The organism is Burkholderia sp. AU39826, from assembly GCF_020419965.1.
GTDB classification, from domain to species: Bacteria; Pseudomonadota; Gammaproteobacteria; order Burkholderiales; family Burkholderiaceae; genus Burkholderia; species Burkholderia semiarida.
This window is the reverse complement of record NZ_JAIZQG010000001.1, coordinates 55462-168069: the sequence shown is the minus strand read 5'-3', so window position 1 is coordinate 168069 and position 112608 is coordinate 55462. Positions and strand designations below refer to the sequence as shown.

Annotated in this window: 108 protein-coding genes and 1 pseudogene (1 of these 109 only partly in view); 43 read left to right on the top strand and 66 right to left on the bottom strand. The window is 67.3% G+C overall.

The features are described from left to right. Positions 1 to 214: 214 nt before the first annotated feature. Positions 215 to 631 (bottom strand): type II toxin-antitoxin system VapC family toxin, encoded by a 417-nt coding sequence (locus LGM42_RS00825; protein WP_226231311.1) that lies wholly within the window; start codon positions 629 to 631, stop codon positions 215 to 217. Further along, positions 622 to 876 carry a type II toxin-antitoxin system Phd/YefM family antitoxin gene (locus LGM42_RS00820; protein ID WP_059584911.1) on the bottom strand — a complete coding sequence of 85 codons (255 nt, stop codon included), beginning with the start codon at positions 874 to 876 and terminating at the stop codon, positions 622 to 624. The genes LGM42_RS00825 and LGM42_RS00820 overlap by 10 nt, the downstream gene beginning before the upstream one ends. A 458-nt stretch (positions 877 to 1334) precedes the next feature. Between LGM42_RS00820 and LGM42_RS00815 the strand changes: the two genes are divergently transcribed. The 4 genes from LGM42_RS00815 (at position 1335) to LGM42_RS00800 (ending at position 8237) form a co-directional block, all read left to right on the top strand. Then, positions 1335 to 2225, top strand: coding sequence for an urea transporter (locus LGM42_RS00815; RefSeq protein ID WP_226231310.1), 891 nt, complete (start codon positions 1335 to 1337; stop codon positions 2223 to 2225). Beyond that, positions 2203 to 2976 (top strand): class II aldolase/adducin family protein, encoded by a 774-nt coding sequence (locus LGM42_RS00810; RefSeq protein WP_226231309.1) that lies wholly within the window; start codon positions 2203 to 2205, stop codon positions 2974 to 2976. The genes LGM42_RS00815 and LGM42_RS00810 overlap by 23 nt, the downstream gene beginning before the upstream one ends. A 65-nt stretch (positions 2977 to 3041) precedes the next feature. After that, a complete protein-coding gene (locus LGM42_RS00805; RefSeq protein ID WP_011547447.1) occupies positions 3042 to 3230 on the top strand; it encodes a 4-oxalocrotonate tautomerase in 189 nt (62 codons plus the stop codon). A gap of 165 nt (positions 3231 to 3395) precedes the next feature. Further along, the gene (locus LGM42_RS00800) at positions 3396 to 8237 is read left to right on the top strand and encodes an NAD-glutamate dehydrogenase (protein WP_226231308.1); all 4842 of its coding nucleotides are present in this window, start codon (positions 3396 to 3398) and stop codon (positions 8235 to 8237) included. Positions 8238 to 8268: 31 nt separating this feature from the next. Here LGM42_RS00800 and LGM42_RS00795 read toward each other — a convergent pair whose 3' ends face one another. The 6 genes from LGM42_RS00795 to LGM42_RS00770 form a co-directional block, all read right to left on the bottom strand. Next, positions 8269 to 9132 (bottom strand): class I SAM-dependent methyltransferase, encoded by an 864-nt coding sequence (locus tag LGM42_RS00795; RefSeq protein WP_226231307.1) that lies wholly within the window; start codon positions 9130 to 9132, stop codon positions 8269 to 8271. Positions 9133 to 9139: 7 nt separating this feature from the next. Then, positions 9140 to 9490, bottom strand: coding sequence for a VOC family protein (locus LGM42_RS00790; RefSeq protein WP_059584906.1), 351 nt, complete (start codon positions 9488 to 9490; stop codon positions 9140 to 9142). A 1-nt stretch (position 9491) separates the two neighbouring features. Further along, positions 9492 to 9668 (bottom strand): ribbon-helix-helix protein, CopG family, encoded by a 177-nt coding sequence (locus LGM42_RS00785; protein ID WP_059639659.1) that lies wholly within the window; start codon positions 9666 to 9668, stop codon positions 9492 to 9494. Between the two features lie 115 nt (positions 9669 to 9783). Continuing rightward, a complete protein-coding gene (locus LGM42_RS00780; protein ID WP_226231306.1) occupies positions 9784 to 10614 on the bottom strand; it encodes an arylamine N-acetyltransferase family protein in 831 nt (276 codons plus the stop codon). Between the two features lie 126 nt (positions 10615 to 10740). After that, complete coding sequence (locus tag LGM42_RS00775) at positions 10741 to 11427, bottom strand: hypothetical protein (protein ID WP_226231305.1); 687 nt, start codon at positions 11425 to 11427, stop codon at positions 10741 to 10743. 327 nt (positions 11428 to 11754) lie between these two features. After that, positions 11755 to 13239 carry an amidase gene (locus tag LGM42_RS00770; RefSeq protein ID WP_226231304.1) on the bottom strand — a complete coding sequence of 495 codons (1485 nt, stop codon included), beginning with the start codon at positions 13237 to 13239 and terminating at the stop codon, positions 11755 to 11757. Positions 13240 to 13606: 367 nt separating this feature from the next. On the opposite strand from LGM42_RS00770, the gene LGM42_RS00765 reads away from it, so the two are divergent. From LGM42_RS00765 to LGM42_RS00755, 3 genes are all read left to right on the top strand, one after another. Further along, on the top strand, positions 13607 to 14041 hold the full coding sequence (locus LGM42_RS00765) for a universal stress protein (protein ID WP_226231303.1): 435 nt from the start codon (positions 13607 to 13609) through the stop codon (positions 14039 to 14041). Positions 14042 to 14517: 476 nt separating this feature from the next. Beyond that, a complete protein-coding gene (locus tag LGM42_RS00760) occupies positions 14518 to 14766 on the top strand; it encodes a hypothetical protein (RefSeq protein WP_059584900.1) in 249 nt (82 codons plus the stop codon). 150 nt (positions 14767 to 14916) lie between these two features. Continuing rightward, positions 14917 to 15390, top strand: a complete 474-nt coding sequence (locus LGM42_RS00755; protein WP_059584899.1) for a nuclear transport factor 2 family protein — start codon at positions 14917 to 14919, stop codon at positions 15388 to 15390. 24 nt (positions 15391 to 15414) lie between these two features. Here the strand turns inward: LGM42_RS00755 and LGM42_RS00750 are convergent, their stop codons facing one another. Next, entirely contained in the window at positions 15415 to 16179 is a 765-nt protein-coding gene (locus LGM42_RS00750) for a BPL-N domain-containing protein (RefSeq protein WP_413227406.1), read from the bottom strand. A 392-nt stretch (positions 16180 to 16571) separates the two neighbouring features. On the opposite strand from LGM42_RS00750, the gene acnB reads away from it, so the two are divergent. Continuing rightward, positions 16572 to 19157 carry a bifunctional aconitate hydratase 2/2-methylisocitrate dehydratase gene (gene acnB / locus LGM42_RS00745; protein ID WP_059584897.1) on the top strand — a complete coding sequence of 862 codons (2586 nt, stop codon included), beginning with the start codon at positions 16572 to 16574 and terminating at the stop codon, positions 19155 to 19157. 146 nt (positions 19158 to 19303) lie between these two features. Here acnB and LGM42_RS00740 read toward each other — a convergent pair whose 3' ends face one another. Further along, positions 19304 to 19705, bottom strand: a complete 402-nt coding sequence (locus tag LGM42_RS00740) for a PPC domain-containing DNA-binding protein (RefSeq protein WP_226231301.1) — start codon at positions 19703 to 19705, stop codon at positions 19304 to 19306. Between the two features lie 317 nt (positions 19706 to 20022). Here LGM42_RS00740 and LGM42_RS00735 point away from each other — a divergent pair, with 317 nt between their 5' ends. Continuing rightward, positions 20023 to 20925: a hypothetical protein gene (locus LGM42_RS00735; protein WP_226231300.1), complete on the top strand. Its 903-nt coding sequence runs from the start codon at positions 20023 to 20025 to the stop codon at positions 20923 to 20925. A gap of 169 nt (positions 20926 to 21094) precedes the next feature. Next, positions 21095 to 22021, top strand: coding sequence for an ADP-ribosylglycohydrolase family protein (locus tag LGM42_RS00730; protein WP_226231299.1), 927 nt, complete (start codon positions 21095 to 21097; stop codon positions 22019 to 22021). 118 nt (positions 22022 to 22139) lie between these two features. Here the strand turns inward: LGM42_RS00730 and LGM42_RS00725 are convergent, their stop codons facing one another. From LGM42_RS00725 to LGM42_RS00655, 15 genes are all read right to left on the bottom strand, one after another. Beyond that, complete coding sequence (locus LGM42_RS00725; RefSeq protein WP_059584893.1) at positions 22140 to 22688, bottom strand: GNAT family N-acetyltransferase; 549 nt, start codon at positions 22686 to 22688, stop codon at positions 22140 to 22142. A 169-nt stretch (positions 22689 to 22857) separates the two neighbouring features. After that, the gene (locus tag LGM42_RS00720) at positions 22858 to 24258 is read right to left on the bottom strand and encodes an MFS transporter (protein WP_059639668.1); all 1401 of its coding nucleotides are present in this window, start codon (positions 24256 to 24258) and stop codon (positions 22858 to 22860) included. A 38-nt stretch (positions 24259 to 24296) separates the two neighbouring features. After that, the gene (locus tag LGM42_RS00715) at positions 24297 to 25541 is read right to left on the bottom strand and encodes an NAD(P)/FAD-dependent oxidoreductase (RefSeq protein WP_226231298.1); all 1245 of its coding nucleotides are present in this window, start codon (positions 25539 to 25541) and stop codon (positions 24297 to 24299) included. After that, on the bottom strand, positions 25538 to 26500 hold the full coding sequence (locus LGM42_RS00710) for a VOC family protein (protein ID WP_226231297.1): 963 nt from the start codon (positions 26498 to 26500) through the stop codon (positions 25538 to 25540). The genes LGM42_RS00715 and LGM42_RS00710 overlap by 4 nt, the downstream gene beginning before the upstream one ends. Positions 26501 to 26518: 18 nt before the next feature. Continuing rightward, positions 26519 to 28009, bottom strand: coding sequence for an aldehyde dehydrogenase (locus tag LGM42_RS00705; RefSeq protein WP_226231296.1), 1491 nt, complete (start codon positions 28007 to 28009; stop codon positions 26519 to 26521). 72 nt (positions 28010 to 28081) lie between these two features. Then, the gene (locus LGM42_RS00700) at positions 28082 to 28909 is read right to left on the bottom strand and encodes an aspartate dehydrogenase (RefSeq protein WP_226231295.1); all 828 of its coding nucleotides are present in this window, start codon (positions 28907 to 28909) and stop codon (positions 28082 to 28084) included. Further along, a complete protein-coding gene (locus LGM42_RS00695; RefSeq protein ID WP_059584887.1) occupies positions 28902 to 30569 on the bottom strand; it encodes a thiamine pyrophosphate-binding protein in 1668 nt (555 codons plus the stop codon). The genes LGM42_RS00700 and LGM42_RS00695 overlap by 8 nt, the downstream gene beginning before the upstream one ends. After that, positions 30562 to 31359 (bottom strand): SDR family oxidoreductase, encoded by a 798-nt coding sequence (locus LGM42_RS00690; RefSeq protein WP_226231294.1) that lies wholly within the window; start codon positions 31357 to 31359, stop codon positions 30562 to 30564. The genes LGM42_RS00695 and LGM42_RS00690 overlap by 8 nt, the downstream gene beginning before the upstream one ends. Before the next feature lie 157 nt (positions 31360 to 31516). Beyond that, positions 31517 to 32377, bottom strand: coding sequence for an IclR family transcriptional regulator (locus LGM42_RS00685; protein ID WP_226231293.1), 861 nt, complete (start codon positions 32375 to 32377; stop codon positions 31517 to 31519). Then, positions 32374 to 33264: an alpha/beta fold hydrolase gene (locus LGM42_RS00680; RefSeq protein ID WP_226231292.1), complete on the bottom strand. Its 891-nt coding sequence runs from the start codon at positions 33262 to 33264 to the stop codon at positions 32374 to 32376. The genes LGM42_RS00685 and LGM42_RS00680 overlap by 4 nt, the downstream gene beginning before the upstream one ends. Positions 33265 to 33282: 18 nt before the next feature. Further along, positions 33283 to 33810 carry a cupin domain-containing protein gene (locus LGM42_RS00675; RefSeq protein ID WP_059584883.1) on the bottom strand — a complete coding sequence of 176 codons (528 nt, stop codon included), beginning with the start codon at positions 33808 to 33810 and terminating at the stop codon, positions 33283 to 33285. 34 nt (positions 33811 to 33844) lie between these two features. After that, a complete protein-coding gene (locus tag LGM42_RS00670) occupies positions 33845 to 34615 on the bottom strand; it encodes an SDR family oxidoreductase (protein WP_226231291.1) in 771 nt (256 codons plus the stop codon). Further along, positions 34608 to 35678: an aromatic ring-hydroxylating oxygenase subunit alpha gene (locus tag LGM42_RS00665; protein WP_060310752.1), complete on the bottom strand. Its 1071-nt coding sequence runs from the start codon at positions 35676 to 35678 to the stop codon at positions 34608 to 34610. Before LGM42_RS00665 ends, LGM42_RS00670 begins: the two co-directional genes overlap by 8 nt. Positions 35679 to 35738: 60 nt before the next feature. After that, the gene (locus LGM42_RS00660) at positions 35739 to 36050 is read right to left on the bottom strand and encodes a recombinase-like helix-turn-helix domain-containing protein (protein WP_226231290.1); all 312 of its coding nucleotides are present in this window, start codon (positions 36048 to 36050) and stop codon (positions 35739 to 35741) included. A gap of 2 nt (positions 36051 to 36052) precedes the next feature. Further along, positions 36053 to 36370 (bottom strand): non-heme iron oxygenase ferredoxin subunit, encoded by a 318-nt coding sequence (locus LGM42_RS00655; RefSeq protein WP_059584879.1) that lies wholly within the window; start codon positions 36368 to 36370, stop codon positions 36053 to 36055. Between the two features lie 446 nt (positions 36371 to 36816). Here LGM42_RS00655 and LGM42_RS00650 point away from each other — a divergent pair, with 446 nt between their 5' ends. Further along, a complete protein-coding gene (locus tag LGM42_RS00650) occupies positions 36817 to 37896 on the top strand; it encodes a porin (protein WP_060310751.1) in 1080 nt (359 codons plus the stop codon). A 107-nt stretch (positions 37897 to 38003) separates the two neighbouring features. Here the strand turns inward: LGM42_RS00650 and LGM42_RS00645 are convergent, their stop codons facing one another. The 5 genes from LGM42_RS00645 to LGM42_RS00625 form a co-directional block, all read right to left on the bottom strand. Then, positions 38004 to 38897 carry an IclR family transcriptional regulator gene (locus LGM42_RS00645; protein WP_059584877.1) on the bottom strand — a complete coding sequence of 298 codons (894 nt, stop codon included), beginning with the start codon at positions 38895 to 38897 and terminating at the stop codon, positions 38004 to 38006. 288 nt (positions 38898 to 39185) lie between these two features. After that, positions 39186 to 39665 (bottom strand): type 6 secretion system effector deamidase TecA, encoded by a 480-nt coding sequence (gene tecA / locus LGM42_RS00640; RefSeq protein ID WP_059584876.1) that lies wholly within the window; start codon positions 39663 to 39665, stop codon positions 39186 to 39188. A 364-nt stretch (positions 39666 to 40029) separates the two neighbouring features. Beyond that, positions 40030 to 40236, bottom strand: coding sequence for a hypothetical protein (locus LGM42_RS00635; protein WP_059585120.1), 207 nt, complete (start codon positions 40234 to 40236; stop codon positions 40030 to 40032). A gap of 304 nt (positions 40237 to 40540) precedes the next feature. Then, on the bottom strand, positions 40541 to 41140 hold the full coding sequence (locus LGM42_RS00630; RefSeq protein ID WP_226231289.1) for an alpha-ketoglutarate-dependent dioxygenase AlkB family protein: 600 nt from the start codon (positions 41138 to 41140) through the stop codon (positions 40541 to 40543). Positions 41141 to 41293: 153 nt separating this feature from the next. Further along, on the bottom strand, positions 41294 to 42439 hold the full coding sequence (locus LGM42_RS00625) for a metallophosphoesterase (protein WP_059639683.1): 1146 nt from the start codon (positions 42437 to 42439) through the stop codon (positions 41294 to 41296). Between the two features lie 166 nt (positions 42440 to 42605). On the opposite strand from LGM42_RS00625, the gene LGM42_RS00620 reads away from it, so the two are divergent. From LGM42_RS00620 to LGM42_RS00595, 6 genes are all read left to right on the top strand, one after another. Next, positions 42606 to 42956 carry a hypothetical protein gene (locus tag LGM42_RS00620; RefSeq protein ID WP_226231288.1) on the top strand — a complete coding sequence of 117 codons (351 nt, stop codon included), beginning with the start codon at positions 42606 to 42608 and terminating at the stop codon, positions 42954 to 42956. 376 nt (positions 42957 to 43332) lie between these two features. Then, positions 43333 to 43626 (top strand): hypothetical protein, encoded by a 294-nt coding sequence (locus LGM42_RS00615; RefSeq protein ID WP_059639685.1) that lies wholly within the window; start codon positions 43333 to 43335, stop codon positions 43624 to 43626. Beyond that, positions 43623 to 44672 (top strand): multidrug transporter subunit MdtN, encoded by a 1050-nt coding sequence (gene mdtN, locus LGM42_RS00610; protein WP_059639686.1) that lies wholly within the window; start codon positions 43623 to 43625, stop codon positions 44670 to 44672. The genes LGM42_RS00615 and mdtN overlap by 4 nt, the downstream gene beginning before the upstream one ends. Beyond that, entirely contained in the window at positions 44653 to 46695 is a 2043-nt protein-coding gene (locus tag LGM42_RS00605) for an FUSC family protein (RefSeq protein WP_226231287.1), read from the top strand. The genes mdtN and LGM42_RS00605 overlap by 20 nt, the downstream gene beginning before the upstream one ends. Further along, on the top strand, positions 46682 to 48226 hold the full coding sequence (locus LGM42_RS00600) for a TolC family protein (RefSeq protein ID WP_124859968.1): 1545 nt from the start codon (positions 46682 to 46684) through the stop codon (positions 48224 to 48226). The genes LGM42_RS00605 and LGM42_RS00600 overlap by 14 nt, the downstream gene beginning before the upstream one ends. Before the next feature lie 301 nt (positions 48227 to 48527). After that, positions 48528 to 49235 carry an MgtC/SapB family protein gene (locus LGM42_RS00595; RefSeq protein ID WP_060310737.1) on the top strand — a complete coding sequence of 236 codons (708 nt, stop codon included), beginning with the start codon at positions 48528 to 48530 and terminating at the stop codon, positions 49233 to 49235. A 48-nt stretch (positions 49236 to 49283) separates the two neighbouring features. Here the strand turns inward: LGM42_RS00595 and LGM42_RS00590 are convergent, their stop codons facing one another. Continuing rightward, positions 49284 to 50003 carry an autoinducer binding domain-containing protein gene (locus LGM42_RS00590; protein WP_059584867.1) on the bottom strand — a complete coding sequence of 240 codons (720 nt, stop codon included), beginning with the start codon at positions 50001 to 50003 and terminating at the stop codon, positions 49284 to 49286. A gap of 73 nt (positions 50004 to 50076) precedes the next feature. Here LGM42_RS00590 and LGM42_RS00585 point away from each other — a divergent pair, with 73 nt between their 5' ends. The 3 genes from LGM42_RS00585 to LGM42_RS00575 all read left to right on the top strand — a co-directional run bounded on the left by LGM42_RS00585 (position 50077) and on the right by LGM42_RS00575 (position 52154). Next, on the top strand, positions 50077 to 50520 hold the full coding sequence (locus tag LGM42_RS00585; protein ID WP_060310733.1) for a DUF4902 domain-containing protein: 444 nt from the start codon (positions 50077 to 50079) through the stop codon (positions 50518 to 50520). Between the two features lie 209 nt (positions 50521 to 50729). Next, positions 50730 to 51338, top strand: coding sequence for an acyl-homoserine-lactone synthase (locus tag LGM42_RS00580; RefSeq protein ID WP_059584865.1), 609 nt, complete (start codon positions 50730 to 50732; stop codon positions 51336 to 51338). 51 nt (positions 51339 to 51389) lie between these two features. Continuing rightward, complete coding sequence (locus LGM42_RS00575) at positions 51390 to 52154, top strand: hypothetical protein (protein WP_226231286.1); 765 nt, start codon at positions 51390 to 51392, stop codon at positions 52152 to 52154. A 204-nt stretch (positions 52155 to 52358) separates the two neighbouring features. On the opposite strand, the gene LGM42_RS00570 is transcribed toward LGM42_RS00575, so the two are convergent. From LGM42_RS00570 to ribA, 7 genes are all read right to left on the bottom strand, one after another. Further along, the gene (locus LGM42_RS00570) at positions 52359 to 52649 is read right to left on the bottom strand and encodes a hypothetical protein (protein WP_226231285.1); all 291 of its coding nucleotides are present in this window, start codon (positions 52647 to 52649) and stop codon (positions 52359 to 52361) included. A gap of 115 nt (positions 52650 to 52764) precedes the next feature. After that, positions 52765 to 55005: an alpha-ketoglutarate-dependent dioxygenase AlkB gene (locus tag LGM42_RS00565; protein WP_226231284.1), complete on the bottom strand. Its 2241-nt coding sequence runs from the start codon at positions 55003 to 55005 to the stop codon at positions 52765 to 52767. Between the two features lie 20 nt (positions 55006 to 55025). Further along, positions 55026 to 56114, bottom strand: a complete 1089-nt coding sequence (locus LGM42_RS00560) for an AAA family ATPase (RefSeq protein ID WP_226231283.1) — start codon at positions 56112 to 56114, stop codon at positions 55026 to 55028. A gap of 11 nt (positions 56115 to 56125) precedes the next feature. Next, the gene (locus LGM42_RS00555) at positions 56126 to 56956 is read right to left on the bottom strand and encodes a class I SAM-dependent methyltransferase (protein WP_226231282.1); all 831 of its coding nucleotides are present in this window, start codon (positions 56954 to 56956) and stop codon (positions 56126 to 56128) included. A 526-nt stretch (positions 56957 to 57482) separates the two neighbouring features. Further along, positions 57483 to 57809: a hypothetical protein gene (locus LGM42_RS00550; protein WP_226231281.1), complete on the bottom strand. Its 327-nt coding sequence runs from the start codon at positions 57807 to 57809 to the stop codon at positions 57483 to 57485. 149 nt (positions 57810 to 57958) lie between these two features. Beyond that, a complete protein-coding gene (locus LGM42_RS00545; RefSeq protein ID WP_226231280.1) occupies positions 57959 to 58192 on the bottom strand; it encodes a hypothetical protein in 234 nt (77 codons plus the stop codon). Positions 58193 to 58562: 370 nt separating this feature from the next. Then, positions 58563 to 59213: a GTP cyclohydrolase II gene (gene ribA / locus LGM42_RS00540; RefSeq protein ID WP_059584856.1), complete on the bottom strand. Its 651-nt coding sequence runs from the start codon at positions 59211 to 59213 to the stop codon at positions 58563 to 58565. Positions 59214 to 59390: 177 nt separating this feature from the next. Here ribA and LGM42_RS00535 point away from each other — a divergent pair, with 177 nt between their 5' ends. Beyond that, complete coding sequence (locus tag LGM42_RS00535; RefSeq protein WP_012339746.1) at positions 59391 to 59852, top strand: CBS domain-containing protein; 462 nt, start codon at positions 59391 to 59393, stop codon at positions 59850 to 59852. Positions 59853 to 60009: 157 nt separating this feature from the next. Here the strand turns inward: LGM42_RS00535 and LGM42_RS00530 are convergent, their stop codons facing one another. Next, positions 60010 to 60339, bottom strand: coding sequence for a DUF4148 domain-containing protein (locus tag LGM42_RS00530; RefSeq protein WP_059584855.1), 330 nt, complete (start codon positions 60337 to 60339; stop codon positions 60010 to 60012). A gap of 514 nt (positions 60340 to 60853) precedes the next feature. On the opposite strand from LGM42_RS00530, the gene LGM42_RS00525 reads away from it, so the two are divergent. Further along, positions 60854 to 61252 (top strand): GreA/GreB family elongation factor, encoded by a 399-nt coding sequence (locus LGM42_RS00525; RefSeq protein ID WP_226231279.1) that lies wholly within the window; start codon positions 60854 to 60856, stop codon positions 61250 to 61252. A 177-nt stretch (positions 61253 to 61429) separates the two neighbouring features. Here LGM42_RS00525 and LGM42_RS00520 read toward each other — a convergent pair whose 3' ends face one another. After that, complete coding sequence (locus LGM42_RS00520) at positions 61430 to 62548, bottom strand: porin (RefSeq protein ID WP_060310719.1); 1119 nt, start codon at positions 62546 to 62548, stop codon at positions 61430 to 61432. Between the two features lie 580 nt (positions 62549 to 63128). Between LGM42_RS00520 and LGM42_RS00515 the strand changes: the two genes are divergently transcribed. Further along, entirely contained in the window at positions 63129 to 63500 is a 372-nt protein-coding gene (locus LGM42_RS00515) for a YXWGXW repeat-containing protein (protein WP_081059151.1), read from the top strand. Between the two features lie 221 nt (positions 63501 to 63721). On the opposite strand, the gene LGM42_RS00510 is transcribed toward LGM42_RS00515, so the two are convergent. After that, positions 63722 to 64108 carry a winged helix-turn-helix transcriptional regulator gene (locus LGM42_RS00510; protein WP_226231278.1) on the bottom strand — a complete coding sequence of 129 codons (387 nt, stop codon included), beginning with the start codon at positions 64106 to 64108 and terminating at the stop codon, positions 63722 to 63724. Between the two features lie 324 nt (positions 64109 to 64432). On the opposite strand from LGM42_RS00510, the gene LGM42_RS00505 reads away from it, so the two are divergent. Further along, positions 64433 to 64909: a nuclear transport factor 2 family protein gene (locus LGM42_RS00505; RefSeq protein WP_226231277.1), complete on the top strand. Its 477-nt coding sequence runs from the start codon at positions 64433 to 64435 to the stop codon at positions 64907 to 64909. A 152-nt stretch (positions 64910 to 65061) separates the two neighbouring features. Here the strand turns inward: LGM42_RS00505 and LGM42_RS00500 are convergent, their stop codons facing one another. The 6 genes from LGM42_RS00500 to LGM42_RS00475 all read right to left on the bottom strand — a co-directional run bounded on the left by LGM42_RS00500 (position 65062) and on the right by LGM42_RS00475 (position 74006). Continuing rightward, positions 65062 to 66312, bottom strand: coding sequence for an MFS transporter (locus LGM42_RS00500; protein ID WP_226231276.1), 1251 nt, complete (start codon positions 66310 to 66312; stop codon positions 65062 to 65064). Between the two features lie 291 nt (positions 66313 to 66603). After that, entirely contained in the window at positions 66604 to 67251 is a 648-nt protein-coding gene (locus tag LGM42_RS00495; protein WP_226231275.1) for a glutathione S-transferase family protein, read from the bottom strand. Positions 67252 to 67515: 264 nt separating this feature from the next. Beyond that, on the bottom strand, positions 67516 to 67971 hold the full coding sequence (locus LGM42_RS00490; RefSeq protein WP_059639700.1) for a MarR family winged helix-turn-helix transcriptional regulator: 456 nt from the start codon (positions 67969 to 67971) through the stop codon (positions 67516 to 67518). Positions 67972 to 68132: 161 nt separating this feature from the next. Then, on the bottom strand, positions 68133 to 69656 hold the full coding sequence (locus LGM42_RS00485; protein ID WP_226231274.1) for an efflux transporter outer membrane subunit: 1524 nt from the start codon (positions 69654 to 69656) through the stop codon (positions 68133 to 68135). Next, complete coding sequence (locus LGM42_RS00480; protein WP_226231273.1) at positions 69653 to 72826, bottom strand: efflux RND transporter permease subunit; 3174 nt, start codon at positions 72824 to 72826, stop codon at positions 69653 to 69655. Before LGM42_RS00480 ends, LGM42_RS00485 begins: the two co-directional genes overlap by 4 nt. A gap of 16 nt (positions 72827 to 72842) precedes the next feature. Continuing rightward, on the bottom strand, positions 72843 to 74006 hold the full coding sequence (locus LGM42_RS00475) for an efflux RND transporter periplasmic adaptor subunit (protein ID WP_226231272.1): 1164 nt from the start codon (positions 74004 to 74006) through the stop codon (positions 72843 to 72845). A 79-nt stretch (positions 74007 to 74085) separates the two neighbouring features. Between LGM42_RS00475 and soxR the strand changes: the two genes are divergently transcribed. Further along, on the top strand, positions 74086 to 74565 hold the full coding sequence (gene soxR / locus LGM42_RS00470; protein WP_059639703.1) for a redox-sensitive transcriptional activator SoxR: 480 nt from the start codon (positions 74086 to 74088) through the stop codon (positions 74563 to 74565). A 24-nt stretch (positions 74566 to 74589) separates the two neighbouring features. Here the strand turns inward: soxR and LGM42_RS00465 are convergent, their stop codons facing one another. Continuing rightward, positions 74590 to 75351, bottom strand: coding sequence for an SDR family NAD(P)-dependent oxidoreductase (locus tag LGM42_RS00465; protein WP_226231271.1), 762 nt, complete (start codon positions 75349 to 75351; stop codon positions 74590 to 74592). Between the two features lie 108 nt (positions 75352 to 75459). Here LGM42_RS00465 and LGM42_RS00460 point away from each other — a divergent pair, with 108 nt between their 5' ends. Further along, positions 75460 to 76371, top strand: a complete 912-nt coding sequence (locus tag LGM42_RS00460; RefSeq protein WP_226231270.1) for a LysR family transcriptional regulator — start codon at positions 75460 to 75462, stop codon at positions 76369 to 76371. 22 nt (positions 76372 to 76393) lie between these two features. On the opposite strand, the gene LGM42_RS00455 is transcribed toward LGM42_RS00460, so the two are convergent. Continuing rightward, on the bottom strand, positions 76394 to 77047 hold the full coding sequence (locus LGM42_RS00455; RefSeq protein WP_060310710.1) for a TetR/AcrR family transcriptional regulator: 654 nt from the start codon (positions 77045 to 77047) through the stop codon (positions 76394 to 76396). Between the two features lie 146 nt (positions 77048 to 77193). On the opposite strand from LGM42_RS00455, the gene LGM42_RS00450 reads away from it, so the two are divergent. Both LGM42_RS00450 and LGM42_RS00445 read left to right on the top strand, forming a co-directional pair. Beyond that, positions 77194 to 78486 (top strand): NAD(P)/FAD-dependent oxidoreductase, encoded by a 1293-nt coding sequence (locus LGM42_RS00450; protein WP_226231269.1) that lies wholly within the window; start codon positions 77194 to 77196, stop codon positions 78484 to 78486. 44 nt (positions 78487 to 78530) lie between these two features. Further along, on the top strand, positions 78531 to 78920 hold the full coding sequence (locus LGM42_RS00445; protein WP_226231268.1) for a DUF3331 domain-containing protein: 390 nt from the start codon (positions 78531 to 78533) through the stop codon (positions 78918 to 78920). A gap of 3 nt (positions 78921 to 78923) precedes the next feature. Here the strand turns inward: LGM42_RS00445 and LGM42_RS00440 are convergent, their stop codons facing one another. Both LGM42_RS00440 and ggt read right to left on the bottom strand, forming a co-directional pair. Further along, entirely contained in the window at positions 78924 to 80252 is a 1329-nt protein-coding gene (locus tag LGM42_RS00440) for a dicarboxylate/amino acid:cation symporter (RefSeq protein WP_059584840.1), read from the bottom strand. 151 nt (positions 80253 to 80403) lie between these two features. Next, a complete protein-coding gene (gene ggt, locus LGM42_RS00435; protein WP_226231267.1) occupies positions 80404 to 82155 on the bottom strand; it encodes a gamma-glutamyltransferase in 1752 nt (583 codons plus the stop codon). A 373-nt stretch (positions 82156 to 82528) separates the two neighbouring features. Between ggt and LGM42_RS00430 the strand changes: the two genes are divergently transcribed. From LGM42_RS00430 to LGM42_RS00410, 5 genes and pseudogenes are all read left to right on the top strand, one after another. Further along, entirely contained in the window at positions 82529 to 83407 is an 879-nt protein-coding gene (locus tag LGM42_RS00430; protein WP_226231266.1) for a MurR/RpiR family transcriptional regulator, read from the top strand. Positions 83408 to 83558: 151 nt separating this feature from the next. Then, positions 83559 to 84503 (top strand): metallophosphoesterase family protein, encoded by a 945-nt coding sequence (locus LGM42_RS00425; RefSeq protein WP_226231265.1) that lies wholly within the window; start codon positions 83559 to 83561, stop codon positions 84501 to 84503. 18 nt (positions 84504 to 84521) lie between these two features. Beyond that, positions 84522 to 84863, top strand: a complete 342-nt coding sequence (locus LGM42_RS00420) for a cupredoxin family copper-binding protein (protein WP_226231264.1) — start codon at positions 84522 to 84524, stop codon at positions 84861 to 84863. A 94-nt stretch (positions 84864 to 84957) separates the two neighbouring features. After that, positions 84958 to 85116, top strand: a pseudogene (locus LGM42_RS00415) (transcriptional regulator); the annotation flags it as partial. Between the two features lie 111 nt (positions 85117 to 85227). Next, complete coding sequence (locus LGM42_RS00410; protein WP_226231263.1) at positions 85228 to 86367, top strand: patatin-like phospholipase family protein; 1140 nt, start codon at positions 85228 to 85230, stop codon at positions 86365 to 86367. A 68-nt stretch (positions 86368 to 86435) separates the two neighbouring features. Here the strand turns inward: LGM42_RS00410 and LGM42_RS00405 are convergent, their stop codons facing one another. Beyond that, positions 86436 to 87641, bottom strand: a complete 1206-nt coding sequence (locus tag LGM42_RS00405; RefSeq protein ID WP_226231262.1) for an alpha/beta hydrolase — start codon at positions 87639 to 87641, stop codon at positions 86436 to 86438. A 348-nt stretch (positions 87642 to 87989) separates the two neighbouring features. On the opposite strand from LGM42_RS00405, the gene LGM42_RS00400 reads away from it, so the two are divergent. Further along, positions 87990 to 88298, top strand: coding sequence for an ArsR/SmtB family transcription factor (locus LGM42_RS00400; RefSeq protein ID WP_099317635.1), 309 nt, complete (start codon positions 87990 to 87992; stop codon positions 88296 to 88298). Between the two features lie 81 nt (positions 88299 to 88379). Then, positions 88380 to 89441, top strand: coding sequence for an alkene reductase (locus tag LGM42_RS00395; protein ID WP_226231261.1), 1062 nt, complete (start codon positions 88380 to 88382; stop codon positions 89439 to 89441). Positions 89442 to 89459: 18 nt separating this feature from the next. Here LGM42_RS00395 and LGM42_RS00390 read toward each other — a convergent pair whose 3' ends face one another. Then, positions 89460 to 89987, bottom strand: coding sequence for a GNAT family N-acetyltransferase (locus LGM42_RS00390; RefSeq protein ID WP_226231260.1), 528 nt, complete (start codon positions 89985 to 89987; stop codon positions 89460 to 89462). Between the two features lie 97 nt (positions 89988 to 90084). Here LGM42_RS00390 and LGM42_RS00385 point away from each other — a divergent pair, with 97 nt between their 5' ends. Beyond that, the gene (locus LGM42_RS00385) at positions 90085 to 90696 is read left to right on the top strand and encodes a LysE family translocator (protein WP_226231259.1); all 612 of its coding nucleotides are present in this window, start codon (positions 90085 to 90087) and stop codon (positions 90694 to 90696) included. Positions 90697 to 90717: 21 nt separating this feature from the next. Here LGM42_RS00385 and LGM42_RS00380 read toward each other — a convergent pair whose 3' ends face one another. Further along, positions 90718 to 91638, bottom strand: coding sequence for a phosphatidylinositol-specific phospholipase C (locus LGM42_RS00380; RefSeq protein ID WP_155644486.1), 921 nt, complete (start codon positions 91636 to 91638; stop codon positions 90718 to 90720). A gap of 6 nt (positions 91639 to 91644) precedes the next feature. Here LGM42_RS00380 and LGM42_RS00375 point away from each other — a divergent pair, with 6 nt between their 5' ends. Next, a complete protein-coding gene (locus tag LGM42_RS00375) occupies positions 91645 to 92667 on the top strand; it encodes a LacI family DNA-binding transcriptional regulator (RefSeq protein ID WP_226231258.1) in 1023 nt (340 codons plus the stop codon). 32 nt (positions 92668 to 92699) lie between these two features. Here LGM42_RS00375 and LGM42_RS00370 read toward each other — a convergent pair whose 3' ends face one another. The 11 genes from LGM42_RS00370 to LGM42_RS00320 all read right to left on the bottom strand — a co-directional run bounded on the left by LGM42_RS00370 (position 92700) and on the right by LGM42_RS00320 (position 105585). After that, the gene (locus tag LGM42_RS00370; protein ID WP_060310697.1) at positions 92700 to 93560 is read right to left on the bottom strand and encodes a carbohydrate ABC transporter permease; all 861 of its coding nucleotides are present in this window, start codon (positions 93558 to 93560) and stop codon (positions 92700 to 92702) included. Continuing rightward, a complete protein-coding gene (locus LGM42_RS00365) occupies positions 93557 to 94426 on the bottom strand; it encodes a carbohydrate ABC transporter permease (RefSeq protein ID WP_226231257.1) in 870 nt (289 codons plus the stop codon). Before LGM42_RS00365 ends, LGM42_RS00370 begins: the two co-directional genes overlap by 4 nt. Positions 94427 to 94466: 40 nt before the next feature. Continuing rightward, positions 94467 to 95711, bottom strand: coding sequence for an ABC transporter substrate-binding protein (locus LGM42_RS00360; protein ID WP_226231256.1), 1245 nt, complete (start codon positions 95709 to 95711; stop codon positions 94467 to 94469). Between the two features lie 302 nt (positions 95712 to 96013). Then, the gene (locus LGM42_RS00355) at positions 96014 to 97222 is read right to left on the bottom strand and encodes a porin (RefSeq protein ID WP_226231255.1); all 1209 of its coding nucleotides are present in this window, start codon (positions 97220 to 97222) and stop codon (positions 96014 to 96016) included. 171 nt (positions 97223 to 97393) lie between these two features. Next, the gene (locus LGM42_RS00350; RefSeq protein ID WP_059584816.1) at positions 97394 to 98332 is read right to left on the bottom strand and encodes a helix-turn-helix domain-containing protein; all 939 of its coding nucleotides are present in this window, start codon (positions 98330 to 98332) and stop codon (positions 97394 to 97396) included. Positions 98333 to 98401: 69 nt separating this feature from the next. Then, entirely contained in the window at positions 98402 to 98992 is a 591-nt protein-coding gene (locus tag LGM42_RS00345; protein WP_226231254.1) for a DUF3156 family protein, read from the bottom strand. After that, entirely contained in the window at positions 98989 to 100491 is a 1503-nt protein-coding gene (locus LGM42_RS00340) for an APC family permease (RefSeq protein ID WP_089465649.1), read from the bottom strand. Before LGM42_RS00340 ends, LGM42_RS00345 begins: the two co-directional genes overlap by 4 nt. A gap of 230 nt (positions 100492 to 100721) precedes the next feature. Continuing rightward, the gene (locus LGM42_RS00335; RefSeq protein WP_226231253.1) at positions 100722 to 102062 is read right to left on the bottom strand and encodes an aspartate aminotransferase family protein; all 1341 of its coding nucleotides are present in this window, start codon (positions 102060 to 102062) and stop codon (positions 100722 to 100724) included. A gap of 70 nt (positions 102063 to 102132) precedes the next feature. Next, positions 102133 to 103635 (bottom strand): aldehyde dehydrogenase family protein, encoded by a 1503-nt coding sequence (locus LGM42_RS00330; protein WP_226231252.1) that lies wholly within the window; start codon positions 103633 to 103635, stop codon positions 102133 to 102135. A gap of 169 nt (positions 103636 to 103804) precedes the next feature. Then, positions 103805 to 104533, bottom strand: coding sequence for a helix-turn-helix transcriptional regulator (locus LGM42_RS00325; RefSeq protein ID WP_060310689.1), 729 nt, complete (start codon positions 104531 to 104533; stop codon positions 103805 to 103807). Positions 104534 to 104703: 170 nt separating this feature from the next. Beyond that, a complete protein-coding gene (locus LGM42_RS00320) occupies positions 104704 to 105585 on the bottom strand; it encodes a neutral zinc metallopeptidase (RefSeq protein ID WP_060310688.1) in 882 nt (293 codons plus the stop codon). Between the two features lie 429 nt (positions 105586 to 106014). On the opposite strand from LGM42_RS00320, the gene LGM42_RS00315 reads away from it, so the two are divergent. From LGM42_RS00315 to LGM42_RS00295, 5 genes are all read left to right on the top strand, one after another. Beyond that, positions 106015 to 106806: an SDR family NAD(P)-dependent oxidoreductase gene (locus LGM42_RS00315; RefSeq protein ID WP_226231251.1), complete on the top strand. Its 792-nt coding sequence runs from the start codon at positions 106015 to 106017 to the stop codon at positions 106804 to 106806. A 101-nt stretch (positions 106807 to 106907) separates the two neighbouring features. Continuing rightward, a complete protein-coding gene (locus LGM42_RS00310; protein WP_226231250.1) occupies positions 106908 to 107933 on the top strand; it encodes a LysR family transcriptional regulator in 1026 nt (341 codons plus the stop codon). A gap of 99 nt (positions 107934 to 108032) precedes the next feature. After that, positions 108033 to 108722 carry a DUF4286 family protein gene (locus LGM42_RS00305; protein WP_099317643.1) on the top strand — a complete coding sequence of 230 codons (690 nt, stop codon included), beginning with the start codon at positions 108033 to 108035 and terminating at the stop codon, positions 108720 to 108722. A 58-nt stretch (positions 108723 to 108780) separates the two neighbouring features. Further along, on the top strand, positions 108781 to 110100 hold the full coding sequence (locus tag LGM42_RS00300) for an MFS transporter (RefSeq protein WP_060310684.1): 1320 nt from the start codon (positions 108781 to 108783) through the stop codon (positions 110098 to 110100). A 49-nt stretch (positions 110101 to 110149) separates the two neighbouring features. Then, the gene (locus tag LGM42_RS00295; protein ID WP_226231249.1) at positions 110150 to 110851 is read left to right on the top strand and encodes a DUF2848 domain-containing protein; all 702 of its coding nucleotides are present in this window, start codon (positions 110150 to 110152) and stop codon (positions 110849 to 110851) included. Between the two features lie 365 nt (positions 110852 to 111216). Here the strand turns inward: LGM42_RS00295 and LGM42_RS00290 are convergent, their stop codons facing one another. Continuing rightward, positions 111217 to 112194 (bottom strand): NAD-dependent epimerase/dehydratase family protein, encoded by a 978-nt coding sequence (locus LGM42_RS00290; protein ID WP_226231248.1) that lies wholly within the window; start codon positions 112192 to 112194, stop codon positions 111217 to 111219. 99 nt (positions 112195 to 112293) lie between these two features. Between LGM42_RS00290 and LGM42_RS00285 the strand changes: the two genes are divergently transcribed. Beyond that, positions 112294 to 112608, top strand: the beginning of a protein-coding gene (locus LGM42_RS00285; RefSeq protein ID WP_059584793.1) for a LysR family transcriptional regulator. 588 nt of this gene lie beyond the right edge of the window; the window shows 315 of its 903 coding nt (coding positions 1-315); the start codon lies at positions 112294 to 112296; its stop codon lies off the right edge, out of view.

Here is a 112608-nt window from a genome sequence, read left to right as displayed (position 1 = left end):
ATCGTCACACAAATCCCGGCTGTCGAGAATGCCGCCGTCGACGAGTCCAGCGCGCGTCATTCGTGTTCGGCGGCTATTGCCAGCCCCTCGAACGCCGATCGGATAGCTTCCACGACTCGCGCCGCTCCGCGCTCATCCTCGAACGGCGAACTCGGTCCACCCGGCGGCTGGCGCACCGTCCAAGGTTCAGTCCAGATTCACGCTCGCCACTCGTTCACGTTGAAGCATGTGGCACGCGCACGGTTAGCCCTGGCAAATCAGCGAAATCCGCGACGTTCAGCGTCATCAGCGCATAGCCGTGCTCAATCGCCTGCGCTGCAATCCACAGATCGTTGTAGCGCGGCCGCGGCGAGCGGCCCGCCTGCTTGACAGCAGCAGCCAGCACCCCGAAAGCGGCCGCAGTGTGGCGCGTGACTTCAAGCACAGGTCGGCGCTCAAGTTGGCGCAAATGGGCGGCGCGCCGCGCGCGTTCGGCAGCGTCCGCGCAAGCCTGCACGCCGAATGCCAGTTCGCCCAACGAAATCGTCGAGATGAACACAGGCGCATCACCCGCCGTGTCGATCACGGCACGCGATTCGACCGTGCCGCCGGCCAGCCCCACCCACACGCAACTGTCGATGATCATGCCCACGGATCACGAACTCCGTCTTCGAAGCCGCTGCGACTATCTCGCAGCCAACGGGCTGCGTCCTCGGCGTCGAAACTTGCAGGCAGGCCTTCGAGCGCTTGTGCGGCGTCCATAACGGGCTCGGCCGGGACCAGCCGCGCGATCACGGTCTGGTTGCGTTCGACCACGATCGTCTCACGGCGTTGGGCGACCTGATCGAGGATCTGGCGAGTATGGCGGGCCAGTTCAGTTGCGGTAATGGTGACCATGGCGTCTCCGGGACGAGTAATACGTATTGTACGTATTATACGCATTCAATGCCCGGTGCGAGAACGAACGGCTGAACGTGGCGGGCTTCGTGGGCGAGTCGAGACCCACAGTCCCCTTGCCGCACGGTTCTACAACAGCGCATTCGCGAGAGCAGACCTCGCTATCGAGCTTCGGTCCGCGTCCGGCGAGCGTGGTCGAACCGCAACCATATCGCCTTGAGATCACAGCCTGGTCGAGCTCTCGGAGCGATACGCGATTTCGTCCAACGTTGGGTCGTCGTGGTCAACATGACCAGAGCGCCGAGCCGCTCGGCGAAGTCGACTACCCCCGCGCCGAATACACACCGACCATGCCCCACATCAGGGCATCCGCCACAAATCCTGACTATCCAGAATTCCCTATTCCGGTGCATCGAAACGTGCCCTATGCTCGCGGCTTGTCCTGCTCCGCCGCCATCATGCCTACCGCCCGCCCCGCCTCGCCGTCGATCGACCTGCGCATCCTGCTGCGCGGCATCGGGCAAATCGTGCTGCAGGCGAACGCGCTCACCGGTACGCTGCTGCTCGCCGCGCTGGCGCTGACCGATCTGCGGCTCGCGAGCGCGGCGCTGGTCGGCTCGGCTGCCGCCAGCATGACGGCCGTGCTGACGGGCGCCGAGCGCCGCGACGTCGAACAGGGGCTGCACGGCTTCAACGGCGCGCTGGCCGCGCTGATCGCCGTCCTGTTCGCGCCCGGTCAACTCGCCGCCGTCGCGCTGGCGCCGCTGGTGGCGATCGGCGCGGCGCTCGTGCAACGCGCGATGCGGGTGCCGCTCGCCCGCTGGCGCCAGTGCCCGTATTCGAGCCCGTGCCTGGCCGTCACCGCGCTGTGGCTGCCGTTTGTCGCGTCGCAGCACGCGGACGGCGCGAGCGCCGATCCCGTGCCGACGCTCGCTTCCGCAACCGACGCGCTGCTGTCGGGCGTCGCTCAGACCACCTTCGCGCAAGGCGCATGGGCCGGCGCGCTGGTCGTCGCCGCTCTGGCCGTCGCGTCGCGCCGCGCGGCCGCGTTCGCGCTCGGCGGTGCGATCGCGTCGACCGTGCTGCTCGTCGCGCTCGGCGCGAGCGACGCATCGCTCGCCGGCGGCCTACTCGGCTTCAACGGCGCGCTCGCCGCGCTCGCGCTGATGTCGCGCGGGCCGCGTGCGGCGCTCGCGGCCGCCGCCCTCGCCGCGCTGATCCAGTGGCTCGCGATGCGCGCAGGCATTACCGTGTTCACGGCCCCGTTCGCGCTCGCGTCATGGGTGACCGTAGCCGTCGCGCGCCGCCTCACCCTCGGAGAACCCGATGTCATTCGCACACCGTCCTGATGCCGTGAAGCCCGGCGGCGCGATCTCGGACGCCGAACGCAAGCTGCGCGTCGACCTCGCCGCCGCGTATCGGCTCGTCGCGCTGAACGGCTGGGACGACCTGATCTACACGCATCTGTCCGCAACCGTGCCCGGCGAGCCGGGCCACTTCCTGATCAACCCGTTCGGCCTGACCTTCGACGAGGTCCGCGCATCGAACCTCGTGAAGATCGATCTGGCCGGCAACCGGATCGGAGACGGCGAGCACGCGGTCAACGTGACGGGCTTCGCGCTGCATGCGGCCGTGCACGCCGCGCGCGCGGACGCCGTCTGCGTGATGCACCTGCACAATACGGCCGGCGTCGCTGTGTCGATCCAGCGCGACGGGCTGTTGCCGGCGTCGCAGCACGCGCTGCGCTTTCATGGCGATCTCGCGTACCACGACTACGAGGCGCTCGCGTTCTCGCCGGCCGAAGGCGCGCGGCTGACCGCGAGCCTCGGCGCGAAATCCGCGATGCTGCTGCGCAATCACGGCACGCTGACGGTCGGCCGGACCGTCGCCGAAGCGTACGTTCTGATGGACACGCTGATCAAGGCGTGCGACATCCAGTTGCGCGCGCAAGCAGGCGGCGGGCCCCTCGTGCTGCCGGAACCGGCCATCGCCGAGCGCACCGCCGCACAACTGCGCGCCGGCGGCGTGATCGAGGGCGAACTGGAATGGCCGGCGCTGCTGCGCCGGCTCGACCGGGTCGATCCGTCGTATCGCGACTGACGCCGCATCCGCACCGTACCGAATCGCTCGTCGTCAATCGTTCAATCCCAACCGGAGCATGTGTCATGCCGACTTTCAATATCCAGCTGTTCGAAGGCCGCACCGTCGAGCAAAAGCGCGCATTCGTCGAAGCAATCACGCGCGTCACGTGCGAGACGCTCGGCTGCGCGCCGGGCTCGGTCGATATCATTCTCACCGACGTGAAGAAGGAGAACTGGGCGACGGCCGGGAAGCTGTGGAGCGATGAGGGTTGAGCGACACGGGCGGCGTCGCTTCGGCGTCGTCTGCCCGGTGCCGCACCCTAACCCTACCCCGCGGCGCCCGCCGCCGTTGTGCGCCCGCACATCGCTTCGTCACGCAATCGGCGCATAATGCGGGGCAGACGCAGCAGCCGATGGCCACCCGACGAGGAGACCGCCATGGAAGCGAAGAACGAGGAAGTCGTCGCACACCTGCTCTCCGATGTCGTCGAATTCGCGCGCGCTCGCCTGCCCGACGCCACGTTCCGGATCGTCGAACCCTTCCTGCGTCATTACTACGACTTCGTCGATGCGGACGATCTGCAGAGCCGCGGCATCGCCGACCTGTACGGCGCCGCGATGGCGCACTGGCAGACCGCCCAGAAATTCGTGCCCGGCAGCGAACGCCTGCGCGTGTACAACCCGATCCTCGAGCAGCACGGCTGGCATTCCGACCACACGGTGATCGAGATCGTCAACGACGACATGCCGTTCCTCGTCGACTCGGTGACGATGGCCATCAACCGTCTCGGGCTCGCGCTGCATTCGGCGCTGCATCCGGTGTTCCGCATCTGGCGCGGCGCCGGCGGCGGTATCGAGCGGGTCGACGCGGGCGGCGCGACGTCCGGCGACGGCCAGTCGCAACTCGCGTCGTTCATCCATTTCGAAGTCGACCGCTGCGGCGACGCCGCGTTGCTCGACACGCTGCGCGAGGACATCGCGCGCGTGCTCGGCGACGTGCGCGCGTCGGTGGAAGACTGGCCGAAGATCGTCGACATCGCCCGCGCGACGATCAAGGAGATGAAGGCGCGCGAATCGACCGCGGAGGACATCGAGGCACGCGCGTTCCTCGAATGGATGGCCGCCGATCACTTCACGTTCCTCGGCCAGCGCGACTACGCGCTCGTATCGGACGGCACGGGTTTCGGCCTGCGCGGCATCGAGGGCTCGGGCTTCGGCATCCTGCGCGAATCGTTGCGCACGTCCGGCGCGCCCGACGTGACGCCGCTGCCGCCGGCCGCCGCCGAGATCATCACCGGCCCCTGGCCGATCTTCCTGACCAAGGCGAATTCGCGCGCGACCGTGCACCGGCCCGGCTACCTCGACTACGTCGGCGTGAAGCTCGTCGGTGCGGACGGCAAGGTCACCGGCGAGCGCCGCTTCATCGGCCTCTACACGTCGACCGCCTATTTCGGTTCGTTCACCGAGATCCCGATCGTGCGCCGCAAGTGCGCGAACATCGTGCGACGTGCGGGCTTCCTGCCGAAGGGGCATCTCGGCAAATCGCTCGTGACGGTGCTCGAAACCTATCCGCGCGACGAACTGTTCCAGGCCGACGAAGACCGGCTCTACGACATCGCGCTCGGCATCCTGCGCCTGCAGGAACACCAGCGCACGCGGCTGTTCGTGCGCCGCGACCGCTTCGACCGCTTCGTGTCGTGTCTCGTGTTCGTGCCGCGCGACAAGTACAACACCGATCTGCGCCGCCGCATCGCGAAGCTGCTGGTCGATGCGTACAACGGCGTGAACGTCGAGTTCACGCCGCTGCTGTCGGAATCGGCGCTCGCGCGCATTCATTTCGTCGTGCATGCGGAACCGGGCACGATGCCCGACGTCGACACGCGCGAGCTCGAAACGCGGCTCGTGCAGGTCACGCGCCGGTGGCAGGACGATCTCGCCGACGCGCTGCTCGACACATTCGGCGAAGAGCAAGGCAACCGCCTGCTGCAGCGCTATGCCGATTCGTTCCCCGCCGGCTATCGCGACGACTACCCGGCGCGCACGGCCGTGCGCGACATCGAGCTGATCGAGCGCGTGAAGGACTCGGGCCAGCTCGCGATGAACCTGTACCGCCCGATCGAGGCCGAGCCGCGCGCGTTCCGCTTCAAGGTGTATCGCGCGGGCGACCCGATCGCGCTGTCGCGCAGCCTGCCGATGCTCGAACATCTCGGCGTGCGCGTCGACGAGGAGCGGCCGTACCGGATCCAGACGCAGGACGCCACGCATGCATGGGTACACGATTTCGGCCTCGAGCTCGCCGACGATACCGAGTTCGACATCGAGCGCGTGAAAGGCCTGTTCGAGGATGCGTTCGACCGGATCTGGAGCGGCCGGATCGAGAACGACGACTTCAACCGTCTCGTGCTGCGCGCGCACCTGAGCGCACGCGAAGTGACGATCCTGCGCGCGTATGCGAAATACCTGCGGCAGGTCGGCTCGACCTTCAGCGACGCGTATATCGAACGCGCGCTGACCGGCAATCCGGCGATCGCGCGGCAACTCGTCGCGCTGTTCCTGCTGCGCTTCGACCCGCGCATCGGCGACACGCGCGACGTGCAGGCCGAACGGCTGCTGAAGGCGATCGAAGGCGCGCTCGACCAGGTGCCGAACCTCGACGAGGACCGCATCCTGCGCCAGTTCCTCGGCGTGATCAACGCCACCGAGCGCACGAACTATTTCCTCGCCGACGCGAACGGCGAATCGAAGCCGTACCTGTCGTTCAAGTTCAACCCGGCGAAGGTGCCCGGCCTGCCCGAACCGAAGCCGATGTTCGAGATCTGGGTGTATTCGCCGCGCGTCGAGGGCGTGCACCTGCGCGGCGGGCGCGTCGCGCGCGGCGGCCTGCGCTGGTCGGATCGCCGCGAGGATTTCCGCACCGAGGTGCTCGGGCTGATGAAGGCGCAGATGGTGAAGAACGTCGTGATCGTGCCGGTCGGCTCGAAAGGCGGCTTCGTCGTGAAGAACCCGCCGCCGCAGACCGATCGCGAAGCCTGGATGCGCGAAGGCATCGCGTGCTACCAGACGTTCCTGCGCGGGCTGCTCGACCTCACCGACAACCTTGCCGGCAACGCGATCGTGCCGCCGCCCGACGTCGTGCGCCACGACCCCGATGATCCGTACCTGGTCGTCGCCGCCGACAAGGGCACGGCCACTTTCTCCGACTACGCGAACGCGATCTCGCACGAATACGGCTTCTGGCTCGACGATGCGTTCGCGTCCGGCGGCTCGGTCGGCTACGACCACAAGAAGATGGCGATCACCGCGCGCGGCGCGTGGGAATCGGTGAAACGGCACTTCAGGGAGATGGGCATCGACACGCAGACGACCGACTTCACCGTGGTCGGCGTCGGCGACATGTCGGGCGACGTGTTCGGCAACGGGATGCTGCTGTCGCCGCATATCCGGCTCGTCGCCGCGTTCGATCACCGGCACATCTTCCTCGACCCGAACCCCGACCCGGCGACGAGCTTCGCGGAGCGCCAGCGCATGTTCGCGCTCGAACGCTCGAGCTGGGCCGACTACGACGCGGCCGCGATTTCGCCGGGCGGCGGCGTGTATCCGCGCACCGCGAAGACGATCCCGCTGTCGCCGGCGGTACAGGCCGCGCTCGGCATCGACGCGCACGCGCTGCCGCCGACCGAGCTGATCCGCGCGATCCTGCAGGCGCCGGTCGACCTGCTGTACAACGGCGGCATCGGCACCTACGTGAAAGCCGCGCGCGAAACCCACGCGCAGGTCGGCGACCGCGCGAACGACGCGGTGCGTGTGAACGGCGCGGACCTGCGCTGCAAGGTCGTCGGCGAAGGCGGCAATCTCGGCTGCACGCAGTTCGGCCGCATCGAGTTCGCGCAGCGCGGCGGCCGCATCAACACCGACGCGATCGACAACTCGGCCGGCGTCGATTGTTCGGATCACGAAGTCAACATCAAGATCCTGCTCGGGCTCGTCGTGTCCGACGGCGAGATGACCGAGAAGCAGCGCAACGCGCTGCTCGCCGAGATGACCGACGAAGTCGGGCTGCTCGTGCTGCGCGACAACTACTACCAGACGCAGGCGCTGTCGATCGCGGGCCGCTATGCGGTCGAGCTGCTCGACGCCGAGGCGCGCCTGATGCGCTGGCTCGAACGCGCGGGCCGCCTGAACCGCGTGATCGAATTCCTGCCGACCGACGACGAAGTCGCCGAGCGGCAGGCCGCGAAGCTCGGCCTCACGTCGCCGGAGCGCGCGGTGCTGCTCGCGTACAGCAAGATGTGGCTCTACGACGCGCTGCTCGAATCCGACGTGCCCGAGGATCCGCTGGTAGCGGCGATGCTCGTCGACTACTTCCCGAAGCCGCTGCAGCAGCGCTTCAGCGAGCCGATGCGCCGCCATCCGCTGCGCCGCGAGATTCTCGCGACGCACCTGACCAACGCGCTCGTGAACCGCGTCGGCTGCGCATTCGTGCACCGGCTGATGGAGGAAACCGACGCGAAGCCCGGCGACATCGTGCGCGCGTGCATCATGGCGCGCGACGTGTTCGACCTCGATGCGGTGTGGCGCGACATCGACGCGCTCGACAACCGCGTCGCCGACGACGTGCAGGCGCGCATGTTCGTCGACGTCGCGCGGCTGCTGGAACGCGCGGCGCTGTGGTTCCTGCGGCACCTGCAAGCGGGCGCGGTGGCCGACGGCGGCGTCGCCGAGCTGATCGCGCGCTGCCGCGACGCCGCACAGCGGCTCGCGCCGCAACTGCCGTCGCTGCTGCCGGCCGACGATCTCGATGCGCTGTCCGAGCGGCAGCGCGTGCTCGTGGATGCCGGCGTCGACAGCGCGCTCGCGGTACGCGTCGCGAGCGGCGACATCTCGGCCGCGCTGCTCGACATCGCCGAAGTGGCCGCGACCAGCAACCGCAGTCTCGAACTCGTCGCGGGCGTCTATTTCTCGCTCGGCACGCTGCTCAATTACGGGTGGATCGGCGAACGCGCGGCGACCCTGCCGACACCGACGCACTGGGACATGCTCGCGCGCGCCGCCGCACTCGCGGAAGTCGCGCGGCTCAAGCGCACGCTCGCGACGAGCGCGCTCGCGGAATCGCCGGACTCGACCACGCCGGACACGATCGTCGGTGCGTGGCGCGCGCGCCGCGAGGCCGCGCTCGCGCGTTACGAGCACCTGCTCGCGGATCTGCGTGCGTCAGGCGGCGCGAGCCTCGCGGTGCTGCTCGTGGTCGTGCGGGAAATGGCCGTGCTCGAACGCGCGTGACCGGTCTAACCGGGATGACGAACGTGCCGGGTCAGACCGTCGCGACGAGCAATTCTTCCGCGCGGTTCGGCGGCCGCAGGCCATCCGTGCGGTCGGCGAAATAACGGCGCGTCAGCTCGGCGGCCGACACGTGTTCGGCCTTCGCGAAGCCGGCCTCCCGTGCAAGCGCCTGGATCTGGTCCGGCATGAAGAAGCTGATGAACGGCGTGCCGCTCGCCCGCGCGCCCTTCGCGGCCATTTCCATCCCTGGGCGCACGTCCGGATCCGCATTGTCCAGCGGCAACAGGAACGTCATCGCGAACGTCGAACCGGGTGCGAGCGACGCAACTTCGCGCAGCGCGGCCGCATTCGCTTCGCGCGTCAGGTACATGCTGACGCCGGTGGACACCACGACCGCCGGCTGGCCGGCATCGAAGCCCGCGCCGACGAGCGCGTCGCGCCACGACTGCTTCACCTCGAAATCGACCGGCACGAAGCGCAGCCAGTCGGGCACGCCGAAGCCGAGTTCGACGAGGCGGCGCTGCTTCCAGCGCTGCGGCGCCGGCTGGTCGACTTCGAATACCGTCACGCACGACGCCATGTCCGGCCGGCGCTGCACGAAACTGTCGAGCCCCGCGCCGAGGATCACGTACTGGCTCACGCCGCGCGCGACCTGCTCGGCCACGAGGTCCTCGATGAAGCGCGCTCGCGCGACGATCGACGCACGAAACGGCCGCGTGAACTGCGGATCCATGTCGCCGCGCTGCTGCCAGCCGGGTGCCGGCGCGAGCAATTGCAACCCGATCTCGTCGGCGAGCACATGCGGCGGCGCGTCGAGTTCGACGTGCAGCGCGCGCCACAGCGCGACACGCGCGGCCGTGCTGTCGAGTGCGTCGTCTTCGCGGATATCCGTCATGTCGACCTCATGCGCCCTGCTTGCCCGGCGCCTGCAGGCGCCACACGCGACCGTCCGGATCGCGCACGGTCATGTCGCGCGTGCCCCAGTGCGTGTCCTCGAACGGGGTGACGACATCGACGATCGGCTGCGGCTGCACCGCCTGCTCGTCGGCCACCTTGATGACGACCTGCATGTCGGGCTTTTCGCTCGGCGGCACTTCGGCGATGAACAGGAACGGGCCGTCGCCGCTGCGCAACTGGCCCGACTGGTGATCGGTTTCGAATTCCAGCCTGAAGCCCAGCGCCTGAAAGAACTTCGCCGACTTGCCCCAGTTGTGCGTGGTCAGGTACACAGCTTCGATCCGTTCGGACGACATGTCACTCCTCCTTGTTGGACGGCTCCGCGCCGGGCGGCGGCGCGGCCAGATACGCGCGCAACGCGTCGGCCACCAGCGCGGACAGCGATTGCTCCGTCTCGATGGCGCGATGCTTGACCTGCCGGATCAGGCCGAGCGGCAGGTACACGTTGAATTGCTTCACTTCTTCGTCGGTCATGGGTACTAGTATGCTAGCAATCTAGCAAAAGTCAAATACGGATGGGCTGAAACGATTGGATTGAAACGGCGCGCGGCCCGCGAGCAGGCCGCTTGCCGTGCATCGTCTGCCCGCGTTACCTCGCGCTGCGCGCCGCAAGCCGCACGAACAGCGCGTCGAGATCGAATCCCGCCGTATCGATGCCGATCGTGTCGCGCAGGCACGCGGCCCAGTCGGCTGCATTGTCGAACGCAATCGTGCGCCCGGCCCCCGCCGCGTCGCGCAGCGTCAGCACGGTATTGAGCAGCGCCGCGCGGCCGTCCGGCAGCACGCGGCACGCGATCAGGTCGTTCACGAAGATCGATTCGGGATACGTCGACGTGAACCAGTTCGCGGCTTCGTAATCGATCCATTCGGCCGGCTTCAGCGAGAAGCGGTAAGTCGTCTGCCAGCCGTCGGGAATTTCGAACTGCATGTCGAATTCGCCGTCGACCGGTGCGTCGATCACGCGGAACGCGCCGTGCGGCGTCAGTTGCCGCTCGCCCGGCACGAAGCGCAGCGGCGCGGTCAGCGTCGCGCTGCCGAAGCCGATGTCCGCGAGCCACGCCGCGCCGTCGAGGTCGATGCGCAGCAGCATGTGCGTCTGCGCGGTGACGATCTCGGGCGGCCGCATCCAGCGCACGCGCGCGATCAGCGGCGTCACGCGAAAGCCGATCGTCGTGAGCGCGGTGTAGAACAACTTGTTGAGTTCGAAGCAGTAACCGCCGCGGCGGCGTTCGATCACCTTGTCGACGATCGCGGGCAGGTCGAGCGCGACGCGCGCGCCGGTCAACGGATTGAGGTTTTCGAATGGAATCGCCTGCGGATGCAGCAGGTGCAGGCGGCGCAGCACGTCGAGCGTCGGCTCGGCCGGGCCGTCGTAGCCGATGCGGGAGAAATAGCGCGAGAGGTCGAACGAGTCAGTCATGAACCGGCACCGATAAAAGGAACACGCCACGATAGCATCGCGCGAAATCCCCATGGTGTGCGGGACTATCGTTCGTGGCCGGCGCGCGCGATGCCGGCGACGCATCGCGCACGCATCCGCGCGACGTTACGGCAGCAGCTTCAGTGCGGACGACGCAACCGACGGCACCGAAATGCCTTGGCTCGTCGCGAACTGCACGGCCTGGCTGAGCGTCGCCGCGAGCGATTGCAACTGGCTCGGCGCGCTTTGCGCGATATACGACGCGGCCTGCATGTTCTGCGGATTCAGGCCCGATTGCAGCAGCGACGCGGCGCTCGTCGAGCCGAGATTGCCGAGTCCCGACTGCAGTTGCGAATACTGCGTGAGCCCCTGCCCGAGCGATGCAAGCCCGTTGCTGAACGCCTGCTTGTCGATCGGGCCGTGCGTGGCGCCGCCGCTCGCGAACGCCTGGCCGAGCGCCTGCGACACCGATTGCTGCGCGCCGCCCATCTGCGACAGCGTGGCCGGCGACAGCGCATCGCCGCCGGACAACTGGCTCGCGGCCTGCTGCGCCTGCCCGGCCGCGCCCGTCAGCCCCATCGCCGATGCGAGCGACGACTGGCCACTCAGCACCTGCTGGTTCGCGCCGACATAGGCCTGCAGCAACTGCGCGACACCGCCCTGCGCCGGCGCTGCCGCCTGCTGCCCGCCGCCGAGCAGCGACGCGCCGATCGACTGCAGGTCGAGCTGCGCGTGTGCGGTGCCGCTCACCAGGATGCCGAACGCGATGCCTGCCGAGGCCAGATACCGGCCCGTCGCGCGAATGTGCTTCATGTGTTTTCCTCGTGCCCGAATGATCGAGGCAATATTGTCGAAGCGCGTCGCGCGCCGCCGCAACGACTGAAACACATCGAAACGAAATCACGCCGCGCCGCCGCTTGCAATTCGGCGACCGACGGGCCCCGTCGCGCGGATTCGCGTACGTTTGCCGCGCGATGCCGTGCACGCGTTGCGATTCTTTCTCCGGTTGCATCAATGAATGCCGGCTCCCGCCTGCGCCGGCGAGCTTCAAGTCGAACGATGCAAAACGAAACGGGCAGCTCGCCGCCGCCCGTTTCGTCACCCGCCTACCCGCCTACCGGCCACCTGCCGGCCGCGGTATCACGCCGCCATCCATGCCGGCACGCGCCGCGTCACCCAGTCGGCCGCCTGCTCGTAGCCGCGCGCAAGCTGCAGCACGGCGAGATCGGCGCGCGGACGCCCGATCAGCTGCATCCCCATCGGCAACCCCGCGTCGTTGAAGCCGACCGGCACGTTGATCACCGGGCAGCCGGCGAGCGTCCACGGCACGACTGTTTCCATCCAGCGGTGGTACGTGTCCATCGCGCGCCCCGCGATCTCCTGCGGCCAGCGCTGTTCGACGTCGAACGGGAATACCTGCGCGGTCGGCGCCGCGATGAAGTCGTAACGATCGAAGAAGCTCAGCACCGCCTGATGCCACGCGGTGCGTTCGACGCTCGCGTCGAACACGGCCGCGCCCTGCATCGCGAGCAGCCCTTCGACCTCGTAGATCGCCTCGGGCTTCAGCAGCGCGCGGCGCACCGGGTCGCGATAGTGCGCGAGCAACCCGCCGCCCGACAGCAAGTGCCGGTGCGTGAGCCACAGGCGCCAGATCCGGTCGGGCGCGAACGCCGGCAGCGCGGCATCGACGTCGCAGCCGATCTCGCGCAGCGTCGCCAGCCCGCGCTCGCACTGCGCGAGCACGCCGGCCTCCGTCGCGAGATAGCCGTTCCAGTCGCCCACCCACGCGATGCGCTTGCCGCGCAGGTCCGCGTCGAGCGGTTGCGCGAACACGGCCGGATCCTCCGCGAGCGACAGCGGATCGTTGCGGTCGTAGCCGGCCTGGATCGCGAGCAGTTGCGCGACGTCGCCGACGGTGCGGCCCATCGGCCCTTCGATGCCGAGCTGCTGCATGAACACGTCGACGCCCGGCCAGCGCGGCACGCGGCCCTGCGACGGACGGAAGCCGTAGACGTTGCAGAACGCGGCCGGATTGCGCAGCGATCCGCCGAAATCGCTGCCGTCCGCCACCGGCAGCATCCGCGACGCGAGCGCGGCCGCCGTGCCGCCGCTGCTGCCGCCCGCGCTCTTCGTCAGGTCGTACGGGTTGCGCGTCGCGCCGTAGACCTCGTTGAACGTGTGGGAACCGAGCCCGAACTCCGGCGTATTGGTCTTGCCGATGAAGATCGCACCCGCCGCGCGCATTCGCGCGACGCCGACGGAATCGGCCTGCGGCACGTTCTCGCGGAAGATCGGCGAGCCGTAGGTCGTCCGCAGCCCCTTCGTCATCGCCAGATCCTTCGGCGCCTGCGGTATCCCGTGCAGCCAGCCGCGGTACTCGCCGCGCGCCAGCGCCGCATCCTTTTCCGCGGCTTCGGCCAGCAGCGCATCAGGCTCGCGCAGCGCGACGATCGCGTTGACCGCGCCGTTCACACGCTCGATGTGATCGAGATACGCACGCATCGTCTCGACGCACGAAACCGCCTTGCTGCGGATCGCCGCCGCGAGCTCACCGGCCGACAGGCGCACGATCGGATCGACGGAAATGGAAGCGGGGGCGAGAAACTGCGGGGCGCCGTGCGGCATGCGGGGTCTCCTGGAATCGGATCGAATGGCGGGCCGCTCGACGGCGCGCGCTCCCATGCCCGCCGGGAGGCGGCCGCGCCGCGGCCGATACTCTACTCTACGTGACGCCGGATGCTCGACCTCCGATATTTTCCGTCGCGATTCATTGAGGATTCGACTAAATCCGGGCGCCAGACGCCGCGCTGCCCAGGCCGCCACGCCCGATGAAATCGTTTATGCGCATAAATTTAAATTTCTTATATTTCTAATAGGCGCGTCATGTGCCGGCGCCCGTTAACGACATTTTTACGCGGCCGCGCGATCTCTTTAGATGGCCCGGCCTGGCCGCGCGCTACGCTGGAAGCATCCCGTTTCCTGGATATCGCTCATGCTCAAGCTGCTGGTTCCGGTCGGCCATTCGCCGCGCTCGCTTCAGGCGGTTCGCCACGCGACATTCCTGTATCGCGAGCGCTGCGCATCGGAGGTCGTGCTCATCAACGTGCAGGCGCCGCTCGAATCCACGCGGCTCGAGGCCTATCACCCGCTGTCGCGGTTGCGCGCGATCGAAGAAAAATTCGCGGCCGGCGATCTGGCGATGGCAGAGCGGATTCTGAAGGAGGCCGGCGTCAAATACACCGTCGAGGTGAAGGTCGGCCCGGTGGCCGATACGATCGCGGCCGTGGCGGCCGAGACCGGCTGCGACGAGATCGTCGTGGTCGCGCCGCGGCATGATCCGCTGCATGCGCTGATGTCGGTGTTTCGGCGCAGCGTGATGGGCCGGCTGGTACGGATTTCGACTGTGCCAGTGACGGCGGTGCAATGACGGGAGCGGCGCGTCACGCGTGCGCCCCGGGCGCACGCTGTCGCGCAGCGCTTATTTGATGGCCTTGCGCCAGAACACGAAATAGGCGGCCGCCGAAGAAGCCAGCAGCAGGATGGCCCACATCGGGGCAAGACTGATCAGGACGGAAGAGACGTTCAACATTTGGATTCCTCACTATTTCGACAGCGATATTCAACATTTGCCTGCTTGCCGGACCCGATGGGTCGACCCCGCATCGCGTTCCGTCAAATCATGCATTCATGCTATCGCCTTGAACGGCCGCGCGAGCGCCGCCGCCCGCCCGCACCCTGACATTCGTCAAACTCGAGCGCATTGCCCGCCTCTCCAGCAACGGCGGAAAAACAGGACGGGATCGCCCTGCCCCGCCACCGCTTTCAGCAGACGTTTACCGGGGGAAGCCCCAAGTGCTTCGTCGGACGTGTCCGCGTTACGCTTGAGCGACGAGGAGACGAACCATGAGACGAGCCGTACATATCGCTGTTTTCGCGCTGCTGGCCTATCTCATCGGCGATCGCGCGATCCTGCACGCGCAGGGCCGCGACGCCAGCCCGCTCGCATGCGAGCAAGGCGCCGCGCAAGTGAAGGCCGATGCGCTCGGCCGCGGCTTCGGCGAAGCCGCCGCCGGCAGTCAGAGCGAGGCCTTCATGTCGGGCTGCCTGGTGACGGGACGCAGCAGCCAGGACGTTGCGATGGCGGCCCGCTGACGCGTATCATCCGGCGGCAAACCAGCCGCGCCCGAGCCGGCCGCGCCTGACATGGCTCGCGCGGGCGTCGGCTCGCGCTGCCCGCCGCCGCTTTTCCGTTCGACGTTTCGACGAACGTCACACCCGCCTCCCCGCGCACTCATACCCGACATGACCGATCCGAACACCGCGTTGATCCAGCGCTTCTACACGGCCTTTCAGCAGCGCGACATCGATGCGATGCTCGCGTGCTATGCCGACGACATCGTGTTCAGCGATCCCGCGTTCGGCGAACTGCGCGGCGAACTCGCGCGCGACATGTGGCGGATGCTGGTCGCGCGGGCGCAGGAATTCTCGCTGACGTTCGGCGAAGTCGCCGCGGACGGCCAGGCCGGGCGCGCGCAGTGGAGCGCGCATTACCGGTTCGCCGCGACCGGCCGAATGGTGGTCAACCGGATCGATGCGCGCTTCCGGTTTCGCGACGGACGCATCGTCGAGCATCGCGACCATTTCGACCTGTGGCGCTGGGCGCGTCAGGCGCTCGGGATGAAAGGCGCGCTGCTCGGCTGGACGCCTTTCATGCAGCGCGCGATCCGCGCGCAGGCGCGGAAGAATCTCGACGCGTATCGCGCCAAACGGCGATAAACCGCGCGCGCCGCGGCAGCTCCGCTAAGGCTTCATCGTCGCGTCGATCAGGTCGTAGGCCAGGTCCGGCACCACGCCGTCCGGGTTCTCGAGACCATTCTGGCGATACCAGCTTTCATCGGCCTCCGGATGCGGGCCGGCAAGGCCCACGCGCCCTTTGCCGTAGCGGTACGTGGCAGCCGCGATGTCCTTGTTCGGGTAGATCGCCAGCACAGTCCCGCCGGAGCCGATCGGCGCGACCGGGAGCCTCGCGCCGTCCTGAAAGTAGATCCAGCGCTTTTTCCCGCGCCACACGACCGGCGTCACCGTGTCGGCGATGCCGTGAAGCGTCGAACCCGGCCGGCCGACCTCGGCGTCGATATCGCCGGCAACCAGCCCGAAACCCTGCGCGCCGGCCAGGTAGGCGCCCATGCATAGTCCGAGATATCGGCCGCCGTTCGCTACGTATCGCCGCACGGCCCGCATTTCGTTTCGGCCGATGCTGGCTGCCGCGCCGGGAATGTCCTGCCCGCCGCCGGGCTGCACGTAGAGCGCCGCACCGGCCAGCGCCGCGGGCGTGATCTTGAGCTTTTCCGCCGGCCCCACGTAGATCACCCGGAACCGGTGGGCCGATTCCCGCAGGCGTCTGGCGATGGTTTCGGCGCACCCGTCGCACGCGGCAGGACCGCGATAGACCAGCGCGACGGGCCGGCTCGCCGGATCCCGCGTTTCGTCGCCGGGCGCGGCCGCGTGAACGGTCGGCGACGCGACGAGCGCCATCATCAGGAAAATCGCGTCTCTGGAGCGCATGTGGTGGATCGCCGGAGTCAAGGGAATCGCTGCCGCCCGGGGCGAATCGACAGGCGCGCGACGACCCCCGCCTCCCGTTCCGACACTCGATGCAAGCCGCGTGACAGCAAGCGTAGCGGCCCGAACGCGCCCGGTGTGTACCGTTTCCTGCGCGCTTGTGCAGATATGTGCGACACCGACGGACCTGAACCGACACCCCAGCATCCGCCCGACAAGGCCGGCTGCGCCATACGGCCCCGCCCCGCCTTTCACACCCCCAAGTCTTATATAAGACATAAGACATTTGACGTTCCAGACCATTGAGACTAGAATCCCGCTCAAAGCAGTGCCTGGAATAGCCCCGGAGTGCCGGCAAGGCCTTCCCCTCCAACGCAATATCAGCAGGTCTCCCCATGCTTGAAAACTTTCGTGCTCACGTGGCCGCCCGCGCCGCGCTCGGTATTCCTCCCCTGCCGCTGACGGCTCAGCAAACCGCCGAACTGGTCGAATTGCTGACGAACCCGCCCGCCGGCGAAGAGCAGACACTGCTCGACCTGATCACCCATCGCGTGCCGGCCGGCGTCGACGAAGCCGCCCGCGTGAAGGCCGGCTTCCTGGCCGCCGTGGCCAAGGGCGAGACCGCCTGCCCGCTGATCTCGCGGGCGCGCGCGACCGAACTCCTCGGCACGATGCTCGGCGGCTACAACATCCAGCCGCTGATCGAGCTGCTGTCCGACGAAGCCGTCGCCGCGGTCGCCGCCGACGCGCTGAAGAAAACCCTGCTGATGTTCGACCAGTTCCATGACGTGAAGGAACTCGCCGACAAGGGCAACGCGCACGCGAAGGCCGTGCTGCAGAGCTGGGCCGATGCCGAATGGTTCACGAGCCGTCCGGAAGTGCCGGAAAGCCTGACCATCACCGTCTTCAAGGTCACGGGCGAAACCAACACCGACGACCTGTCGCCAGCGCCGGACGCCACCACCCGCCCCGACATCCCGATGCACGCGCTGGCGATGCTGAAGAACGCGCGCCCGGGCATCACGCCGGAAGAAGACGGCAAGCGCGGCCCCGTCAAGTTCATCGAATCGCTGAAGGAAAAGGGTCACCTGGTCGCGTACGTCGGCGACGTGGTCGGCACGGGCTCCTCGCGCAAGTCGGCCACCAACTCGGTGCTGTGGTTCACCGGCGAGGACATCCCGTTCGTGCCGAACAAGCGCTTCGGCGGCGTGTGCCTCGGCGGCAAGATCGCCCCGATCTTCTACAACACGATGGAAGACGCCGGCGCGCTGCCGATCGAGCTCGACGTGTCGCAGATGAACATGGGCGACGTGGTCGAACTGCGCCCGTACGAAGGCAAGGCGCTGAAGGACGGCAAGGTCATCGCCGAATTCCAGGTGAAGTCCGACGTGCTGTTCGACGAAGTGCGCGCCGGCGGCCGCATTCCGCTGATCATCGGCCGCGGCCTGACCGCGAAGGCGCGTGAAGCGCTGGGCCTGCCGCCGTCGACGCTGTTCCGCCTGCCGCACCAGCCGGCCGACAGCGGCAAGGGCTTCTCGCTCGCGCAGAAGATGGTCGGCCGCGCGTGCGGTCTGCCGGAAGGCCAGGGCGTGCGCCCGGGCACGTACTGCGAACCGAAGATGACGTCGGTCGGCTCGCAGGACACCACGGGCCCGATGACCCGCGACGAACTGAAGGACCTCGCGTGCCTCGGCTTCTCGGCCGACCTCGTGATGCAGTCGTTCTGCCACACCGCCGCATACCCGAAGCCGGTCGACGTGAAGACGCACCAGACGCTGCCGAACTTCATCAGCACGCGCGGCGGCATCGCGCTGCGCCCGGGCGACGGCGTGATCCACTCGTGGCTGAACCGCATGCTGCTGCCCGACACCGTCGGCACCGGCGGCGATTCGCACACGCGCTTCCCGATCGGCATCAGCTTCCCGGCGGGCTCGGGCCTCGTCGCATTCGCGGCCGCCACCGGCACGATGCCGCTCGACATGCCGGAATCGGTGCTGGTCCGCTTCAAGGGCAAGATGCAGCCTGGCGTCACGCTGCGTGACCTCGTCAACGCGATTCCGCTGTACGCGATCAAGCAAGGCATGCTGACGGTCGCGAAGCAAGGCAAGAAGAACATCTTCTCGGGCCGCATTCTCGAGATCGAAGGCCTGCCCGACCTCAAGGTCGAGCAAGCGTTCGAGCTGTCGGACGCGTCCGCCGAGCGTTCGGCTGCCGGTTGCACGGTGCGCCTGAACAAGGAGCCGATCATCGAATACCTGAACAGCAACATCACGCTGCTCAAGTGGATGATCGCGCAGGGCTACCAGGATCCGCGCAGCCTGCAGCGCCGAATCGCGGCGATGGAACAGTGGCTGGCCGACCCGCAACTGCTCGCGCCGGACGCCGACGCCGAATACGCGGCCGTCATCGAAATCGACCTCGCCGACATCCACGAGCCGATCGTCGCGTGCCCGAACGATCCGGACGACGTGAAGACGCTGTCCGACGTCGCCGGTGCGAAGATCGACGAAGTGTTCATCGGCTCGTGCATGACCAATATCGGTCACTTCCGCGCCGCGTCGAAGCTGCTGGAAGGCAAGCGCGACATTCCGGTCAAGCTGTGGGTCGCGCCGCCGACCAAGATGGACCAGAAGCAATTGACGGAAGAAGGCCACTACGGCGTGTTCGGCACGGCCGGCGCACGCACCGAAATGCCGGGCTGCTCGCTGTGCATGGGTAACCAGGCGCAGGTGCGCGAAGGCGCGACGGTGATGTCGACGTCGACCCGCAACTTCCCGAACCGCCTCGGCAAGAACACGAACGTGTACCTCGGCTCGGCGGAACTGGCGGCGATCTGCTCGCGTCTGGGCAAGATCCCGACCAAGGAAGAGTACATGGCCGACATGGGCGTGCTCACCGCGAACGGCGACAAGATCTATCAGTACATGAACTTCGACCAGATCGAGGACTTCAAGGAAGTCGCCGACACCGTGCAGATCTAAGCGCGCAACCGGGCGGCGGCGGGTGGTCGACGTCGCCGCGCACCGCAAGGCGCCGCGGGCCGAATGGCCGCGGCGCCTTTTTTATGCGGGCGGAAAGGACGCAGCGATCGGCGCATCGCGGTGTCGATGCGGCGTTGCCGCCCCGCTCACGAAGGCGCGCTCCGAATCACCAGTTCGTTGAAACCGGTGTCCGCATCCGGCTCGCGCGAAAAACGATGCGCGGGCAGCAGCGCGAGCAGGATCTCGGCCGTCGTGCGCACCACGCAGCCGCTCGCGACGTGGCCGCCCGTCACGCGGCCGGCTGCATCCGAGATCGACATATGTAGATGCGCGCCGTCCGGCGACACCGAGCCGGCCAGCGTCAGGATTTCGAGGTCGCCGCGCAGCTCGGTCGGCTGGTCGGCGCCGGCGAAACGCAACTGCGCGACGCTCAGGCTGCCGATGCCCTGGATCACGAAGGCCGCGTGCGAATCGTGGCGGCGCAACGCCAGCTCGATCGCGCCGCGCAGATCGTCGCCGGGGGAAAGACGCAGAGGATGAGCTTGCATGGTCGATAACCGGTGGGTGGACCGTGATATCGACCAAGCGTACGTTCGCCCGGTGAATCCGGCAAGTCATCCGCTCGCGACAATCCCAGCGCGTCGTTGTCTTCCCGGCGTCGTTTCATCCGCTACCGTTCGACTTTGGGCCACCTGCGCATACGGGCCCCCTGCCGCATGGTTTCGCACCGACCGCAGCGCATCGGTCTTGTTTTTCGTACAGAACGCACATGCGTCCGTCTGAGAACCGACCCTGACGTATGCAAGAATCAGTTCCTCGAGGAAATCCCTGCTATATCGCCCTCTTTCAGCGAACGCCCCGTCGAATGCCCAAATGCCAGAATACGTATGAGCGGTTCCACACCCCGAGCGACGACATTCCCGCGCGGGAAGTCGCGGCGATGAGCGATGAGGAGCGTGCGCGCGCCAAGTCGGCGGGGATCGTGCATGTTCGAAGCTGGCTCGCCATTCTGGTGGTGCCGGTCGTAGTCGGGCCTGCGGTCCCGATACTCGCGTATCTGCTGGGTATGCTTGCATACCGCGGAATGGTCGATCCAACCTTTGATATGGATCGTGCGGTCGGCGAAACAGCCGTCACCGTCATATGGGTCACGGCGCTCTTCATCGCAGCGTGGATCGGCTTGAACTGGTGCGTCGCGACGTACGGTACCCGACAGCGGTACTGGCGCGAAATGCCGTCCAACGGGCATGTCGAATTGGAGCGCCATACGCTATGTTCGGCAATCGTCGTGTGGTCGGACGACTACGATCCGGAACCCGTCTACGTCGAGGAATGGATCGACGGCAAGCTCAAACCCGGCAGGGCCCGAGTAAGGCAGTGGATCCTGGCCCGAACGTCCGTCGGCCATTGGCTGGTGCTGGATCATCGAATTGCGGCAGACAATTGGTACGGACCGCCAACGCTCCCCTCGGAGACGAAACGATTGATCCCGCGGCGAGAATTGGCAATCGCATTTGCACCACGCACCCATATCCGCATCGGATTGAGATGGAGTGGACCGGCGGCGCCATTGACCGTGACGTCCTGTCTGCTGTCTCACGCCGAATGTGAGCGCCTGGCTGCGGCGGCTCACCACCATGCTTTTTTTCCGCCGGACCAATATGGCGTCGTCGATCCCGCCGATGCGGATTGGGTCGGGGAACTCGCCGCCAAGGCACTGGAGCGCGAAGTGCCTGCCGACGTGGCGGCCGGACGAGTATTGACGTAATCGTCGCGGGTCGTTTCAACGACGACTGCGGCTGCCACCGCGCGAAGGCGCCCGACGAACAGTCCGAAAGGGACACCAATTGGCGGCGACGGCATAATGACGGGGCCCAGTTCGAGGTCTTGTGCACGGTCTTCCGCGACGCAAGCCGCCCCAACCCGAATTCGCCTTGATGACAACGATTCCGAACCGACGATCCCGCCTGCGCGGCGGCCTGCTGGGCCTGCTGATCGGCGACGCGCTCGGCGTGCCGTATGAATTCCACGACGCCGCGTCGATCCCGCCGCCTGCCGCGATCGACATGACCCCGCCGCCGGGCTTCGCTCGCGCGCACGGCGGCGTACCGCCCGGCACCTGGAGCGACGACGGTGCGCAGGCGCTCGCGCTGCTCGACGCACTGCTGCGCGAGCACGACCTGAATCTCGATACGTTCGCCGGCAACCTGCTGGACTGGTTTCATCGCGGCGCATTCACGCCCGACGGCCGCGTATTCGACGTCGGCCTGCAGACGCAACGCGCGTTCCATGCGCTGGCGGCCGGCGCCGCGCCCGCGGAGGCCGGGCCCCGCGAGGAGCGCGACAACGGCAACGGCTCGCTGATGCGCTGCTTCCCCGTCGCGATGGTCGCCGCGTCGCGCGACGACGCGATCCGGCTCGCGTACAAGCAGAGCGTCGTCACGCACGGTCACATGCGTTCGCAGCTTTGCTGCGCGCTCTATTGCCTGACGGCGCTGAGGATCGTCGATGGCCAGCCCGCACCCGATGCGGTGCGCGCAGCGGAGAACGAACTGCTCGCGCGCTACGAAGGCACGGCTGACGAAATCGAACTGAAGATCGTGCTCGACGGCCGCTTCGACGCGCCGCAAGGATCGGGTTATGTGGTCGACAGTTTCTGGTCGGCGATCCATTGCCTGCTGTCGACGGGCAGCTATGAGGACTGCGTGAAGCGCGCGATCGCGCTCGGCAACGACACGGATACGACGGCGGCCATCGCCGGCGGCCTCGCCGGCGGGCTGTACGGCGAACAGGCGTTGCCCGACCGATGGGTTGCAACGCTGCGCGGGAAAGACAAGGTCGAGGGCTGGCTCGCGCAGTTGTGAATGCAACCTTACCGGCCGTCGAATCGCACCTGGCGGCCCGAACCCGATGACCCCGCGTCGTTGCATCGACGCGTGCGCGATCGTTCCTGCCGCGAAGTAATCCGCTGCCGCCACAGCATCAGCGTCGATCGCGCGCCAGCAACCCGTACAGCGCACTGTCCGACACTTCGTCGCCGACGATCCAGCGTTCGCGCAGCAGCCCTTCCCGCACGAAGCCGAGCCGTTCGAGCAGCCGCGCCGACGCGGCATTGCGCGGATCGATATCGGCTTCGAGGCGGTTCAGTCGCAGCGTGGCGAAGGCATGATCGATCACGGCCGTCGCCGCTTCGCGCATGTATCCGCCGCCCCAGAACCTGCGCCGCAGGCTGAAGCCGATCTCCGCGCGCCGGCACTGCGCGTTCGCATGGAACAGCGCGCATTCGCCGAGCGCTTCGCCAGTCTCCCGCAGTTCGAGCACGCAAGTCTGGCTCTCCCCGCTCGCGGCGGTCTGCACGTTGCGCGCGATGCGCTCCTCGGCCTGTTCGAGCTGCGTCATCGGCGAGAACGAGAAGTAGCGCATCGCCTCCGCATCGGACCAGATCTCGAAGAATGCGTGTGCGTCGGCGTCGCGAAGCGGCCGCAGGACGAGGCGGGAGGTATTCAGCGTGACGGGTTCGAACAGGGGCATGGCGACGGTCTGATGAAAATCGGGACCGTGAATTAGAACACGTGAGCCGTGCGGCAACCATGGCGCCCGTTGGCAGCGCTCCACATGGAACGACGGACCGCGGCGAAATAAAAGGGCCCGGGGAACATCTCCCGGGCCCGAGTACCTGGACCGTGACTGCCGGCCACGCTTACGCCTCGAGCGCCTCCAGCACCTTCCCCTTCGTCTCGATCCCGACGAAGTGCACGGTCGCCGCCGCGATCAGCGGCACGATGCCGATCAGGTAGAACGCCGGCGCGAGGTTCCCGCCGATGATCGCGTGCGGCACGATCATCGGCGCCGCGAACGACGCGATCTTCAGCCACGCGCTGCCGAGCCCGCAGCCCGACGCGCGGATGCTCGTCGGATACTGCTCCGGCGTATAGACGTACGCGGTAATGAAGCCCGACGCCATCAGCCCGAGCGACAGCGAGCAGAAAGTCGCGACCACATACACCGACGACGCGTGATAGATGCCCGCGAACGCCAGCGACAGCGCGCACAGCACGAACGACCACACGATCACCGGCTTGCGGCCGAGCTTGTCGACCAGCAGCGCGGAGGCCAGCGACCCGAGCACGCCCATCACCGAGCCGATCACCGCGAGGTTCAGCGCGAGCTGCAGCGGCGCGTGATAGAAGTTCTTGTAGATCGTCGGCAGCCAGGTCGACAGCCCGTACTGGATGAACCCGCAGGTCGCCCACAGCGTCGCCACCGCGAGCGTGCGCTTGCGATACGCGGCGCTGAACAGGTCGCTCATCCTGCGCTTCGGATGCTGACGCACCATCTCGTCGAACGCGGCCGCCTGCGTGGCCGGCGGCAGCTCGCCGCGCACCGATTCCTCGAACGCGCCGACCGCGCGCCCGGCTTCCGCGAGCCGCCCGCGCGACGCGAGCCAGCGAGGCGATTCCGGCACGAGATGCGTGAGCACGAGCGACAGAAGCAGCGGCAGCCCGCCGACGAAGTACATGATCTCCCAGCCGAAGCGCGGCACGAGCCACGCGCCGAGCGCCATCGACACGAGCAGGCCGATCGGGAACACGATCTCGTACAGCAGCACGAAGCGGCCGCGGCCATGCGCGCGCGTGATCTCGTTGATGTACGTCGCCGCGACCGGCAATTCGCCGCCGAGCCCGAGCCCCTGCAGGATCCGCAGCAGCACGAACACCTCGAACGTCGGCGCGAAGCCGCACGCGATGCTCGTGATCCCGATCACCGCCGAACTCCACGCGATCGCCTTCACGCGGCCGTGCTTTTCCGCGAGCGCGGGAAACAGGAATGCGCCGATCAACTGGCCGATCGCGCCGGACGCGATCAGCATGCCGATCTGCGTCGGCGACAGCCCCCATTTATGAATCAGCAGCGGCAGCGTCGCCGCGATCGTGATCACGTCGAAGCCGTCGAAGAACGTCGCGGTGCCGATCAGCACGCGCGCACGGATCTGCATCGCGTTGGCCGGCAGCCGCTCGAGCCGCGCGATGATCGCACCGGGCGTGGCGGCGGCAGCTTCCATCGTGGCCCTGCCGGCCACGACGTTGTCGAAAGTGCTCATGCGGGGTATCTCCTGGATCTCTTTCCGGGTTGGGCCGGTCAGGCAAGCGCCTGGGTCGTGTCTGCCAGTGCTTCCGTATCCACCGCCCGGCCCTGGTTCATCCACTTGCGCGCGAGCTTCAACTCACGCGCGTTGTTCACCGCGACGACACCTCTCACATGCCCGTCGCCAACGAAAAACAGCGTCGCACGGCGCGCGGCGAGATCGCCGCGCACGACGAGCTGCGCATCGGCCGGCAGATCGCCGAGGATCTGCAGGTTCACGTCGTACTGATCGGACCAGAACCACGGAATCTCCGCGTACGGTGCGCGCACGCCGAGCACGGCCTTCGCCGCCGCGATCGCCTGGTTCTGCGCGTTGGCCCACGATTCGAGCCGCACGCGCCGCTTCAGCCAGCCGTTGTGATGGTTCGCGACGTCGCCGCACGCGAAGATCGCCGGATCGCTGGTCGCGCCGTATTCGTCGACGACGATGCCGTCGTCGATCGCGAGCCCCGCGTCGCTCGCGAGCGACACGTTCAGCGCGAGGCCGATGCCGGCCACCGCGAAATCGGCGTCGATCGTCGTGCCGTCGGCAAGCGTCGCGCGTACCTTCGACGCGTCATCCGGCAGCGGGTCGAGCGACGCGAGCGCCGCGCCCGTCCGCACCTCGACACCGTTCGAACGATGCAGGTCGAGCAGGAAGTCCGACACGATCTGCGGCACCGAACGGCCGCACAGGCGCGGCGCACCTTCGACCACGATCGCATCGACGCCGAGCTTGCGCGCCGTTGCCGCGACTTCGAGGCCGATCCAGCCGCCGCCGATCACGAGCACGCGCCGGCTCGCGCGCAGCTTCTCGCCGAGCGCGGCCGCTTCGTCGAGCGTGCGCAGGTAATGCAGGTTCGGCGTGTTGACGAGCGCATCGGGCAAGCGGCGCGACGTGCCGCCGGTCGCGATCACGAGCCGGTCGTATGCGATCTCGCGGCCGCTTTCGGTCTTCACCACGCGGCGCGCGCGATCGATCGACGCCGCGCGTTCCGGCTGCCACGCTTCGACGTTCAGCCCATCGAATTCGTCGGGGCGCACGACGCGCACGGTTTCGATGTCGGCGTCGCCGGCCAGCACGGCCTTCGACAGCGGCGGGCGCTCGTACGGCAAGTGCGGCTCGTCGGCGATCATCACGAGGCGGCCCGCGAAGCCTTCCGCGCGCAGCGTCTTCAGCACCCAGCCGGCGGCCTGGCCCCCGCCGATCACGACGACCGTGCCCGGCGCGGCCGATTCCTGCGAGTTCGTTTCGCTCACGATTTGCGCTCCGTCATGAACTTGCCTTCCGGCGCCTTCGCGTTCTTCTGCCGGCGCGTGTTGCCGTCGAGGCCGCCGTCGACCGCCCATTCGGCGAACACGGTCGGGCCCGGCTCGAATTCGCGCGGCTGCCACTCGGGTGTCAGCACGTCCTCGTCCGCGTAGTATTCGATCAATGCGCCGGCCGGGTTCTGGAAGTACCAGAAGTACGCGGACGACACCGGATGACGCCCCGGGCCGAGCTGCGTTTGCCAGCCGCAGCGGTCGATGTGCATGCCGCCGCCGAACACTTCGTGGATGTCGCGCACGGTGAACGCGACGTGGTTCAGGCCGCGTTTTCCATTCGGCAGCGCGAGCAGGAACAGGTCGTGATGGCCGCCGTGCGGCGCGCAGCGCATGAATGCACCGCGGCCCGGGTAACGGTCCGACGTCTCGAAGCCGAGCAGTTCGTGATAGAACGTTTCCTGCGCGTCGAGGCAGTTCGTGAAGAACACGACGTGCCCGACCTCGACCGGCTCCGCACGCGCATAGATCGGGCTCGGCTGGTCGACGCGCAGCGTCTGGCCCCACACGTTCGACGGCGAGCCCGTGATGTCGAGTGCGCGCTTGCGCGTGACTTCGACGCGGATCGACATCCCGTTCGGATCGATGCAGCCGACCGCATCCTCCTGCGCGTAATAGCCGGGCTGGCCGGCGAGCTTCGTGCGCAGCGCGTCGAGTTCCTGCCGCGTCGCGACGCCCCACGTGACTTCACGCAGCGTCGGGCCGGCTTCGAATGCGGGCGGCAGCGACGGATCGTCGGCCCGCACGACCAGCACGGTGCAGCCGTTCAGCGTTTCGAAACGGGCGCGGGTGTCGTCGTGCGCGACTTCCTTCAAGCCCCAGTCGGCGAAAAAGCGCCGGCAGGTGACGAGGTCGTCGACACCGTACGTGATCTGCTCGATTCCCAAGATGCTCATTGCGTCATTCCCCTTCGCTCAGTTCGCCCACGGCAGCGGCGCGTCGTTCAAGCCCCAGTAGAGGCTCTTCTGCTGCATGTATTCGCGGATGCCGAGACGCCCCTTCTCGCGCCCCATCCCGCTCTCCTTCCAGCCCGAGAACGGCGTGGAGATCGAGAACAGCTTGTACGTGTTGATCCACACGGTGCCCGTCTCCAGCGCCCGCGCGATGCGCCACGCGCGCTTGTAGTCGCGCGTCCAGATGCCGGCCGCGAGGCCGAACACGCTGTCGTTCGCCTGTGCGATCAGCGACGCTTCGTCGTCGAACGGCATCGCGACCAGCACCGGCCCGAAGATTTCCTCCTGGCAGATGCGTGCGCTGTTCGGCAAGCCCTCGAGAATCGTCGGCTGATAGAAGAAGCCGTGCTCGCGCCCGTCGCCCGTCGGCCGCTCGCCGCCGCACAGCAGGCGGCCGCCTTCTTCCAGCCCGAGCGCGACGTAGCGCTCCACCGACTCGCGATGCTTCGCGGTGATCAGCGGGCCCATCTGCGTGTCGGGCCGCGTCGGGTGGCCCACGCGCAGCTTGCGCGCGCCGGCCACCAGACGCTGCATGAATGCGTCGTACACCGCGCGCTGCACGAACAGCCGCGACCCGGCGATGCACGCCTCGCCCGACGAGCTGAAGATCCCGTACAGCACGCCGTTGACCGCGTGATCGAGATCGGCGTCGTCGCACACGATCGTCGGCGACTTGCCACCCAGTTCGAGCGACACGGGCATCAGCTTCTCGGCCGCGATGCGCGCGATGCCGCGGCCTACCTCGGTGCCGCCGGTGAACGACACCTTCTTCACCAGCGGATGGCGCACGAGCACGTCGCCGATCACCGAACCCTTGCCCGGCAGCACGCTCAGCACGCCCTTCGGCACGCCGGCTTCCTCACAGATGCGCGCCAGCGCGAGCGACACGAGCGGCGTGACCTCGGCCGGCTTGAGCACCACCGCGTTGCCGCCGGCCAGCGCCGGCGCAAGCTTCTGCGCGTCGGACGCGATCGGCGAATTCCACGGCGTGATCGCCGCGATCACGCCGATCGGCTCGTACACGCTCATCGTCAGGTAATCGCCGCGCGACGGCGTCAGTTCTTCGTCGAGCGTTTCGAGGCAGGCCGCGAAATAGCGGAACGTGTTCGCGGCGCTGGCTACCAGCACGCGCGTCTCGCCGATCGGCTTGCCGTTGTCGCGGCGCTGCAGGTGCGCGAGCGCCTCGTGGCGTTGCATGATCAGGTCCGCGACGCGGTACAGCACCTGCGCGCGCTGGTGCGGTTTGAGCCCGGCCCAGTCGGCGCGGCGCCATGCGGCGTCGGCGGCCGCGACGGCGTCGGCCGCGTCTTCCGCGTTCGCCGTCGACACTTCCATGTTCACCGACTGGTCGGCCGGATAGATGCTCGTGTAAGGCGCGCCACGGCCGCGCCGCCACTCGCCGCCGATCAGGATGTTGCCGTCGGGCACGAGGCTCGTATCGAAAGAAGTCATGTCACCTATCCCACAAATCTGTCTCTGCGCATCCGCCCTCGCCGTGGCGCGGGCGAACGCTCGATGGTCCGGTCAGATCACGCAGCGGGCCGCGCGGTTGCGCAGCGCGCGGATCGCGCTGTACGCCGTCAGCGCGGACGTCTTCGGGTTGTCGGGCAGCGGCTTGCCGCTCATTTCCAGCGACATCTCGCCGAACGCGCCGCGCGCGGTGATGCGATGCACGTTGCGCGCGACCGTCGGATCGGCGATCAGGCGCACGTGGGTCGCGTCGAGCCCGAGGCCCGCGAGCGCGACCGTCGCCGCGACGTTCGCGTTCTGCGGATAGAGCCGCGCCGCGTCGCGCGCGGTGCCTTCGAAGATCACCTTCTCTTCGGTCATCGCGTGCAGGTCGCACAGTGCCTCGGCCGGTGTGCCGAGCCAGCCGAACGGCGGCTTGCGGCCAACGTACAGCACTTCGTCGAGGCCGCCCTGCTTCGCGGACGCCAGCGCGTCGATGCCGCCGATCGCACCCGACAGGAGGGTCACCGTCGTACCGCCTTCGTCGGCGGCCTGCGACAGCACGTCGAGCAGCGCGAGATCGGACAGCGCGCCGATCGACGCGACCGCGCAGTCGGTACCGGCCTTCAGCAGCGGCACGACGTGATCGACGAGCGCGCTGTGGCCCGCGCATTCGAGCGCGAACTCGGGGCGGCGGGCCAGCGCGTCGACCGACGACACGACCTCCACCGCGCCGCCGAGCGCTCCCTGTACCGCCGCGCGCTGGTGTTCCGGCACGATCACGTGCGCGACGCGCAGCGACGCATCGTGCTCGACCGCGTGGTACACGGCCGCGCCGATCGCGCCGAAGCCGATCATCGCGATGTCGACCGGGGCGTGCGCCCGCTTTTGCCCGTTATGCATACTGGCGCTCCGTCGGCGCTTCCTGCTTCACCGGCGGGCCCGCGAAGGCGGACGCGAACGAGCCGACCGACAGCATGTCGACCTCGACCATCACCGGCCCTTCCTTCGCGATCCCTTCGCGCACGACCGCCTCGGCCTGGTCGAGCGACGTGATCCGGTAGTGCGTGAGGCCGAAGCTCGCGCAGAACTGCGCGAAATCGGGCTGGTGCAGCTGCACGAAGCAGCGGCGGCCGCCGTAGTGCGCGTCCTGGATGTTGCGGATCACGCCGTAGCACTGGTCGTTCATCAGCACGATCATCACGTTCGCGTTTTCCTGCACGGCCGTCACGAGTTCGCCGACGTTGACCATCAGGCCGCCGTCGCCGACGAGGCAGACCGTCTTCGCCGCGGCGCCCGCGAGCGCCGCGCCGATGCCCATCTGGATGCCCTGGCCGATACCGCCGCCGAGCGCATGCACGCCCGAGCGCGGCTCGAAGATCTTCAGCAGGCGGTTGCCCCACGTGCTGTTCGAGATCGTCACGTCGCGCACCCAGTTGTAGTCGCGGCCGACGGCGCCCTGCAGCGTGTCGACGAGCTTCTTGTACGGCCCGAGGCCCTTCGCCACGTCGGCCACCGCGTCTTCGCGGGCCGCCGCGAGATCGGCCGCGAATTGCGGATCGACGGACAGCCGGCCTTCGAGGCGGTCGGCCAGTTCAGCCAGCACGCGCTTCGAATCGCCATGCACGAACAGTTCGTTGCGATAGCCGCGGTTGTCGGCGAGCGCGTCGGCATCGACGCGGAACAGCGGCTGCGGCAGCGCGAGCTTGTACTTCAGCGTCTCGTTGCCGCGCAGGCGCGAGCCGACCACGACGAGCGCGTCGCAGGTCTTGTAGAACGCTTCGACCGACGCATGCACGTTGAACGCGCCGAGCGTCGCCGGGTGATCTTCCGGCAGCACGCCGCGACCCTGCACGCTCGTCACGACGCCGAAGCCGAGCTTCACGAGGCGTTCGACTTCCTCGCGTGCATGGCGCGCGCCGCCGCCGAGCCACAGCAGCGGGCGGCGCTTGGCCGCGAGTGCGTCGGCAAGCTTCGCGACGCGCGCGGTGTCGTGCTCGCGCACCGCGACGTGGGCGGGTGCGAGGTCTTCCGGCCATTCGATTTCGGCCGCCTGGATGTCGATCGGAATCTCGACGGACACGGGGCCCGTCGGCGCGGTCTGCGCGATGCGCACGGCTTCGCGGATCGTCGGCAGCACGGTTTCGACGGTGCGCACGCGGAACGCGGCCTTCGAGATCGAGTCGAGCATCGACAACTGGTCGGGCGCTTCGTGGATGTACGCGAGATCTCGGTCGAGATACGGCGTCTCGATCTGCCCGGTCACGTGCAGGAGCGCGGTGCCGGCCGTCAGTGCCTCGACCATCGCGCCGGCCGCATTGCCGGCCGCCGTGCCCGTGCTCGTGAACGCGACGCCGAGCCCGCCCGATACGCGGGCCAGCCCGTCGGCCATGTTCAGCGCACCGGCTTCACCGCGCGCCCCGACATAGCGGATGTTGCCGCGCGAGTTGATCGCGTCGAGGATCGGCATGTTGTGGATCGAGATGACGCCGAACGCGGTTTTCACGCCGCACTGCTCGAGAAAGGCGGCAATCAGCTCGCCAACCGTGGTTTTTTTAGACATGGCGTGCAAAGCCTCCAGAAACGTCGATATGGCTGCCCGTCGTGTAGGACGACAGATGCGTTGCGAGATAAAAAAGTGCCCAGGCGGCCTCGTCGGGCTTGCCGAAGCGATTCAGCGGGATGTTCTTCTTGCGGGCGAGCGCGCCCGTCCAGTCTTCCCAGCTTTCGCCGGGCTGCGCCTGCGTGTCGTAGCGGCGGCGCCACTGCCCCGACTCGACGATGCCGATCAGGATCGAGTTCACGCGGATGCGCTGCGGCGCCAGTTCGGTCGCGAGCGATTTCACGAGGCTCAGCACGCCGGCGCGCGCCGACGACGTCGCGACCATGTGCGGCTCCGGCTGCAGCGCGAGCAGCGAGTTCACGCAGGTGATCGTCGGCGCGGCCGCATCGCACAGCAGCGGCAGGAAGGCGCGCGTCGGACGGATGATGCTGAAGTACTTCAACTCGAGTTCTTCGCGCCAGGCGTCGTCGGTCGTATCGGCGAAAGTCGACACGCGGCCCTGGCCTGCATTGTTGACCAGCATGTCGGCACGGCCGAAACGCGTGGACACCGCTTGCGCGAATGCGGTCACGTCGGCTTCGTCGAGCACGTCGCAGCGCGCAGCCAGCAGTCGTTCGCCTGCGTACTTGTCGCGCAGCATCGCTTCGGCGCGGGCGAGGCGCTCGCCGTCGCGGCCGCAGATCGCGACCGACGCGCCCGCCTGCAGGAACCGTTCGGCGGTCGCGAGGCCGATGCCGGACGAACCGCCCGTCACCACCGCCACCTGCCCGGTCAGATCGATCTCAATCATGTCGTCGGCCCTCGCCGGGCCGCCCCTAGAGGGCCGGCGGCCCCCTCGGGGGGCAGTGAGCAAAGCGAACGTGGGGGCTGTTTCATCAGTCGCCGGGCCGCCCCAAGAAGATTGACCGCCCCGTCGGGGGGCAGCGTGCGAAGCATGCGTGGGGGTCTCATTTCAGTCCTAAAGCTTTCATGAACGTGTGCTCGTCATCCGAGCGGTAATTGAGCCGCCGCGACAATTCCGCCGCCGCGCGCTGTACCTTGTCGATCAGCCCGTCAGCGATCAGCGCCGCGTCGATCTCCGGCCTCGGCACCGTCACCGTGATGCACGCGACGATCTTCTGCGTCTCGTTGCGTACCGGCGCCGTGACGACCGAGATCCCGCGTTCGAACGACGAATTGCTGACGCCGTAGCCGCGCAGTGCGTCCTCGCGGATCACGTCGTACAGCGCGTCGACCGTTTCCGGCGTCGCGCTCGTCATCCGGTTCAGCACGCGTTCCGGATACAGCGCATGCAGTTCCTTCAGCGACAGGTCGCCCATCAGCACGTGGCCGTGCGTCGTCGCATGCGCGGGCAGCCGCGTGCCGACGTTCACGCGGATCGAGCTGAACACCGGCGACTGACTCTGCGCCTTCGCGACGAACACCACGTCGCGGCCGTCGCGAATCACGATGTGCGTCGTGAAGCCGGTCGCATCGCGCAGGCTCTCGATCACCGGCAGGCCGAGATCGGTCAGCTCCAGCGAGCTCAGGTATTCGAAGCCGAGCCGCAGCACCGCGATGCCGAGCTTGTAGTTGCGATCCTTGTCCGCGCGTTCGAGAAAGCCGAGCGATTCGAGCGTCTGCAGCAGACGGAACACCGTCGTGCGCGGAATGCCGAGTCGCTTCGACAACTCGGGCGCGCCGAGCACGGGCTCCCGCGGCGAGAATTCGGCGAGGATCCGCAGCCCGCGTTCGAGGCCCGGCACCACGTAGCTGGCTTCGGCCTTCGCGTTGTCTGCGTCCTGCCGTTGTTGCAACGGTTCGCTCATTCCAGCCCCCGTTGACGATCGCATTGGCGGCAGAAGCCGTCGATCAGCGATGAATAAACGGCCGGCTGTTCGACGTAACCCGCATGACCGGCCTGCGGAATCACCTGCAGCCCGACGTGCGCGGCCGCGGCGATCCGCTCGCACGCAGCCGGCGGCGTGATCGCGTCGTTCGCGCCGACGGCCACGGCCGTGCGGCCGCGAAAGCTGGCGAGATCGGCCGCGAGATCCGCGTTCGCAAGCAGATGCGTGGCCTGCGCATAACCTTCCGGCACGATGCGCGCCATGTTCCAGCGCACCCACGCGCGTGCCTCCTCGTTCGCGAAACCGGACAGCATGTTGCCGCTGCGCTGCTCGGCGAGCCCGGCCGGGCCGAGTTCCGCGAGCATCGCGAGCCGCGCGTCGCGGCGCGATTCGCGGGTGTCGGCCGGTGCGCTGCCGTAGCCGCCGGCGGGCGACACCAGCAGCAGGCCGGCGATCCGCGCGGGCATCACACGGGCGAGACCGCCCGCGATGATCGCGCCGAGCGAATGGCCGACCAGCACGCAGCGTTCGATGCCGAGTGCCTCGAGCCACGCGTTCAGCGATGCCGCGTAATCGGCGGCGGCAGGCGACGCGCCGTGCACGGGCGTCGACACGCCGTAACCGGGCGCATCCCACGCGAGCACGCGGCGCGATGCGCCGAGCGTGTCGAGCTGGCACACCCACGATGCGGCGCCCGAGCCGATCCCGTGCAGCAGCACGGCGGGCAGCGCGCGGCCCGCATGCCGCGCGCCGGCCTCACGGTAGCCGATCGTGCCCGCCGCGCCGGCTACGCAACGCTGTTCGGGAAACTGCCCGAGCAGCGCGGCGAACGCCGCGGTGCGGTCGCGTTTGTCGATGACACTCATTGCTTCACCCGCCCCGTCTCAGCGCTTGATCTTCGCGAGCGGCGAATCGGGCGGATACGTCGGCGTGATCGGCTTCGGCGAACCGAGCATCACGCACATCAGCGCATCTTCCTCGCCGATGTTGATTTCCGTGCGATACACGCCCGGCGGCACCGAGATCAGGTCGCGCTCGCCGAGGACCGCTTCCCAGGTCTCGCCGTCGCGCTCGCAGATCACCTTCATCTTGCCGCGCAGCACGAAGAAGATTTCCTCGACGTCGATATGGATGTGGCTCGGGCCGATGTTGCCGGCCGGGATGACCATCGTCGAGAACGTGAAGTTGCCGGCCGGCACCGTGTTGACGTCCTTCGCGACGCCCGTGCCGCCCGTGCCGACGTAGCGCATCTGCGCACGGCGGTACTTCGGGTCGTAGTCGGCCTGGAATTTCAGCGCGTCCCAGTCGTAGCGCCGCGTCGCGTAGCGCGCGACGCGCCCTTCCATCCAGTCGTTGAAGCTTGTGCCTTCCGGCTGGTCCCACGACTTGCGTTCGAAATCGGCGTCCGCCATCGTCCTCTCCTTCATTCCGAGTGAAAACTTCAATTCAGTTCATTACGAAGCCGCCGTTGACCGGCAGCAGTTGACCCGTGACGAAGCGCGCGCCGTCCGACAGCAGGAACAGCACCGGGCCCGTCACGTCGCCGGGCACCTGCGCGCGCGTCAGCGCACGGCCCTGCAGGTAGAACGCATGGCGCTCGGCCGGTACGTAGGCGGTCGCCTCGACTTCGGTGAGCCCTGGCGCGATCGCGTTGACCGTCACGCCGTGCGCGCCGAACTCGCGTGCCTGCGCATGCGTCATCGCGATCACCGCGCCCTTGCTCGCGACGTACGCGAGCAGCTTCGGCGCGCCCCACAACGCGGTATCCGACGCAAGATTCATGATCGCGCCGCGCCCCGACTGAGCGAGGTGCGGCAGCGCTGCATTGCTGACGAGCCACACGCCGCGCACGTTCACGTTCATCACGGCGTCCCAGGTCGCCACGTCGAGCTCCGTCGACAGCTTGCCGCCCGAGTTCGTGATCGCCGCGTTGTTGATCAGCGCGTCGATGCCGCCGAGCGCCGCCGCGCCCTGCGCGACGAAAGCGTCGATGCTGGCCGGATCGGCAAGGTCGAGTGCGAAGAAATGCGCGGCGTGGCCGGCTTGCGTGAGCTGCGCGGCGAGCGCGCGGCCCTCTTCCGCGAGCACGTCGCCGAACGCGACCTGTGCACCCGCTTCGACCAGCGCCTTCACGAACGCCGCGCCGAGACCGCGCGCGCCGCCCGTGACGAGCACGCGGCGACCGCGCAATGCCACGACCGGAGCGAACTCAGCCATTCGCGTGCTCCGAGGCGGCATGCGCCGCACGATGCGCGTCGAGCGCGGACAGGTGTTCCTGCGCACGCTGGCGCAGCATCCGGCGCACACGTGTGATGCCGACGTCGTGCTGGTACAGGTATTCGTGATCGCGCGCATGCGGCGCGAGGCTTTCGAGGACGTAGCGGTCCTGCTCGAGCACGTCCCAGTGCAGGCCTTCGAGGCGGTTGCGGTACATGAAGCGCCACACGTCGCGCTGCCAGCCGCCGACCTTGCGGGTACGCCAGAAATAGACCTGGCAGTGGTCGCCGTCGACCGGCGTCGCGAAGCCGATGATCCCGAAGTTGCCGCCGGGGCCGAATTTCTGCTTGTACGGGATCGCGAGGCGCATCCACAGGCAGCCCGTTTCGCCGAGCTCCACCCAGTCGAAGTTCACGTCGCGCTGGCCGATCTTCTCGAACATCAGGCCCGTGTCCGTCTTGCGCACGCGCATGTCGGCCTGCTTGTCGCCTTCGGCCATCGAGTGCGACGTCGCGTGCAGATACGCGCCGTGCATCGGGTCCATCACGTTGTCGATCGCGTACTGGTAATTGCACTTCCAGTTCGACACGCACAGGAAGTGTGCGTATTCGTCGGCGACCAGTTCTTCCGGCAGATTCAGCGGCGCCGGCTCGCCGTGCGCTTCGTCGCCGAACCACAGGAAGATCGCGCCGGCCTTCTCCTCGACCGGATACGACTTCACGCACTTCGTGCCTTCGAGCGGACAGTTCGATACCGCCGGCACGCGGTTGACCGTGCCGCCGCCGTCGACTTCGATGCCGTGATACCAGCACGCGATGTTGCCGCCGAGGTTCCAGCCGAGCGACAGGCGCGCGCCGCGGTGCGGGCAGCGGTCTTCCAGCGCGTGGACCTTGCCGTCGTGATCGCGCCACAGCACGATCTGTTCGGACAGGCGCGTGAGGCCGACGGGCGCGTTCGACACCTGCCAGCTCGGCGCGACGGGATACCAGTAGTTCTTGATGCCGCGATCGAGGTAGTCGCGGACCGGGTCGTGTTGGGTTTCGTGTTGGTCGGGGGACGTCATCAGTGTGCTCCGGATGCGGTTGTCGGGTCGGCGCTCAGGCGCGCGGCGCGGTCGGCGCGTTCATTCCGCCAGCGAGGCCATTTCGGCGCGGAAACGCTCAGGTGTCCAAACCGTGCCGTCCGGCGCGCGAAAGCCGATGCGGTTCAGCCCGGCGACGACATCGTCCAGCTCCATCGCGCCGCTCTCGAACACGCGTTCGAGCGCATCGCCGAGGTCGTTCTCGTACTGGGTGGGTTCGGCCTTGCGGTTCTGCCAGACCAGGTTCTCGACCTGGCCGGGGATCTCGATCTGCCCCTTGCCCGCGACGTTGTTCGGCTGCGGCGCCACCCACGGCTTCAGGAAGGGATTGAAGTTGACGGTCGCTTCTTTCATGTTCAGTCCACCTTGATCTGGATTTCCTCGCCGGCGAGGCGCACCGCGTACTGCTTCAGCGCGCGCCCGCCCGGGCCCTTCAGGCATTCGCCCGTCTTGATGTCGAACACGGCCTCGTGCAGCGGGCATTCGACCGTGCCTTCGTCGACGAAGCCCTGCGTCAGCAGCGCATACGCATGCGGGCATACGTTCTCGAGCGCATACACGTCGTCGCCGACGCGGTAGATCCCGATTTCCACGCCGTCGGTCCGCTTGAACTCGATCGGCGTGTCTTCCGACAGCGCGCCGGCGTGACCGGCACAAATCCATTGCTCAGACATCTCGCACCCTTCCTTCTGATCGACTCTCGGTTTGTTCCGTTTTGTTCCATATCAGGAACATCAGTTTATGGATGGTGATTATAGGAGCGACTTTCCGCGAGCAAAATAAAAAGCTGCATGTCCTAGGGAAAACACCGACGCACAGTTCGACCGCTCCGCTCATCTACCTTATCGAATGTAATTTTTTGTTGTTTGACGGGGGTTTATCGGTTTTCCAAAGGCATCAGGCCTTGCTGTACGGCCTCACGGGAGCACTCATCCGTCCCGAAAAATTTATTTTTGATCGAAGGCTCCGCGCCCCTATACTCCATTCCATCAGAGGCACGATGTTCCTTATATGGAACATACAAATGCCCGCTCGACGATATGCACCCGCGCGACGGCCGGCCGTCCCCGCGCAGGCCGTCGCAACACGTTTTCATCAGGTTGGAGAGTCAGGAGATCAAATGGTCAAGCATGCGGTAGCAGCGGCAGTCATCGGAATGGGTGCCGCGTCGGGCGCGTGGGCGCAGAGCAGCGTGGTGCTGTACGGCAGCATGGACGCGGGTGTCTCGTACGTGAACAACGTCGGCGGCCACGCGAAGTGGGCGATGATCCAGGGCAATACGCAGCCCGACCGGTGGGGCCTGAAAGGCAAGGAAGATCTCGGCGGCGGGCTGTCGGCGATCTTCCAGCTGGAAAACGGCTTCTATACGAACAACGGCCAGTTCGCGACCGCGAACACGATCTGGAATCGCGCGGCGTTCGTCGGCCTCGGCGCCGAGCGCTACGGCACGCTGACGCTCGGCCGCCAGACGCCGCTGGCGTTCGACTATCTCGACCCGCTCAGCACCGCGTACCTCGCGATGAGCTGGTACGCGTTCCATCCGGGCAACATCGACGGGCTCGCCGCGACCGGCAACGTGCCGTACAACAATTCGATCAAGTATCGTTCACCGACCTTCGCGGGCTTTTCGGCCGCGGCGACGCTCGCGCTCGGCAACACGACGAACTTCTCGACCGGCAAATCGGTCGGCGTCGCGCTGAACTATGCGAACGGGCCGTTCAAGGCGTCGGCCGTCTACTCGAACGAGCACGATCGCTCGCTCCTGATCGGCCAGACGGGCATCACGTCGTTCCAGGGGCAGAACACCGCGAACGGTTATCTCGCCAGCAAGGTCGAGAACATCGGCGCGGGCGCGTCCTACCAGATCGGCGACTTTCTCGTGCACGGCCTCTACACGCGCGTGAAGATGCAGTCGAACGGGTTTTCCGACACGTTCCAGAGCTACGACGCGGGCGTGAACTACCGCAGCAGCGCGTTCAACACGATCGCGGGCGGCGCGGCAACCACGACGCTGGCCGGCCGCCGCTGGACGCAGGTCGAACTCGGCGACATCTACGCGCTGTCCAAGCGCACGCAGTTGTATGCGAACGTGCTTTATGAACACGCTTCCGGCGGCGCAAAGGCCGCGTTCTTCACGGCCGGCGTGTCGAGCACCGCGAACCAGGTGATCGTGCTGACCGGGATTCATCATTCGTTCTGAACGCGTTCGGGCACCGGGCTTCGGCGCACGAGAACGACAAGAGCGGCCCGCGGGCCGCTCTTGTCGTCTGCAATGCTGCGCGCCGCGGCCGGATCGATACGCGAGCGTCAGAACATCGCGACCTTGTGGCGCGCATGCGCGAACGTCGGGTCGCTTTCGAGCGGACGATAGTTCAGCCGTTGCGACAGGTCGACCGCCGCACCGCACACGGCCTCGACGAGCCGCTCCTTCTCGCCGGCCTCGCCGATCTCCGAGCGCGGCACCGTCGCGGTGATGGCCGCGACGATCGAGCCCGAATGATCGCGCACGGGTGCGGTCACGGCCGAAATGCCGCTCTCGAACGCGGCCTCGCTGACCGCATAGCCGAGCCGAGCGTAATGACGCACGCGTTCGTACAGTTCGTCGACGGTGCCGGGCGTGCGCTCGGTGAACTGTTCGAGTTTCTTCTCCGGATAGAGCTGCCGCATCGCATCGCGCGTCAGGTCCCCCATCAGCACGTGGCCGTGCACGGTCGCATGCGCGGGCAGGCGCGTGCCGACGTGCACCTTCACCGAACCGAACATCGACGCATTGCTCTGCGCCTTCGCGACGAACACCACGTCGCGCTGGTCGCGGATCAGCAGGTGCGTCGACAGGCCGGTCGAATCGCGCAGCCGTTCGAGCACGGGCGTGCCGAGATCGGTCAGTTCGAGCGAATTCAGGTATTCGAAGCCGAGCCGCAGCACGCCGACGCCGAGCCGGAAATAGCGATCGCCGTTCACGCGTTCGAGAAAACCAAGCGCCTCGAGCGTCTGCAGCAGGCGGAACGTCGTGGTGCGCGGAATGCCGATGCGCTTCGACAGTTCCGGCGCACCGAGCACCGGCTCGCGCGCGGAGAATTCGGCGAGGATCCGCAACCCGCGTTCGAGCCCCGGCACCAGATAGGACGAAGCGCCGCCCGACGATTCTTCGTCGCCGGGCGCCGCCGGATCGGGTGCACCGCTCATCGTTGTCTTGACCATGTGGACATGGACGGAAGGAAATCGGTCACGAAACAGGTCATCGATCGTCGTGGATATTCAGTCATGCTACCTCAGTGCGCGCGTGGGCTCGCACCGGCGCGCGGCGCCGCGACGCAGCATGCGCGTCCACGCCACCATGACGCGTCATTCAAGGTCGAGAGGATAGCAGCGTTGGACCGCGCGACGCCATGCAGAAATCGCCGGACGCCAGCGCGCTGACCGCACGGCGCCCGCCCACGGCACGCGGCCGGACGACGGCCAGCAGCACGGAACTTGACGTCGGACCGCCTACAGGCGCGACAGATAAACACGAATGGTCGTGCGGTCGTACGCAAAACCGCCGGCCGGATCCGGCTGCAGCACGCGTGCCAGATCGACCGGATGCAGCCAGCCGGCGCCCAGCAGGCCGCCGTTGATCCCGCGGATCCGGGTGCCGCCGACGGCAATCGCCGCGTGAAAGACATTCGCGCCGCGAGCGAAGCCGACCGCGGTGCCCGCCGGAATGCTCGCGCGCCCGTCCCATTGAGTGCCGGTCTCGAAGTTGAAGCGCGTCCTCCACGACTGGCCGATCGTGTCGAGCAGCGCCGCGGGCGTGATCATCGCGTCCGCGCGCAGCAGATACCGCACGTAGGCCGCGGCGTCGTAGCAGACGCCGCCGGACATGTACTCGTCGATGTTCGCCATCCCGAACATCAGCGCCTGCGCGTGTTTTTGCCGTTCGGCGATGCCGGATTGGGCGACATGCCCGCCTAATTGGGTCAATTGCACGGATAGCTCCTTTCAGGAAAGCGGGACGTCATTGTCTCGCCGATGCAATAACCTCATATTTTATTACGATATGAATCGGCGTTTTCCACGCTCCCTCGTGCGATACGTGGTTGCACCTGCTCGGGAGGTCATGAGCCGGCGTGCAGACTTTCGCCACGCGTGTCGCCTCGTCGACGCGATGCCCGCGCATCGAAGGCGGCATAGGCATGCCTGTGTCGAACGGCACGGACCATTTGGCACAGCGAATGCCGGCAAACGGTCGCATTTCGCGCCTGGAGAAAAAACGGAAGCAGTCGGAAAAGCGCCGTCCGGCAACGGACGGCACAGAGGAAGGCGATCCTCGCGCCGGATCGCCGCGACGACGTCAGGCCGTCACGGCGGCGTCATATTCGGCGCGGGCAAGCTGGCCAGCGGCGTATGCCTCGGCTTCGCCGCGAAAGCCTTCGCGGCTGAACGCCACGACTTTCACGCCGACGCCGGTCGCCCGCTTCACCGTCAGCGCCCATTGCCATCCGCCGTCTTGCTCGAAGACGTGCAGCGAGGGTTCGAAGGAAGGGTCGAATACGGTCACGCGTTGTGCTCCTGCCCCGTTGCGCGCTGCATCGGCAACGCACGAAGGCATGTCGAAAAGGGGGGCGCGCCGGTGTGCCGACGCGCTTCTGCCATTCCACAGTCTAATCAGCGATTGTTGCGACGCACCATCAGAGGTTTCACTCATCTATCGGAACCGCCCGTTCGATCGAGTCTGACTCAAAGCCTTGCGGGACGGGGCTGAGCGACACGTCGGCCGGCCCGACATCGCGTTCGTGCGGCAACGTGCCGCACGCGCGATGGCTTGGATTGGCCTTTCGCCAATCACGGAAACGGGGTGCGACCTATTCGGCCGCCATCGACACGCGCCGGAAGGTCAGGTTGACGCGCTCGCCCTGCACGCTGGGCGCCTTCGGCACGCGGTGCTGCCATTCGGCCTGCGTGCGTCCGCCCATCACGAGCAGGCTGCCATGCACGAGGCGGTATGCATGCGTGACGCCGCTCGCGCGATGGCGAAGATCGAACACCCGCATCGCGCCGAGGCTCACCGACGCGATCACCGGCGCATCGCCGAGTTCGGGTTCGTTGTCCGCATGCCAGCCGAGGCTGTCCAGCCCGTTGCGATAGCGATTGAGCAGCACGCTGTTGAAACGCACGCCGCACGTCGCCTCGACCGCACGCTTGAGGGCGAGCACGGCCGGCGTCCACGGCTCCGGCACGTTGCGGATTCCGGAGTACACGTACACGGCATCCGGTTCGCCCTGCCACGCGGTGAGCCTCGGCAACGGAATGCGTCCGCGCGGCGTACGGATCGTGTCCTGCCGCCACGCGACCTCGTCGATCAGCGCGGCCAGCGCGCGATCGGCGTCGGGCGGCGCCAGCCAGTCCGGGTACCAGTCCACGTCGGGCACGGGCGTATCAGCGAAGAGATCGGGCGTCGACATGTCGGCAGGAGCGGGCAAGGAACGGAGCGAACGCATGTCTGCATACTAGCCAACGGCGCCGCACGCCGCCATGCGCTGTCATTCCCGACAAAAGGAAACCGCGGGGCGCGCGATGCGCGTTCGCGTCGCGTAACGGCCGTCCTCGGCCACCGGCTACCCGCGTGTCAGCCGAATCAGCGTAATCTCGGACGGCACGCCGAAGCGGTTCGGCGGCCCCCAGTACCCAGTGCCGCGGCTCGTATACAGCCACATGTCGCCGATGCGGTTCAGCCCGCCGATCACCGGCTGCTGCAGACGCACGAACGGCGGCCACGGCAGGAACTGGCCGCCATGCGTGTGTCCCGACAACTGCACGGTAAAGCCCGCGCGGTTCGCCGCTTCCGCGCTGCGCGGCTGGTGCGCGAGCAGGATCTTCGTGCCGACGTCGGGCGGCGCACCGGCCAACGCCCGCTCGGGATCGCTGCGATGGGCGGGATCGAAGCCGCCGGCCGTGAAGTCGGTCACGCCCGCGAGCACCGCCCGCGCGCCGCCGCGCTCGATCAGCACGTGCTCGTTCAGCAGCACGGTCAGCCCGATACGACGAAATTCGTCGATCCACGCATGCGCACCTGCGTAGTACTCGTGGTTGCCCGTCACGAGGAAGGTGCCGTGCCGCGAGCGCATCTCGCCGAGCGGCGCCGTGTGTTCGCGCAGGCGCTTGACCGAACCGTCCACCACGTCGCCCGTCACGACCACCAGGTCGGCGTCGAGCGCATTGACCGCGCGCACGATCCGTTCGATGTAGGGCCGCTTGATCGTCGGGCCGACGTGGATGTCGGACAGTTGCACGATCGTCAGCCCGTCGAGCGCGGCCGGCAGGCCGGCGACCGGAATCGACACGCGCTTGACCGCCGCCGTGCGGCGCGCGCCGACGAACCCGATCGCCGTCACGAGCACCGCGGCCGCCAGCACGCCGAGCGCCGTGTCGGGCGCCGCGCCGCTCCATGCGCCGTCATGCCCGAGATGTCGCCACGCGAGCACGCCGAGCAGCACGATGTCGCGCAGGAACGTCAGCACCAGCAGCGACGAGAAGAAGCCCATCGCGAGCGCGCCCGCCCAGCCGACCAGCGTCGCTGCCCACCCTTCGTCGAAGCGGCGCGAGAACATCCCGACCGGAATCAAGACGACGAAACTCGCCAGCACGAGCGCCGCGATCGTGCGCGCGAGCGGCGACACGAACGCATCGGGAATGATCCGCATCCCGACGTACAGATGGAACAGCACGCCGATCGCAATGAACCGGACAAAGAAACTTCGCATGGAATGCTCACCTTCGTTGCACGACCGCTTCCGCGACGCGCGCCGCATCGGGCCGTGATGCCCGGTGCCGCGCGTCGCACCCTACGCACGATGGTACACAGATCCCGGCCGCGACGACGGGTCGCGGCCGGCGGTGCGGCGCCGCTGTCTCGTCGATCATCCGCACGTGACGATCGACATGCAGGAACGGGTGAGCCCCGACATCGTGCGCGCTGCGCAGGCAGGCTTGATCGACGTCGGCATCGTCGCCGGCGACGTGCTGCGCATGCTGCGCAGGCGCATCCAGGTCGGCAGCTTCGAGACGGCCTGCCGAATGATCGAAGCAAAGGTCGGCGTGCTGCCCGAAGGCACCGCGCGCCGTCATGCGAAGACGATGGCGCCGCGCCTCGTCGCGCTCGAAGACGACTGGACCGAGCGCCGGCTGCGGATCTGCGTCGCCGATCTCGATGCGCCTCCGCGTTTCGCGCGCGATTTCGCCGGCCTGCTCGTCGAGGACGGCCGCGGCCAGCCGGACTGATTCGCATGCGTTCGAGCGGCAATCAGCCGTTTGCGCGCCGATTGCCGCTGCGTCGACATGGCAAACCCCGCTGCACGATTTCATCTGACGATCCTTGACAGTCCGTTCGCAACCCTGCACGAGCGGGTGCTGGCAGAATCGCGGCGGTCCGATCATCGCTGCCGACACGCACTGCCGGACCGTCCGGCATGACCGATGGCGCGGCCACGATCGGCCCCGCCCCTGCCGTGGACGCGCGCCGGATCGCTGGCGATCCGCATTACGCTGATTTATGATCGGCCCCGTATCCTGAAATCGTCGTCGCGGCCCGGCCGGTCGCGATGATCCGCATTGCGCCGCGCCCGGCATCCACCCCCAACGTCGAGCTCGTCACACCATGAGAAAAACAACGCCGCGCGCGCCGCTGCGTATCGCCGCCGTCCTCGCGCCCGCCCTGCCGCTCGCGGGCTGTGCATCGCGCGGCGCGCCGTCCTACGTGCTGTTCGGCGCGTACTTCCCGTTGTGGCTCGTCAGCGCGATCGTCGGCATCGTCGGCGCGATCGTCGCGCACCGCGTGTTCGTCGCGACCGGCTGGGCCGCGACGGTGCCCTACCAACTCGCCGTCTGCACCGCGATCGGGCTCGTGGTCGCCGTGCTCGTCTGGCTCACCGGCACGGGACCGTTCGCATGAAGGCCGCCGGCATCGCCCGCCCCTCCGTCAAAGGCCGCGTCATCGCGCTCGCGATCGTCGCGCTCGGCATCGCGGCGCTCGCGTACGCGTACCACCGCACGACGGCGTACCCGTCCACCGACGACGCGTCGATCGACGCGGACGTCGTGCACGTCGCGTCGCCGGTCGGCGGCCGCATCGTGCAGCTCGCGGTGCATGAAAACCAGCGCGTCGCGAAAGGCGACCTGCTGTACGTGATCGATCCCGTACCGTACCGGCTGACCGTCGCGCAGGCGCAGGCCGATCTCGAACTCGCGCGCGCGTCGCTCGACACACGCCGCCGTTCGCTGATCGGCGAGCGTTCGAACGCGTCCGTCGCCGCCGAGCAGGTCAAGCGCGCGACGCAGAACTACGATCTCGCGACGCGCGACGTGAACCGGCTCGCGCCGCTCGCCGCGCAGGGCTACGTCAGCGCGCAGCAGTTCGACCAGGCGAAGGTGCGCCAGCGCGACGCGTCCGTCTCGCTCGCACAGGCGCGGGAACAGCAGCGCGCGTCCGCGCAGACGATCGGCGACGACGCCGACGCGATCGCGACGCTGCACGCGCGCGAAGCGGCGCTGGCCCGCGCACGGCATGCGCTCGACGATACGGTCGTGCGCGCGCCGCACGACGGGCTCGTGACGGGCCTGAGCGTGCTCCCCGGCGAAACGCTTGCGCCGAACCAGTCGATCTTCACGCTGATCGACGCGAGCGAATGGTTCGCGGTCGGCAATTTCCGCGAAACGTCGCTCAATCGCATCGCGGTGGGCGACTGCGCGACCGTCTATTCGATGATCGACCGCGATCGCCCGATGACGGGCAAGGTCGTCGGCATCGGCGCGGGCATCGCGGACAGCGACCGCATCAACCTGCCACGCTCGCTGCCGATCGTGCAGCGCTCGGTGAACTGGGTGCACGTCGCGCAGCGCTTCCCCGTGCGCGTGAAGCTCGACGAACCCGACGGCAAGCTCGTACGTGTCGGCGCGAGCGCGATCGTCGAGGTCCGGCATGGCTCAGCCTGCCGCTGACGTCCGCTCGCCGGGCCCGCGCGAAGTCCTGCGGCTGCTCGCGCCGTTTCCGGGGCGCGCGGCCATGGCCGTGCGCGTCGCGCTGATCTGTGCGCTTGTCGTGCTCGTGACGAGCGGATACGGCACACCCGAAGCCGCGATTTCCGCGTATGTCGTGTTCTTCCTGAACCGCGCCGATCGCGTGACGAGCGCCGTGCTCGCGGTCGCGATGCTGTTGCTCGTCACGCTCGTGATCGCGCTCGTGATCGGCGTCGCGATCTTCAGCATCGAGTATTCGGTGCTGCGCGTCGCGTGCATGGCCGTGCTGTCGGTCGGCCTGCTCTACCTGACGTCCGCCAGCAAGCTGCGCCCGGTCGGCGCGATTCTCGCGATGATCGTCGGCTTCGGACTCGACGAGCTGGGCCTGGCGCCGGTCGGCGAAGCCGCGACGCGCGCGCTGCTCTATGCGTGGCTGATGGTCGCGATCCCCGTCGGCGTCGCGATCGTCGTCAACCTGCTGATCGCACCGTCGCCGCGCAAGCTCGCGCACGCGCAGCTCGCGAAACGGCTGCGGCTCGCCGCGCGGCGGCTGCGCGGCGACGACGGCGCGCGCGACGCGTTCGATGCCAGCCTGCGCGAAGGCGACAAGCAGCTGCTCACGTGGCTGAAGCTGTCGAAGTTCGAAGGTTCGTCGCCCAGTGCCGATGTCGTCGCGTTGCGGCAGGCCGTCGCGTCGAGCACCGCGCTGCTCGTCGCGGTCGCGCTTGCGGATCGCGAACCGGCGGCGCGGCTGCCCGACGCATTCGCCACGCCGATCGCGGCGACGCTCGACGAGATGGCCGCGATCCTCGAACAGGGCGGCTATCCGGTCGACGTGACGCTCGCGCTGCCGGCGCCCGATGCACTGCCGCCGCTCGCACGTGTCGTCGCGGCGGACCTGCACATCGCGATCACGCAGTTCGCGCAGCCGCCCGCAACCGACGCACCGGCCGTATCGGCCTCATCAACCGATACCGCCGCCGACAAACCGGCGGAACCCGCCGCACCACCCGCCCCGCGCGGCGGCTTCTTCCTGCCCGACGCGCGCACCAATCCCGACCACGTCCGCTATGCGCTGAAAACGACGGCAGCGGCAATGTTCTGCTACCTGCTGTATTCGCAACTCGACTGGTCGGGCATCCATACCTGCTTCATCACCTGCTACATGGTGTCGCTCGGCTCGACCGCGGAAACGGTCGAGAAGCTCACGCTGCGCATCGCCGGCTGCATCGTCGGCGCGCTGATCGGCACCGCCGCGCTCGTGTTCGTCGTCCCGTCGCTGTCGTCGATCGGCGAACTGATGGCGCTCGTCTTCGCCGGCGCGTGGCTGTCCGCGTGGGTCGCATTCGGCTCGCCGCGCATCGCGTACGCGGGTTTCCAGGTCGCGTTCGCGTTCTTCCTGTGCGTGATTCAGGGCGCCGGCCCCGGCTTCGACCTGACGCTCGCGCGCGATCGCACGATCGGCATCCTGCTCGGCAACGTCGTCGTGTATCTCGTGTTCACGCGCATCTGGCCCGTCAGCATCGGCAAGCAGATCGACTCCGCGTTCGCCGCGCTGCTCGACCAGTGGCGACGCATCGCGCAGATCGCCCAGCCGGCCGAACGGCGCGCGCTGGCCGCCGAAGCGTTCGCCCGGCACGGCGCGATCTCGCAGGAGCTCGGCCTGATCCATTACGAGCCGTCGTGGGTGCGGCCGACCGCGACGTGGGTCGCCACGCGACGGCGCGCACTCGCGGAACTCGATGCGCTCGAAGGCCCGCTGTTCCTGCTCGCCGAACGCAAACCCGGCGACGCGGCGATCGGCGCACAGCTTGCGCGCGTGGCTGCGCCGGGCGATGACGAAACCACGCCCCGCGCGAATGCCCCGGCGCCACCTTCGAGCACCACCCCCACCGACCCCGCACGCGACGCGCTGCTGAACCTGATCGACACACGGCTCGCGCACATCGCCGACGCCGCCCGTCAACCCACACCGAAGGAGCCTGCCCCTCATGCGCGTACCTGAACCGCCGGCCGCCCCGATCGCCGCCGCCGCGCTCGCGACCGCCGTCGCGCTGGCCGGCTGCGCGACGTCGTCGATCGATCTGGCGCCGGAGGCGTCCGACCGCCCGTGGCAGCCGCAAACGTCGGCCGCGGGCGACATCGTGGCGGCGCCGCCACGCGCCGCCGTGCAAGGTGTGCACGACTACACGCTGCCCGCGTCGCCGGCGCTCGCGTCGGTGCCGCCGCCGGCCGCGCTCGATGCCGCGCATGCGTACACGCTGCCGGAACTGATCGATCTCGCCGAATCGGCCAATCCGCTGACCCGCATCGCATGGAACGACGCGCGCAACGCGGCGCTGGCGGTCGGCCTCGCCAAGTCCGCATACCTGCCGCGCCTGTCGGCGACGGCGATGGGCGCGTACCAGGCGAACCACGGCTCGACGTCGACGATCCTCGGCGATTCGTCGAGCAACACCACCGTGCACGGGACGATTTCGGCGCTGTCGCTGCAATGGCTGCTGTTCGATTTCGGCGGCCGCGCGGCGCGCGTCGAAGCAGCCGAACAGGCGTCGATCGCATCGAACGTCGCGTTCACGGCCGTGCACCAGCAGGTGATCCACGACGTGACGGTCTCGTACTACCGCTACGAAGCCGCTCGCTCGCGGGCCCTGAGCGCGCAACAGGGCCTCGCGAACGCGGATGCGATTCTCGCGGCGTCCCGTGCACGGCTCAAGCACGGCGTCGGCACGGTCGTCGAGCTCGCGCAGGCGACGCAGAACCGCGCGCAGGCGAACCTCGCGCTCGTGCAGGCCAACGGCGCCGAGAGCGACGGTTACCTCGCGCTCGTCTCCGCGCTCGGCATCTCGCCGCTGTCGAAGCCGACGATCGCCGCGTTGCCGCAGCGGCCGCTGCCGCCTGCGCTCGGTTCGTCCGTCGACGCGATCGTGTCGGACGCGATCGCGCGCCGCCCCGACCTGCAGGGTGCGTTCGCGCTCGAAAAGGCCAATCGCGCGAAGATCAAGGCGGCGCAAGCCGCGTTCATGCCGAAGATCTTCCTGTCCGCGTCGACGTCGTATGCCAGCGGCGGCACGGCCATCTCCGCGCTGCCCGCGATCGGCGACCAAGCGCCCACCGTCAACCTGAACGGCAGCCGCTACGGCGGCGGCGTGTTCCTCGGCGTGACGATCCCGCTGTACGACGGCGGCCTGCGCTCGGCCGTGCTGATGCAGGCGCGCAACGACGCGGAAAGCGCATCCGCGCGCCTCACGCGGACCAAGGAGGAAGCGGTGCGCCAGGTCGTCGCCGCGCAGAACGCGGTGCAGACGAGCCTCGCGTCGCACGACGCCGCGAAGGCGCTCGTCGATGCCGCGCAAACGAGCTACGACGCGGCGCTGACCGCGTACCGGAACGGCGTCGGCTCGGTCACCGACGCGACGATCGCGCAAAGCCAGTTGCTCGCCGCGCGCAACGCGGAAGTCGACAGCTATGCCGGCGCCTTGTCGGCCGCCGCCGCGCTCGCGCTCGCGACGGGCACGATCGGCTCGGCGCAGTAGCGCCGCCAGGCGGTTGACGCGGCCGCGCGCCGCCTACTAGAATGCCGCCCATTCTTCCTTCAGGAACCATCGTGGACAGTTGCAGCACTCCGTTGCGTGCGCCGCTTGCCGCCTGAACGCCTGTCCGCCGCAGTTCTCCTGCCCCGGCTCGCGTTCCGCGAGCCGCACGCCATCCGTTTCACATTTGAATGACGCATTCGCACGGTACAGTACCGCGCGATGACGGCTGACGCCGCGTCGCCTTCGGCCTTGCGCCGCGGCGACGCGAGCCGGCACGCGCTTCTTGCACGGCAGGACAACCATGACTTTCGATTTCGCACTCCGTCTTTTCACCGCGTTCGCCTGCGGCGTCGCCATCGGCCTCGAGCGCCAGATGCGCCAGCGTACGGCCGGCCTGCGCACCATCACGCTCGTCGCGAGCGGCGCATGCCTGTTCGTCACGCTGGGCGTGCTGACCGGCAACGGCGTGGCGGGCGTCACGCAGATCGCCGCCTACGTCGTGTCCGGCGTCGGCTTTCTCGGCGGCGGCGTGATCATGCGCGACAAGGGCTCGATCCAGGGCATCAACACGGCCGCGACGCTGTGGTGCTCGGCCGCCGTCGGCGTGCTGGCCGGCTCCGGCCACTACGTGCCCGCGCTCGCCGGCACGGGCGTCGTGCTGCTCACCAATACGGTGTTGCGCGGCGTCAGCCAGGCGATCAACGCGACGCCCGTCTCGAACGCCGACCTCGTGCGCGAATACCGGATCACCGTGATCTGCCTCGCTGCCGACGAAGTCCACATCCGCACGCTGCTGTCGAACGCGATGTATGCGAAGCCGCTGTCGTTCCAGAGCCTCACGAGCGAAGACGTGCCCGACCAGCCGGACCGGCTGAAGGTCACCGCGACGCTGAAGCTGCATCCGAAGGATCAGCAGAAACTCGAGCAGATCGCGAGCCGGATGAGCATGGAGAAAAGCATTTCCAGCGTGAGCTGGACGGCGAAGGAAGTGGAACCGATGATGGAGTGAGCCGCGTGGCGGCAGCCGCCTCCGGCGGCGCCGTCGCGCAACGTCAAGTCACGGTGCTTCGATGAGCCCGGCCGAGATCGCCTTGACGACCGCCTGTACCTTGTTGGTCGCGCCGAGCTTCTCGAGGATGTTGTTCACGTGGAAGTTGACCGTCCGCTCCGAGATGCTGAGGATCTGGCCGATTTCACACGCGGTCTTGCCCTCGGCCGTCCAGCACAGCACCTCGCGCTCGCGCGCGGTCAGCGTGACGCCCGCCGCGGGCGACAGCTTCGGCACCATGAAGCGGCTCATCAGCGAATGCGACAGGTTCGCGAGCCAGTTGGTCTGCAGCGTCAGCATGTTGATCTCGGCCGGCGTGAGCCGGTCGGCATGACGGGCGATGCTCAGCAGACCGAACGCACCGCGCGCCGCCCAGCTCGACTGCGCGACGCCCACCGACAGCCCGAAATCGCGCGCGTCCTGCCACAGCGGGCACGGGTCGATGTTATCGACGTCCGGCCAGACGATCATGTTGGTGCTGAGTGCGCCGTCGCGAACCGTCGAATCGATCTCGATATAGTTCCGCGCCTGGTAGTGCGCCATCCAGCCGTCCGGATAGGTATTGAAGATGGCGACCGCCGGCTTCGAAACGGGCAGCGGTACGCGAATGCCGTAACAGCAGTATTCGAATCCCAACCGCTTGGAATAGGCAGCGATCCGCTGGAAGAGCTGCTGCTCGTCTTCCGCGGCGCTGAATTGTTGGTAGGCATCCTGCCAGCGCAGTTCCATTCTTTCTCCGACAACGTCACGCTGTCATACTTGTCAGGTTCCAGCACCCTTTCGAGGCTGATACATTCCGCGCATGACTTCACCCTTGCTGCACCCTGTCCCCGGCCCGTCCCCGGACGGCTACGTACGCCTGTCAGAAAGCGCACTGGCCGCCCTCGTGCTCGACCATGTCGAGAGCGGCCTCGACCCGTCGCTGCTGGCCGAACTGCGCGACAACGCGATCGACGCGCGCCTCGCCGGCTATACCGAATGGCATCGCGCGGCCGGTGCCGGCGTCGCGTACGTGACGGTCGGCTGGGACTGGTACCTCGAACGCGCGACGGGCACGTTCGTGATCGCGGGCGGCGATGTCCGCAGCAACGTGATGGCCATCGACGCCAAGGGTGCCGACATCGGCATGTTCCGCACGGCCGCCGCGCTCGCCGCGCGGCTCGCCGCCATCGACTGGCCCGCCGCGGTCGCGTCGGCCCTCCTCGGGCACAACGACGCCTATCATGCCGGTCCGACGCTCCAGTGACAACTGGCTGCGCATTCCTCTGACGATATTGCAAGACTGGCGCTCTTTATAAGCAAAAGCGGCCCGGTTTTCAATCCCGTCGATCAAGAAACCGTTACCACGTCCCGGATGGCGTCCATCGACGCCACCCTGTAAGAGTTACCAGTTACAGGCTCCTCGTGCCGCGCGCTGTAATGCACGCATACAAAAGCACAGATCCGAGGACATCCATGCAGACCTTCGTTCACGAGGAAGGGCGGTTGCCACACGAACTCGCGGCGGATCTAGGGCGCTATCGGCGCCGTGTGTTCGTCGAACAGCTCGGCTGGGCGCTCCCGTCGGCGAACGAAAGTTTCGAGCGCGACCAGTTCGATCGCGACGATACCGTCTACGTGTTCGCACGAAACGCCGCCGGCGACATGTGCGGATGCGCGCGCCTGCTGCCGACGACGCGCCCGTACCTGCTGAAGTCGCTGTTCGCCGACCTGGTCGCCGAGGACATGCCGCTGCCGCAATCGGCCGCCGTCTGGGAACTGTCCCGATTCGCGGCGACCGACGACGAAGGCGGGCCCGGCAACGCCGAATGGGCCGTACGCCCGATGCTCGCGGCCGTCGTCGAGTGCGCGGCGCAGCTCGGCGCGCGGCAGTTGATCGGCGTGACGTTCGCGAGCATGGAGCGGCTGTTCCGCCGGATCGGCATCCACGCGCACCGCGCCGGCCCGCCGAAGCAGGTGGACGGGCGTCTGGTGGTCGCATGCTGGATCGACATCGATCCGCAAACGTTTGCCGCACTGGGCATCGAGCCCGGGCAGGTCGCCCGGCAAGCTATCGCCGCCTGAGCCGGAACACGCGTTTCCGTCCAGACGACATCGTAACGAAGGAGAACCAACGTGGACCAGTCTCAGGTCTTTCGCGCGATGATGCCCGGGTTGACGGGCGCCGGCGGCGCCCGCATCACGGTCGCCTATCCGTCGTTTCCGAGGCCGTTGCCGCTCGTGCGGCTCGACCGCCGCGGGCTCGTGTTTCGCGCCGCCGGCGCCGCGCCGCTCGTATGCGGGCTGCCGCGCCCGGCAACCCTGCTGGTCGGGGACGAGCCGCTGTGCTCGCTGCGCCTCGTGATCCGCGACATCGCCGCGACCGGCGACGGCCGGCACGACCTGACGATGCAGCCGTCCGGCGCCGCCGGCGACGAACTGCTGTGGCACGCATTGCGCGATCGGGCTCCGTACCGGCGGATCCGGCACCCGCTCGCGCCGGTCGATCGGCCGGACGCCGTCGATGGCGAACCGCATGCGGCGGCCGGCGAAATCGCGTCACGCCCGTCGCGCAGCGCGGCTTTTCGCCTGCCCTGCCACAGCGACGCGCTGTTCTTCGCCGACTGGCTCGAATATCACTTCGACGAACTTCGCGCGCTGTCGCAACAGCACGGGCCGCAACTGCAGCTCAATCAGCTCGAACGACAGGTTGGCGAGGACGAGGTTGGCGTGCGCTTCGTCTACGACATCGATGGGCATGCGACGCGGAACGCACTGACTGACTGTGCGCGTGAGGCGTGTGCATGGATCGAGACGGAGATGCGCAGCAAATATGCGCTGCCCGTCGCGCAACACCGGTTCGGCGCGTTTGCGGCGCATGCACGGGCCGGCGGCGTGTGAATGAAGCCGTGCCGCGCGCCGCCGGCGGGCGGGCTGCGCAGCGGCAAGTTGTGCGGATACAACAAGGGCTTGCAAGCGTTCGGGTTTTCCCTTAAATTTACGTCTGTCTCCTCCATGTCTCCAAACATGGATTCAGCCCGCTCAAGCAGCGGGCTTTTTTATTGCCCGAACGGTTTTCGGGGCGATATCCCGCCCCATGTCAGGCTAACCCGCTGGACGCACGCTGGCCGGGCGTAGCCAGTAGTGATGCACCGCAATGATCAGCGCGACCATCACGACCAGTATCAGCAGCAGGTACAACCAGCCCTTTCTGGTCGTCGGCAGGTCCGTCACGGCGCCGACGTCGCCCGTCAGCGCCGCCAATGCGACCAGCGCCAGGCCGGCCAGTACGAACGTCCCTTTTGCCACCCATCCGAAGCCAACCTCCACTCCGGCCGCCCATCGCGACCGGCGATAAGGTCCGGCAACCGGCCGGCGAAGATCGGGCTTACCCATTCGTCACGTCCGGCCTGGTACGCGCATACGGCACCGAAGTATCGCCCGACTTCATTAGGGAACAGGAACATTCTCAACAACCGGCGCACACACGCGGCGCCAGACGTAAGACGACTTATGTAGTCCTCGTTGCTCGGCGCTCATTACGCTTTGGCTTTGAGGCAGGGAGTCCGACCTTGCGAAAAGTGATCGAAATTCGCCGCCCACGAATCAACGCCCTCTCCTTCTTTCGCTTCGGAATCTCGTGCGTCCACCTGCTGCGCACGTCTCCATCCAGCACGACCGCACTTCCACGTTGAAGCACGCGCTCCACCTTGCACTCTGCATCAAGACTTCGAAATACCATTCCCCACGATTCGCACAGGCTGATCGTTACGATCGGTCCGCGAAAACACCCAGGACAATCAACGTGCTTCGCGATACCCTGGCTTCCAACATATTCGTTGACGATGACCTGGTCCGGCTCTTCGCTCACCAGCCCGTACCGCACTAGGCGTTGCGCCAGATCTGCCGCCCACTGTGGAAGTGGTCCAAGATAGGAAGCAGGATCCACGTTCCGCGCACGATAGTCGTACTTCCAGCCGTAGTGCTGCACCCTTCTCGAAAGATCATTGAACCATTGCCCTGCCTCGATGTGGGTTATGAGCGCCCGTTCTTCGTCTGCCGAGATGAAGTCAATCATTGTCGACAATCCCGGCGGATCATCCGGCAATCGAACGATCTGCTTCGCGCCATCCGCCTCATGCGTGTCAGAGGAAACGGAAGGTCTGGAAGGCGGTTCTCGAAGTCCCGACAGCCCCGAATCAGGTACTGTCGGTAGCCGCTCGGCAACGCTGCCGACCGCAATCCAGTCCCTGAACCGATCCACATCCAGTTCGTAGTCAAGCGATACCTTGTCATCAAGGGCAATGCTCACTTCACCCTTGACCTTGAGCCGTCGACCGGCCTTATCCATGCTCAACTTGCCATCACCGAATACGGTCAGGTCGGCATCGGAAATCCGCAAGCAGCGCCGCAGACTAGACGGGTGCAAACGTCTTGCCACAGCGGTCGCCTGCCGATAGGTCACCTCATCTTCATAATTTGCGCGAAACCAATCTCCACGGCGGCTAGGCTTACGCTCCGCCCACAATCGCCCGGCGTCAAGAAAATGTACCCGGTCACCCTTAAGGGCCCAGGAGGGTTTCATGGCGAACGCGTCGGGCCAAACCAGATTGACCTCCTCTGTCGCAGCCCCGAGATGCCATGTCCGCACGGCAAGCAGATTCCGAGAGACAGCAGACCCTCGAAATTGCGCCTCCAGATCGCGTATTCCGGTGAGCAGTCCAGCAAGTATTGCCCCAGTCCACCATACCGCCGGCGGCATAGCCGGCAGATCGTCGGTCCAGCGAACAAACTGGTCCGCCATTGGCCTTAGCAGGACGAGTTGCAACGCGAGACCCAATGGATCCCGTTCAGCCCTCCGAAGATCAATCACCGCCTTGTCGGCGAGCACCGCGTGCGTATGCACCTGCAAGTCCGACATAGCATTAGCGTCTGCCCCGAGGTGCGTTGCACTGTCCACAATTGCATCCAGCACGTCCGCCGGTCGCCATTCCTGCCGATAGTTCACTGCTCCAAGCACTTCTTGAATTGCCGCCCATAGAGGCATCGAACCGTCGCCCTTTATCGCGCGTATCCAAGGCGGCGCGTCCAGCCATGGCGCACCCAGCGCGGTTGCCGCCTTCTCGCGCGACGACTCGGTGGACAACGCCTCGCAATACACATCCAGCCAAGGATCGATCATTGGCACGGCCCAGAGAGCCATCGCGGCTGCGCCGCGCATTGCGTTCCATTGAACTGGCGGAGCGTACAACCTCTCAAGGGCCGCCTGATGCGGAGCGGGCGGATTCCAGGCAGGCGTCCTGATTTCGATTGGCTGTGATGGCAGTTCTACATTGCTGAACCCTTTGGCCATCGCGAGCAGACGGGCGCGCTCCTTGTCGGTTGAAACCGAAAAAGCAGTGACTGCGGACAACGGGATCGGTCCCGGCCAGCGAACTTCCGTGTCCCCGGCTACAATCGAGTCGAGCGGTGCGTCACGCCACTGCCCATTGCCGTAAATTGCAACCGGCCATGCAGGAAGCTGGGTCGAATCGATCCACACCATCACGGTTACGCTCGCCCCAGCAGGTTCGGCGCAGCCGGCTTCCACACCGAGGCATACCCCCTTGGCGTCAACATGCATGGGCCACCACTCATCAACAAGGAAGCGCAACCAGTCCCGATTGTCGAGGGCCAACACCAAGCGAGGCGCGACGCCACCGGCCACGCCTCTTGAGTAATCGGCCTCGCCGTTCGGCGATAGCCAGTCCATCTGTGTGGAAGTTTCTCTTGTCATCTGGCAAGTAATACAGGGCCGGGCAAATCGGCAACTTGATTGGCGGTCAACGCATCGGGACCGTCAACCAGCGTCAGATTGTCGCGCGCACGTGCGCACAGCATGTACATACGACGAAACTCTTCCGATGAACTACACGGAAGCGAGCGATACAAATCCTGTAAATATACAGCATGGAACTCGAGGCCAATCACCGACTCGCTGCTGAGCACCGTAATACCAGTCTCCAGCAGACGAATATCCTCGGGTGCCCCCTGTCCGCCGCTAACATAGGCATCAATGCGCGTTCCTTCCGGCAGTACAGCTTTGAGCTTGTCGCGCACTTGTAACACGTCGTCGCGACGATGCACAATGACGCCGATCGCCTCCGCGCGATTCTGATAGCGTGTTGACACAAGGGTGACAAGCTCATCCCAACTGCCAGACCGAACCAGTCTCGGCAACTCACCTCCACGACGGCGCTGAACGATTCCCGGCGGGAGGATCTGTGAACGATGGAAGTGCTCGGCAACAGCGGCAATCTCCGCTGTGTTCCGGTGATTCGCCTGCAAGCGAATGGGTGCGGGCATACCCGCATCACGAATTTCGCGCAAGGACGCACGCTGAGAATCCGTGGTTTGATCCTCGTCGGCGAAAACGGTGAGATTTCGCCCACCAAAGCGAACTGCCCATTGGAAAAATCCGGCAGGCAGGTTCTGCCCCTCGTCGATAATGAGATGGTCCCACGCGGGCGTCGCGTCGATGGCCGCACATGCGTCGATCACTGCCTGCCAGTCATACGCAAAAGGATAGAATTCCGGCACCATCTGCTGGGTCAACGCGTAATACCTCTTGCTAATGAACGAGTTCATCGTGCTTGCCTCCAGCCCTTCACCATCGAGCTGAACCGCCAGCGCCGCAAGCATCTTGTTGCGCGTCACCAGCAGGACCTTCTTGTCGAGTTCCTTCAAGAACTTGGCCCGCAACACCGCCAGACTAGTTTTTCCCGAGCCGGGCGGTCCCGCAACGAAAAGGTTTTTATCCGGATCATGCTCGTACACAAGCATCTGCTCATCGACCAGGTCGTCGAGTTTCGGCAGCTTCATTGAATTGTCCTTCACATAGGGATAGTGTTTTGCGCCGCCCTGAAAAGCAGAGCGTAGTGCAGGTCCTTGGGCGTCTTCTCCGTATCGACGAAGCGCTCTATATCGTCCGCCCACACTTCGAAGCCACCTCGCACAAGTGCATCACGAAATGCAGGAAATTTCGCACGAGCGGTGGTATTTGCGCTATTCGTGTAGAGTACCGCGACCGGTCCCGGTCCGATTCGTTTGAGCGCCGCCTCGATCGCCCTCACGAGCGCATCGACGTCAATAGTCGAGCTCGCAAGCAGATAAGAGGCGACGACCACCGTCCATTCACCACGAACTGGCCCAAAGTCGAAATCGTCTAGGTCATTTCCGAACGTCCAGGTCGTCTGAGGGTGGAACGCACCCCGCTCTTTTGCACCCGTGGCGAGTAGTTCGCCCAGATCCAGCATGCTCCGAGCGCGGTCAACACCGAAATACCGAAACGGCTCTAGTGCACCAAATGAGGCCGCAAATGCCAGCCCTGCAGTAAAGGGGCCGCATCCGACATCGATCACAGTCGGCCGAGAAACACCTTGCTCGCCACGCATCCGGGTAAATGCATGGCGCAGTTCGTCGAGATGTCGGCCCTGGTTGTATTTCGCGTACAGACGCGCTCTGTCGAATCCACTCAGATGTCCGATCGCCGCATCGAAGTCCGCCTGCCCCCCTGCTATGACGTCGCGGAAAATCTGGTTGCGCGGCCAACCTAAGAACGTGGTCGCTGTAGTACGTTCGTCATCTTCTATCGGCCGTTCAATGACGTCGCTGATCAACTGCTCTAACCAATTTTGCATCGCCCTACCTTCGATGTTGTTCATTATTTTCGGTAACACGACAGGGTACGAGCGAGTCGCGCAGCAACATCACGCGAGGCCAGCCCGTTACTGCGACGGCTGCCGAACATCCTGCGACGAACTCCCACTTTCCTACGGCGCGCTCGCTACCCACCGTCCACTCTATAACGGCACTATCCGCGAGATTTGAAGCCCCCTTAAAACAACAATCGCCGCTGCAGTGCAATCGCACTCGAACCATTTGGGTTAAGTCCGTTCCAGCAATATATTTTTTACCAGCAAGCGGCTCCATTCATTTTTGAAACACACCCAGGTCCGGCAAGATTTGTAACTCGCGGGCTCAGGCGCACAATTCGCACATACCCGTTGATCCCTGCAGACGGGATATGCACAAGTCCGACCGGATGCACTTTAAGCGCACGGGACAGCAGCCATCTAAGCTGGTGTCCCGCCCCGCGTCGCCGGACCGCACGCTGCTAGCTCAAATAGACCTTGTCGAGCCTGGTTCGGCTTGCCCCTTCGAGTCCCTGAAAAGAAGCGCCCGTGCAAATCACCTACGCTCCCGAAAACGTCTCTTTCGCGAGCAGACTGACCCTGCTTTCGCGCACCACGAGTCCTTGTTTTTTTCCTTCGGCACGGTCCACCATAGGCTGTCCGCCTCGTCGGCGTTTTCGTGCGACCCCATCGAAATGATTTCGCCGCCGCGAGCTCCCGTCCACCGATACAACGTGATCGCGTCGGAAACCGTTCGGCTCATATTCGGGAGCCAGCGCAGCAACGTGCCAATCTCATCCTCGCTCAATACCCGCTTTTTCGTGCCCGTGACGACGCCATCGATCGTGCGCCCCTTGCTGCGAAGCTTGCCGCGCAGGATCATTCGCCATCAGTCCGGCGTGCCGTCAGGCATGCGGAGGCGCGCAGCGAGCGCCGGCGCGGCAGGAATTCAAGAATTCGAACGCCTTCGCACGAGTTATCGACGCGGCCGGAATGTTCTCGATCAGGCCGAGCATCGCCTTGAATATTCGCCTAACCCTCGATCACACCCTTGTCCTTGCAGTTCGACGCCAGATAGCCGCATATATAGTCGAAGCACACCTGCTTGACGGTGTATGCGTCGACGGCGCGCGAATTGGCAACCGCAGCACGCTTCTCGCGCCTTGCACCAGCAGGATTGGCGCCAGCATCACGCTCCGCTCGCTTTTGCTCCAATTCAGAAATCGCCGCAGGGAAACCCATAGCCGGCCACTCGCCGAGCTTCACCTAGCGCTTTCGGTCGTCAATGGGGATTCGTATCGGTAGATCCAGGAACGACGGCTCTCGCTGGCCTGGAAGCGGAGGCCCGGACATCCGTCAAAGGTTATGTGTTGGCCCGCAGGCAGCTTGCTCGCGGTGCGTGCGTCGAATCTCATCAGCGGTCGGCGTAGGTTTTTGTTGGAGGCCGAGACCGCAGCGTAGCTTTTCGGTTTGGCGTAGGAAAATGTTACGCCAAAGTGCTAAGTTTTCGTCTATTTTGTCAAGTGCAGACAGGGCACCTGGCAAACGCAACCTTTGGCTCAAACCCTTTGTCAGAAAGACTCTGAGGTGTGAGAGCCAGATGGAGCAAGGGGCTCCGCAGAACCCCTTGTTTTCGTTACTCGTTTTCTTCGAAGTAATGCCCGAACTTCGTTTGCTTGGTGCGGATATAACGTTCGTTTTCCTCGCGCACGGGCACCGCGAGCGCCACGCGCTCGCAGACGGGAATACCGTGCTTCACGAGCGTGTCGAACTTCTTCGGGTTGTTGCTCATCAGCCGCACCGACGTCACGCCGAGGATGCGCAGGATCGCGGCGGCCGAGTCGTATTCGCGGGCGTCGTCGGGGAGACCGAGATCGAGGTTCGCCTCGACGGTATCGCGCCCCTGCTCCTGCAGCGCGTACGCGCGGATCTTGTTGCTCAGGCCGATGCCGCGGCCTTCATGACCGCGCAGATATAGCAGCACGCCGCGGTTTTCGGCGGCGATGTAGCGCAACGCGAGATCGAGTTGCTCGCCGCAATCGCAGCGGTACGAGCCGAACACGTCACCGGTCAGGCATTCGGAATGCAGACGGGTCAGCACGGACTGCTCGCCGGTCACGTCGCCCATCACGAGCGCGAGATGTTCGGCATCGCTGCCCGATACGCGAAACGCGTATGACGTGAACGTACCGTAGCGCGTAGGCAGCGACGCGGTGGCGACGAGCGTCACGCACTCGTCGGCCTGGCCATTGCCCGGCGAGGGCGATTGGGGACGCGAAGACATCATGAATTCAATCGAAACGTTCAGGAATGTAGGAGTTGTGTGGATGGTGCGTGACGGGAGTTTACCGCTAATCTGGAAACGTCACGCGACTGCCGCCGCCCGCCCGGCTATACTGGGCTCACCGGGTGACGCGCATCACGTCCCGCCTGCCCTGCATCGACCTGCATACGGAGAAAGCGAATGAGCACGACTGTCGCGCAGATTCTCAAGGCCAAGCCGGATTCGGGCCGTACCATCTACACCGTCACGAAGACCGATCTCGTCTACGACGCCATCAAGCTGATGGCCGAAAAGGGTATCGGTGCACTGCTGGTCGTGGACGGCGACGACATCGCGGGCATCGTCACCGAGCGCGACTACGCGCGCAAGATCGTCCTGCAGGACCGCTCGTCGAAAGCCACCCGCGTCGAGGAAATCATGACGGCGAAGGTGCGCTACGTCGAACCGTCACAATCCACGGACGAGTGCATGGCGCTGATGACCGAGCACCGGATGCGCCACCTGCCCGTGCTCGACGGCGGCAAACTGGTCGGCCTCATCTCGATCGGCGACCTCGTGAAGAGCGTGATTGCCGATCAGCAGTTCACGATCAGCCAACTCGAACACTATATCCACGGCACGCCTACCGTCACGTCGGCCTGATTCGCGTCAGGAAAAAAGGCCCAAACGCGTCAGCGTCTGGGCTCAAAGCCGCCGGCATGCGGCGACGGAGGTTCTGCTCCTGCGGGCGAACGACGCGCGGGCAGCGCGCGTCTCGTCGATTCAGCGGTGCGCTCGGGCAGACCCGGGGAACGTTCGATCAGTTACCGAAGTAAACCGAATTCACGGGATTCGGCGCTTCCCGCGTCACACGGCGGCCGGATTGTGCGGCACCCGTCGCCACGGCACCGTAGCCGCTCGTATCGGCCTGCGCGAGCGCAGGCTGGTTCGGCTGGATACGCTGTTCAGCAGCCTGGATGTCGCTCGGATATTGCGAATCGCTCGCCACCGGCTTGTAGCCGTTCTGCTCGAGTTGCACGAGTTCGGCCTTGACCTGAGCGCGGGTCAACCCCTGCTCGGACTGCGCGAACGATGCAATTGGAGCGGCAAGGACGGATGCGGCGATGGCTGCGTAGACGATCGACTTCATGATTTACCTCCGGAATATGTTGTCTTTTGACGTCGCCTCGACGGGGACTGTCTGAAGCGATTGAGTCTAGTGTAGTGCCCGCAGAACCAAGGGGAAACCCTTAGTTTGAATATACAGCGTTGCGTTTCTGGAAAAAATCGCTGATGGTTTTCAGACAGAGGCGTTGCAACTTGCTTCATCCACACAACAATCGCTGACGAAACGCCAACAATCGAATCACTTGCCCGGAAGGTTGTGTTGTAGAATCGTAAGGTTTTATTCGCCAGTCGATATTCCGTCCACCATGTACGCGCTCACGCCCCTTTCGGTTTCGCCGTCCGGCCCGGCCGGCGTGCGCGCGTGCGCCGGCCAGCCGGCGCATCCCCTCGCTCGACGCACGGCCCAGGCGCCGCTCGCCCCTGCCCGGCGCCTGATCTGACCGCTCGGTCTCCACCCCGGAGCCAGGTCAGACAGGCTCCGGGCGATCCTCATAGGCACGCCACGCCTGCCCCTGCCGATCATTTGGAGAACTCCCATGAAACAACGCCTTTACCAGCTGACCGAACTCGACGTCGCTCGCCTCGAAAAGCACGCCGAGCACAACCCGCGCTTCCAGACGATGCTCGACACGCTGCTCGAACGCGCCGATATCGTCCAGCCCGACGCCATCAAGGCGAACGTCGTCACGATGAACTCGCAAATCACGTTGCTCGACGAAGCGACCCAGGAACAGGCAACCTGGACGATCGTTTATCCGGACGCCGCCAACCTCGAACTCGGCCGCTTGAACGTGTTCTCGCCCGTCGGCATGGCACTCCTGGGCAAGCAACGCGGCCAGATGGTCAAGGTGATGCAACCGAGCGGTGCCGAAAAGCTGATGAAGATCGCCGAGATCGTGTTCCAGCCCGAAGCCAACGGCGAATACACGCGCTGAGCCGCTGGCGGCCAATGCTGCGTCACACGGCGCGCAGAACGAAAAAAGCGAGGCCCGTGCCTCGCTTTTTTGCATCCGGACGATCCGGATTATCGTCATCGCTTTCCACAGACGAAAAAAAAGGCGCCCGAAGGCGCCTTTTCGATGCTGCGAAGCGGGTTACCCCGCTCGTCACGCTTAGAAGCGGTGACGCAGACCAACCGTTGCTGCGGTTTGGTTGATCGACGAGCTCGGCAGGTTGTCAGCAAAGCTGTTGCCGTTGTAGATCGACGCGCCGATGCCGTTCTTCGCTGCGCGCTGGTACACAGCTTGTGCGTAGACGTCGGTGCGCTTCGACAGCGCGTAGTCAGCTTGCAGACCGAACTGGTTCCAGTGCGTGCTGCCGTTGTTGATCTTTGCGTTCGTGTACGTGTAAGCAGCACCCAGGCCGAGAGCCGGCGTCAGGTTGTACTTCGCGTTGACTTCGTAGTTGTCGGTGCGCAGCGTACCTGCAGCGACTGCATTGTTGTCGAGACGTGCTTGCGTCCATGCAGCGCCGACTTGCGCCGGGCCGAATGCATAGCCAGCAGCAGCACCGTACGTGCGGACGCGGCCTTGGTTAGCGATGCCACCGATTGCCGACGACGTCGCGCCGCTGCCGTTCGTACCGTCACCCAGGTTCGCTTGCGAGTATGCACCCGCCAGCTTCAGGCCCTGGAACTGGTATGCAACGCCTGCGCTGTACGCACGGTTGTTGCCGAAGTTCGTGTTGTTCGAGAACGAGTACGTGCCGCCGAATTGCAGGCCAGCGTAGTTCGCGCTCGTGAACTTGATCGTGTTGTTCGATGCGACGTCGCCGGTCGTGCTCAGGCGATCGAGGTTCAGCGGGTGCGCGAAGTACGTGCCGCCCCACGAGCCCGTTGCCGTCAGCGGCGCCAGGTAGTCTTGCGTTGCGTCGTACTGCTTACCCAGCGTGACCGTGCCGTACTGGCTCGACAGGCCGACAAATGCTTGACGGTTGAACATGCCGCCGTTGTTGCCCAGCTTGCCGTCACCGATGCCGAAGCCGCTTTCCAACGTGAAGATTGCCTTCAGGCCACCACCCAGGTCTTCCGAACCACGCAGGCCGAAACGGCTCTGGTCAATGCCCGAACCCATCGCCCAACGCGACTTGCCAGCTTGGCCGAGTGCCGGCTGGACGTTGCTCGTGTAGGTGATGCCTGCGTCCAGCACGCCGTACAGCGTGACGCTGCTTTGTGCGTGAGCGACGGTAGCGAACGATGCTGCAGCTGCTGCAACGATCAGAGTCTTGTTCATTCGTGGAGCTCCCTTCTAAAAAGAGGCAGGTCTCGCGACCTTGTTCATAAACGGTCTCAACCGCCCGGGAGCGCCATCGGTCCTGCTGGCGGCGCCCGGATAGTTGCCCGTTTGGGAACCGTGAGTTTAGGGGTGTACCCTAGGGGAGCGATCCGCAAATAAAGAAATAACCTTTTCCAGAACTAGAAATAATGAAAGTGGGGAGGCTTCATAAGTATTTGTTTTGACGTTTGTTTTTGACTTCTTGACGAGTGCTTTTTGGAGCCTTTCATCGCACCATTCTTACATGTCAGCGTCTTGACGGTTGCATAGAAACAACAAGCGGATTCGGTTCGGCACTCCAAAATCGGTAATTGTTACCCAATTCAATCTCAAATATTGGCCAGCCGGCATCTCAAACGGCCCCTCCGCCCCACAAACCGGAGCGACGCCCCAAGCCACGACGAGATCCCGTCAGCCGTCGGAAAGGGAAAGAGTGGCGTTTCGTGACACTCGGTAACAGCCTTGACCGCCCGTGTAACCCTCCGGGCGCACCGGCAGGCTAATGTAAGGCGACCTCGAATACTGAACAGGAATCGCCATGAATCGACGCTCGCTGCTGCGCGCCATCGGATTGACCGCCGCCTTCGCGGGTACCGGCTGGCTGCGCGCCGCCTCGGCCCAGCCCGCCCCGCCCGCGTACCGTCCATCCGGCCCGAACCGCGTACCGGGCGGCCCGCCCCATGCGGATCGCCCGACCTTCGCGCCGCCGGCCGCGCGGCGCGACCGCCGCCCACCGCCGCCACGGCCGCATGGCTATATATGGACGGACGGCTACTGGCGCTGGCAGCGCGGCCGCTATATATGGGTGCCCGGTCGCTGGGTCGCACGGCGCCCCGGGCGCCGCTGGGTGCCCGGCTACTGGCGCCGCCAGGGGCCCGTGTGGGTCTACGTCGACGGTTCGTGGCGGTAAACAGCAGCCGGCTCCGGCCGATGAAGGTTCCGAGCGGAACGGCGCGCGCGAGCCGGCGCCGTCCTCGCCACGGAATCATGCGCGATGGCAGCGGGTGCCCGGGCAACATTTCGCCGGGCTATCCATTTCGACGACATCTTTTGGATCGCGAAGTGATTTCGTGACGATGCAAGTGCATCCGCCACGCTTCACGCGCCCCGCTCGTTCGCCACGTATCACGCTCAACTCACGCCCTCTTCCGACTCGCGCGCACGACGGCGCGACGCGCAGATCGCACGATGGTGTTCGTCGGCCCACCGGATCATCGCGTGCATCGGTGTCAGGAACGAACGCCCGAGGTCGGTCAACGTATATTCGACCCGCGGCGGCACTTCGGCGAACAGCGTGCGGCTGACGAAGCCATCCTGCTCGAGCCGCTTCAGCGTACGCGACAGCATCTGGTTCGACACATCGCCGATCGTACGGCCGAGTTCGTTGAAGCGCATCGTTCCGCCCGACAGCGCCTCGAGCACGAGCAGGCTCCACTGGTCGCCGATGCGGTCCAGCACATCGCGGATCGGGCACGGCTGATCGAGATCGACGGATTCGTCGGCGGACGGCAGCGGCATGACGGAATTCTCTTTCACGGGCGGTACACAGTCACCGCGGCGTGACCTGTTCACACCGTGGTGACTTCTTGTGACGGGTTCGCGGCAACTGTACCATTCGATCGGCCCGACAGCCGCCTGCCCGCCGCCGGGATTCGCCAGTTCAACGAAGCATGACGATATCGCGCACTATCGGCAGCGGAATCTCATGGTCTTGTCGGCGAATCGTTCATGCCGATACGGGATGCATCGCGCGGCCACGGCTCGATCGCTCGCCGGCCAGCGCGTTCAGCGCCGCCCGAGTCACGCATCCCTCCACGCATCGTCAGACCAGGAAAACGCTACATGTCATCGTTTCGCTCCCCCGTTCACGCCGTTGCCGCAGTCGTTCTGCTGGCCGCATCGACGGTCGCGCTGGCCACCGGCCCTGCCACGCGCGACCTGGCGGCCGAGGAAGCCAACCGCCAGCTCGTGCTGACGTTCTACGACCGCTTCTTCAACCGGCACGAAGCGGTCGAGGCCGCCGCCGTCGTCGCGGACGACTACAAACAGCACAACCCGCACGTGCCGGACGGCAAGAAGCCGTTCGTGTCGTACTTCGTCGGCGCGTTCCAGAAGAATCCGGCGTCACGCGCGCGTATCGTCCGCAGCGCGGCCGACGGGGATCTGGTGTACCTGCACGTGCATGCGACCGAGCGCCCGGGCGATCGCGGCGAAGCGGTGGTCGACATCTTCCGCGTGAAGGACGGCAAGATCGTCGAACATTGGGACGTGATCCAGCCGGTGCCGGAAACGTCGGCGAACCGGAACACGATGTTCTGACGCATCGCGCCGGCGCGTCGCGATGCCGGGCGGCTGGGACGCGGCCCGAACCTCGTCCGCCGCGCCGGTGTCGGGCCGTGCGAAGTTGCGCGACGACCGCGCACAGGGCCCCATTCGACAGGAGCGGGCCAACGTCGCGCGGCCCACGCCCCCTACGACAACACGACCGTTCGCGCGCCCGGCCGCGTACGGCCGTACGCCACCATCATCGCGAAGCTGAGCAGGAAACCCGCGCCGCCGATCAGCAGCAATCCGATTTCGCCGAATACCGGCAGCAGATTCGTCAGCGCGCCCGTCACGACCCACGCGACCGCCATCACCGAGCCCGCGACGCCGAGCGCCCAGCCCTGCCGATCGTCGCTGACGGCGTCGGAAAACGCCGTATACATCGTCGTGTACGCAACCATGTCGAAGCAGCCGACGACCATCGCAAGCGCCCACAGCACCGGTTCATGCGGGAACAGCGCGGACAGGATCTGGCCAAGGCCGGCCACGAGCAGGCCCGTCTTCGCGATATCGATCACGCGCCACACGCGCAGCATCAGCCGCACGACGCACAACAGGCCGAACACGAAGCAGATGCCGATCACGCCGCTGAACAACCCGAGCCGCGCGCTCGTGTAACCGAATTTCGCCTGCAACAGCAGCATGACGGTCTGCAGGTAGAGCCCGTAGCCGACCTGCATCAGGAAGAACACCACCGACAGGAATGCGACGTCGCGCTGCCGCGCGGCTTCCCGGATGATCCGCAGCGGCAACAGCGGATCGATGCGCGTATCGCCGCGCGGCGCCGCGGAATCGCGATACGACGCCCAGGTCCAGCACGCGCAGATCAGCGACAACGCGGCGACCAGCGCGAACGGCGTGCCGTAGTCGAACACCGGCGAGATCGTGCGGTCGGACGTCACGCCGCCGAGCACCGGGCCGACGATCACGCCCGCGCTGAACGCGAGCGACATGATGCTCATGTTGTACGCCTTCGTCTCGGGCGTGCTGAGATCGGTGATGGCCGCCTGCGCGATGCCCTGGCAGCCGGCCATCAAGCCCGTGAGCCCGCGCCCGGCCAGCAGCAGCGCGACACCGGCATGCGACACACCGGCCGCCATCATCGCGTAGCCGGCCGCGAGGCCGAACACGCACAGCAGCAGGATCCGGCGGCGGCCGTAGCGATCGGACAGCTCGCCCATCAGCGACGAGCCGAAGAACATGCACAGCGGATAGATCCCGTAGCCGAGGCCGAGATAGAAATTGCGCACGTGCACGCCCGCGTCGGCCGGCAGGATGCCCGCGTGCGGATCGCTGAAAATGGCGGACATCATCGGATAAACGAGGCCGAACCCCATCGCGTCGAGCGCGATGGCGAGCAAGCAGGGGCCGAGCAGCTTGTAATCGAGCCGGGACATGGCGACCTTCCGGACAGAGTGGATGATCGCGCCAGCGTAAACACCGGGCGACGGCCGCGGTAGGCCGCCGGACGCGATGCTGATCATCGGCTCGCCCGATACCCGCGATACCGCCTGCGCCGATGGGTCGCCGTCCCGCCCGGGCGGCCGCTACATCGGGCGCGCATCGCGTCGGGCCGCCGCACCACACGGCTCTGCCCGTCGCCCGCACGCGACGTGCTGATCCATTTGGACCGCACGAAGCGCACGCCTTGTTGCGATCACGGCCCAGGCAGCGCCGGCGATGCGACGTCAGTGCGCCGCCTCGGCCGTCGGCACGCGGCATGCGCTCAGGCCGCGCTGAACGGCCGGCCGCGCGGCGATCTCGGCAAGCCAGCGCTCGACGTGCGTAAAGCCGGCAAGGTCGAGGTCGAGCTCGGCCGCCGTGCGCAGCCACGGGAACGCGGCAATGTCGGCGATCGAATACCGCGACGACGCGAGATACGCCGATTCCGACAAGCGGCCGTTCACGACGCCGTAGAGACGCAGCGCCTCCTTCCGGTAGCGGTCGATCGCTTCCGCATTGCCCGTCTTCGAGGCGTGCAGGAACCACCACAGCTGACCGAGCATCGGCCCGATCCCGCCGATCTGGACATGCAGCCATTGCTGGACCGCCGTGCGCTCGGCCAGCGTTTCAGGCTGCAGGCAGCCCGTCTTCTCGGCGAGATAGCCGAGAATCGCGCCGGATTCGAATACGGCCAGCCCCGTGTCGTGGTCGACGATGGCCGGGATCTTGCCGTTCGGATTGATCGCGAGATACGCCGCGCTGCGCTGCTCGCCGGCGGACAGGTTCACCTGCACGCGATCGTGGGCGAGCCCGGCCTCTTCCAGGTAGATCGCGATCTTGTGCCCGTTCGGCGTGTCGGCTGTATAGAACGTGAGGGAGTGCGTCGAGGTCATGTCGGTCCTTGTCATCGGTTAGCATTGCAACTGCAATCGTTGCAATTGCAATCCTATGCCGAAACCGGCGATGCCGGCGACATGCTAGTACTCGAAGGAGGGACATGCAGATGGCGCGACCTGGTCCGCCCGTGCGGCGCCCGACACCTGCCGCGCCGCGTCAGCCCGCCTCGAACGGCTGACGACGCGGCGGCTCGTGCCGCATGGCCGGCCGGCGGCCGCGCTCGATGGGCGGCGCGCGGCCGCTCCGTGTGCCGGATACCGTTACTTCACTCCGGCTGCCGCGTCGCGCGCGGCAGCGGCCGCGCGATCGAGCGCAACGGCCATTGCCGCCCGCTCCTTGCCGGTGAACTGGTCGAGAAAAAGCTCGGCGACCGTCGACTGGTAGACCTTCCACATCTTTTTGCGCAGCGTCCGCCCCTTGGCGGTGATGCTCGCGAACGCGGCGCGGCCGTCGTCCGCCGAACGCGTGCGCGTGACGAGCCCCTCCTGTTCGAGCCGATCGATGAGCCGCGTCAGGTTGTAGCGCTCGATCGCCAGCACATCGGCCAGTTCGTGCATGCGGCGCGTGCCGTCGGGCCCGCTTTCGAGCCCCCACAGTGCGTCGTACCACGCGTATGCGGGCAGGGACGCCGCCGCGAGGCGACGCTCGATCTCGCGAATCATCGTCCGGTGCGCGCGGACGAACGAGAACCACAGATCGGGTTCGGTTGCGCTCATGTCAGGTCGTTCCTCTCTCTTAATTGCATTTGCAATCAAATTTTACCGCGAGAACGATGACCCTTTCATGCGATCGCAATGGCCGCCTTGCTCGCCGATCGCTGCGCGTTGCTTCGCGCGGAGCGACGCGACGCCACGCTCGCCGCGCCGCACTGTTCGCGCTACTTCTCCGACTGAGCAAGCGGGCCTTGTTCGCCCCGCCCCGTACCCGACGGCCAGCCGCCCGCGAGCGCCTTGTACAGCGCGACCGTCGATGCCGCGCTGCGCATCTGCCCGTCGGCCGCCGCGTCCTGCGCCTGCAGCAGCGTCCGTTGCGCGTCGAGCACTTCGTAGTAGTCGATCGCGCCCGCCGAGAAGCGCGCCTGCGCAAGTTGCGCGGCGCGCGCGCTGTCGTCGGCCGCGCGCACGAGATGAGCGGTCTCGTCACGCGTGCGCGCGACGCGCAGCAGTGCGTTCTCGGTTTCCTCCAGCGCGCCGAGCACGGTCTGCCGGTACTGCGCAAGCTGGCCGGCGGCCTCCGCGTCGCTCGCGGCGATCCGAGCGCGCACGCGGCCGACGTCGAGGAACGACCAGTCGATGCCGAGCGCGATCAGGTTCGTGTCGCCGCCCGCGCGGAAGAACCCGTAGCTGCTCGTCGCGCTGCCGAGCAGCCCCGACAGCGTGAAGCGCGGAAACAGGTCGGCCGTCGCGACGCCGACGCGCGCGGTCGCCGCATGCAGCCGCGCCTCGGCGGCCGCGACATCGGGGCGGCGGCGCAGCAAGTCGCCCGGCGTGCCCGGATCGATGTCGGCCGCGAGCGCCGGCAGCGGCACCGGTGCGGCCGTCTTCGGCGGGTCGAACCGGCCGATCAACGCATCCGGCGTCTGCCCGGTCAGCACCGCGAGCCGATGCTCGTCGACGCCGATCGCGGCTTCGTACACGGCGATCCGCGACGTCGTCGATTCGTACTGCGCACGCGCTCGCGCCGCATCGAGTTCGGAGCCGCGTCCCGCGCCGACGCGCGCATTGATCAGCGCAAGCGTCTGCTTCTGGTTGTCGGCGTTCTCGCGCGCGATCCGCAATCGTTCCTGCGAGCCTCGCAGATCGACGTACGTGCTCGCGACCTCTCCCGCGATCGCGACGCGCACCGCACGCACGTCGGCCGCGCTGGCGGCCGTTTCCGCGCGCTGCGATTCGATCGAGCGCCGCACGCGGCCGAACAGGTCGAGTTCCCACGCGGCATCGACGCCCACGCTCGACGTCGGCGCATCGCGCTGGCTGCGCGGCGCGCCGAACGCCTGGTCCTTGCTCATCAACTGATGGCCGATCCGGCCGCTCGCGGTAATTGTCGGATAGCGGTCGAACGTCGCCTGCGACAGCAGCGCATTCGCCGCGTCGTAGCGCGATACGGCCACCTGCAGATCCTGGTTCGCCGCGAGCGCCGCGTCGATCAACTGCGTCAGCGCCGGATCGCCGAAACCGCGCCAGAACGCGGCATCGGCCGCCGCCGATGCGTCGGGCGGCATATCGGGCCGTGTATCGGGCCATGTATCGGCCGGCGCCGCATCGCGCTGCGTCGCCGGATGCGCATCGCGCGCGAACCGCGCGGCCGTGGCCGTATCCGGTCGTTTGAAATCGGGGCCGACCGCGCATGCGGCAAGCGTCACCGACATCGCGAGCGCGGAAAGACGGAAAGCGGCGCTCATCGGTTTTCTCCTTCGAGGGTGCCATGCTGTTCGCTCCAGACGGCCGGCGTGCCGCCCGCGAGCTTGCGGATCGTCACATAGAACACGGGCGTCAGGAACAGCCCGAACAACGTGACGCCCAGCATCCCCGCGAACACGGTGACGCCGGTGGCCGCCCGCACCTCGCTGCCCGCGCCGCTGCCGATCAGCAGCGGCACCGAGCCCGCGATGAACGCGACCGACGTCATCACGATCGGACGCAACCGCAGCTTGCACGCTTCGAGCGCCGCCTCGACCACACCCTTGCCCTGGATCTCGAGCTCGCGCGCGAATTCGACGATCAGGATCGCGTTCTTGCACGCCAGCCCCATCAGCACGACGAGACCGACCTGCACGAACACGTTGTTGTCGCCGCCGGACAGCCACACGCCGAACAGCGCCGCGCACATGCACACGGGCACGATCAGGATCACCGCGAGCGGCAGCGTCCAGCTCTCGTACAGCGACGCGAGCACCAGGAACACGAGCATCACGGCCAGCGGGAACACGACGATCGCCGCGTTGCTCTGCGTGACCTGCTGGTAGCTGAGGTCGGTCCATTCGAGCGTGATGCCCGGCGGCAGCACGTCCTTCGCGATCTGCTGCAGCTTCGCGATCGCCTGCGACGACGACATCGTCTTCGGGTCGGCATCGCCGATCAGGTCGGCGGCCGGATAGCCGTTGTAGCGCACGACCGGATCGGGGCCGTACGCGGGCCCGACCGTCACCATCGAGCCGATCGGCACCATCTCGCCCTTCGCGTTGCGTGTGCGCAGGTTCGCGATGTCGGCGGCCGTCTGCCGGTGGCCGGCATCCGCCTGCGCCATCACGCGATATACGCGGCCGAACACGTTGAAGTCGTTCACGTACATCGAGCCGAGATACACCTGCAACGTATTGAACAGATCGGTCAGCGCGACGCCCTGCGCCTTCGCCTTCAGCCGGTCGACCTTCACCTCGAGCTGCGGGATGTTCGCCTGGTACGAGCTGACGGGATAGCTCATCCCCGGCGTCTTCGCGACCGCGGCCTGGAACGCGGTGAGCGCCTTCTGCAATTCGCCGTAGCCGAGGCCGCCGCGATCCTCCAGATACAGCGCGTACCCGGAGCCGTTGCCCAGGCCCTGGATCGGCGGCGGCATCAGGGCATACGTGATGCCGCCGCCGATCGCCGCGAAGCGCGCGTTCAGGTCCGCGTTGACCTGCGCGGCGCTGCGGTGACGCTGGTCGAACGGCTTGAGGATCACGTAGGAGTTCGTGATGTTCGGCGTGTTCACGCCCTGCAGCGCATTCAGCCCGGCGAACGCCGGCACCATCTCGACGCCGTCAGTACCGAGCGCGATTTTCGTCATCTGCTCGGTCACCGCGCTGGTGCGCGCGAGCGACGCGCCTTCCGGCAGCTTCGCGCCCGCGAACAGGTACAGCTTGTCCTGCACCGGGATGAAACCGCCCGGCACCGCGTCGAACAGCAGCGCGGTCGCCGCGAGCAGCGCCGCATAAACCGCGAACACCACGCCGCGCCGCTTCAGCGTGCGCGCGACGACGCCGTGATAGCGATCGGCGCTGCGCTCGAAGAAGCGGTTGAACGGATGAAACAACCAGCCGAATGCGCGGTCGAGCGCGCGCGTCAGTGCATCCTTCGGCGCGCCGTGCGGACGCAGCAGCTTCGCGGCGAGCGCGGGCGACAGCGTCAGCGAGTTGATCGCGGAGATCACCGTCGAGATCGCGATCGTCACCGCGAACTGCTTGTAGAACTGGCCGGTGACGCCCGACATGAACGCCATCGGCACGAACACCGCGCACAGCACGAGCGCGATCGCGACGATCGGCCCCGACACCTCGCGCATCGCCTGGTGTGCGGCATCGCGCGGGCTCAACCCTTGCGCGATGTTGCGCTCGACGTTCTCGACCACGACGATCGCATCGTCGACGACGATCCCGATCGCGAGCACGAGCCCGAACAGCGTCAGCGTGTTGATCGAATAGCCGAGCAGATAGAGCCATGCGAACGTGCCGACCACCGATACCGGCACCGCGACGAGCGGAATGATCGACGCACGCCACGTCTGCAGGAACAGGATCACGACGAGCACGACCAGCACGACGGCCTCGATCAGCGTGTGCTGCACCGCGCGGATCGATTCGCGCACGAACACCGTCGGGTCCCACACCGGGCGGTACGCGACGCCGGGCGGGAAGCGCTTCGACAGCTCGTCGAGCTTCGCATACACGGCCTTCGCGACGTCGAGCGCGTTCGCGCCCGGCGACAGGAAGATGCCGACCACGGCCGAATGCTTGTCGTTGAAATACGAGCGCAGCGTGTAGTCGCCCGCGCCGAGCTCGATGCGCGCGACGTCGGACAGCTTTACGACCTGCCCGTCGTCGCCGTTGCGCAGCACGATGTCGCTGAATTCCTGAACCGTGCGCAGGCGGCCGCGCACGTTGATCGACACGAGAAAGTCGTTCTTCTTCGGCGACGGCTCCGCGCCGAGCTGGCCGGCCGACACCTGCACGTTCTGCTCGCGCACGGCCGCGATCACGTCGCTCGCGGTCAGGCCGCGCGATGCGAGCCGGTTCGGGTCGAGCCACAGCCGCATCGCGTAATCGCCCGAGCCGTACACGCCGACGTCGCCGATGCCGGTCAGCCGCGACAACTCGTCCTTCACGTTCAGCGTCAGGTAGTTGCGCAGGTACAGCGAATCGCGGCTGTTGTCGGGCGAATAGAGGCTCACGTACATCAGCGGCGTGGGCGACTGCTTCTGCGTGGTCACGCCGTACTGGCGGACCTCGTCGGGCAGGCGCGACAGCGCCTGGCTCACGCGGTTCTGCACGCGCACGGCGGCCGTGTCGGGATCGACGCCCTGCAGGAACGTGACGACGACCTGCAGGCTGCCGTCCGACCCGGCGACCGACTTCATGTACATGATGCCTTCGACGCCGTTGATCGCCTCTTCCAGCGGTTCGGCGACTGACTCGGCGATTTCCTTCGGGTTCGCGCCCGGGTACGTCGCGCGCACGACGACGCTCGGCGGCACGACTTCCGGATATTCGCCGGCCGGCAGCATCGGGATCGAGATCAGGCCGATCGCGAAAATGACGATCGACAGCACGACCGCGAAAATCGGGCGGTCGATGAAGAAGCGGGAGAAATCCATCGTATCGCTCCCGTCATTACGCGGCAGGCGCGCCGGCATCGGCGCGCGCGGGCAGCGCCTTCGGCTTCACCTGCGCGCCCGGATAGTAGATGCGCTGCACGCCGTCGACCACCACGCGGTCGCCCGCCTGCAACCCCTTCTCGACGATCCGCTCGCCGTCGAGTTCGCGGCCGATCGTCACGTCGCGGCGCAACGCCTTGTCGCCGGGGCCGATCACGTACACGTACTTGCGGTCCTGGTCGGTCAGCACGGCCTTGTCGTCGACCAGCAATGCATCCTGGTCGCGGCCGCTCACGAGCTGCACGCGCGCATACAGGCCCGGCGTAAACGTATGGTCCGCATTCGGCAGCCGCACGCGGGCGCGGATCGTGCCGGTTTGCGGATCGAGCCGGTTGTCGAGGAAATCGACGGTGCCCGCATGCGGGAAGCCCGTCTCGTTCGCGAGGCCGACGCGCACCGGATCGGCACCGATCGCGCGATGCGCCGGATCGGCACGCCGCGCGTTGTAGCGCAGGTAGCTCTGCTCGTCGCAATCGAAATACACGTAGACCGGATCCTGCGACACGACGGTCGTCAGCAGCGTGTCGTCCGCGCGCGCGAGGTTGCCGACGGTCGCGACCGCGCGGCCGACGCGGCCCGCGATCGGCGCGCGCACTTCGGTGAAGCCGAGATTGAGCTTCGCGTCGGCCACGGCCGCGTCGGCTGCCTGCAGGTCGGCGCGCGCCTGCTCGGCGGTGGCGCGCGCGTTGTCGAGTTCCTCCTGCGACGTCGCATGCGCATCGATCAGCGTCTGCACGCGCTTGAGCTGCACGTTCGCGAGGCTCGCGGCCGCACGCGCGCGCTGCTGCTGCGCATTCGCACGGTCGAGCGCGATCCGGTACGGGCGCGGATCGATCTCGAACAGCAGCGCGCCCTGCGCGACCACGTCGCCCTCCTTGTACGCGACACGCTGCAGATAGCCGCTCACGCGCGGCCGCAACTCGACCGCGTCGACCGCTTCGACGCGTCCGTTGAATTCGTCCGCGAGGCGAACGGTACGCGGCGCGACGGTGGCGACGCCGACTTCGGGCAGCGGCTGGGCCGACGACGTGCCTTTGCCGTCGTGACAGCCCGACAACGCCAGCAACAGGGCGCAGGCCACGCCCAAAGGCGACGTCCTGCGTAGGGAAAAGGAGCGCATGATGCCTCGCGACGGGTTAAACTGCCGCGTAGCATAAAAGTTGAAGTTAACTTCAAGTCAAGCTTTCCAGGAGGGCGTCATGGGTATCCCGGAAACCCCGCAATGGCCGCTGATGTCGATCCGCGAAGTGGCCGCGCGCAGCGGCGTGCCGGCGTCGACGCTGCGTTTCTACGAAATGCGCGGGCTGATCAAGTCGCACCGCAACGGCTCGAGCCATCGCCACTATTCGCGTGCCGTGCTGCGGCTGATCGCGTTCATCGTGTTCGCGCAGAAGATCGGCTATTCGCTCGACGAAATCGCCGAGCAGCTCGTCAGCCTGCCCGAGGACACCGCGCCGACCAACAAGGACTGGCAGCGGCTGTCGCGCGGCTGGAAGCAGCGCGTCGCGAGCCGGATCGAGGAGTTGCAGCGGCTCTACATCAATCTCGACGAATGCATCGGCTGCGGTTGCCTGTCGCTGAAACGCTGCAAGCTGACCAACCCGGAAGACCGCGCGGGCCGCAACGGGCCCGGTGCACGGCGCTGGCTCGGCGACAAGCCGCCGACGGATTGCGAATGACGCGCCGATCGTGGATGCCGTGCGTCACCCGACGCGCCAGCCGCCGTTCACCGCGATCGTCGCACCGGTGACGAACGACGCGCGCGGCCCGGCGAGCCAGGCAACCGCATCGGCGACGTCGTCCGGCTGCCCCGCGCGGCCGGCCGGCGTCTGCGCGCGGATCATCGCCGCGACCGCCGGCGCGACCCCGCCGTCCCCGAAGAAACGCGTGCCGGCGATATAGCCGGGCGCGACCGTATTGACCGTCGCGCCGCGCGGCCCGAGTTCGCGTGCCAGCGCGACGGTGAAGCCTTCGACGCCGGCCTTCGCGGCCGCATAGGCGAGGCCGCCCGGCAACAGGCTGCCGGCGCGCGCCGCGATCGAACCGATATTGACGATTCGCGCGGCGCGATCGGCGAGATGCGGCAGCACGGCCATCGTCGTCAAGAACAGGCTCTTGAGGTTTGCGTCGAGCACGGTATCCCACACGGCCTCGGCCTCGCTCGCCTCGGTATTCGCACTGACGCGGGCGGTCCGCCCCGCGTTGTTGACGAGGACGTCGATACGCGGCCATCTTGCGACGATCGCCGCCACCACCGCCTCCGCATCGCGTCGCACGCTCAGATCGCCGGCCTCCCCGACTGCCGCTCCGCCCAGACGCGCGACAGCCGCCTCCAGCCGCGCCGCATCGCGCCCGACGAGCGCGACGCGATACCCGTCCCGCACCAGCCGGCTCGCGATCGCGAAGCCGATCCCGCTCGACCCGCCCGTGACGATGGCCGTGCGCTGCTGTTCATTGCCCGTCATGATCTGCCCTCCCGAGTATCGACGGTTGACGACAAGGACATTCTGGGCAGCTCAGGGTGATAGGTAAAATACGAATTCGATGATCTACTGATACATGGAAGGTATCGCATGATCGATCTGCGCCAGTTCCGGCAATTCATCGCGGTCGCCGAAACGCTCAGCTTCCGGCGCGCGGCCGAGCGACTGCACATGGCTCAGCCGCCGCTCAGCGCGGCGATCCGCAAGCTCGAGGACGAACTGGGCGTCGCATTGCTCGAGCGCGACAACCGCGGCTCGCGGCTCACGCCGGCCGGCGAAGCGTTCCTGCTCGAAGCGCGGCGCGCGCTCGAACAGGCCGAGCGCGCGGTGGCCGTGGCGCGCCGCGCGGGCGCCGGCCTCGGCGGCACGCTGCGGTTGCGCTTCGTCGACAGCACGGTCAACGCGCTGTTGCCGCTGATCCTGCGCGCGTTCCAGGAGCGCCATCCGGACGTCGATTTCCAGCTCGAGGAAGGTACGACCGCCGAGCAGGTGCTTGCGCTGCGTCAGGACCGCACGGACGTCGGCATCGTCGTGCTGCCGGTGGCCGATGCCGGCGACGTGCATGTCGAGCCGCTGCTGCGCGACCGGATGGTGGCCGCGCTGTCCGACGGCCACCGCCTCGCGCGCCGCCGCCGCATCGCGCTGGCCGAGCTGGCGGATGAACCGTGGGTCATGTTTGCCGCGCACCACGGGCCCGGCATGCACGCGCTGATCGTGACGGCGTGCGCGCAGGCGGGCTTCGCGCCGCGCGTGGTCCAGCAGCCGCGCCAGATGCAGACGACAGCCGGGCTCGTCGCGGGCGGCATCGGCGTCGCGCTGATGCCGCGCCTGTTCGTGCCGATGCAGCCGCGAGGCATTACGTTTTGCGAACTGAAGGGCGCGGGCAGCCCGCTCGCGTACGAGCTCGCGATCGCATACCGCGCGCCGTCGCCGCTTGTCGATGCGCTGCGCGAGAGCGCGCGGAACGCGGTGCGCGAGCTGGGGCTGATCGCGGGGACGTGACCGCGCGCATCGCGCGCGGCGCTCAGTCGCCGAGAATGTTCAGCGCGACCGCGAGCACGGCCTGCCTGAATTCGTGCTGCCGCGTGGGCAGCGACGTGAACTCCAGCATCATGTGGCTGTACGACACCGTCGTACCCACGGCGCTCGCGATCATGAAGAACAGCACGTTCGGGTCGACCGGACGAATCGCGCCGGCCTCGACCGCGTCCGCCAGCAGCGGAAACATCGCGTCGTGGTACGGACGCACGAGCCGCTCCCGCAGCCGGTCGAGCCGCGCGCCCTCCTCGGTCGCCGCCGTCGAGAAGAACATGCCGATATCCGGCTCCGCGAATTCGTGATCGACGCACAGCTCGAGCGCGCGCCGCACGCGCTCGCGATGCGGCAGCGGCGACGTGCGCAACGCACGCAGCGCGTCGAACATCGGTTCGGCCAGCTCGACGATCTGCTCGACGACCGCCAGCCACAACGTTTCCTTCGTGCCGAAGTGATGGGCAATCAGCGCCGCGTCGATGCCCAGCTCGCGCGCGACTTCACGCACGCTCGTCGCGTCGTAGCCGCGCTTCGCGAACGTGCGGCGCGCGGCCCGCAATATCACGTCCGGACCGACGGACGCATCCGCCAGCGGCCGTCCGCGCGTCCGCCGCTTCGACGGCGCGCGCTCAGTGACTTCTGCCACGTTTTTCCTGCTCCTTGAACGATTCGAATGCCCATGTCCGGCCCCCGCTTCGACGTGCCGGAATCGGGCGGTCCACCCCGCTCCGTTGACACGCGGAGCCGGGAAGCGCTAGGATCATACCTTATTCATCACGTGATGATTTATCCATGACAACCCCTACACGCATCGTCATCGTCGGCGGCGGGATCGCCGGGCTGCAGCTCGCGACCCGCCTGGGCGAGCGTCTCGGCCGGTCCGGGCGGGCACGGATCACGGTCGTCGATCGCAGCCCGACGCACATCTGGAAGCCGATGCTGCACACGATCGCGGCCGGCACGCGCGACGTCCAGCAGCAACAGGTGATCTTCCTCGCCCATGCGCGCGACCACGGCTATACGTACCAGCCCGGCGAACTGAAGGGGCTCGATCGCGCGCGCCGCCGCGTGCAGCTCGGCGCGATCCGCTCGCGGGACGGCGACGTGGTGATCGGCGCACGCGAACTCGAATACGACGTGCTGATCCTCGCGCTCGGCAGCCAGGCCAACGATTTCGGCGTACCCGGCGTGCGCGAGCACTGCTACTTCATCGACAGCCAGCAGCAAGCCGAGACCTTCAACGAAGCGTTGCGGATGCGCGTGTTCCGCAGCATCGCGCGCGACGAGCCGTTTCGCGTCGCGATCGTCGGCGCGGGCGCGACGGGCGTGGAACTCGCGGCGGAGCTGAGCCGCTTGCTGGAAGTGGCGCAGGCGTACGGTGACGAGACGGTACGCGAGCGGCTGCAGCTCACGCTGCTCGAAAGCGGCCCGCGCATCCTCAACGCGTTTCCGCCGCGGATTTCCGCGTCGGCCCAGCGGCGGCTCGAACAGATCGGCTTTCGCGTGCTGACGTCGACGCGCGTCACGTCGGCCGACGCGAACGGTTTCCACTACGGCGACGGGTCGTTCGCCGAAGCCGACCTGATGGTCTGGGCGGCCGGCGTGAAGGCGCCCGATTTCATGCAGGCGCTGGGCGGGCTCGACACGAACCGCGCGAACCAGATCGTCGTCGGCCCCACGCTGCAGGCGAATGGCGACGACTGCGTGTTCGCGATCGGCGATTGCGGCAGCCTGCTGCCCGACGGCCACGAACGGCCGCTGCCGCCAACCGCGCAGGTCGCGACGCAACAGGCCGAGCACCTCGCGAAGCATCTGCCCGCATGGCTCGACGGCACGCCGATTCCGCCGTTCGCATTCCACGATTTCGGCGCGCTGGTGTCGATCAGCGATTACGACGCATTCGGCACGCTGGGGCAGTTCGGGTTCTTCCGCGGCGGCTTCATCCAGGGGCGCTTCGCGCAGTTCAGCCACCTGATGCTCTACCGGCGGCACCAGCAGGCGCTGCACGGCTTTTCCAAGGCGACCCTGCTGTGGATCGCCGAACGGATCAACGGCTGGGTGCAGCCGCGCATCCGCCTGTCGTGATGCCGCGCGTCGCGGCACCGCGTAACGTTTCGAGGAACAGAGACATGAACAACCGTGCAGCGCCCTGGCTCATGACCGTCGCCGCAATCGGCAGCTTCGACATGCCGTCCGTCTCGTGGGGTGCGCCGCGGCGGCGCAGCGTCACGCGCGACCGGCTGCCGTCGTGGGACGCGACGAGCAAGCCGACCATCGACGTGCTCGAACGGCCCACGGCCGACACCGTGATGATTTCGTGGTGCGACGCGTGCACCGGACACTACGGCTACCAGAAGTGGCGCCTGTTCACGACGCGCAAACGCGGCGTGTGCGCGCTGTCGGGGCGGCCGATCGAGATCGGCGACAGCGTCTATGCGCCGCAACTGCTCGGCTCGACGCCGGGCAACGCCGCCGCGATGGTGCTCGCGGTGTGCATCGACGACGCGCTGGCGGCCTGAGCGTCAGGTCGCCGTGGTCTGACCGGCGCCATAGGCCGGATCGCCGTTCTGCCGTTCGAGTTCGGCATCGAGATGCGCGGCATGCGCGCGTGCTTCGGACTCCGACATCAGCTCGCCCTCCCACTTCGCGACCACCGCGCTCGCGATCGAGTTGCCGACCGCATTGGTGGCCGAGCGGCCCATGTCGAGGAACGTGTCGACCCCGAGAATCAGCAGCAGCCCGGCTTCCGGGATGTTGAACTGATGCAGCGTCGCCGCGATCACGACGAGCGACGCGCGCGGCACGCCGGCCATCCCCTTCGACGTGAGCATCAGCACCAGCAGCATCGTGATCTGCGTGCCGAGCGACAGGTGGATGTTGTACGCCTGCGCGATGAACAGCGACGCGAACGTGCAGTACATCATCGAGCCGTCGAGATTGAACGAATAGCCCATCGGCATCACGAAACTGGAGATCTTGCGCTTCACGCCGAAGCGGTCGAGCGCGTCGAGAATCTTCGGATACGCGGCTTCGGAACTGGCCGTCGCGAACGACAGCATGAACGCTTCCTTGATCAACGCGAGCAGCTTGAACACGCGGCGGCCGAGGAACAGCAGCCCGGCCGCGACGAGTGCGGCCCACAGCAGCACGAGGCTCGCGTAGAAGTCGCCCATGAACACCGCGAACTTCAGCAGGATCGACAGCCCGTTGACCGCGACGGTCGACGCCATCGCGGCCATCACCGCGAGCGGCGCGAGCTTCATCACGTAGCCGGTGATCTTCAGCATCACGTGCGCGAGCTGGTCGATCGCGGCGACGAGAATCTTGCCGCGCTCGCCGAGCGCGGCGAGCGCCACGCCGAAGAACAGCGAGAACACGACGATCTGCAGGATCTCGTTGTTCGCCATCGCCTCGGCGATCGACTTCGGCACCATGTGGCCGACGAAATCCTTCAGCGTGAACTTGGACGTCGCGAGATGCGCGGACGCGCCGATGTCCGGCAGCGGCAGGCCGAGGTTCTCGCCGGGCCGCAACAGGTTCGCCATCAGCAGGCCCAGCAGCAGCGAGACGAGCGACGCGGTGACGAACCAGCCGAACGCTTTCGCGAACACGCGCCCGACCGACGCCGCGTCGCCCATGTGCGCGATGCCGACGACCAGCGTCGAGAACACCAGCGGGCCGATCACCATCTTGATCAGCCGCAGGAACACGTCGGACACGAGCGAGATGTAGCCGGCGATTTCCGCGGCCGACTGCTTGTCCGGAAGCTGCGTGTAGATCAGGTAGCCGATCAGGATGCCGGCTGCCATGGCGAGCAGGATCCAGCCTGCCGCAGACATTCGTTTGTTCATGACGGAGTTCGCCGCATGGCGATGGAGTTGACGGAAGAAAGGTGCGCGCCGCTCAGGCTGGTGGATGTCCGCCGACGGACGCGCTGCCGCCGCACCGGCGTTCGCGGCAACGCGAACGCCGGCGGCAGCGATTCGGGATGAAACGGTCGGGTCAGTAGCCGATCGCCGAGCCGGCCGGACGGCGCGGGTCGTTGTAGCCGTAGATGAAGCCGACACGCACGTTGCCGGACACCGACGAATCGTTCCCGGAACTCTGGCGGCTCGCCGCTTCGGTGCCCGGCAGGCCGACCATGATCAGCTCGGCGGCGCCCCACGGCGTCTGCTCGACCATCTTGTAGCCCATGTTGCGCAGGATCGCGAGCGTGTCGGGCGACAGGCCGTAGGTTTCGTAATAGACCGCGTCGGGCAGCCACTGGTGATGGATGCGCGGCGCGGCGACCGCATCCTGCGGCGTCATCCCGTAGTCGATCACGTTCAGCACGGTCTGCAGCGTGATCGTGATGATGCGCGAGCCGCCCGGCGAGCCGGCCACCATGAACACCTTGCCGTCCTTCTTCACGATGGTCGGCGCCATCGACGACAGCGGGCGCTTGCCCGGCGCGATCGAGTTGCGCGTGCCCTGCACGAGGCCGAACAGGTTCTGCGCGCCGACCTTCACGGTGAAGTCGTCCATCTCGTCGTTCAGGAAGAAACCCGTGCCGGGCGCGATGACCACGGCGCCGAATCGGCCGTTGACCGTATAGGTCGTCGACACCGCATTGCCGTCATGGTCAACGATCGAGTAATGCGTCGTTTCCGGCTTCTCGTGCACGCCGACACCGGGCTGCACGTCGACCGACGGCGTGGCCGTGTCGGCATGGATGCTCTTGCGGATCTGTGCCGCGTATTCCTTGCTCGTCAGCTTCGCGATCGGGTTGTCGATGAAGTCCGGATCGCCGAGCAGCGTGTTGCGGTCTTCGTACGCGTGGCGCATCGCTTCGGTCATGTAGTGGACTGCGGCGGCCGAGTGGTAGCCAAGCTTGCGCAGGTCATACCCTTCGAGGATGTTCAGCGTCTCGCACATCGTCACGCCGCCCGAACTCGGCGGCGGCGCCGACACGAACTCGTAGCCGCGATACGTGCACGTCAGCGGCGCCATGTCCTGCGCGCGATAGGACGCGAAATCGGCCGCCGTAATCACGCCGCCGCCGCGCTTCGCCGCCGCCTCGACGATCTTCGGGATCTCGCCGTGATAGAACGCGTCGGGCCCCTGCTCCGCGATGCGCTCGAGCGTGCGCGCCAGATCCTTCTGCACCAGGCGGTCGCCCGGCTGCAGCGCCGAGCCGTCGGGGCGCAGGAAGATGCGCGCGGCTTCGGGATCCTTTTTGAAGCGCTCGACCGTCGTGTCGAGGATGTCGGTATCGCCGCGCGTCAGCACGAAGCCGTCGCGCGCGAGCCGGATCGCCGGCGCCATCACCTGCCGGCGCGTCAGCTTCCCGTACTTGCGCTGCGCGAGATCGAGGCCCGCCACCGTGCCCGGCACGCCGACCGCGCGATAGCCGTACAGGCTCTGCTCCGGAATGACGTTGCCCGACGCATCGAGATACATGTTCGCGGACGCCGCGGCCGGCGCCGTCTCGCGGAAATTGATGAAGCGGTCGCGACCGTCGGCCAGATGGATCGTCATGAAGCCGCCGCCGCCGATGTTGCCGCAGCACGAATTGGTCACCGCCTGCGCATAGCCGACGGCGACCGCCGCGTCCACCGCGTTGCCGCCTGCCTTCAGGATGTCGACGCCGATCTGCGACGCGAAGTGCTGCGACGACACGACCATGCCGTTCTTCGCTTCGACCGCCGGGTCCGACGCGGCGAACGCGCACACGCTCATCGCCGACAACAGGGTGAGTACTACGAGCCGCCTCATGACGGAATCCTCCAGACGAATAAACCGGGCCATGCGGGAATGCACCGGTGCGCAACTACGTGTCGACGCTGCCAAGCCGACATGTAATAAACGATACATTCCAGTGAGGCCGCGATCATAGCACTCGGTTTTTTGGGCCAAAACCTAGGGTAAGCCCTGAATTTGAAGCGAGAGCACGTCGATAAGGCTGACAATGAATGTTCGATTTATTACACATATGAACGTATTCGTTGAGCAGGGTGATGCGTCCCTCTAATTTCAGGGCGTACGCGGCCTGCGGCACGTCGATCGGCTAACATGCGTGCAGTTGGCGGCAGACGCCCGTCTGCCGTTTGGTCGTTCAGTTCAATTCAGATAGAAAGCCGGAGTACCGATGGGGACGAGCATCAGGGCGTTGTTGTTATCCCAGATGGATAGCTTCACGCCGTCGGAACAGAAGGTCGCGCAGGCGCTGCTGGATCGCTATCCCAGTCTCGGACTGGGCCCGATCGCGCAGTTTGCGAAGCAGGCGGAAGTCAGCGACCCGACCGTGTTCCGCTTCGTCGTCCGGATCGGCTTTCCGAATTACTCGTCGTTCCAGCAGGCGCTGCACGACGAGATCGACACCGCGATGAATTCGCCGCTCGCGCGGATGGATGCGTTCCACTCGGAAACGGGCATGCGCGACAGTCATGCGGCGATCTTCCAGCGGCTGTCCGAATCGCTCGCGGCGACGATCGAAGGGCTCGACGCGGCCGCGTTCGACGCGGCCGTGGCGGTGCTGGCCGATCCGGACGTACGCATTTTCTGCGGCGGCGGGCGGTATACGGCGCCGCTCGCGTCGCTGTTCTCGTTCACGCTCGCCTATGCGCGGCCGCGTGTGCAGTACGTCGAGCCGAACGTGAATCTCGCGTCCGTCGCCCTGGCCGACATGGGGCGCGACGACGTGCTCGTGATCTTCGACTTTCGCCGTTACCAGAAGGACAGCATCCGCTTCGCGCAGGCCGCGCACCGGCTCGGCGCGCGGATCCTGCTGATCACCGACGAATGGCGCTCGCCGATCGCCGCGTTCGCGGAAATCGTGCTGCGGATCCAGGGGCGCCCGTTCGCGATGCTGCAGACCAACGTGCCGGCGCTGGCGCTCACCGAGGCGCTCGTGATCGCCGTGACGAACCGGCTGCCGGAGCTCGCGCGGCAGCGGATGGAAAAGATCGAGCGGCTCAATGCCGGCGGGATCGAGTGGGATACCAACCAGCGGGATTTGCCCGAATGACGATCGTTCGCGTGGCGGGCGCGGGCGCCGGCTTTCGACCTCGCAACGGCCGGGAATAAATCCGCCGCTTCGCCGGTATCGCATGCGAAGGCGCCGGCTTATTCCTGGACGATCCGGCCGTCCGGTTTCGTCACACGAATGCGAGGCTTCCATGTCTTCATCGCCCCCCACCCGCCCATCGCGTCGCAAGGCCCTGCAATGCATGGCCTTCGGCGGCCTCGGCACACTGTTCACGCTGTCGGGCGGCATCCTCACGCCGTTCGATCTCGCCCTCGCGCAGGCCGGCGACGCGCGCCCGGCCGCCGCGGGCCGGCCGCTGTTCGTGCAGATCAGCGATACGCACATCGGCTTCAACAAGGACGCGAATCCTGACGTGTCGGCCACGCTGAAGCAGACGATCGACCTCGTCAACGGGATGCCTGCACTGCCCGCGCTGGCGATCCACACCGGCGACATCACGCATTTGTCCAAGCCCGAGGAATTCGACCACGCGTCGCAGTTGCTGTCCGCGCTGCGCGTGCCGGAACTGCATACGGTGCCCGGCGAACACGACGTCACCGACGGTTCGGGCGCCGAATATTTCGGCCGGTTCGGCAAGGCGTCGGACAACCGCGGCTATTACAGCTTCGATCACGCGGGCGTGCACTTCATTGCACTCGTCAACGTGATGCACTTCAAGCCGAACGGGCTCGGCAGCTTCGGCGACGAGCAGCTCGCGTGGCTCGCACAGGACCTGAAAGGTCGCTCGTCGAGCACGCCGATCGTCGTGTTCTCGCACATGCCGATGTGGACCATCTACGAACCGTGGGGCTGGGGCACCGGCGACGCGCCTCAGACGATGGCGCTGCTGCGCCGCTTCGGCTCGGTCACCGTGCTGAACGGGCATATCCATCAGATCGTGTCGAAGGTCGAGGGCAACGTGACGTTCCATACCGCCCGCTCGACCGCGTTCCCGCAGCCGACGGCCGGCAACGGGCCGGGCCCCGTGCCGCTCACGGTGCCGCACGACCGGCTGCCGTCGATGCTCGGCGTGACGACCGTCGAATTCGCCGGTCATCCGGTTGCGTCGTCGCTGCATGACACGACGCTTGCGTGAAAAAATAAGGAGACCGACATGATCCGCTTCAAGCCATCTCGAATCGTCGCGGTGCTGTTCCTGTGCGGCGCGGCCGCGGGCGCGCCGCTCGCCGCATTCGCGCAGGGCCCGAACGGCCCGCTCGTGACGATCCGCAATTTCATGTTCTCGCCGATGTCGACCACGATCAAGGCCGGCACGACGATCACGTGGAAGAACCTCGACGGGGAGCCGCACACCGTCGTCAACGACGCCGGCATCTTTCATTCGAAGGCGCTCGACCAGGATGAGACGTACGCGTTCCGTTTCGACAAGCCGGGCGTCTACAAGGTGTTCTGCGGGATTCATCCGTACATGAAGGAGACGATCACCGTCGAATGACGCGGCCCGCCACGCAACGCGCGGGCGAACGGCGGGCGGCAGCTGCCTGCAATGACCGTCGCCCCTTTCGCCCGCGACGCACACGGAGCCGCCCATGCCCCGAATCGATCTCGGTACGGTACCCGAACGCCGCGGCAGCGGCTACCCGCGGCCGTCCGATGCGCCGCGCGCGCAGCGCATCCGCCAGCGTCTCGGCGACGCCGGCAGCCTGCGCGATTTCGGCGTCAACCTGATGCGCGTGCCGCCGGGCGGCAGCAAGAAACGCAAGCCGCCATTGCGCAGCGGGCGCCCCCGTGCCGTCGATCGCCTAAACTGAATCGAACTGTTCGGTTCCGATCCACCGTCACACGCAGCGAGGCAAGCCATGACCGTGAGCCAGCCGGCACGAATGGACCTCCCCGGGCAAGTCGTGCTCGTGCTCCAGGGCGGCGGCGCACTGGGCGCGTTCCAGCTGGGTGTATTCCAGGCGATGGACGAAGCCGGGATCCGGCCCGACTGGGTGGTCGGCACGTCGATCGGCGCGATCAACGCGGCGCTGATCGCGGGAAATCCGCCGGAACGGCGCTACGACCAGCTATCGGCATTCTGGCATCGCGTGACGGAGCGGACCCGCTTCGACGTCCCGCCGCTACTGCCCGACTGGGATCGAGCGCTGGCCGAGCTGATGATCATCGGCGGCGGCATTTCGGGATTCTTCCAGCCCAATCCAGCGTCGTGGCTCGGGCCGATGGTGCGGCTCGGCGTCGATCGCGCGTCGTACTACCGGATCGCGCCGCTGCGCGACACGCTGGCGTCGCTGATCGATCCCGACTTGCTGAACGCCGGCCATCCGCGCCTGACCGTCAGCGCGGTCAATGCGTGTACGGGCACGATGCGCTATTTCGATTCGCGCGACACGCGGCTCGGGGTCGAGCACATCATCAGCTCGGGCGCGCTGCCGCCCGCGTTCCCGGCGATACGGATCGACGGCGCGCCGTATTGGGACGGCGGCGTGTATTCGAATACGCCGGTCGAGGTCGTGCTCGACGACAACCCGCGCCGCAGCTCGGTCATCTTCTCCGTCCAGATGTGGAATCCGGCCGGCCCGGAGCCCGAGAGCATCTGGCAGGTGTCGGAACGACAGAAGGACATCCAGTACGCGAGCCGCACCGACAGCCACATCGCGCGTCAGCAGCAGATCCACCGGCGGCGCCACGTGATCCGCGAACTGGTCCGGCACGTGCCGGAAGCCGAACGCGCGTCGCCGGCCGTGCGACGGCTCGCCGCGTGGGGATGCGAAACCACGATACACCTGATCAAGCTCGCCGCGCCGCGGCTCGACGGCGACAATCAGTGGAAGGACATCGATTTCACGCCTGCCGGCATCGCGGCCCGCCGGCAGGCTGGCTACGACGCGGCGAAACGGGCCGTCGCCGCCCGGCCGTGGGACCTGCCGACCGACCCGACGGAAGGCTTGACGGTGTTCGATCCGGACGCCGCGCCGGTTGCGGAAAAAACGGCATGATGCGCAGGAGACACCGCCGCGCGCCGACTGCCCTGCACGGTCAGGCGCGGCCGCGCGGGGAAATGAATTTATCTTGCCGATTCCTGCATTTTTATGATCGATCGATTTTCGTCGGGCGCACGCATGTCCGGCGCGGTACCGGCGACGACCGGGCACGACTGCGGCAGCGCCTGCCCGAACAGCACGGCCAGCCCGCAAGCGGACGTGAACATGCCGAGGCCGTCATGCCCGACGCCCGGCACTTCGACGACCTGCTGCGCGAGATCGTCCGGATGCCGCTTCTTCAGGTAATCGAAATACGCGAGCCCGCGCGCGAGCCGGTACGGCCCCTGCGCCATCGCCGCGCACGAACGGTCGATGAAATGCGTGGTGGGATTCGTGTCGGCCTGCCCAAGCAGGTACACGACATGGCGCGCGACATAGCGCGTTTCGAGATCGCGCACGTCCTGCGATGCAACGTAAGGCGGCGCCGACTTCAACCCGTACTTCCATTCGGTCGCGCGCGGGCAGGCGCCGCCTGCCATGGCCTCGGCATTCGGCCGTTCGTCGTCGAAATACAGGTAGCTCGACGGGTTCGCGACCACGTAGCGCACGGCAATGCCGGTACGCGCGAGCGCGTCGCCTTCGCGCCCGGCCACTGCATAACGCTGCAGCAACTGTGCACCGGCCGAGTGGCCGATCACGACGACCGTCGACAACGACGGGTACCGGCCGCGGTCGGCGAAATGCGCGAGCAGCGCGTCGAGCGCCGCGAACGAGCTGATCGGGCCCGGCTGGCGGGCCGGTTCACCGCCCTTCCATCCTTCCTGCGTCCATGCGAGCGTCGGCGCGGGCAACGAAAACGCGCGCACGTCGGCGCGTGTCAGGAACTGCGGCGCGACGACCATCGTGCCCGTACCGGCCGCACCGGCCTTCTCGACGACCTCGCGCCCCGATGCGTAGTACGCGTCGGCATTACGCAGCGTGCCGTGAATCACGATGAACACGCGCGTGACGTCTGGCGCGGCCTGGTCGAGCGGATGATCGGCGTAGACGGGCAACACCGCACGGCCCTGCGGCGTGTCGACGGTTATGCGCTGGTCGGCGACTGCCTTGACCGGCGCTTCGAGACGTTCGCGCTGTGTGGGCGTAATGGCTTCCGCCGGCCGCGCGCCGACCAGCATGCCGACGGCGGCACAGGCCAGCGCGAGCGGAACGGCATATGACAGGGCTCGAGCGGCCGGCAGCATGCGCGAGAGTCGGATGCGGGAAAAGGCAGCGGAAGTGACGGACATGGCGGCGGCTCGGGTGGCGGATATGACTTGAACGGCGATGGTCGCAGAATCCGTCGCGCGCCGCCGGTCCGTTGCGGAAAACGAATCAGCTCGCCGGTTGCGTATCTCGCTCCGCGCCGACGCGCGCTTCGCCCAATCTCGTACGGCGATAGCGGATTGCAGGCAAGGCGACCTGAAGCCGGCGGCCGTCATCGACGGCGGTTCACATCGCGCTCTATCCGGCCCCGAGATTACAACGCCCTATCAACCCCATTGCCGGCAGTGCTTTCAAACATATCGCAAAAAGACGATATATGATTCGTCCATCGACGATACCCGTTTGCCCGACCGAAAACACCCAGCCTTTCCATGCCGACCGAACTCGACATCGACGCGATCCTGAAAGCGCTCTCGAACCCCGTGCGCCGGGAAATCCTCGTCTGGCTGAAAACGCCCGACGAGCATTTTCCGCAGCAGACGCTGCCGTACGAACACGGCGTCTGCGCGGGCCAGATCGACGCGCGCTGCGGGCTGTCGCAGTCGACCGTCTCGGCGCACCTCGCCACGTTGCAGCGCGCGGGGCTCGTGACGTCGACGCGGATCGGCCAATGGGCGTTCTTCCAGCGCAACGAGGCCGTCATCGACGCATTTCACGACGCCCTGCGCCGCGAACTCTAGCCAACGGCCGAACCGGCCATACGGGGCGCCGTCGCACCTGACTCGACGGCTTCCCCGCCTTTCGTGAAGAGGTTATCTGCCATGCCCACGCTGTTCGATCCCGTTACCCTCGGTGACCTGACCCTGCCGAACCGCATCGTGATGGCGCCGCTCACCCGCGCCCGTGCGGGCACGGCGCGCGTGCCGAACGCGCTGATGGCGCGCTACTACGCCGAGCGCGCATCGGCCGGCCTGATCATCACCGAAGCGACGTCGGTCACGCCGCAAGGCGTCGGCTATGCCGACACGCCCGGCATCTGGTCCGACGAGCAGGTCGAAGGCTGGAAGCAGATCACGCAGGCCGTGCACGCGGCCGGCGGGCGCATCGTGCTGCAACTCTGGCACGTCGGCCGGATTTCCGATCCGATGTTCCTGAACGGCGACCTGCCGGTCGCGCCGAGCGCGATCGCCGCAGGCGGCAACGTGAGCCTGGTGCGTCCGCCGCGTCCATTCGTGACGCCGCGCGCACTCGAACTCGACGAGATTCCGGGCATCGTCGCCGCGTATCGCAAGGGTGCCGAGAACGCGAAGGCAGCCGGCTTCGACGGCGTGGAGATTCACGGCGCGAACGGCTACCTGCTCGACCAGTTCCTGCAGGACAGCACCAATCGCCGCACCGATGCATACGGCGGCCCGATCGAGAATCGCGCGCGCCTGCTGCTCGAAGTGGTCGACGCGGCGATCGACGTGTGGGGCGCCGGCCGGGTCGGCGTGCATCTGGCACCGCGCGGCGACGCGCATACGATGGGCGATTCCGATCCGGCGGCAACCTTCGGTTATGTCGCGCGCGAACTCGGCCGCCGCAAGATCGCGTTCATCTTCACGCGCGAATCGTATTCGGGCGATCATCTGAGCCCGCGCCTGAAGGAAGCGTTCGGCGGCCCGCTGATCGCGAACGAGCAGTTCACGCTCGACACCGCGCAGGCCGCGCTCGCGAGCGGCAGCGCCGACGCGATCGCCTGGGGCAAGCTGTTCATCGCGAACCCGGACCTGCCGCGCCGCCTCGAAATCGGCGCGCCGCTCAACAAGCCGGTGCCGGAGACGTTCTACGCGGAAGGCGAAACGGGCTACACCGACTACCCGGCGCTGAGCGACGCTGCCTGACGGCACAACGGCGCGGGTTCAGATGCGCACGTCCGCGCGCATGAACACGCGCCGTGTTTCGTCGAGACCGAGCGCGACGTGGTGCGCGCGTATCGCGCGCAGCGCGTTGTCGAGTGCTGTATCGTCGATGATCCGGAAACCGAGGCGCGCGTAGTACGGCGCATTCCACGGCGCGTCGCGGAACGTCGACAGCACGATCTCCGTGATCCCTTCCCGCGCCGCGCGCGCCGTCACCTGTTCGATCAGGCGCGCGCCGATCCGCTGTCCGGCATGCGACGGCGCGACATCCAGTTCCTCCAGATACAACCGCTGCGCATCGAGCAGCCGGTAGAACGCGAAGCCCACGCACGTGCCTTGCGAATCGACCGCGACATACGCACGGCCGTCGTCGATCCGCACGAGCACGGCGGCCGCATCGGTCGGTTCGCCGTCGGCGATGTCGGCCATGCCGATCGCGCGAAACCGTTGCGCGGCGGCGACTTCCACGGCGGCCATCGCGGCCGCGTCTTCCCGCGTGGCGGGACGAATCAGGATCGATGCAGGCATCACGGCGATTCAGGCAGGCAGTCTGGAACGGCCGTCACTATAATCGAAACTTCATACGTATCGTTTCGTTTCGAATGCCCGATCCACGAGGTCCGTCATGACGTTGTCCGCACTCGCCGTCTTCGCCTTTGCCCTGCTCGTCACCGCCGGCACGCCCGGCCCGAGCGTCGCCGCGCTCGTCGCGCGCGTGCTGACCAACGGCGTGCGCGACGTGCTGCCGTTCCTCGCGGCCATGTGGCTCGGCGAAGCGCTGTGGCTCACGCTCGCGGTCGCGGGGCTGTCGGCGTTCGCGCACACGTTCGCGACGGGCCTGATCGTGCTGAAGCTGCTCGGCGTCGCATACCTGCTGTTCCTCTCATGGAAGATGTGGACCGCGCCGACCGGCACGGATACCGACGACCTGCCGCGCGGCCAGTCGCCGTGGCGGATGTTCGTCGCGGGCATGCTGGTCACGCTCGGCAACCCGAAAATCATGTTGTTCTATCTCGCACTGCTGCCGACCATCGTCGACCTCACTCACGTCGGCGTCGCCGCGTGGGCCGAGCTGGTCGGCACGATGTTCGCGGTGTTGATCCTGGCCGACTGCTTCTGGTCGCTGCTCGCGTCGCGTGCACGCGCCTTGCTGACGTCGGCGCGCGCGAAGCGGATCGCGAACCGCACGAGCGCAACCGCAATGGCCGGCGCGGCGGTGGCGATCGCGACGCGGTAGTCCGCGGCGACGCTCCACCCACTAACAGCGAAACGCCTTGCGCCAGGCGCCCCGTTCCGGCATGTAGTCATTGCATTCGATCAGCGCACGCACGAGCGCCCAGTCGTCGTCATCGCAGAAATCGAGCAGCATCGCGCCGTACGGGCCGGGCTGCTCGCGCAAGCGCTCGGCCAGTCGCGCATGAATGCCCTGCACGCGGCCATCGCCGTGTGCGACCACCGACGGATTCGCGCCCATCCCCGTACCGCTGCAGAAACTGATCGCCCAGCGGCCGCTGTCCGGCAGCGGCAGATGCGTCAGCAGCGCATCGATCGCACGCCACTTCCACGCGATCGATGCTGCCACCGGCACGCGATATTCGTCCTGGATCACGAACCCGCCGTCCGGATGATCGATCGTAAACGTCGCGTTGTCAGGCCACGCGGTCAGGTCGATGCCGAGCGGCCGGCCGCTGCGAAAGCGCCGCAACAGCACGACCGCGCCGCGCACGTCGCCGAGCGCAGGCAGCGTGCCGCCGGCATGCCAGCGCAATCGCGGATGCCGCGCGCGATGCGCGTCGAACGTCGCATCGAAACCGCGCGTGCACGCCTGCGCCGGCCACTCGTCCTTCACCGACATCACGATGCATTCGCGCGGATGCGCATCGAGAAAGCGCGTACAGGTGGCCAGCACGTCGTCGAACGTCATGCCGAGCGCGATGCCGCCGTGATGGATGTCGAACGCATCGCGCACGTGCCGGCAGCGGATGTCGAGCAGCCGCACGCCATGCGCGAGCTGCGCATCGAGCGGCGCACGCTGCGTGCGCACCAGCGAATCGTCGACCGTATACGCACAGGTGTCATGGCTGCCCGGTAGGGTCAGCGTATGCAGCGGCCGCGCGTCGTCGAGCGCGGACATCCAGTCGGCAGGCGGCATGCCCGTATCGTGGCGCGAAGGAATCATGAATCGATGAATGACAAGGAAAGAAAACCGTGGGTCACGGCGTCGGATGTCGCGGCGCGGGCCGGCGTCTCGCGCTCGGCAGTGTCGCGCGCGTTCTCGCCGACGGCAAGCATTGCGCCGCAAACGCGCGAGCGCGTGATGGTCGCCGCGCGCGCGCTGGGCTACCAGGTCAACCTGATCGCGCGCGACATGATCACGCAGCGCAGCAGCATGATTGGCGTCGTGACGGCCGGGTTCGAGAACCCGTTCCGCGCGCGGCTGCTGTCGGACCTGATGGCCGCGCTCGGGCAGCGCGCGCTCACGCCGCTCGTGACCAATGCGGAAGATCCGCGCCAGGTCCGGCAATCGCTCGAACAACTGCTCAGCTACCGCATCGCGGGCCTCGTGATGACGTCCGCGTCGCCGCCGCTGTCGGTCGCGCGGCAATATCTCGAACACCGGATTCCGGTCGTGATGATCAACCGCGAGGCGAACTTGCCGGGCGCCGATGTGGTCGTCAGCGACAACGCGGCGGGCGCCGCCCACGCCGCGCAGCGGCTCGTGCGGGCCGGCGCGCGCCGGCTCGCGTTCGTCGGGCCGCGTGGCACGAGCTACAGCGCGCGCTCGCGCGCCGCGGCGTTCGAGCAGGCGCTCGGGCCACGCGACGCGTTCGACGCGACGCTCGTACGCATGCTCGACACGCCGTCCGACACCCATGCCAGCGGGATCGACGCCGCGCGGCACCTGTTCGCGACCGCCGAGCGGCCCGACGGCGTGTTCTGCTCGTCCGACCTGCTCGCGCTCGGCGTGCTCGACGTCGCGCGCCGCGAATTCGGCTTGCGCGTGCCGGACGACCTGTGCGTGATCGGCTTCGACGATATCCCCGCCGCCGAATACGATGCGTATCGGCTGACAACGCTGCGGCAGGACACGCGCGGCCTCGCGCATGCGGCGATCGGCCTGCTCGCCGACCGGATGCAGGCGTTCGACGGCCCGTCGCGCACGCGGGTCGTGCCGGTCACGCCGGTGGTGCGCGACAGCTGCGCATGACGACGTGAGACCGGGCGCGGCCACGCCGCGCGTCACTTCAGCCCACCCGCGAACCCGCGCAACAGGTAGCGCTGCACGTAGCCGGCCACGGCCAGCGTCGGCAGCGAGGCCATCAGCCCCGCGCTCATCAGGTCGCCCCAGTCGATGCCGTTCTCCGTCACATAGCCGGCAATCGCGAGCGGCAGCGTGAAGCGGCTTGGCGTCGACACGAACAGCAGCGCGATCAGGAATTCGTTCCACGCCGCGATGAACACGAAGATCGCCGTCGCGATCAGCCCCGGCGCGCACAGCGGCAGCACGATCTGCACGAGCCGCCGCGCGAGCCCCGCGCCGTCGATGCACGCCGCTTCCTCGTATTCGATCGGGACGTCGCGCACGAACGCGAGCAGCATCCAGATTGCCATCGGCAACGCGTAGATCTGGTACGCGAGCATCAGGCCGAGCGTCGAATCGAGCAGGTGCAGCCGCTTCGCGAGCGCGAACAGCGGCACCGCGATCGTGATCGGCGGCATCAGCTTCAACGCCAGCACGAGCACCAGGAACAGCAGGTCGAGCCGCGCCGGAAACCGCAGCCGCACGAGCGCGTATGCAGCCGGAAACGCGAGCGCCAGCGCGAGTAGCGTCGTGCCGAAGCCGACCAGCAGCGAATTGAACAGCGGCGCGCCGATGCCGTTCGCCCACACCGACGCAAAATGCGCGAAGGTCGGCGCGGCCGGCCAGATCCGCAACGGATGATCGAGACGTTCGAGCGTCGGCATGAAGGCCGCGCCGGCCATCCACAGGCACGGCAGCAGCAACAGCGCGAGCGCGACGGCGCGCAGCGCCCACGGCATCGCGTGACCGAATGCGGCACTCGCTCGTGCGCGCGGGATACCCGTCGATCGCGTCGTCATGCGCGCCGCTTGCGAACCGTCTGCCATACGTACCCCGAGACCAGCAGCGCGGACGCCGCAAGCATCAGCACCGACGCGGCGCTCGCCGGCCCGACGTTGAAGAAGCGGAAGCCCGTGTCGTAGATGTAGGTCGACAGCGTCTGCGTCGCGTTGCCGGGGCCGCCGCCCGTCAGCGCATAGACCTTGTCGAACAGCTTGAACGTGTCGATCGAGCGCAGCAGCAGCGCGAGGCCGATCTGCCGCGCCGCGAGCGGCAGCGTGATGTCGCGCAGGCACTGCCATTCGCTCGCGCCGTCGGTGCGCGCGGCTTCGTACAGCTCCTGCGGGATCGACTGCAGCCCGGCCAGCACGATCAGGAACGCCATCGGCGTCCACTGCCACACGTCGACGAGCGCGAGCGACCACAGCGCGAGATGCGGGTCGGACAGCCAGCGCACGCCTTCGACGCCGAACACGGCGAGCAGCGCGTTCAGGAAGCCGTCGAAGTTCAGCCAGTTGCGCCAGATCGCCGAGCACACGAGCGTGGACAGCATCATCGGCAGGATCGCGAGCGGCAGCGCGATGCGCCGGCCCGGAAACGCGCGCACGAACAGCAGCGCGAGGCCGAAGCCGAGCGCCACTTCGGCCAGCGACGCGGCGATCGTGAAGCGCAGCGTGTTGCCGAAGCCGGCCGTAAATGCGTCGTCGCCGAGCACCGCGCGATAGTTCGCGAGCCCCACGAACGCGCGGCGGCCGGCCGAGTAATCGACCCGGCAGAACGAGTCGATCAGCACCTGCGCGACCGGATACAGCGCGAGCGCGGCGAGCACCAGCAGCGCGGGCCCGAGCAGCGCGACGAACGGCAGGCCGCGGCCGAACGCTTTCATGCGCGACCTCCGGCCGACGGATTGACGTTGACGCGCGCGGTCACTTGCCGGCCGCGGCCGCAGCCGTCGCCTGAGCGATCTTCTGCTGCGCCTGGCGCAGCGCGGCGTCGGGCGCGGCCTGCCCCGTCAGCGCGAGCTGCAACTGGTCGCCGAGAATGCTCTCCACCTGCTGCCAGTCCGTCACGCGCGGCCGCGCACGGCCGGCCTCGAGCGCCTTCAGTTGATCGGGATACCAGCGGTACTGGCGCACCAGCGCCGGATCGTTGAACACGCTGCGGCGGGTCGGCGGAATGCCGATGCCGGCGAGGCGCGTCTGCGTATCGCGCGCGGTCAGGTAGGCGAGGAAGTCCTGCGCGAGCTTCGCGTGCGGCGCGTCCTTCGGAATGCCCATCTGCCAGATGCCGAGCATCGGCGCCGGGCCCGCGGTCTGCCCCGGCGGCGGCAGCAGCGCGATCTGCCCGACCACGCGCGACTGCTTCGGATCGTCGAGGGCCGGCACCCATGCCGGCCATACCTCGATCGACTGCGCGGCCGTGCCGCGCTGCAATGCGTCGCGCACTTCGGCCGCGCCGTACACGTCGACGTCCTTCGGCGCGAACGCCTTCAGCGCGAGGAAAGTCTTCAGCGCGGCCTGCGCTTCGCGGGAATCGATCGTCACGTTGCCGGCCCGGTCGAACACGTCGCCGCCGTACGCCCACAGGATCGGCAGAAAGCCCGTGACGACCGGGTTGCCCTTCGTGCCGCGGAACACGACGCCCGACACGCTCTTGTCCGCGCCGCCGACGGTCTGCGCGATCTTCAGCACGTCGTCCCAGTTGCGCGGCGGTTGCAGCTTGTACTTCGCGAGCAGATCCTTGCGGTACGCGAACATCTCGACGTTGCCGACGATCGGCAGCGCGTACAGCGCGCCCGCCGCGTTGCGGCCGAGCGCGACGGCGGACGGCACGAGATCGGCGTCCGCGAGCGACGCGGGCAGCGGCTTCAGCCAGCCGTTGCCGATGAATTCGGGCGCCCACGTGTCGTCCATCATCACGAGGTCGTACGCGCCGGTGCCTTCGCGCATCGACAGCTTGAGCTTCTGGTACAGGTTCGCGTTCGGCAGCTTGAGCAGCTCGACGTCGGTGCCCGGATGCAGCTTGGTGAAACCGGCGACGGCATCGGCCAGCCCCTTGCCGTAGATGTCGTCGCGGCCTGCGATGACGAGATCGGCGGCCACGGCGTGCGTGGCGGCGAAGGACAGCGCAAGGGCGGCGGACAGCGCGCGCAGGCGGCTCAGCAAGGTCATGAGGTCTCTCTCGATCGGCGTATGGAGCGGAACGGTCATGCGTTGCACACGTGTGCAACGCCGGCGACACGTCGGGTCGCTTGAAGCGTCGCCATTGTTCACGCAGACCGTGAAGGTATTGTGGCAACCCGCAAAGCCGGGCAACCTGACGCCCGCATTCCGTCCAGCCGGGCCCGTTCAGTTAAGCATACGGACAGCTTTTTTCAAGCATCGCTTTCCATCACTCGACCGGCGCAGGACCATACGCGTGGAGGCAGCACGGCGGCACGCGACCGACGTGCCGCCGCCAGCCGCATTCAGCGTCAAAAGTTCACACGAATCCCGGCCATCACCGCCAGTTGCCGGCTCGAATTGCTGTTCGCGAGCACCGGAATCTGCGCATAGTTCGCCGCGTTGCCATCCGCATCGGTGCCGAGCCCCGTGCCGCTCACGATCTGGCCGATCGCGACCGCATACAGCGCGGTGCGCTTCGACAGGCTGTAGTTCGTGCCGACGTTTACCTGGTGGAACCGCGTCGTGCCTCGCCCGTCCGTATGCGCGGCGTTGAAGATGTACGCGACGCCGCCTTGCAGCGCCGGCGTGAACATGTACGTGACGTTCAGCTCGCCGACGTCGAACGTGAACGCCTGCGTGCGCGGCTGCGCGGCGGTCGAGAAATAGCGACTGTCGCCGAGCCGCGTATGCGTATAGGTCAGCGCGAGCGTCGCCGCGCCGAACGTGACCGACCCACCCGCGCCGAACGCACGCATCGAGCCCGCATCCTGCAGCAGGCAGTACATCGCGCCCGGGTTGCTGCACGCGAAATCGCCGATATAGCCGCTCGCGCCGCCGAGCGCCGCGTCGAGCGGCTGATGCAGGTCGAGGTAGCCGACCGAGAAGGCCACCGGCGAGCGCGTGTACGTCGCGGCTACCGCATAGCCACGCTTCGCGGAAAAATCGCCGGCCTGCCCACCGAAGCTGAACGTGCCGCCGAACGTGAGGCCGTTGAAATCGGCGCTGGTGAACTTCACCGCGTTGTTGAAGTTGAACGCGGCATTCAGGTTGTCGACGTCGCCGAGATGCGAGCCGTACGGCGTCGCCCAGTTGTTGCTCGACACGTACGCGCCGAGCATGTCGGTGTACGAGTCGTATTGCCGGCCGAGGCCGAGCGTGCCGATCGAATCCTGGCGCAGCCCGACCCACGCCTGCCGGCTGAACGCGGTGCCGCCCTGCAGCGCCTGCCCGCTCGCGGACAGGAACTGCTGCTCGAGCGTGAACACCGCACTCAGGCCGCCGCCGAGCGGCTCGGCGCCCTGGAAGCCGAAGCGGGACGGCACGAGGTTGCCGCCGCCCATCTGCCATGCATGGCCGCCGCCCGTGCTGCCGTCGGCGCGCGTGAACTGCTGGTTCGTCGAGTAGATGATGCCGGTGTCCACGGTGCCGTACAGCGTCACGCTCCCCGAAGTCTGCGCGTGCGCGTGCAGGCAACCCAGCATGGCCGCGGCTGCGGCCAGTCGTCGTCCGTTCTTCATGTCCCGCCCCTCCGTGATCATCGATACGCAGTGCGAATCGATGGTGTTGTCGATATGGGTGGCAGGACTGTATCCAGCGAAAATTCCGGACCTCTATCCCAAATCAGCAAATGGTGATGAGGACGGGCGACACATGACGATACTCGGCGGCGCGGCCGCGGCGGGAAGGCGTCATTCGGGGCGCAAGGTTTGCGACGGCAGCTCGCCGAACAGGTCGCGATACTCGCGCGCGAAATAGCCGAGATGCGTGAAGCCCCAGCTCGCGGCGGCTTCGCCGACGCCGAGTTGCCGCACCGACGTCGTGCGTAGCAGGCGACGCACCGCATTCAGCCGGATCGTGCGCAGGTAGCCGACCGGCGTGACGTCGGCCACGCGCTGGAAGCTCGTTTGCAGCGTACGACGGCTGCAACGCAGCGCGCGGCAGAGTTCGAGCACGGTGACGGGTTCCTCGGGCCGGTCGCGCAGATGCTTCTCGCAGCGGCTCACGATGTCGCTGTAGGTGGCGTGCGTGATGTCGCGGCGCTCGACGCCGATCCCCTGTTCGAGCGCGTCGAGGAACATGCCGAGCATCGCGTCGCGAAACATCTTGCGGGTGGCCGCGTATTCGAGGCAGCCCGGATTGCGCTGCGCGTCGTCGATCAGCGACGACAGCCGCACGCCGAGCGCGACGCCCTGCGCGTCGGACAGCCGCGTCACGTGCCGCAGCCGGCGCGCGCCGGCCGCGCCGAATTCGGCCTCGCACAGCTCGTCGACCATGTCGGACGCCGCGCTGATCCCGACGAGCCCCATCCCTTCCGGCGTGTGGAACTCGAAATCCTCGCCGGCGCGCAGCGCGAGCAGCGCATAGCCGTCGACCGGCTGGCCCTGGAACGTGCCCGCGAGCGGCACGGACAACGGCACCGCGAGCGACGTGCGCCCGGCCGGCGCGAGCCCGGTTTGCGCGACGCGCCGGTTGGTCGTTTCCCGGAAGAAGTGGAAATCGTCGTACAGCACCTGCGTGACGGTGCCCTTGAAACGGCCCGGCGTCATCTGACGGTACACCTGATGCCAGCCCGCGATCGCGAGCCCGTGATCGTGCACGTCTTCGTGTGAGCGTGACTGGAACAGCATCGGCACCTCCGGTAAAACCCTGATTCCTCGATGCGGCCGCCGGGTTCACGCGGCACGCATCGCCACAGCTTACCCTCGCAAAATCCCGCGCAGTGCGGCTTCGAACGCAAGACAGGCCGCCGACAGCGCGGCGGCCTGCTCGTCGATCAGCCTGACATAGCGGCGAAACGACGGCATCCGGTTCACGACCTCGCTGCCGCCGAACGGCACGATCGCGAGCGTCCAGCGGCCGTCGCGCGCGGCGATCGCGCAGTCGGTCAGGTGCAGCCCACGCAGCGCGTCGGCCAGCGACGGCTCGGCAAGCAGCGCGGCCAGCGTGTCGATGAAGACGGGGTCGCATCCGGGCGCGGGCACGGGCTCGATACCCGTACGGCGCAGCCAGCCGGTCTGCCGCACGCATGCGCTGCCCTGCGCGGCCGGGCCGTCGACGGCGGCCGTCACCGTCACGCTGACCGTATGCATCAGGAACTGGCGCTCGACGCGCTCGTCGATGCCCACGCGCACGCCGTTCGGCAACCGTGCCGAGACGCCACCACCGACCCCGTCTGCATCGCGCACGGCCCGCAGGTCGGCGAGCACGCGCGCGGCGATCGCGCCGGGCCGATGGCCGGGCGGCGGCGCATCGGGCGCCGCACGCCACGGGCCAAGCGCGGCCTTCACGACGCGACGTGCTCGTTGCGCAGCACGTCCTCGACCGGCACCGGCCTGAACGGATGCCGCCGCTGCACGACGAGCGTCCAGAACAGCGCATACAGCGCGGTGAGCCCGAGCATCGCGCCGAACGGCACATAGATGTCGCGCGGGTTCATGCCGGGCGGCGTGATGTACCAGATCGCGAGCACGATGCCGACGCTCGACACGATCTGCGGCAGCGGGAACAGCGGCGAGCGGTACGGGCGCGGCAAGTCAGGCCGGCGGATGCGCAGCATCACGACCGACGCGGTGACGAGCAGGTACGCGGTGCCCCACGCGCAGGTGGCGGCGAGCACGAGGTGGAGGATGCTGTCGAGGTTGCCGTTGATCAGCCACGCATGAACGATCGGCACGATCGCCGACGCGACGATGCCGACCACCGGCGTCTTGAAGCGCGGATGCAGGTACGCGAAGCAGCGCGGCAGCGCGCCGTCGATCGCCATCCCGTACAGGATGCGCGGCAGCCCGGCCATCAGCGTGTTGATCGTCGCGGCGCCCGCGCACAGGAACGCGATGCCGAACCAGATCCGCCCGAACGGCCCGAGCACCTGCAGCGCGAACGCGGGAATCGCGCCCGGCGTGTCGAGCAGATGCGTGAGGCCGTCGGGGCTCACCGGCACGTTCGCGACCTGGCGGCGGATCGCCGCGCCGTACAGGAACATGCAGATCGCGACGCCGACGAGGCCGAGCGCCATCGCGCGCGGAATCGTGCGCCCCGGCGCCTTCATTTCCGGCGCGAGCGGCGTGACGAACTCGCAGCCGACGAACATGAACATTGCCATCCCGACCAGCGACAGCACGGACGGGATCGACGTACCGACTTCCGAGCCGCCGAACCAGCCGTCCAGATGAACGGCCGGCGCGGCCGCGAGCCCGAGAATCCCGAAGATCATCAGCGACAGCCACATGCCGGCCGTCAGCACGATCTCCAGCTTGCTGAACACCTTGATGCCGATAATGTTGGTGATCGCGAACGTGACCACGAGGCCGACGCCGACGAGCCACGAACTATTGTGCTTCTCGAACGCGGCGTTCAGCGATTCGAAGTTCACGAGCGCCATGATGCCGCTCAGGATCGTCTCGGCGGTGCCGGCGAACACGTGCACGAGGAAATACGCGGAAATCGTGCCGGTGATCGCCCAGAAGCGGCCGAGCCCGCACGACAGGTAATCGTAAACCGAGCCGGCCGTCGGCAGCATCGCGGCGGCTTCGGAGAAGGTCGTCGCCTGCGCCTGCATCATCACGAACGCGACGATCATCGCGACCGCGAACGCCCAGCCGCCCATCCCGAAGCCCGACGTCGCGGTAAGAATCACCGGGCTCGCCATGATGAGGCCGACCGCGCTCGCCAGCGCGGTCGGGAAACCGACCGCACCGGCCTTCAATGCGGCGCCGCCGCCTGCTTCAGCCGGCGAGCCGGCGGACGTATCGCCCGCGGCGCCGGTCATTCCCGACCATCCCGACATCGTTGTCTCCTTCGTGGGTTGGCCCGAACCGGCGCTTCGTCAGCGGCCGGGGCCAGATGCTTTGCGGTCGGCCCCGGGCGGTGCGTCAGCGCGTCGATGCCCGGGGCCCCTGTCGATCACGGCGTGATCCGATGTCGAAAAAATACGCAGGCAAAATAATCCGGTCATAGCGCAAATCGGCAAACCCGCGATGGCGTTTACCCGCCGCCGCGGGTTGGCCGGTCACGCCGTCATGCGAACGGCACGGCCTCGAAGCCGGCCGCGAGCGCGTCGACGATCCGGTCGAGCTGTTCGCGCTGGATCACGAGCGGCGGCGACAGGATGATCTTCGTGCCGACCGGGCGCACCAGCACGCCGTTCTCGCGCGCGACTTCCGCGACCGCGTTCGCGTAGCCGGACAGCGGATCGATCGGCTCGCGCGTGTCCTTGTTCGCGACGAGGTCGAGCGCGAGCATCAGCCCCTTGCCGCGCACCTCGCCGACCGCCGCGAAGCGTTCCGCGAACGGCCGCAGCGCTTCGAGCAGATACGCGCCCTGCTTCGCCGCATTCGCCGGCAGATCCTCCTTCACGACGATGTCGAGGCTCGCGATCGCGGCCGCGCATGCGACTGGGTGGCCGGCGTACGTGTAGCCGTGCATGATCGCCCCGCCGAAATCGGCGTTCGCGGTGAACGCGTCCTCGATCCGCGCGTTCACGACCGTCGCGCCGAGCGGCACGTAGCCCGACGAAATCCCCTTCGCGAGACACATGATGTCCGGGCGCACGCCCCATCCGCGGCTGCCGAACATACTGCCGCTGCGGCCGAAGCCCGTCACGACTTCGTCGGCGATCAGCAGCACGCCGTAGCGGTCGCACACCTCGCGCACGAGCGGCCAGTAGTTGGCCGGCGGCACGATCACGCCGCCCGCGCCCTGGATCGGCTCCGCGATGAACGCGGCGACGGTGTCCGGGCTCTGAAACTCGATCTCGCGCGCCAGCATTTCCGCGCAGATCCGGCCGAGTTCCTCCGGGTCCTGCGTAAACGGATTGCGGTACAGCCACGGCGTCTCGACGTGGAAGCAGCCGGGCAAATTCGGCTCGTAGTTGCGGCGGAACACCGTGTTGCCGTTCACCGACGCGCCACCGAAATGCGTGCCGTGATAACCCTGCTTCAGCGAGATGAACTTCGTGCGATCGGCCTGGCCGCGCACCTTCCAGTACTGGCGCGCGATCTTCAGCGCGGTCTCGATCGAATCGGAGCCGCCCGAGCTGTACAGCACGCGGCGCATCCCTTCCGGTTCGAGCATGTCGATCACCTTCTTCGACAGCTCCTCGGCGCGCGGATGCGAGATGCCGTCGAACAGCTGGAAGTATTCGAGCTCGTCGAGCTGGCGCACGATCGCGTCCTTCACTTCCTGGCGGTTGTGGCCGACGTTTACGTTCCACAGGCCCGCGACGCCGTCAACGAGCTGCTTGCCGGTTTCGTCAAACACGTAGCAGCCGTCGCCGCGCACGATGCGGATCGGCTTGCGCTGTTTCATGTCGTTCGGGTGCAGCATCGGGTGCCAGAACTTCGCTTCGTTGTAGCTCATTGCAGTCTCCACTTTCGGATCGGTTGTTGCGGTTTTTGCGGTTCTTGCGGTGGTCGGATCGGCCCGCGCGTCAGTGCGCGATGCACACGGATTTGGTTTCGGTGAAGCCTTCGATCGCGTACTGCCCGAATTCGCGGCCGATGCCCGATTGCTTGTAGCCGCCGAACGGCATCGACGGATCGAGCGGGATATGGCAGTTCACCCACACGGTGCCAGCCTCGATCCGCGGAATGAGGTTCATCACGCGTTTCAGGTCGTTGCTCCAGATGCTCGCGGCAAGGCCGTACGGCGACGCGTTCGCGAGCCGCACCGCGTCGGCCGCGTCGTCGAATGGCACGACGACGATCACCGGGCCGAATACCTCGTCGCGCACGATCGCGCTGTCCGGATGCGGATCGGCTATCACGGCCGGCTTCACGTAATAGCCGGGCAGATCGTCGGCCGGCGTGCCGCCCGCGAGGAACGTGAGGCCCGCGCGGCGCGCGCCTTCGATGTGCTCGACCACCTTGTCGCGATGGTGCGCGGACACGAGCGGGTTGATCTGCGCGGTGGTGTCGAGCCCCGCGCCGAGCTTCATCGACTGCGCGACACCGGCGAGGCCATCGGCGAGCTGCGCGAACTTGCTGCGATGCACATAGATGCGCGACGCGGCCGCGCACACCTGCCCCTGGTTGAAGAACGCGCCGGCGGCGACGCCATCGAGCGCCTGCGCGACGTCGACGTCGTCGAGCATCACGATCGGGTTCTTGCCGCCGAGCTCCAGCGAGAAGCGCGTCATGTTCTGCACGGCCGCCGCGCCGACCAGCTTGCCGGTCGCGGTCGAGCCGGTGAACGAGATCTTCGCGATCGACGGGTGGCTCGCGAGCGCCGCGCCGCAAACGCGCCCACCCGTGACGACGTTGAACACGCCGGGCGGCACGCCGGCTTCGCGTGCGAGCTCGGCCAAGCGCAGCGCGGTGAGCGGCGTTTCCGGCGACGGCTTCAGCACGATCGTGCAGCCGGCCGCGAGCGCGGGAATCAGTTTCCACACCGCGATCATCAGCGGGAAATTCCACGGCACGATCGCGGCGACCACGCCGACCGGCTCCTTGCGCGTATAGGCCGTATAGCGCGCGCCGGGCGGGAACGGAATCGACACGTCGAGCGTCTGGCCGGTGATCTTGGTCGCCCAGCCGGCCATGTAGCGCACATATTCGACGCTCGCGCCGACCTCGATCGCGCGCGACACGTGAATCGACTTGCCCTGGTTCAGCGTTTCGAGCTGCGCGAGCGTTTCGGCGTCGGCTTCGATCAGGTCCGCGAGTTTCAGCAGGATGCGTTCGCGGTCGGCCGGCCGCAGCCCGCTCCAGATGCGCGCGTCGAACGCGTGTTTCGCGCTGGTGACGGCACGGTCGACGTCATTTGCGTCGGCGTCCGCGACCGTGGCCAGCCGCTCGCCCGTGGCCGGGTTGTACACGTCGAGCCGTGCCGCCGCATGCGCGGGCTGCATGGCGCCGTCGATGAAGTGGCCGAAATCGCGCGCGACGAAGGTGCGCACGGTGTCGCTGACGGCGACGAAGTTCGTGTTGCTCATGGGCGTCTCGTTGATTGTCGTGGCTGGACCGCGTGCCGGTGAGGCACGCGGGCGTCGGACCACTGTATCGACGAGGAATCACGGCGGGTGAGCGCAAATTGGCAGCGCGTCATCGGCAAGACGATCGCGCATCGAATTGCACGATCTCGCGGGCCGGCCGGCAGCGCGATTACAGGAACAATGCGCCGACCAGCTCCGTGCGATTCGACACGCCGAGCTTGCGGTACATGCGCATCAGGTGGGTCTTGATCGTCGGTTGCGCGAGCGCGAGATCGCGCGCGATCTCCTTGTTCGAGCGGCCGTCGCGCACGAGCCGTGCGATCTGCTCCTCGCGGTAGGTCAGCCGTTCCTCGCAACCGATCCGGTGGATTCCGCGCCGTGCACGCAGCAGCGGGCTCAGCGCCGCTTCGGCGACGGGTTGCAGCCGCGCGAGCGCGTCGATCTCGCCGGGTGCGAACCGTCCTGCCGTGCCGTTGCCGTTCGCATCGCCCATGCCGAAGCGCAGCAGCGAGAACGCGCCGACCGTGCGGCCCGCGTCGCGCAGCCAGATCTCGACGACGTCGGCCACGTCGTGCCGCCGCAGAAACCGGGTCCAGTACGCGGACGCGGCGCGTCTTTCGTCAGGCAGTTGGGATGCGAGCGTGACGACCGCGCATTCGCCCGCCGCGCAGCGCGACGGATGCAGCGGATCGAGCATCCGGTAGCGGGCGACATAGGTGCGATGCATCGATTCCGGCATCCCGAACAGCTCGAAATCGGCCGGCTCGCCGCTGTGGTCGAGCCGGTAGAACACGATCGCCGACGGGCTCGCGAATGCGTCGAACGCGTCCACGCACGCGCGCAGCGTGCGTCGCCAGTCGGCGGCGTCGTGGTCGGCGGAAACGAATGAGGTCGGCATCGGGAATCGGCTGGCGGATGGACGACAACAGAATGTCGAAGTCCGGGCCAGCCTACCGGCGCCGAAAAGCGCCGGTGAGCACAAATCGGCAAATCGTCCCCGGGCGACCCGTGGCCGGTGGCCGGTTCAGCCGAGACGATATCGGCGCGCGGCGGTGCGCGCGCCTCGTTTCAGCGGGCGTTCGCGGCGAACGTGTCGCAGGCGCTCACCTCGCCCGATTCCATCCCCCGCCGCAGCCAGTACACGCGCTGTTCGCTGGTGCCGTGCGTGAAGCTTTCGGGCACGACGTAGCCCTGCCCTTGCTGCTGCAGACGGTCGTCGCCGATCGCGGCAGCGGCCTTCAGCCCCTGCTCGAAATCGCCGGGCTCCATCAGCCGCTGGTTCGCGCGCTGCGCGTTGTTCGCCCACACGCCGGCGAAGCAGTCGGCCTGCAGCTCCATCCGCACCGACAGCGCATTCGCGCGCGTCTGGCTCGACCGCCGGCGCGCGGCATCGACCTTGTCGGCGATGCCGAGCAGGTTCTGCACGTGATGGCCGACTTCGTGCGCGATCACGTAGGCCTGCGCGAAATCGCCGCCCGCGCCGAAACGCTTGCGCAGCTCGTCGTAGAAGCCGAGATCGATGTACACGTTGCGGTCGCCCGGGCAGTAGAACGGCCCCATCGCGGTCTGGCCGGTGCCGCACGCAGTCGGCGTCGAGTTCGTGAACATCACGAGCTTCGGCGGTTCGTACTGCGCGTGCAATTGCGTGTTGAACACGCCCGTCCACGTGCGTTCGATATTGCCGAGCACCTTGCGCGTGAACACCGCGCCCGGATCGTTCGCCGGCGCGCCCTGGTGCTGAGTCGGCGCGGGTTGCGCCTGCTGCTGGCGGCCCTGCAGCGCCGACGCGCCTTCGAGCACGACGCGCGGGTCGATCCCGAAGAAATACGATGCGGCCAGCGCGACCACGATCGTGCCGATGCCGATCGTCGCGCCGCGCCCGCCGCCGAAACCGCCGGCGCCACGGCGATCCTCGACGTTCATGCTTTCTCTTTCGTCGTCCAGCCTCATTGCCGGCCCCTCCCTGTTCTTGTCGATGGTCCGCCCGCGCCAACGCGCGACCGGGCGATACGCCGTGGCGACACGATCCGTCGGCGGACGCGATACCTGCGCATCGGATGCCCGCTCGCGCCGATCCCGCCTGCCGCATTTTGCCGGCCGCGCCCTTGCGGGTCGCACCATTCGTACGACGGAATCGGACGGCCGACGCGCCGCGCGCCGCTGCGCGCCCGCCCACGCTATTTTGCCGGGCTTTCGTGGCTTATCGCAAAAATGTGGAGGATAGAGCGATTCGGCGCCGAACATCGTCAGCCTTTGCAAAATGGGCCCCGGCCGCCGCGCTTGGCCATCCGGACGGCCCGCGTTCATCCTTTCGGCGGATACCGGCGCGCGCCGGCGCCGCCTAAAGTGGCCGGAACACCCCCCTTTCCGGAGAACGACATGACGCACCCGCCACCCCGCACGATCGCGATCACCGGCGCAGGCACCGGCATCGGCGCTGCGTGCGCGCGCCGCTTCGCCCGTCGCGGCGACCGCGTCGTGCTGATCGGGCGCCGCCCGGCGCCGCTCGCTGCACTCGCGGCCGAAACGGGCGGCCTCGCGCTTGCCGGCGACGCCGCCAGCCCCGCCGACTGGGCCGGCTTCCTGCCGCGCATCGCCGAACGCTTCGGCCGCGTCGACGGGCTCGTCGCCTGCGCGGGCGGCCACGGCGTCGGCCGCGCGGACGAAACCGGCGACGCGCAATGGCGCGACGCGATGCACGCGAACCTCGACACCGCATTCGTCAGTGCGCGTGCGTGCCTGCCCGACCTGATCGCGCAGCGCGGCAATATCGTGCTGGTCGCGTCGATCGCCGCGCTCGCGGCCGGGCCCGGCGTATGCGGCTACACGGTCGGCAAGCACGCGCTGCTCGGGCTGGCGCGATCGCTCGCACGCGACTACGGCCCGCACGGCGTGCGGGCAAACGCCGTCTGCCCGGGCTGGGTCCGCACGCCGATGGCCGATGCGGAAATGGCACCGCTGATGGCCGCGCACGGCGATTCGCTCGACGCCGCGTACACCCGCGTGAGCGCCGACGTGCCGCTGCGGCGCGCGGCCGATCCCGACGAGATCGCGGCCATCTGCGCGTTCCTGGCGTCGCCCGACGCGTCGTTCGTGACCGGCGCGACGCTCGTCGCGGACGGCGGCGCGATGGTCGTCGACGTGCCGACGCTCGCGTTCGACCGGCTTTGACGCCACCGGAAGGCGTCGCGCGTGCCGGCGCGCTTCCGAATCCGTTAACATCGTCCCGATCCGCCGCCCGGGCGCGGCACCGCCTCACCGTTCGGAACGCGATGAACATCCGGTTTCTTGAAACCTTCGTCTGGCTCGCGAAGCTGGAAAACTTCCGGCTCACGGCCGAGAAATTGCACACCACGCAGGCCGCCGTGTCGAGCCGCATCGCATCGCTCGAGGAAGCGTTCGACGTGCGCCTGTTCGACCGCAACACGCGCTCGGCCACGCTCACGCCCGCGGGCCGGCGCATGCTGGCCTACGCGGAGCGGATCGTGCGGCTCGACGGAGAAATGCGGCGCGACATCGACGCGGCGAGCGATGCGGGCCTGATCCGGATCGGCGTGATCGAATCGATCGTGCACAGCTGGTTTCCCGCGCTGATGGCGCAACTGCGCGAGCGCTACCCGCGCCTCGACGTCGAGATCACCAGCGACACGACGCTGCATCTGACGCGCCTGCTCAGCACCGACGGCGTCGACCTGATCCTGCAGACCGATCCGGTGCCGGGGCCGGACTTCACGAACCTGCCGCTGTGCGAATTCCCGGTGCGCTGGGCCGCGAGCCCGCGCCTCGGGCTCGGCGGCCAGCCGCTGGACGTCGCGCGCCTGGCCGGGTTTCCGATCATCAGCTTCTCGCGCCATTCGGGGCCGCACGCGACGATCGAGCGGCTGTTCGCTGCCGTCGAACGGCCGGCCAGCATCAACTGCATCACGTCGGTCGCCGCGATGATCCGCCTCGTCGCCGACGGCTTCGGCGTGGCCGCGCTGCCGCCTGCGATCATCGGGCGCGAGCTGCACGAAGGCACGCTCGAACTGCTCGACGTCGAGCCCGAATTCCCGGCGCTGCCGCTCGTCGCGACGTACCGCAGCCAGGGGTTGCCGGTGGCCGCGCGCATCGCGGAACTCGCGAACGAAGTGGCGCGTGCGACGGGGGCCGCCGATCGCGTCGACGCAACGGCCGCCGACTCAATGCCCACGCGCAACGCGACCGCGACAACGACGCGCCGCCCGGCGAAAGCGAAGCGCACGACGAAAGCCGCGTCGCCTGCCGCGCCCACCGCCAAACGCCGCCCGCGCCGCTCATAAGAAAACCTGTTCACCGCGAATTTGTTTTCTTGTTGGACTGGCGCGGCCGGTCTTCGGGACACTGAGGTTCCTGACATCCCCGTCACGAGGAACCCCGCGATGACCCGCTTTTCCCTTCCGCACGGCCAGCTTTGCGTCTGGACGGATATCGACCCCGCGCACGAGGCCGATTTCAACGCGTGGTACGACCGCGAGCACATGCAGGAGCGTGTCGCGATTCCCGGCTTCACGCATGCGCGGCGGTTTCGCGCGACCGACGGCGGCCCGCGCCGATACCTCGCGCTGTACGTGACGGATTCGCTCGACGTGTTCCGCGGCGACGCGTACCGGCGGGCGTTCACGCAGCAGACCGCATGGTCGCTCGCGAACTTCGCGCGCATGACGGGTACACAGCGGCGTGTCGGCGAGCTGACGATCGAGGCCGGCGACGGCGAAGGCGCGCATCTCGCGCTGTTCGTGCTGCCGCCCGACCGCATCGATGTGCCCCGCCTGCGCGAGCGCTTCGACACGGCCCTGCAAGAACCGGGCATCCACGCCGCGCGACTCTTCCGCACGTCGCCGGACCTGTCCGCGCCGATCGGCGCCGCCGCGGCCGCCTGCCCGGCCGCCGATGCACTGGTGCTGATCGAAGGCAGCGACGCAGCGGCCACGCGCCGCGTGGCCGCCTCGCTCGCCGGACACGACGACGTGCGCACCTTCGGCCTGCTGTGGCGCGCCGCTTCGCCGCTGCCTGCCCGGCGCCGCGACGCCGAAACGGAACCGGCCGCCGCTGCCGCGCTGTCTGCCTGAAACGCCCGACGCCGACGCCAACACCGGCCCCACGCTTCATCCCGTCACCCGTCACGATCTGCCCAATACCATGAACACGCTCGCCCAGCCCGCCGCCCACGCGCCCCGCCGTGTCCGCAACAGCCGACTCGCGACCGCGAGCATGATCGGCACGTCGCTCGAGTGGTACGACTTCACGATCTACAACACGCTCGCCGCGCTCGTTTTCAACCATCTGTTCTTCCCGTCGGTCGATCCGCTGGCCGGCACGATCCTCGCGTTCTCGACCTACGCGGTCGGCTATGTGTCACGCCCGCTCGGCGGCTTCGTGTTCGGCAACCTCGGCGACCGCATCGGCCGCCGCGCGGTGCTGATGCTCACGCTCGTGCTGATGGGCGTGACGACCGCGTTGATGGGCGCGCTGCCGACCTACGCGCAGGCCGGCATCCTGAGCCCGATCCTGCTCGTCGCGCTGCGTTTCGTGCAAGGCGTCGCACTCGGCGGCGAATGGGCCGGCGCGGTGCTGCTGTCGGTCGAGCATGGCGACCAGAAGCGGCGCGGGCTGTCCGCGTCGTGGACGCAGATCGGCCCGTCGTTCGGCACGCTGCTCGGCACCGGCTGCATTGCGCTCGTCACGCTGTCGACCACCTCGGACAACTTCCTGTCGTGGGGCTGGCGCGTGCCGTTCGCGGCCAGCGCGCTGCTCGTCGCGTTCGGCTTCTGGGTACGGCGCGGCGTCGACGAAACGCCGCAGTTCGAGCAACTCGCCGAATCGCACGCGACCGCCGAAGTGCCCGTCGCGGACGTGCTGAAGTACCACTGGAAGCGCCTGCTGATCGCGGGCGGCTCGCGAATCGGCTCGGACGTGCTGTACGCGCTGATCGTCGTATTCACGCTGACCTACGTGACGACCGTGCTGCACCTGTCGCGCCCCGTCGCGCTGACGGCCGTGATGATCGGCACGGCCTGCAACGCGCTCGCGGTGCCGTTCTTCGGCGCGCTGTCGGACCGTTTCGGCCGTCGGCCCGTGTATCTCGCCGGCGCAATGGCCGGCATCGTATGGGCGTTCGTGTTCTTCGCGCTGCTCGATTCGGCGCGCCCCGCGGCGATCGTCGCGGCCGTCGCGATCGGCCTCGTGATCCATGCGGTGATGTATGGCCCGCAGGGCGCGTTCGTGACCGAGCAATTCCCGACGCGCGTGCGCTATGCGGGCTCGTCGCTTGCGTACACGCTCGCCGGCATCGTCGGCGGCGGCTTCGCGCCGCTCGTGATCGCCGCGCTGTTCCGGCAGACGGGCACGACGACGGCCGTGTCGCTGTACGTCACCGCCGCGCTCGTCGTCACGTCGATCGCGCTCGTCGCCGCGCGCGAGACCGCGCACCGGCCGCTCGAGGGCTGAGCATCGCCGCCGGCCGAATCATTCCTTCGCACTTCAAACGGATAGCCGCATGCCAACCCTGTCGTTCAACGTGATTTCCCTGCAACACGCGCCGGCCGCCGTCGACGTCGACATCGAGCGCGTCGTGATCGCCGGCTGGGCCGGACGCGACCCGGCCGCGATCCACGCGCATATCGACGAACTCGCGGCGCTCGGCGTCGCGCCGCCGTCGACCACGCCGTGCTTCTATCGCGTGTCGGCCGCGCTGCTTACGCAGGCACCGTCGATCGGCGTGCTCGGCGCGCGCTCGGGCGGCGAGATCGAATGCGTGCTGGTCGACAGTCCGGCCGGCACGCTCGTCACGGTCGGCTCCGATCACACGGATCGCGAAGTGGAGGCGTACGGCGTGGCCGTGTCGAAGCAGGTGTGCGCGAAGCCGCTCGACCGCGACGCGTGGCGTCATGCGGACGTCGCCGATCACTGGGATGCGCTCGAGATGCGCTCGTGGCTGATCGCGCGCGACGGCGAGCGGACGGCGTACCAGCACGGCGCGATCAGCGGCCTGCTCGCGCCCGACGTGCTGTGGCAGCGGTTCGACGGTCGCCGCACAATGCCCGCGCGCTGCGCGATGTATGGCGGGACGGTCGCCGTCCATGGCGCGATCGCGGCAATGGGCGACGGCGATGCGTTCGAAATGGAACTGCACGATCCGGTGCTCGGGCGCAGTCTCACGCATCGCTATGCAGTCGAGGTGTTGCCGGTCGTCGCGTAACGGCAAGCCGTGACGGCAAGCGGAAAACCGCACGGGGCACGGGCACGACGGCATTCAGGCGTCGCGCCTGTTCCTACCTGTACGACTCAAAGCAGTGGTAGTCCGGAAAGTTGAACTGCGAGTTGCCGCAATACAGCACGCCGGCCAGGTTCGTACATCCACTCAATGTGAACATGATTGCTCCCGCAACCGACATTTTCCACCCGAAGTACCCCATCGCGCCCCCGTTTTCGCGTTATCGGCATTGCCCGACATGATGCGCATCGGACGCGCGCGGGTATGTGGAGAATTGTGGCCCCGCGGCTTCTTCGGTTCGGCATGGCGCGTTTCCGTGCGGGGGCGCAGCCTTTACTGCCTGCCGTTGCTCACCCGAGACAACCGAGCCCCGCCAGCGTCGCCTCCACCGCCGTATCGAGCGGCGTCACCGGCTCGCGGCCGAGCACCGCGGTCACGCGCGCGTTGTCCATCCGGATCGGTTCGCGCCACAGGTAGCGCATCTCGAGCAATTCGCGCAGCGTCGTCACGAACGGCGCGGCAACCCACACGAGCCACCACGGAAAATCGCGCAGCGCCGGCCGCATGCCGTGCCGCTGCGCGACGCGTTGCACGGCCCGCGCCATCTGCATGCCGTCCTCATCCCAATGCCCGTCCAGATGGAAACGCGCGAACGGCTCCAGCGTCTCGCGCCGCTCGATCAGCTCGACCATCGTGCGGGCCACGTCCGGCACATACGCCCATTGATGGCCAACGCCGCGGCTCGGCACGCTGATGGCCGCGACGGGCCGCCCCGGCTTGACCAGCCCCTGCGAGAACCAGCTGTTGCCGAGTTGCGGCCCGAAGAAATCGCCGGCGCGCACGACGATCGTCCGCACGCCGTGCGCGCTGGCGTCCTGCAGCCGCCGCTCCAGTTCGACGCGGATCGCGCCCTTGCGGGTCGCCGGATGCTGCGGCGCATCTTCCCGCAGCACCGGAAATGCATCGGCGCCGAAGTTGTAGACCGTGCCCGGCAGCACGACGGTCGCCTGCGCGGCCCGCGCCGCCGCGATCGTGTTGTCGATCATCGGCAGCACCTGCGTGGCCCAGTTCCGGTATCCGGGCGGGTTCACCGCATGCACGATCACGCTGCAGCCGCGGGCGGCGCGCACCACCGCATCGCAATCCAGCGCGTCTCCGCGCACCCAGGCGATGCCGTCGCGCTCCACGCCCTCTGCATCGAGCCCGCGCTTGAGCGCACGCACCTGCCAGCCCGCATCGCGCAACTGCCGCGCGACTTCCCCGCCGATCCCGCCGCTCGCGCCGAGCACGAGCGCCTGCCGTTGCATCCCGCCTGCGTTTGCCGTCATTGCCGCTCTCCTTGAATGAAACCATCACGACACGCATTCTGAGGCGCCGATTGCTATCAAGGAATTGCCGAACCCAGTCGATCAGCTATACATTTATGCATGACCACCGATCTGAACTGGGAACGCTACCGCACTTTCCTCGCGGTGCTGACGGAAGGCTCGCTGTCCGGCGCGGCCCGCGCGCTCGGCATCACGCAGCCGACGGCCGGCCGCCATGTCGCGGCGCTCGAAGCCGCGTTCGGCCAGACGCTGTTCACGCGGTCGCCGTCGGGCCTGCTGCCGACCGAGGCGGCGCTCGCGCTGCGCGGCCATGCGGAGGCGCTGCGCAGCGCGGCGGCCGCGTTCGAGCGCGCGGCGGCCAGCCACGGCGCCGGCGTGCGCGGCATCGTGCGGATCTCGGCCAGCGACGTGATC

Excerpts from the sequence above, each read along its gene's own strand:
- LGM42_RS00820 (WP_059584911.1), bottom strand. The coding sequence starts at position 876 with ATGGTCACCATTACCGCAACTGAACTGGCCCGCCATACTCGCCAGATC.
- LGM42_RS00815 (WP_226231310.1), top strand. The coding sequence starts at position 1,335 with ATGCCTACCGCCCGCCCCGCCTCGCCGTCGATCGACCTGCGCATCCTG.
- LGM42_RS00810 (WP_226231309.1), top strand. The coding sequence starts at position 2,203 with ATGTCATTCGCACACCGTCCTGATGCCGTGAAGCCCGGCGGCGCGATC.
- LGM42_RS00805 (WP_011547447.1), top strand. The coding sequence starts at position 3,042 with ATGCCGACTTTCAATATCCAGCTGTTCGAAGGCCGCACCGTCGAGCAA.
- LGM42_RS00800 (WP_226231308.1), top strand. The coding sequence starts at position 3,396 with ATGGAAGCGAAGAACGAGGAAGTCGTCGCACACCTGCTCTCCGATGTC.
- LGM42_RS00795 (WP_226231307.1), bottom strand. The coding sequence starts at position 9,132 with ATGACGGATATCCGCGAAGACGACGCACTCGACAGCACGGCCGCGCGT.
- LGM42_RS00790 (WP_059584906.1), bottom strand. The coding sequence starts at position 9,490 with ATGTCGTCCGAACGGATCGAAGCTGTGTACCTGACCACGCACAACTGG.
- LGM42_RS00785 (WP_059639659.1), bottom strand. The coding sequence starts at position 9,668 with ATGACCGACGAAGAAGTGAAGCAATTCAACGTGTACCTGCCGCTCGGC.
- LGM42_RS00780 (WP_226231306.1), bottom strand. The coding sequence starts at position 10,614 with ATGACTGACTCGTTCGACCTCTCGCGCTATTTCTCCCGCATCGGCTAC.
- LGM42_RS00775 (WP_226231305.1), bottom strand. The coding sequence starts at position 11,427 with ATGAAGCACATTCGCGCGACGGGCCGGTATCTGGCCTCGGCAGGCATC.
- LGM42_RS00770 (WP_226231304.1), bottom strand. The coding sequence starts at position 13,239 with ATGCCGCACGGCGCCCCGCAGTTTCTCGCCCCCGCTTCCATTTCCGTC.
- LGM42_RS00765 (WP_226231303.1), top strand. The coding sequence starts at position 13,607 with ATGCTCAAGCTGCTGGTTCCGGTCGGCCATTCGCCGCGCTCGCTTCAG.
- LGM42_RS00760 (WP_059584900.1), top strand. The coding sequence starts at position 14,518 with ATGAGACGAGCCGTACATATCGCTGTTTTCGCGCTGCTGGCCTATCTC.
- LGM42_RS00755 (WP_059584899.1), top strand. The coding sequence starts at position 14,917 with ATGACCGATCCGAACACCGCGTTGATCCAGCGCTTCTACACGGCCTTT.
- LGM42_RS00750 (WP_413227406.1), bottom strand. The coding sequence starts at position 16,179 with ATGCGCTCCAGAGACGCGATTTTCCTGATGATGGCGCTCGTCGCGTCG.
- acnB (WP_059584897.1), top strand. The coding sequence starts at position 16,572 with ATGCTTGAAAACTTTCGTGCTCACGTGGCCGCCCGCGCCGCGCTCGGT.
- LGM42_RS00740 (WP_226231301.1), bottom strand. The coding sequence starts at position 19,705 with ATGCAAGCTCATCCTCTGCGTCTTTCCCCCGGCGACGATCTGCGCGGC.
- LGM42_RS00735 (WP_226231300.1), top strand. The coding sequence starts at position 20,023 with ATGCCCAAATGCCAGAATACGTATGAGCGGTTCCACACCCCGAGCGAC.
- LGM42_RS00730 (WP_226231299.1), top strand. The coding sequence starts at position 21,095 with ATGACAACGATTCCGAACCGACGATCCCGCCTGCGCGGCGGCCTGCTG.
- LGM42_RS00725 (WP_059584893.1), bottom strand. The coding sequence starts at position 22,688 with ATGCCCCTGTTCGAACCCGTCACGCTGAATACCTCCCGCCTCGTCCTG.
- LGM42_RS00720 (WP_059639668.1), bottom strand. The coding sequence starts at position 24,258 with ATGAGCACTTTCGACAACGTCGTGGCCGGCAGGGCCACGATGGAAGCT.
- LGM42_RS00710 (WP_226231297.1), bottom strand. The coding sequence starts at position 26,500 with ATGAGCATCTTGGGAATCGAGCAGATCACGTACGGTGTCGACGACCTC.
- LGM42_RS00705 (WP_226231296.1), bottom strand. The coding sequence starts at position 28,009 with ATGACTTCTTTCGATACGAGCCTCGTGCCCGACGGCAACATCCTGATC.
- LGM42_RS00700 (WP_226231295.1), bottom strand. The coding sequence starts at position 28,909 with ATGCATAACGGGCAAAAGCGGGCGCACGCCCCGGTCGACATCGCGATG.
- LGM42_RS00695 (WP_059584887.1), bottom strand. The coding sequence starts at position 30,569 with ATGTCTAAAAAAACCACGGTTGGCGAGCTGATTGCCGCCTTTCTCGAG.
- LGM42_RS00690 (WP_226231294.1), bottom strand. The coding sequence starts at position 31,359 with ATGATTGAGATCGATCTGACCGGGCAGGTGGCGGTGGTGACGGGCGGT.
- LGM42_RS00685 (WP_226231293.1), bottom strand. The coding sequence starts at position 32,377 with ATGAGCGAACCGTTGCAACAACGGCAGGACGCAGACAACGCGAAGGCC.
- LGM42_RS00680 (WP_226231292.1), bottom strand. The coding sequence starts at position 33,264 with ATGAGTGTCATCGACAAACGCGACCGCACCGCGGCGTTCGCCGCGCTG.
- LGM42_RS00675 (WP_059584883.1), bottom strand. The coding sequence starts at position 33,810 with ATGGCGGACGCCGATTTCGAACGCAAGTCGTGGGACCAGCCGGAAGGC.
- LGM42_RS00670 (WP_226231291.1), bottom strand. The coding sequence starts at position 34,615 with ATGGCTGAGTTCGCTCCGGTCGTGGCATTGCGCGGTCGCCGCGTGCTC.
- LGM42_RS00665 (WP_060310752.1), bottom strand. The coding sequence starts at position 35,678 with ATGACGTCCCCCGACCAACACGAAACCCAACACGACCCGGTCCGCGAC.
- LGM42_RS00660 (WP_226231290.1), bottom strand. The coding sequence starts at position 36,050 with ATGAAAGAAGCGACCGTCAACTTCAATCCCTTCCTGAAGCCGTGGGTG.
- LGM42_RS00655 (WP_059584879.1), bottom strand. The coding sequence starts at position 36,370 with ATGTCTGAGCAATGGATTTGTGCCGGTCACGCCGGCGCGCTGTCGGAA.
- LGM42_RS00650 (WP_060310751.1), top strand. The coding sequence starts at position 36,817 with ATGGTCAAGCATGCGGTAGCAGCGGCAGTCATCGGAATGGGTGCCGCG.
- LGM42_RS00645 (WP_059584877.1), bottom strand. The coding sequence starts at position 38,897 with ATGGTCAAGACAACGATGAGCGGTGCACCCGATCCGGCGGCGCCCGGC.
- LGM42_RS00630 (WP_226231289.1), bottom strand. The coding sequence starts at position 41,140 with ATGTCGACGCCCGATCTCTTCGCTGATACGCCCGTGCCCGACGTGGAC.
- LGM42_RS00625 (WP_059639683.1), bottom strand. The coding sequence starts at position 42,439 with ATGCGAAGTTTCTTTGTCCGGTTCATTGCGATCGGCGTGCTGTTCCAT.
- LGM42_RS00615 (WP_059639685.1), top strand. The coding sequence starts at position 43,333 with ATGAGAAAAACAACGCCGCGCGCGCCGCTGCGTATCGCCGCCGTCCTC.
- mdtN (WP_059639686.1), top strand. The coding sequence starts at position 43,623 with ATGAAGGCCGCCGGCATCGCCCGCCCCTCCGTCAAAGGCCGCGTCATC.
- LGM42_RS00605 (WP_226231287.1), top strand. The coding sequence starts at position 44,653 with ATGGCTCAGCCTGCCGCTGACGTCCGCTCGCCGGGCCCGCGCGAAGTC.
- LGM42_RS00600 (WP_124859968.1), top strand. The coding sequence starts at position 46,682 with ATGCGCGTACCTGAACCGCCGGCCGCCCCGATCGCCGCCGCCGCGCTC.
- LGM42_RS00595 (WP_060310737.1), top strand. The coding sequence starts at position 48,528 with ATGACTTTCGATTTCGCACTCCGTCTTTTCACCGCGTTCGCCTGCGGC.
- LGM42_RS00590 (WP_059584867.1), bottom strand. The coding sequence starts at position 50,003 with ATGGAACTGCGCTGGCAGGATGCCTACCAACAATTCAGCGCCGCGGAA.
- LGM42_RS00585 (WP_060310733.1), top strand. The coding sequence starts at position 50,077 with ATGACTTCACCCTTGCTGCACCCTGTCCCCGGCCCGTCCCCGGACGGC.
- LGM42_RS00580 (WP_059584865.1), top strand. The coding sequence starts at position 50,730 with ATGCAGACCTTCGTTCACGAGGAAGGGCGGTTGCCACACGAACTCGCG.
- LGM42_RS00570 (WP_226231285.1), bottom strand. The coding sequence starts at position 52,649 with ATGGGTAAGCCCGATCTTCGCCGGCCGGTTGCCGGACCTTATCGCCGG.
- LGM42_RS00565 (WP_226231284.1), bottom strand. The coding sequence starts at position 55,005 with ATGGACTGGCTATCGCCGAACGGCGAGGCCGATTACTCAAGAGGCGTG.
- LGM42_RS00560 (WP_226231283.1), bottom strand. The coding sequence starts at position 56,114 with ATGAAGCTGCCGAAACTCGACGACCTGGTCGATGAGCAGATGCTTGTG.
- LGM42_RS00555 (WP_226231282.1), bottom strand. The coding sequence starts at position 56,956 with ATGAACAACATCGAAGGTAGGGCGATGCAAAATTGGTTAGAGCAGTTG.
- LGM42_RS00550 (WP_226231281.1), bottom strand. The coding sequence starts at position 57,809 with ATGATCCTGCGCGGCAAGCTTCGCAGCAAGGGGCGCACGATCGATGGC.
- ribA (WP_059584856.1), bottom strand. The coding sequence starts at position 59,213 with ATGATGTCTTCGCGTCCCCAATCGCCCTCGCCGGGCAATGGCCAGGCC.
- LGM42_RS00535 (WP_012339746.1), top strand. The coding sequence starts at position 59,391 with ATGAGCACGACTGTCGCGCAGATTCTCAAGGCCAAGCCGGATTCGGGC.
- LGM42_RS00530 (WP_059584855.1), bottom strand. The coding sequence starts at position 60,339 with ATGAAGTCGATCGTCTACGCAGCCATCGCCGCATCCGTCCTTGCCGCT.
- LGM42_RS00525 (WP_226231279.1), top strand. The coding sequence starts at position 60,854 with ATGAAACAACGCCTTTACCAGCTGACCGAACTCGACGTCGCTCGCCTC.
- LGM42_RS00520 (WP_060310719.1), bottom strand. The coding sequence starts at position 62,548 with ATGAACAAGACTCTGATCGTTGCAGCAGCTGCAGCATCGTTCGCTACC.
- LGM42_RS00515 (WP_081059151.1), top strand. The coding sequence starts at position 63,129 with ATGAATCGACGCTCGCTGCTGCGCGCCATCGGATTGACCGCCGCCTTC.
- LGM42_RS00510 (WP_226231278.1), bottom strand. The coding sequence starts at position 64,108 with ATGCCGCTGCCGTCCGCCGACGAATCCGTCGATCTCGATCAGCCGTGC.
- LGM42_RS00505 (WP_226231277.1), top strand. The coding sequence starts at position 64,433 with ATGTCATCGTTTCGCTCCCCCGTTCACGCCGTTGCCGCAGTCGTTCTG.
- LGM42_RS00500 (WP_226231276.1), bottom strand. The coding sequence starts at position 66,312 with ATGTCCCGGCTCGATTACAAGCTGCTCGGCCCCTGCTTGCTCGCCATC.
- LGM42_RS00495 (WP_226231275.1), bottom strand. The coding sequence starts at position 67,251 with ATGACCTCGACGCACTCCCTCACGTTCTATACAGCCGACACGCCGAAC.
- LGM42_RS00490 (WP_059639700.1), bottom strand. The coding sequence starts at position 67,971 with ATGAGCGCAACCGAACCCGATCTGTGGTTCTCGTTCGTCCGCGCGCAC.
- LGM42_RS00485 (WP_226231274.1), bottom strand. The coding sequence starts at position 69,656 with ATGAGCGCCGCTTTCCGTCTTTCCGCGCTCGCGATGTCGGTGACGCTT.
- LGM42_RS00480 (WP_226231273.1), bottom strand. The coding sequence starts at position 72,826 with ATGGATTTCTCCCGCTTCTTCATCGACCGCCCGATTTTCGCGGTCGTG.
- LGM42_RS00475 (WP_226231272.1), bottom strand. The coding sequence starts at position 74,006 with ATGCGCTCCTTTTCCCTACGCAGGACGTCGCCTTTGGGCGTGGCCTGC.
- soxR (WP_059639703.1), top strand. The coding sequence starts at position 74,086 with ATGGGTATCCCGGAAACCCCGCAATGGCCGCTGATGTCGATCCGCGAA.
- LGM42_RS00465 (WP_226231271.1), bottom strand. The coding sequence starts at position 75,351 with ATGACGGGCAATGAACAGCAGCGCACGGCCATCGTCACGGGCGGGTCG.
- LGM42_RS00460 (WP_226231270.1), top strand. The coding sequence starts at position 75,460 with ATGATCGATCTGCGCCAGTTCCGGCAATTCATCGCGGTCGCCGAAACG.
- LGM42_RS00450 (WP_226231269.1), top strand. The coding sequence starts at position 77,194 with ATGACAACCCCTACACGCATCGTCATCGTCGGCGGCGGGATCGCCGGG.
- LGM42_RS00445 (WP_226231268.1), top strand. The coding sequence starts at position 78,531 with ATGAACAACCGTGCAGCGCCCTGGCTCATGACCGTCGCCGCAATCGGC.
- LGM42_RS00440 (WP_059584840.1), bottom strand. The coding sequence starts at position 80,252 with ATGAACAAACGAATGTCTGCGGCAGGCTGGATCCTGCTCGCCATGGCA.
- ggt (WP_226231267.1), bottom strand. The coding sequence starts at position 82,155 with ATGAGGCGGCTCGTAGTACTCACCCTGTTGTCGGCGATGAGCGTGTGC.
- LGM42_RS00430 (WP_226231266.1), top strand. The coding sequence starts at position 82,529 with ATGGGGACGAGCATCAGGGCGTTGTTGTTATCCCAGATGGATAGCTTC.
- LGM42_RS00425 (WP_226231265.1), top strand. The coding sequence starts at position 83,559 with ATGTCTTCATCGCCCCCCACCCGCCCATCGCGTCGCAAGGCCCTGCAA.
- LGM42_RS00420 (WP_226231264.1), top strand. The coding sequence starts at position 84,522 with ATGATCCGCTTCAAGCCATCTCGAATCGTCGCGGTGCTGTTCCTGTGC.
- LGM42_RS00410 (WP_226231263.1), top strand. The coding sequence starts at position 85,228 with ATGACCGTGAGCCAGCCGGCACGAATGGACCTCCCCGGGCAAGTCGTG.
- LGM42_RS00405 (WP_226231262.1), bottom strand. The coding sequence starts at position 87,641 with ATGTCCGTCACTTCCGCTGCCTTTTCCCGCATCCGACTCTCGCGCATG.
- LGM42_RS00400 (WP_099317635.1), top strand. The coding sequence starts at position 87,990 with ATGCCGACCGAACTCGACATCGACGCGATCCTGAAAGCGCTCTCGAAC.
- LGM42_RS00395 (WP_226231261.1), top strand. The coding sequence starts at position 88,380 with ATGCCCACGCTGTTCGATCCCGTTACCCTCGGTGACCTGACCCTGCCG.
- LGM42_RS00390 (WP_226231260.1), bottom strand. The coding sequence starts at position 89,987 with ATGCCTGCATCGATCCTGATTCGTCCCGCCACGCGGGAAGACGCGGCC.
- LGM42_RS00385 (WP_226231259.1), top strand. The coding sequence starts at position 90,085 with ATGACGTTGTCCGCACTCGCCGTCTTCGCCTTTGCCCTGCTCGTCACC.
- LGM42_RS00380 (WP_155644486.1), bottom strand. The coding sequence starts at position 91,638 with ATGATTCCTTCGCGCCACGATACGGGCATGCCGCCTGCCGACTGGATG.
- LGM42_RS00375 (WP_226231258.1), top strand. The coding sequence starts at position 91,645 with ATGAATGACAAGGAAAGAAAACCGTGGGTCACGGCGTCGGATGTCGCG.
- LGM42_RS00370 (WP_060310697.1), bottom strand. The coding sequence starts at position 93,560 with ATGACGACGCGATCGACGGGTATCCCGCGCGCACGAGCGAGTGCCGCA.
- LGM42_RS00365 (WP_226231257.1), bottom strand. The coding sequence starts at position 94,426 with ATGAAAGCGTTCGGCCGCGGCCTGCCGTTCGTCGCGCTGCTCGGGCCC.
- LGM42_RS00360 (WP_226231256.1), bottom strand. The coding sequence starts at position 95,711 with ATGACCTTGCTGAGCCGCCTGCGCGCGCTGTCCGCCGCCCTTGCGCTG.
- LGM42_RS00355 (WP_226231255.1), bottom strand. The coding sequence starts at position 97,222 with ATGAAGAACGGACGACGACTGGCCGCAGCCGCGGCCATGCTGGGTTGC.
- LGM42_RS00350 (WP_059584816.1), bottom strand. The coding sequence starts at position 98,332 with ATGCTGTTCCAGTCACGCTCACACGAAGACGTGCACGATCACGGGCTC.
- LGM42_RS00340 (WP_089465649.1), bottom strand. The coding sequence starts at position 100,491 with ATGTCGGGATGGTCGGGAATGACCGGCGCCGCGGGCGATACGTCCGCC.
- LGM42_RS00335 (WP_226231253.1), bottom strand. The coding sequence starts at position 102,062 with ATGAGCTACAACGAAGCGAAGTTCTGGCACCCGATGCTGCACCCGAAC.
- LGM42_RS00330 (WP_226231252.1), bottom strand. The coding sequence starts at position 103,635 with ATGAGCAACACGAACTTCGTCGCCGTCAGCGACACCGTGCGCACCTTC.
- LGM42_RS00325 (WP_060310689.1), bottom strand. The coding sequence starts at position 104,533 with ATGCCGACCTCATTCGTTTCCGCCGACCACGACGCCGCCGACTGGCGA.
- LGM42_RS00320 (WP_060310688.1), bottom strand. The coding sequence starts at position 105,585 with ATGAGGCTGGACGACGAAAGAGAAAGCATGAACGTCGAGGATCGCCGT.
- LGM42_RS00315 (WP_226231251.1), top strand. The coding sequence starts at position 106,015 with ATGACGCACCCGCCACCCCGCACGATCGCGATCACCGGCGCAGGCACC.
- LGM42_RS00310 (WP_226231250.1), top strand. The coding sequence starts at position 106,908 with ATGAACATCCGGTTTCTTGAAACCTTCGTCTGGCTCGCGAAGCTGGAA.
- LGM42_RS00305 (WP_099317643.1), top strand. The coding sequence starts at position 108,033 with ATGACCCGCTTTTCCCTTCCGCACGGCCAGCTTTGCGTCTGGACGGAT.
- LGM42_RS00295 (WP_226231249.1), top strand. The coding sequence starts at position 110,150 with ATGCCAACCCTGTCGTTCAACGTGATTTCCCTGCAACACGCGCCGGCC.
- LGM42_RS00290 (WP_226231248.1), bottom strand. The coding sequence starts at position 112,194 with ATGACGGCAAACGCAGGCGGGATGCAACGGCAGGCGCTCGTGCTCGGC.